The following is a 113784-nucleotide window of genomic DNA, read 5'->3' as shown; positions in this document are numbered from 1 at the left end:
TTGGCGTCGTCGAGACCGATGACGAAGATGTTCTTGAGCTGGTCAGTGGGCACGTCGATGTCCTTTCGGAGCGGGCCGTTCCCTTACTCCGGGCCGCCTGCCCTTGTCTGTGGGCATCATGCGAGGACGCGGCCGTCGCCTCGTCCGACGCGCAGCTGCGGCTCTGTCGGAGCCCCGCGGTGTCGCGGGGAGGCTCGCGGGGTCTACGTCACGGCGATGACGTGGAGATGGGAGCGGATATCGGCCACGAGTCGGCCGGCGTCGGTCAGCAGGGTCCCCCGGATCGTCGGCGCAGCGGGAACCGCCTGCGGCCGCTGCAGGTGGTGCACATGGTCGCCGACGTGGGCGAACTGTTGCTCCAGGCGCCGGGGGTCGGTCCGTCCGGCTTGGCCTATCTCTTCGAGGACGTCGGCCACACCGTTCAGGAACGCCTCGTAGTCGGCACGGAACGACGGGGGCAGAGCGTGGATGTGTCCGTCGGCCAGAGCGTATTCCAGGGTCCGCGTGATGGACTGCAGGTGGTCCAGCGAGCGTTGGGCGATGGTCAGCGCCTCGCGGGCTCGGGGCATGGCCTCATGGCGGGGGTCGACGGTGCGGCGGGGATTGAGGCGTGAGTTCTCCGTCTCCGTGTCCACCTCACCGTGCAGGCGGTCGCACTCCCATGCCAGCCGCCGCCACCCCGCGCGCAGGCGTCCCACTTCGTCCCCATCGCCGTCGCCGGTGGCCGACGGGTCGGCGAGCGAGCGCGTGCCGGCGGAGATCTCGTGGCAGACGAGGGCGACCGCCTCCTGATGGCGGCGGGTGTGCCGGGCGGGGGCGAGGAGCAGGTGCGCACCGATGGCGCAGGCCGTTCCGATCGCCACGGATGCGATGAGGTGGCCGACGTAGTCGATGTGTCCTTGCCCGGTGGTGAAAGCGAAGAGCCCGACCACGGCGACCTGGGCGCCCTGACTGCCGAAGGGGCGGAATCTGCCGACGGCCAGGCCCAGCAGCACCAGAGATGCGAAAGCCCACCAGTGGATCCCGGCCAGGGCCGCCAGGCCGGCGGCCAGCACGGCCCCCGCGGCCATGGCCATCAGGTACCGGGCGCACTCGCGTACCGATCGGTAGACCGTCGCCTGCAGCACGGCCAGTACGGTGAACGGGGCGAAGGTCGTCACAGCAGCGGGCAGCAGGTGCCGGGCGAGCATCCAGGCCAACGTGGATGCTCCCACGCTCTTCGCGCCGAGCAGCAGATCGTCCCGCTCCGGCCCGGGAGCGCGCAGGCCCCTGCCCACGCCCCCCGCCACCGCGGCGACCGCGTTCCGCGCTCTGCGCAGCATCGTCGTCCCCTCCTCCCCCGCATCACGCTCTCCCGGTCGCGCCCGGACGGGCGGGGTCCCCTCCCCGGCATCACCTGGCTGCCGGTCAGCCGCGCATGCCGCCGGGAGCTGGTTCGTGGTGGTACGGGGAACCGGAGAAAGCGGGCTCGGTGCGGACAGGATCGGTGTCCCGGGGCACGCCCGCCGACGGGAGGGTCGTACGACCGTTGTGCCGCCCGTATCCATGCTCGAATTGCACATGCCCCGCGCTGAACGCGCCATGTGCAGGTCTTCAGCGTGTTGATCGCCTGCCGGGCCAGGGAACGCGGAGTGCCGTGTCGCACGGCGATGGCGCCCTCCACGAAAGGAGCGTTGCCGCTACGGGGTGCGTCGGGCGGTGCCGGCCGGATCGGGGAAGGCGGCCGGCACCGCGGCTGATCAGCCCGGCCACGTGCCCGTCACGCGCCGGACCGTCACAGCCCCCGACCGTTCGACCGAGGCCTTGACCACGGCGAAGATCGCCCCCTGGATGGCTGCGGCGAGCAGGATCTCCTTCCAGGCCCGGTCCTCGTCGGTGGCGTCAGGGGCGTCGCCCTCGCCCTCGATGAGCTTCCACGCCTGTTTGAAGGCGGCGCCCGCGATCAGACCGCTGAGGGCGCCCAGGGCCAGCCCTATGGGCTTGTACGCAATCTTGGATGCCTTCATCGGCTACGTCCCCGGCTGCGACGGACCAGCACGAAGACGGCCACCGCGGCCCCGGCCAGCAGGAGCGGGGTGCGGTTGGCGCGTGCGGCCGTCGTCGCGTGCCCGGCCCTTTCCAGAAGAGGGTCGGGTGTCTTGTCCGTCGCGTACTGGCCCGCCTTGGCGGCGCTCTCCCGTGCGTGTGCCGCGGCCTGCGCGGTCTTCTGCTGAAGCGAGTCGGGGGTCTTGTCCTTCACCACCTGGGCGGCGTGCCCCGCCGTCTCGCGGATCTGTTCCGAGACCAGTGCCGCCTTCTCCGCGGCCTGGCCCTTCAAGGCCGCTGTCTTCTTCTTGGCCTGTTCCTTGATGTCGGTCTTCGCGGCGAGGGCCTCGACGGTCCGGCCGAGCTCGTCGCGGGTCCGTTCGACCTGATCGCGCAGTTCGGCGGAGCCGATCTCGGCAGGGGTGGGGGCGGGGGTGCCGATGTTGGTCCGGGCGTCGTCGTTCATCGGTGTGCCTTCTCCTTGATCTCGGCCACGTCGGCCTTGACGCTGTCGATGGTGTGCTCGGGAGCCGGGGTACCGGCCCGGGCGATCTGCTTCCTCCCTGCCAGGCCGGTCACGGCCGCCAGGATCCCCAGGACCGCGGTGATGACGAGGGCGGACGCCCACACCGGCAGAACCAGCGCCAGGGCGGCGATACAGGCTGCCGTCAGAGCCTGGAGTCCCAGCAGGCCGATGATTCCTGTGGCGCCGAAGAGGCCACCGCCCTTCCCGTAGCGCTTGCCCTTCTGGGTCATCTCCGCCCGGGCCAGTTGCATCTCCGCGCGCACCAGCTCGGACATCTGCTGCGAGGCGCGTGAGACCAGGACGCCCACCGGGTCGTCGGCGGCTTGGGGCTGCCGCTCTACCGTGCTCATGAGGGGGACACCTTGCCTTTCGTCGATGTGCTCGAACGGCCGTCACGTCGGTCAGGGCTCTGGACAGCGCGGGTGCTGTCCTGGCTGGAGGCATCGGCGCTGTGCTTGACCGAGTCGTCGCCGTTCCGGGTTCAGGAGTGGTCATTTCGTCGTCACGGCGCGCCTACCCCGCAACGCCTCCGACACCCACGCGGCAGACACTGTTTGTACGAAAGGCGGCTCGGCGGCAGGCGGCGGCACGGGGGCGGATCAGGCCGTGACGGACGGCAGCGCGCTCGCCCGGGGTCCGGCGGGAGCCGCAGGCCCTTGCTCCGTCCGGCTCCCGCCGACGGGTTTCGCTCGCCGGAGCGGTCAGCCTCCGTAGGTCGCCGTGTGGGCCCGTACCTCCTCCGGGGTGAGGTAGTCGTCCGTGTGCTCGAAGTCCCGCAGTGTCCCTGGCTTGTACGTCTGGAATCCGGTCCGTACGAAGTCGTCGCCGGCCACCGCGTTCAGGAGCCAGTTCGTCATCACCCGGGTCTTGGCGGCGCCGGTCCGCAGTGCCGCCCAGTGGTAGCCGCGGGCCACGGCCTGGGCGGGCATCCCGCGCAGGTCGATGCCGAGCGGACGGGAGACGCCGTCGCGACCGCCGAGGTCCACGACGAGCCCGAGGTCCTTGTGGGTGTACGAACGCAGGGGCGTGCTGCGGAGCGTGGCGACGATGTTGTCGGCGGCGACCTTGCCCTGGCGATGGGCGTGTTGCGCGGTGGGCGGGCACACCGCATCGCCCCCTCCGCCGGCGAGGTCGGGCACGGCGGCGGCGTCACCCAAGGCGAACACGCCCTCCGCCTCCGGCACCCGCAGGTCCGGCGAGACGACCAGCCGGCCGCTCCTGGCGGTCTCGGCGCCCAGCGTGGCGACGAGCGGGCTCGCGGCGACGCCGGCGGTCCAGACGAGGGTGCGGCACGGCAGCACGCGACCGTCGGTGAGGGTGACGTCCTCGGGGCCCGCCTTGGCGACGGAGGCACCGAGCGAGACCTCGATGCCTCGGCGGCGCAGCACGTCGAGGGCCGCCCGGCCGAGCCGGTCGCCGAGCTCGGGCATCAGCTTCGGGGCCACGTCCACGAGGTGCCAGCTGATCTCGCGCCGGTCCAGCCGGGGATAGCGGCCGATGGCGTTCGTGGTGAGCCGCTGCAGGGACGCGGCCGTCTCCGTGCCCGCGTAGCCGCCGCCGACCACGACGAACCCGAGTCGTGAGGACCGCTCCGCCGAGCCCGGTGGTGCGGCGTCGGCCAGGTCGAGCTGGGCGATCACGTGGTCGCGCAGGTGGGCGGCCTCGGCCAGCGTCTTCATGCCCCGGCCGTGCTCCGTCAGGCCGGGGATGTCGAAGGTGCGGGTCACGCTTCCCGGCGCGAGCGCCAGGTAGTCGTACGGCTGGTCGACCAGCTCTCCGGTGATCTTCCGGATGACGCAGACCTTGGCCCGGGTGTCGATGCCCACGGCCCCGCCGGGCACGATCCGGGTCCGGTGGCGGCGGCTGCGGCGCAGCGACACGGCCACGGACTGGGGGGTGAGCACCCCTGAGGCCACCTGCGGCAGCAGGGGTAGGTAGAGCTGGTAGGACAACGGAGTGACCAGCAGGATCTCCGCCTCTTCGGGTGACAGCGTCCGCTCCAGGGAGCGTACGCAGGCGACTCCGGCGAAGCCCGCGCCGACGATCACGATCCTCGGTCGTGCCATGGGGTCCGTCCCTTCTCGGGTATACGCGTCCTCTGCCCGCCTTCCCCGGGAGGCCGTTCCATGCACGCGGAAAGCGTGGCGAACGGCTGCGGCGGGCCCGGTTCGCCGGCGAAGAGGCTGCCGATCGTTCGTGGCGGACGACCTGCCCGTGGACGGCTTGCGGCTACGGAGGTTCTTCCGGCGTCCGCTCGCGGGCGTCGACGCCGGCGAGACGAGTGCCGCAGGAGCCCGCGTCGAGTACGGGATGCCGCCGATCACGCCGGCCAGGTCCATTCGGTGATCTCGGCGGGATCCACGCCGGTGCGGCGCAGTTCGCGCCGGAGTTCGTCGCGATGGCGGGCGTACCGCTCGGCAAGTTGTCGGCGACGGCCGGCGTGGCGCCCGAGATGGCTCAGGAGGGCGATGGCGAGGTCGTGGCGGGTGGTGCCGTTGAGGGCCAGGAGGTCGTACGGGGTGGTGGTCGTGCCCTCTTCGATGTAGCCGCGGACGTGGAAGCGGTCGGGGTGGGGACGGCCGTGGAGGAGCTGGTGAACGGCCGAGGGATAGCCGTGGAAGTCGAGAACCACCGGGGTCCGGTCCCCGAACAGGTGGCGGAACCGCTCGTCGGACAAGCCGTGGGGGTGACGGTCCGGCGGGGCGAGGGCGCACAGGTCGACGATGTTGACGAAACGGATCCGGGCGTCGGGCAGGTCGCGGCGCAGCAGGTCGGCGGCGGCGAGCGACTCGACGGTCGGGATGCCTCCGGCGCAGGCGATGACAGCCTCGGGCGGCCCGTCGTCGCAGTGGCCGGCCCACGCCCATTCCGAGGCGCCGGCCTGGCAGTGTGCGCGGGCGGCGTCCAGCTCGAGCCACTGGGCGGCGTCGTGCTTGCCGGCGACGACTGCGTTGATCTTCCCGGTCTCGTCGAGAAGGCGTTCCATGGTGACCAGCAGGGTGTTGGCATCGGGTGGCAGGTAGACACCGGTGACGGTGTTCTTGCGGTTCAGCAGATTGTTGATGAATCCAGGGCCCTGGTGGCTGTAGCCGTTGTGCTCCTGGCGCCAGCCCTCGCTGCTCAGCAGATACGTGAGGCTGCTGACCGGATCGCGCCAGTCGATCTCCCCGGACGTCTTCAGCCACTTCGCGTGCTGATTGGCCATGCTGTCGACGATCGCGGCGAAGGCTTCGTAAGTGGGGAAGAGGCCGTGCCGGCCAGTGAGCAGGTAGCCCTGGAGCCAGCCCTGGCAGTTGTGCTCGGACAGCACTTCCATGACCCGGCCCGACGGGCTCAGGTCCTCGGCGTATTCCTCGACCGGCCAGCAGTAGGCGCGCCCGCTGGCGGCGAGGACGGCGTCGAGTCTGTTGGACGCCAGCTCGTCGGGAGAGACGATGCGGAAGTCGCGGCGCGCCTCCGTCGCCGTCATGAGATCGGTCAGCCAACCGCCCAGCACTCGAGTGGGGCTCGCCAGCGCCGACCCCGGGCCCTTGGAGAGGTCCACGGCGTGGGGTTCGAGGGCGGGGAGAGGGAGCGGCCGGCGGAGTCGCCCTCCGTTCGCGGCAGCCTGGGCACCGATCCGGCCGTCCCGCCCGGGCACGCCGGCGAGTACCGCGGCCACCGGCCGTCCCTCTTCGTCGAACAGTTCCTGGGGACGGTAGGACCGCAGCCAGGATTCCAGGGCCTCAAGCTGTTCAGGGTCCTCACGGGCGTCGGGCAGCGGCACCTGGTGGGCATGGAAGGTGCCTTCGATGGCCGTTCCCCCGACCTCGGCCGGTGCGCCCTGCCCCTTGAGGCTGCGCAGCACGATCATCGGCCAGGCGGGTCGGGCCGGCACATCGCCCGCGCGGGCCCGGTGCTGTAGATCCCGGATGGTGTCGTGGGCTTCGAGGACTGCGGCTGCAAGCAGGTCTCCGGGCGGATCGCCGGTGACATCGACGACGCGGGGGTCCCAGCCGTAGCCCCGGAAGAGGTCGGTGAGCTCCTCGTCGGTCATGGTCGCGAAGAGCGTAGGGGAGGCGATCTTGTAGCCGTTGAGGTGGAGGACCGGCAGGACCGCGCCCGAAGTCACGGGATCGAGGTACTTGGTGGAATGCCAGGCGCCCGCGGTGGGCCCGGTTTCCGCCTCTCCGTCACCGACGATGCACGCCACGATCCGGTCGGGGGCGTCCCATGCGGCTCCGAACGCGGTCGCCAGGGCATAGCCGAGCTCCCCGCCCTCGTGCAGGGTGCCCGGTACCGCGGGCGAGACATGGCTGGGAAAGCCGTCCGGAGCACTGTAACGACGCGCCAGCTCCTGCAGTCCGGCACCCGTCCTGGCCAGCGCGGGGTCATGGTCCTCGTGGGTGCCCTCCAGCCACAGGTTGGCGTGTACCGCCGGCGCGCCATGGCCGGGCCCGGTGACCAGCAGGATGTCGGTGCCGCGCTGTCGAATCAGGGAGTTCAGAGCGGAGTAGACCATGGTGATGCCGGGACAGGAGCCCCAGTGTCCCAGCAGCCGCGGCTTGATGTGCTCCGGCCTCAACGGCTCCTTCAGCAGGATGTTGTCCTGCAGGAAGATCAGAACTGCGGCGGCGTAGTCGGCCGCTCTCGTGTACGGGGTCACGACACCTCCGGTCGGCGGAACACGTGTGACTCGATGCTCCGGAGCTGCGGCTCGGGAGCGCCTTCCCCGGGCGTGTCACAAACCGGGGGGCAGGCGACGAGCGAATCGCTCACCACGCAAGCCGCACGACGAGCAAGTGGCTTCCTCCTGCCCCTGCCCCGGTCATGGGTATTGATGCCCGTTCGACGTGACGCCCGTGGTGTCAGGCGGCGGGTCGAACGGTGAAGAGCGGACGTGTCCCGGTGATGTCCAGGAGACGGAGAGCCTGCCCGGTCACGCCGCACAGCTCCAGGGTCCCGCCGTCGTTGCCGATGTCTCTGCGCAGGTGGAGAAGAGTATGGAGACCGCTGGAGTCGATGAAGGAAACGGACGACAGGTCCAGTTTCAGGATCAGGGCTCTGTCGCAGAGGGCGAGAACGTCGGTGACCTGCGTGAGAGAGGCGCATGTCCGGTCGGGCGGTCGGGCGGTCGGGCGGTCGGGCGGTCGGGCGGTCGGGCGGTCGGGCGGTCGGGCGGTCGGGCGGTCGGGCGGTCGGGCGGGGAAAGAAACCCCGAGCCGGCGCGGCGACGGACGTCGTCTCGCGGACCGGGTCGGGGCCGCAGCCGATCGGAGAGATGCTGGGCGAGGGAGGGCGAGGGCTGCCGCGAGGGCATCGGCCACACAGCCGGACCCTCGGTGTGCTTGCCGGCAGGCCGGACAGCTGAGGCCGACGTAGGCCGGGCTCTGCCGGCCGGGGATCGACCCGTAGCACGTGTGGGGCCCGAACTCGTCGAGTTCGGGCCCCACACGTGCCATGCCGCGCGGTCAGAGCGGGCGGCCGCCGAACGGCGGGAAGCCGTAGTACGTGCCCAGCTCGTCGCGGTACCCAGCGTCCCCGAGGTGCTTCTCCCGGTGGAACTCGGGGGCGTCCTTGACCTGTTCCTTGGTCAGGTCAACGAAGACCTTCTCCTCCTCCGGGTCGACGCGGGTCACCGTGCTCGCCGGCAGCAGGACCTCTTTGCCGAAGATCCACACCCCTGTGTCCACGACCAGGTAGGCGTCACCGACCTCGTCGGAGTGCTTGTCGACCTTGCCGATGCTCCCGTTGGTCGCCTCCACCTTGTAACCGGTGAGATCGGCACCGGCCAGGTGACCCGAGGTCGACGTGAAACTCCACACATGCTCAGTCACGCGAAAACAACTCCTCCGGTAAGGAGAGGACGGCAAGAGAATTCTCGCCGTCTCCACTCTCCGTGCGTCGTGCACTTCATTTGCGTCGTTCAATTTCCGTACGTCGTGCGCGGCAGGAGTCCCTCACCGCCGCAATTCGACTACCCGGCTTCCAGTCCCTCATTCACGTCACGCTGAGGGGACCCGGCCCGGATCGGCCGAACGGGCCTGCTACCACCGGTACCATCGACCGCTACCGGACTTGGGGCGGGCGACGAATCCCACCAGCCAGACGACGAGCAGGGCGATCGCAATCCACCAGAGAATCTTCAGCGCGAAGCCGGCACCGAAGAGAAGCAGGATCAGCAGAAGAACGAGTAGCAGGGGAACCATGATTATTACCTCCAGAAATCCGTGTGCCCCGGCTTGCTACTCGCACACCTGCCAAACACTGGGCGCTGGATTTCCCTATGGGAGGGCCGGACTCGGCTCACCCACACGCCCGCGATGTCGCGCGGCTGCGGCAGTCTTCCTGCCAGCGTCGCTGCGTCCGTGCAACCGGAGACGTCGAAACCGACGACTCCCAGGCTGAAGGCGGCGGACTTGAAGGTGTCGGCCCCGACGGCGGCCGGCCGATCGTCCCTCACATCGGACCTGGAGAACGGCCGTCCGTCCCATGAGTCGGGACGTCAGTCGGCGGCGATGTGCGCTTGCGTGTTGCGCGGGCTGTCTGCCAGGCAGCCGAGGCGGTCGGCAGTGGTGGGGGCGCCGTCGACGACATTGCGGTCGTAGGTGACCTTCCTGACCTGGACGGGGCGGGTGCCGACGGTGACATCGAGGTACGCATCGTGGCCGGGGACGACCTGTCGGCGCGCAGCGGGCAGCGCTGCCGCGAGCGTCGCGGCGTCGCTCTCGCGGCCGGGTGCGTAGCGGATGACCGGCGGCCCGGCGGGGCGCGTCTGCGGGGCCGACGCGGAGGTGTCGGTGACGACGAACTCTCCTGAGCGGAGTGCGGCCGCCACGGCGGCCTCGTCCACCCGCACCTTGATCCCGACGGGGTTGGTGGGAGCCGGCGTCTCGGGGACGGGCTGGATGCGCCGGTCGCCGGTGATCGGGCGGTCGGCCGCGAGGGCCTTCCACAGAGCCTGGGAGCGTTCCTCGTGCCAGACGAGGGTCGAGCCCACTCCGGGGACCCGGTGGTCGAACAGGCGCAGTGGGACAGTGGCGAATTCAGTACGGGCAGGGTCCAGGCGACCCAGTGCGCGGGCGATGCGGACGAGATCGGCATGGTCCGTGTTCGGGCCGGGGCGCACGGATTCCAGGAGGGCGCGGGCGGTTTGGGCTGCGGCGGCCGGGTCGGCCAGAGCGCCTTCAAGGGTGAGGCGCCTCAGCAGGTCGGACACGGTCCGCTGCTGGCGTCGCATCCGGCCGAGGTCTCCGGACCGTTCGATGTGACGGGCGCGGACGTAGCGCAAGGTGCCGTTTCCGTCGGCGTCGTGGAAGCCGGGGGTGAGGTCGAGCCCGGAGTTCTCGTCGCGCAGTGTCTTGTCGGTGCAGAGGGTTGCCCCGCCGAGGCCGTTGATGGTCTGTTCGAAGCCGGTGAACCCGGTCTCCAGGAAGTGATCGATCCGCAGTCCGGTGGCCTTCTCCACGGTCTTGACCGTCAGTGGGCCGCCCCCACGGTTGTACGCGCCGTTGATCTTGGCTCGGGTCCCTGCCTCATCGGCGTACGTGACGTAGGAATCCCGCGGGATCGACACCACGCTGGCGCGGCGGCCGTCCCTGGACAGATGGACCAGCATCATCACGTCCGTACAGTTGCACCCCGCGCCGCCCACGTGCAGCCGGTTCTTCTCCGCCTTCGACAGACCGGCCCGGCTGTCGGTGCCGACGACCAGGATGTTCATCCCCGTCTCCCCCATCGAGGGGGCTGACGAGGCTTCGGCCCACACCGCACCGGACACGATCGTCGCGGCCAGGGTCACAGCAGTGGCAAGACGGAACACGCTCACTCCCGGGATGGTCGACGCGGCCCGGCACACACGGACGGCCTTGGTGCCGCGATTCGGACCCCGACGCTAGCCGCAGCGACCTGCTGGTACCCGCCCACACGCCGCAGATGTTCACTCTGCGGCAGCGATGAGCCCCCACACGGCCGTGCTGCTGCCCGGTCAGGGAGACGGTGGAGTTGCTGCCTGTGCCGCTGCCCCCCTGCCGCCTGCCGCCTGCCGCCTGCCGCCTGCCGCCTGCTGCCTGCTGCCTGCTGCCTGCTGCCTGCCGCAGTCTGATGGCGTCTCCGTGCGGCCGTCGAGGTGCTCGCCCGGCTCTGCGGCGTGCGGTGGATGCAGTGGATGAATGCGGTGGATGCGGTGGACCGCGCGTGTGATCATGCTGGCCGACGTCGACATGACACGGAGGGGTGGATGGCTGGGGTATGGGTGACAGTGTGTCTGCCGGGGGCCGCGGCAGGCGATGTCGAAGGGGCACTGACGAAAGCTCTCGCGCCTTTCTTCATCGACACGGCTGACAACCCCGTGGACCGCGGCATGTGGGACGCGCGCCACATCACCGGAGGCAGCGACGGCACGGGGTTCGCGGTCGCGGCTGGCCACTGGGACGACCCACGGCTCATCCACGACGAACCCGGATACCTGGGGTTGCCGCTCCCCAGCATCCCCGGCGTCTGCGGTGGAGGGCCCCGCGCCCTGCTCGACTTCTCGCAGCCCGCTCTCGCTTCCGAGCGGGCTGCCGCCGCCTCCTGGGACCTGTGGCACGACCTGTCGGCCCGCCACGCTCCGGCGGTTCCCCTCGCGGTGTTCGTCGACCGCTGGCGGAACGATCCTGACGCGTTCCCAGGTGACCGGTGGGGGGACGAGATGCTGGCCGCCTACCGCGACCAGCCGCTGATCAAGGCGTACCTCGACCATCCCCACAGTCTGAACATGGGATACCTGGGGTTCGTGGGATCCATGGCACCCTCGGAGCATCCTGTGATCGGCTACGAGGGCACTCGTGCCGAGTACGTTCGCGAGTTCACCGCGTCGGGACCGCCGATTACGGACGTGCTCACGGCGGACGGTTGGTGGGTGGAGGGCCGTACGAACGCCGTCCATGCCTCCTGCGAGCCTGAATCGTGTCCCCACGACCCGCCGGACCTCTCCACGTGGCAAGACAGCGAGGCATACCTCGCAGACCTTCCCGGTGACACGATTCTCGTCCGGCTCCACTGTCATGCCTGACGGGTCGGAGTGGGCCGCCTGGGTCTCATGAGTCCCGCCCCAGCCCCGGCGCGCGCCGGGGCTGGGGCCGGGGCCGGGGCTCACGGTTCGACGTAGTCCACGGTCTGCATCATGCCCAGGTCTTCGTGCTGGAGCTGGTGGCAGTGGGCGATGGTGCGGCCGGTGAAGTCCTCGTACTTGACCAGGAAGGTGACCGAGTCACCGGGGGATCCGCCGGAGAGGCCGATGGTGTCGTGCCAGACCGGGGGGTCGAGGCGGCTGCCGTTGCGGTGGGTGAGGAGCATCGGGTTGGTGTGCAGGTGGAACGGGTGGCTGTGCGCCGGCAGCGTCTCGTCGGTGCGGACGGTCCAGCGCTCGACCTTGCCCAGGGGCAGGGTGTGGTTGACCACGTCGGGGTCGAACAGACCGTAGGCGGGGTCGCGGGTGAGGTCGCCGGCCGGATCGGCCGGGGGTGTCGCACCGGTGCCCAGGATGCGGAAGGCGTTGGGGAAGGGCGCGGGGAAGACGCGTGCGTCGGAGTGGAAGACCACGTCCCGGTCCGGCTGGAGAGTGGCCGTTTCGTTCTCGTCGAGGAAGGGACGGCCCTGCGGCAGGGCGTCCGGCAGGGCCATCGGCGGGTCGACAGGGTCTCCCGTGACCTCGATCGTCATCAGCGGGCCGGGCACCGTCTCGGCGCGCAGCTCGTAGCGCCCGGGGGTTCCGCCGCGGACCAGGACGTCCGCCCGGTTGCCCATGGCCAGTTCGATACGGTCCTGGGCCACGGTCCGGGGGAAGGTGATCCCGTCCTGGGCGATCTGGTGCATCGTCAGGCTGCCGCTGCTGCTTCCGCCGTCGCCGTCGCCGGTGAGTGTGAGACGCAGGGCGGTGAACGCGGTCGCAGCGACCAGGCGCAGCCGCTGGACCTCGCCCGGGCGCAGCTGGAGGGTGGGGTTGACGGCGCCGTTGACGGTGAAGACGGACGGGATGCCGGTCACCCAGTTGCCGGTGGTGAAGGCGGGGATCCGGCCGTCCTTGGGCTTGAGCTCGTTGATGCAGACGACGAGGTCGGCGGCGGCCTTGATCTCGGGGACCTCGTCGATGTCGCCTTCGACGATGACGACGCCGGTCATGCCGCCGACGATCTGCTCGGCGATGGATCCGTGCAGGTGAGGGTGGTACCAGTAGGTGCCGGCCGGATGGTTCTCGGGGACGTGGATCGTGGAGGTGTACCGGGGTTCCGGGCGGCCGGCGTCGGCGTCCTCCTGGGTGCGGGGGGCGAACTCGCGCAGCACGTTGTCGGCCTGTCCGCCCGGGGAGACGTGCATGCCGTGGGTGTGCAGGTTGAAGCTGTTGGGGTGGTGCGGGACGTTGTGGCCGCCGTCGGTGTGCGGGTTGGGCGGGAGGCCGTTGACGTGGGTCAGCTGGAGCACCCCGCCTGCTCGTACGCGCAGGGTCGGTCCCGGTACGGCTCCGTTGTACGCGCGGGTGGTGACGGGGCCGTGGCCCGGGACGGACACCTCGGCGAACCGGACGTCGAGCGTCTGCTCGGTCACCGGAGCCGGCGCCCCTGCGGCTTGTTGCGGTGTGGTGACGGCCGGCTGTGGAAACGGCGTCGGGGCCGTGTTGTGCCGCTCGGTCGGCGACTCCCGGAAGGCCAGCGGAAGGCTTGCTACGGACAATGATTTGAGCAGCGTTCGGCGGCTCACTCCATGGATGTTTCGCACAGGCGGAATATAGGACAAGCGACTCATTTCTCCGGGCGGCTCACCGTGGGTTTACGAGTTGCGGGGGTTCAGGGAAGGGCGGGTGCCCCGCGCGGGAGCATGGTGCGCAGCGGCCGTGCCGCAGCACCCGGAGCGCACGTCCGGGCGGGGCGCCGGCTCCGACCGGTACGAGAGGGGGACGACGTCGCGACGATGGTCTGCTCGTCGCCTGGGGCGACGCGATCGGTGCAGACGCGTGGTGAGCGTGGAGTACGGTGCGCGGATGTCGTACCGACTTGACGCTGTTGTGGGTGAGTTCGACCGCTTGCGGGGCTGGGCCGTAGGGGTGCCCGGGGCGGTGGTTGCACCGCTCCCTCAACGCATGGGATTGCTGCCGCTCTCCGGCGGGCTCCGCAGCGGCCTTCCGGACATGCTGCGGGACCTCTCGTGGAGTGGACCGGTGGCCCACCTGGAGGCGGACTTCTGGGGCGGCGACGGGGAGCAGACCGCCGTGGTGTGGCGAGGCGGTGTGCGGGAGTGGGGGCCGGTGCACGCCTCGGACTTCCGCGGACCGCGGGATGAGTGGCCGATCAACGCGGCGCTCACCCGGCTCGGTCTGGCACCGGCCGGCCCTGGCGTGCCGGACCACCGTGATCTGTTCGTGGAGGTGGGACTCGGTCAGGGCCGGGACGAGGACGACTGGCACCGGGCCGCGCTGAAGGCGTCCGGCGCGGCCGACTACGACGCGTGGTACGCGTCCGAGCGGGCCGCCCGCGCGTCCGAGGAACGCGCGGCGGCCGAACGAGCCCTCTCCGAGCGGCTTCCCGGAGTCCCGGTGGCCCTCGACGGCAAGGACGTCATCGCCCTGCTCGGCATACCTCCGGGCCGGATGGTGGGGGCCGCCATCCGCCACCTCCAGCAACTCCACCTCGACCACGGGCCCCAGTCCCGCGAAACGGCGGAGTCCGCGCTGTGGGCGTGGGCTGCGGCGCGGGGCGCACCGAGCCGGGCGGAAAGGACGGCAGACTCGGCATCGCCTCAGGACCGTTCGCCGGGCGGCATATGAGGGGTGTGTTGAGCGGTCCCGGCCCTACTCTCCGCTGCCGCTCAGCGGAGATGCCCACCTGGGGTCGTGCCGGGATCTCCGCGCGAGGTGGGTCAGCAGGTGCTTCGCCGCGACAGAGACAGTGCCTTGCGGCGCACCGACTACGGTCAGGGCGGCGACAAGCCTTGCCGATGCTGTTCCCGGCATGTCCGGGTCAGTGAGGAGGGGAAGCAACAGGAGAAGGCGCATGGCCGTGTCCTGAACGCCTTCGGCCGTAAGCGACGGGTTGTCGGCGATCCGGATCAGTTCTAGCCAGGTCAGCCCCGTGCCCGAGAAGTCGCCGTCCCAGCCGGCGATCTGCTCGACGTTGCTTCTGCCTGGATGGGCGAGGAGGTAGTCGGTGCCGTAGTCGCCATCCAGGTTCCGGTTGATCACCACCGCGCCGGCGCCGTTCTCTGTCGGCATCCTGAACACTGGCCAACGTTGAGGATCGAAGAGGACCTCGGACAGGGCATCGGCATCGGCACCGTCCTCACCGAACCACTCAGGAGCCGGGCGTTCGGCACACCCTCCGTCGTTGCACATCGCCATGAGGTAGTTCGACCAGAAGCCCGGTTGGCCGAGCAGTGACTCGCCCGGCACCAGCGGGCCACCGTCGTATCCCTTGATCATCACCCTTCGATCCTGTCACCAGCCCACCGACGCCGGCCGATCGGGGATCGGCAAGGCGTGCCGCCCAAATGCGGGACGGCATTCAGATGCAGGCATGCGATGCGCGCTGACGAAGATCGTCTCGGTGAGAAGGCGGCGCTCCAGCGAGCCACCTGGCCCACCTGGCCCCGTCCCGCTTCTCGTTCAGTCGGTGTCGAGGACGTCGGTCAGTGTCGTGAACGGGTCCGTGAGCGTCGCCAGCATGAACGTCCTGTCGTATGCGGAGTTGCCGATCTGTGCGCGTGCCGCGCACTCGGCCCCGTCGCGCAGGGGGCCCAGCTCAGGCGTGCCTCGCTGGGGGTGGCCCACCATCTGCCAGAACACCTGACCCGCCCCGGAGGCGACGGCCGACTGGTCGCCTCGCTCCATCGCCGCCAGCGCGGCGGCCAACAGGTCGAGGCCCAGGCCCAACCCGAAGGCATCGCCGATGAGCCGCTTGTCCCGCAGCATGGATCTGGCGTGCGCGGCGGCTTCCCCCGCCCGCTCCTCGTGCAGCGCTATCAACGCCAGCTGGTACTCGGTGTACGACCGGGTCCAGTGCTCCCCCGCGGAGACTGAGTCCGCGCGCAGGTCCTCGGCCTCGTCGCGCGCCTGCTTCACGGCTCCCAGCCCGGTGAGGGCGAACACGCGTACCAGGCGGCACCGCGCAGCGGCCGCAGGAGTGGCATGCGTTCTCTGCAGTGCCCGGTCGGCGGTCTTCTTGGCCTCCAGGGGTTCGCCGCGCAGCAGCATCAGCAGCCCCTGGAGATAGGCGGCGTCTGCGAGGAGTGACTCGTCCTCGGCACGGAGGGCTTCCGACCGCGCCCTCTCCCCCAGTCCGGCCGCCGCCTGGTACTCGCCGCGGAGGCAGCGGACCACCCCGAGGGACCAGCACAGTTTCGCCAGGACGTCGGCCGGCGCCGCGACGACCCGCATGCATTCCTCCAGATAGTGCCCGGCCTCGTGCAGGTAGCCGCAGCACGCCCAGAAGAAGCCGAGCTTCCCCGCCATCGCCGCCGCCCTCGGCGGATCCGTGGCCAGGAGATGCTCCAGCGCCGCGCAGAGGTCCGCGTGGCTCGCCGAGAGCCGTGTGTACGCTCCCGCCTGGCCCGGCCCCCACCACTCCTGTTCGGCGGTCGCGGCCACCTCGTCGAAGTGGTCCGCGTGCCGGTCGGCCAGCGCACCCGTCTCGCCGAGCTCGGCCAGCCACATCGCCCCGTACTCGCGGACCGTGTCCAGCATCCGCAGGCGGTCGTCGTGCAGGGTGACCAGGCTCTTGCGCCGTAACCCGACGAGGGCCTCGGCGACCAGCGCCTCGGTCAGCGGACCACCCCGGCACACCCGTACGACCTCGTCCACGGCCACGTCCGAGCGGAACACCGACAGCCGTGCCCAAAGGAGCCGTTCGTGCGGCTCGCACAGTTCATGGCTCCAGCCGATGGTGGTGCGCAGCGCCCGGTGGCGCGACGGCTGGACGGTGCTCCCGGCCTGCTCCGCGAGCCCGAGCCTGCCGCGGAGCAGCCGGGCCATGGTGCGAACCGGTCGGTCCGGCAGCTGCGCGGCGGCCAACTCCACGGCCAGCGGCAGGCCTTCGAGCCAGTGGACCACTTCGGCGGCGGCCACTCGGTCCTCCGGATCCTCCCACCGAATGCCGACAGCAGCTGCTCGCTCGGTGAAGAGGGCCAGCGCGTCGGGGTCCGGTGCCAGTGGATCCACGCGGACGGGGCTTTCGCCAACCAGCCCCAGCGGCTCCCGACTTGTCGCGAGCACCACCAAGGCGGGGCAGCAGGCGAGCAGCGCCTCCACCAGCTCGGCGCATTCCGCGACCAGATGCTCGCACGAGTCCAGGATCAGCAGCACCCGGCGGGTTCCGATCCAGGCGGCCAGCGCGTCGACGGGGTCCCGTGCCGAGTGATCGGACAGCCCGCACGCATCGGCGACCAGCGCGGTCAGCAAGGCCCTGCTCCCCAGCGACCACAAGGGAGCCCAGTGCACGCTCTCGAACGCGTCGGGGGCGAGGAGGCCGGCGGCCCGCGCGGCCAGGCGGGACTTGCCGACGCCCCCGGTGCCGACCAGCGTCACCAGCCGCTCTACTTCTAACTTCGTGATCAGCGAGGCAACTTCATGTTGCCGCCCCACGAACGATCCGCGCTCCGACGGCATCCAACTCTGCACAGACACATTGTGCGCACAAGGTGTGTCGACCACGGGCCACTTTGGCCTCATACGTGGTGCGCGGATGAGACGGGCGGAGGCTGTGTCCTTGAGCCTGAACGATGCATGGTCACGGTCTGCCCGACAGCTCCCGGCCGGGCGCAGCCGGGCCCAGCGCCCTGGCCAGGGCGGTGCGCGAGGAGACACCCAGCTTGCGGTAGGCACTGCCCAGATGGGAGTCGACGGTGCGGTGACTGAGGAACAGACGTTCCGCGATCTGCCGGGAGCGCAGTCCCTCGGCGGCGAGGTCGGCGATCTCGCGTTCGCGCTCGCTGAGGACGGACCGGAGATACGCGGTCCGGTCTTCGACGGGCGACGGGAAGTCCGTACCCGATCGGGGTTCCGTACCCCGGGGTTCCGTGCCCGAAGGATCCGCGCCCGGAGATTCCGTGGTCCGCTGAGTTGAGGGCGGACCGGCCTCCCCGCCTGGCCGGGTGGCCCCGGCAAGTCGGTCGCGGACCCGTGTCGCCTCCTCCACGACCAGGACGGCACCGCAGGGGCGGGCCAGTGCCTCGGCCCGCTCCAGAACCTCGAACGCGGCATGCTGACCGCCGACCGACAGCGTCATGGGTGCCCCGGCGATGAGCGTCCACGCGTACTGGACAGGCAGACCTGCGCCCCGGAAGGCCTCCGCTGCCCGTTCGAACAGCTCCAGCGCGGCGGCGTGCTCCCCACGTACCGCCCGCAACTGTGCTCCCGCCCGGTGGACACACGCCCACTGAAGTGCCAGACCGAGCCGACCGGCGTCGGCCTCCGCGTCCGCGAGCAGCCGCTCGGCTTCCGTGCCATGACCACGGCTCAGCTCGGCGGTCGCCATCAGGGCCAGCAGCGAGGGCCGGAAGGCGGGCTGCACCTGCGGCAGGCCCTCGCCGCCTCCGCCGTCCAGCAGCGTCCGCAGGCACCCTGCGGCGTCCCCTCCGAGCAACTGCGCGTGCGCCAGCAGGCTGATGGCGGAGGTGGCCCACCAGCCACGGCCGAGAGCCGCGGTGTCCACCGCCCGCGCCGCGAGCGTGACCGCTTCCTCGGTGTATCGCCGTCCCCGGGCCCAGACCAGCGTCATCGCGCGCATCGCCGTCGCCAGCGTCACCACGTCGGGAGCGTCGACCGCCCGGGCCAGTTCCTCCGCCTCGGCGGCCCTGCGCGCCGCCTCGTCGAGGCGGCCGGCCCATTGGTCGATCATGGTCAGGCCCAGCAGCAGGTGGGCGCGGATGTGCTTGTGCGCCCCGCCGGTCGCGGCGTCCAGTCCCCGCTGGAGGTGGCGGCGGGCGTCCGGGAACCGTTCGAGGTACAGCTCCGCGCACCCGAGGAGGGCGAGGACGTCGGGAGTCTGGCCGGCCACCCCGTCCGGCAGCGCGTCCACCAGCGCGGCGCAGCGGGCCACTTCGGGTACCGCCCGCGCCGTGTCGCCGGAGAACACGTCGCAGAAGGCGATGAGCACGGCCAGCGCCGCCCCGGCGGACGGCCCTGCTTCCGTCCGCGCCCGGGCGGCCTCCTCGAGCAGCGGCCTGATCTGGTCGTGGGTACCGCGCAGGACGTGCACGAGCCCGTACACGTAGATCAGCTCGGTGGCCTCGGCCGACAGGACGGCGGGCAGCGGCCGGGGCAGCAGTGCCATTCCGGTGCGGGCGATTGCCTCCGCCTCCTCGTAACGGCACAGCAGCCGCTCCGCGTCGGCGCAGACCGCGTACGTCCGCAGCCGCAACCCCGAAGCCGGCGTCGTGCCCTCGTCGCCGGTTGATCCGGGGAGCAGGGGGCCGACCCGCGAGAGCAGGTCATGGGCGAGGCTACGGGCCTCCCTCAGCTGTCCGGCGGCGATGAGCGCCCTGCAGTGGGCGAGTTCCCAGGCCGCCCGTTCCTCGACCGCCTGGCCGGGGGCGGGCGGGGAGTCCAGGGCGAGGCGCAGCCAGCGCGCCGCGAGCGCGGGTGCCCGGGTGACCGTCTGCGCGGCCCCTTCGACGAGGACGCGAGCAGCGGCGGCTCCGTCGGTGTGGACCAGGTGTTCGGCGTGCCGGGCCCGTTCCTGGGCGGGCCCACCCCGCTCGTCGGCGATACGCAGGGCGCGCCGGTGGGCCTCCAGCCGGAAGGGCAGGTCGCAGTCGGCGTGTGCGACGTGTCCGACGACCGGATGGCGGAATGCCAGCCCTTGGCCGCCGTGGCTCGCCGGACGCACGAGGTCCACGCGGACCAGCTCCGCGCACGCCGTGAGGCCGTCTCGGGTCCCGATCCCGGCGACGCGGGCGACGTCCGCCGGGCGGAACGTCCCGCCCAGCACGGCCGCCGCCCGTACAGCGGCCCGCGCCGGTCCGCTCAGCTCGCCGAGCTCCGCGAGCAGCGGCGCCGCTTCGCGCAGCAGGCGGGGCTCGTCCCCGCCTGCGCGGTCGGGCCAGACCTCGGCGTCGAAACCGGCCGCGACCAGCAGCCGCAGATACCCAGGCAGTCCCTCCGACGCGGCATGCAGGGCAGCCGCAGAGGACGCAGCATGCGGGGCAGCCGAGGAGGCGGTCGTCCGGTCAGGGTTGGAGCGCCCGTGCACGGAGGCCATGGCTGTGTCCAGGGACCCGCCGTCGTACGGGGTGATGGCGGGTCGGTGCCAGCCATCGACAAGCGTCGCCACGGCCGCCGCTCCCAGGGGGCCGACCTCTACTCGGACGATCCCGTCGGTCCGTACGCCCAGGTCGAGCGCCTCCAGCAGGGCCGGTGGGCTCTGCCTCGGCCGATGCACCAGGACCAGTACGAGATCAAAGGGGGACGGGTGCGAGGACGAAGACGAAGACGAAGCGGAGGATACGGACGCTGAGGCGCGGATCAGCCGGAGCGCCACCTCCAGCGAGGACGGATCGGCCCGGTGCAGCTCGTCGACCAGCAGCACGCCGCCTGCCGCCCGCTGCCGGACCAGTTCGCACCAGTCGGCCGGGGCGGACGCCTCGCGGTCCCCCGCCGGCCCCACGGTGTCGCGGAAGACCTGGAACGGACCCACGGCCTCGGCCGAGCGGGGCGGACGGGCCCAGAACACGGGTAGCCCCCGTCGAGCCACCTCCTCCGCCAGGCCGCAGGCCAACTGCGTCTTCCCCGAAGCCGGTTCACCCACGATCTCGACCACGGCCCCCCGGCCACGCCCCAGCCCGTCCAGGACCTGAGCCAGCCGCGCACGCTCGAGCTCGCGTCCCACCGGCGGACCGTCGACCATCCGTAACGGCACGACGAACACCACCCCTTCCCCCCTGCGACCACTGCGCGGCGCGGATCACGCGTGGCAAGGCCGCACTCCAGTCCCGGAACTTCTCCCCCGCTCCAGCATTCCGGTCCAACGTAACGCGCCGCACTGACAGCGGCTTGTCGCCAGCCACGACGGACGCCAGGACCGCAGGACAGCTGGGCAGCAGGACAGCTGGACAGACCGTGCGGTCCCCTCTCGGATCCCGATCGGCGACGGCGCCGGCGCGTTCGCCGGTCCCCGCTCTCGGTAGCCGGTTGCGTAGTTCTACGGCTGTGCGCCGCCTGGTCGCCGGGAAGACTCCCGTGCCGTCAGACCCAACCGTTCCATCCCCGACCTGGGAGAACTCGTGAAGTTGAGATCCATGGCGGCGACCGCCGTACTCGGCGCCGTCGTCCTCACCGCCGTTCCGGCGGTGGCCGTCCCCTTCACCGCCTACGCCTGTGGCGGCTCCACGCTGTGCCAGGACGAGGACACCGGCGACGAAGGCGGTGGCAACGACTGGGGCAGTGGCGACTGGGGCAGCGGCGACTGGGGTGACTGGGGCGGAGAAGGAGGCGGTGGCGAAGGGGGCGACGGCGGCGACTGGAGCGACGACCCCAGCGACCCGGGTGACCCTGGCGACCCGGGTGATCCGGGTGATCCCGGCGACCCCGGGAACGGCCCGTCCGACCCGGGCGGCCCGGGAGTGGAGGTCGTGGACGGGCCGATCGGCCAGCCCATCGACGCGACCCTGCCCGAGGTCGTCGTCACCGGGCACGCCGTCCGCCCCTCCGTCCCCGCAAGCCCCAACATCCCGACGACTCACGGAGGCGGCCTCAGCGGCACCGGCCCCCTGGTCACCGTCCACAGCCGGGGCCGCGTGTGGGAGGAGCGCGGCAAGTGCTACCGCAACCAGTCCCCCACCGTCGAGGCCAAGTACAGCCGCGGGGTGACCTACACGCTCGCCACGCAGACCAGCACCAACATCTCCGCGACGGCGCTCGAACTGCTCACCGCGCAGTTGGGCACGCAGCTCAACACCACGGTGACCGAGACCTACAACACGGAGTTCACGCTCAAGCCGGGCGAGTCCTGGGCCGTGTACGTCGAGTACCAGACCAATGTCTACGCGATCACCACGTCCGACTTCTGGGGCAACTACTCGACCGAGTTCGTCAACGTCACCCAGCCCACCGGCGCCGTCACCGGCCGCGCCTGCTAGGCCGGCACCTCGTCTTCGGACGATCTTGACCGGGGGTTCACGGTGCCGTGAAACGTCGCCGTGAACTGCCCGATGGAGAAAGGGGGTTCGTTCGGCTGCTGCCGCCCGGGGCGTCACGGCGTCACGGGCCGGCAGCGGTCGGACGCCCTCGGCGTCCTGAGCGGAACCGTGGCTCGGCATCCTGAGCGGAGCCGTTGGGACGTTCCGGACCGCGGCCGCCTGGCGGGGGCGCCACCGGGCGTGCGCCCCGAGGGTCCACGGGCCCGTGGACGCGCCACCTCGCAGGCGTTTCGGCAGGTGGGCGACCGTGCCCTGAGCCCCTCACTCCCCTGGGCGCGGCGGACCGGCCACCGCCCGACCGCCCGACCGCCCTCGGACAGTGGCCGAGAGACCGCCTCAAGGAGAGAACCGGCCGAGAAGACGGCCCCGCCCCGGAAGGCCGCCCCATGTCCGGACCCGTGGAACCCCTGCCCGACTGCGCGGACGACCCCACCGGTGCGCTGCGCGCCATGTTCGTGGACCTCGTGCAGGGCAGGCGGATCGCGCAGGGGCAGGAACCCGCCCTTCGGCCCGTCTTCCTCAAGGCCCACGGCTCCGCCCGGGGCGTCCTCACCGTCGACGCCGACCTGCCCGACGAGCTGCGTGTCGGCTTCCTGGCGGCGGCCGGAGCCCAGGGCGGGCTGACCGCGTGGGTGCGGTTCTCCAGCGACACCGTGCCCTCCCGGTCCGACCTGCGCACCACCCTCGGCGTCGGGATCAAACTCTTCGGGGTCCCCGGCGCGAAGCTCCTGCCGGACGAGAGCGCCGCGGACACCCAGGACCTGCTGCTCCAGAACCACGACGTGTTCTTCGTCGACACCGCCCGTGACATGTGCGCGATCACCCGGGCCGGGGCGGTCGACAACGTCCTCCAGGCCTATCTGGACAGCCATCCGGTCACCCGTACGGTCCTCCAGGACATGGCCACGGCGGAGGCGAGCACCCTCACGGCCACGTACTGGAGCGTGCTGCCGTACGGCTTCGGGGGCGAGCGGCACGTCAAGTACAAGCTCGTCCCGGCGGGCTGCCCGGACGGTGATCCGCAGGCAGCGCCGCCCGACGAGGACCCGTCCTTCCTCCGGAGCGACCTGCGGCACCGGCTGGCCGCCGGGGAGGCGGCGTTCGACCTGTTCGTGCAGGTGCGCGCCGACCCCGAGCGCATGCCCCTGGACCGGGCCACCGTCCGCTGGGAGGAGGCGGAGAGCGCCCCGGTCCGGGTGGCCCGGCTGACCCTGCACCAGCAGGACACGGAGGCCCGCGGCCAGCCCGCGTACGGCGAGAACCTCGCCTTCAACCCCTGGCACTCCCTGCCCGTGCACCGCCCGGCCGACAGCATCGCCGAGGCCCGCCGCGAGGTGGCCGAGCCGCCCGACGAGGAGGTCTCGACGGGCTTCATCACCAAGATCAGCCGCTTCCCCGGCCGCGCGTGACGGGCGGCGACGACGCGGTCGTGGCGGGCGGGTGCGATGCGGGCGTGCCGGGCTGTGACGCGGTGGCGGCAAGCGGGTACGACTCGGTGGCGGCAAGCGGGTACGACTCGGTGGCGGCGGACTGCAACGCGGGTGCGCCCGGCTGCTACACGGTGACGGCAGGCGGGTACGACGCTGTGGCGGCGGGCTGCGACGCGGTCGTGGCGGGCGCCGGGCCGGCCGGGTCGGTCGCGGCGCTGTGCCTGGCCCGCGCGGGCCGCCGCGTCCTGCTCCTCGATCCCCGGCCCGGTGATCCCCGGCCCGGTGGCCGCCCGGCGGGGCCCGCGGCGAAATCGGCCGCGGCCGATTCCGAGCGGCCGCCACGAGACCTCCCGCGCGACCGGCCACGAGGAGCGGGCCCGTACCGGATCGGCGAGACCCTGCCGCCCGCCGCCCGGCCCCTCCTGCGTGACCTGGGCCTGCTGGACGGTCTCGGCGCCGACGGGCACCTGCCCTGCACCGGCACCGAGGCGGCCTGGGGCTCCGGGGAGCTGTACGGGCGGGGGAACGTCCTGGACCCGCATGGGCCCGACTGGCATCTGGACCGCGTGCGGTTCGACGCGTTCCTGCGCGGCGCGGCCGTGGAAGCCGGAGCCCGACTCGTGTGCGGCGTCGCGGTGCGCCGGACGGGCCGGCCGGGAGAATGGCAGCTGGTGGTGCGGGAGCGTGGGGAGGGGCAAGAGCGCGGAGAGGAGCGGGAGGTGCCCTGCCCGTGGGTGGTGGACGCCACCGGCCGACGCGCGGTGATCGCCCGGCACAGCGCCATGCGGCTGCGGCAGGACCGGCTCGTGGCCGCGTACGCCGTGCTGCCCGGCCCCGCACCGGCCGACCAGGACCTGCGCACGCTCGTCGAGGCGGCACCGGACGGCTGGTGGTACACCGCGCGCGTGCCGGCCGGGCGGCTGGTCGCCCATCTCACCGACCGCGACCTCGCCGATCCCCGGCTGCGCACCGCCACCGGGTTCCTGGAACGGGCGGCCCGTACCCGGCATGTGCGGACCCGGTTGGACGGCTACGCGGCCGGGCCGCGGCCTGAACCGCGCTGGGCGCCGGCCCACGGGCAGCGGCTCGCCCCGCCGGCCGGACCGGGCTGGGTGGCCGCCGGGGACGCCGCGCTCGCCTGCGACCCGCTCTCCTCCCAGGGGATCCTGACGGCCCTGCACACCGGCGTCCGCGCGGCGCGGGCCGTCGACCGCTGTCTGCGCGGCCCCGATCGTGGCGACGAGGACGCGCTCGCGGAGTACAGGGCGTTCGTCGACGGGGTGGCGGCCCGCTACCTCACGCACCACGCCCGGGCCTACGCGGACGAACAGCGTTGGTCGTCGGCCCCGTTCTGGGCTCGGCGCCGTTCAGTGGGCCTCGTGGACACCCTCTCAGGGGCTTTCACGCAAGGTATCGACGCGGGGCGCTGACCGGCTTCCCGCACGCTGGGCAGGCCGGTTCCGCCCCAGGGGGCGCATGGAGCGCATTCGTAGCACAGGGGCGCACAAGAGGCGCGCGATCGCTCGACGAAGTGCGCTCCTCAGGCCTCGGTGTAACGGAACTCGGGGCCGAAGGTCCGGCCGCTTCCGTCGGGCAGCGGTCGCTCCATCAGGCTGCGTGCCGGCCCCTGCAGGTCGAACATCGTGCCGATGGCCTTCGTCAGCAGTTCCTTCGCCTTCGCCGGCAGATCCGTCTGCCAGGCCGCCTCCAGGAGGCGCAGCATCTCGCTGTACGCGTGGTTGACGGCATCGAGCAGTTCGCGCGTCCCGGCGTCGACGACCGCCGAGCCCGACGTGTCCCAACCGCCCGCGGGGACGGTGGCCATCGGCAGGGCGCGGGGCATGGGGATCTCGTCGCCCGTGAACTCCCATCGGTCCGGGTTCTCGGCGGTCTTGACGAGCTTGCGGCCGTGGAAGATCTCGCGGAAGACGTGGTAGTGGGCGGGCTCGCCCGGCTCGCCCGGATGCGGGTTCACGGGTGAGCCCGACGTTCCCTCGCCCTGCTCCTTGATGACCTCGATGGCAGCGGTCACCTGGGGGAGGCCGGTGAGTGCCACGACGCTGTTGCCCTGCCCGTGGTGGGACATGTTCCGGGTGAGCTGCCGGGTCCCCGCGATCAGGTCGGCGTGGGTGCGGAACACATCGAGGATCGCCGTGTAGAAGGCGCCGATCGAGGTGGACGCGCGGGATTCGGCGAGCGGGTCGTCGGGCGCCTCGATACGCGAGTAGAGGTCCAGCGACTCCTTCGTCAGCCCGCTCAGGAACACGGTCAGACCGGGCCGTACGCCACCGGGCAGCAAGCCCGGATACGCCGGCACCGTCCTCGGGTCGGCCAGCCGCGGGGCACCGCCGATGGTGGTGAGCATGTTGCCGGCCAGGGCGAGGTGGGACATCTCGTCGAAGACGATCCGCCGGATCGCCTCGAACGCGTCGCCGTCCCGGTCGGGGTCCTCGATGGACCAGAGGCCGCACAAGTAGGGCGGGAGCGTGGCCAGTTCCAGCATGACGGCCTGCTGGAGGGACTCCTTCAGCCAATCCGCGTCGCGATGATCGGCGGGCTCCCCCATCAGCTCGACGATCCTGTTGCTCCGGTAGTCGAGAAGCGCGGTCACGACCGCCCCTTCCTCGCAGCCAGGTTCGTGCTTCCGCGACGGGGCCACCCGCACAGGTCATCGTGGTTTCCGACAGGGCGAGTTCCGCCGGGCACGACTGGGGGAATCAGTTGTCTTCCACGCTACGTCAGCCATGGGCCGGCGGCGACCCGGGCGAGTTGCGCGCCGCGGCGGCCGGGCCGAGACTGAAACCGTAGCGCGCGCGTCGCGCGCCTGCTCGCACGCCGCTCCCAACGCGTGGATGCCGTAGGGCACTTTCGGCGATCTCTCGCCCACCTCTCGCCGCTCCCGCGCCCGACGCGGAGCTCCGTCCCGAGCCAGTACTTGACTCATCAACAGGAGTTGATGACGGTGCGTCAGAGCGTTGACACGACCTCCGGTTCCTCCGCTTCCCCCTATCCACGCGGTTCCTCCGATCCACGCGGTTCCCTCGATTCCTTCGAGGCACTCCTGCTCGAGGCCCACCCGGAGACCGCGCTCATCTACGAGCTCGGCTCACGGCTGCGGACGCTTCCCATGCCCCTCGCGGATCCGGACGACCTCACCCAGAAGCTGAACGCCCACCCCATGCCCACGCCCGACTTCCCCCTGCCGGTCCACCCCTGCCTGCCTCCCGAGCTGTTCCCCGTCTACGATGAGGCCGACCTCGCGGTCAAACTGACCGCCATGGTCCGGGTGTTCCTCCGGCAGGCGACGAACGGGAACTCGACGGCGCGCCTCACCCACCCGTTCCATCGGCAACTGGCCACCGTGTCAGGCAAGTCCACGAGCACCAGCCGCAGGACCGGGTTCTTCGGGGACCGGTCCCTGTTCGGCGGGGAGCAGCGGGGCGGCTCGGCCGAGGACTTTCAGATCCCGTGGTTCGTCACACTGGTCCTGACCGACTGCGCCAGCGAGGAGCTGCTGCCCTGGTCCTGGATCACGGACGGCTACAACACCTACCTGTTCGACGCCAACGCCCAGTTCATCGCGCTCATCGACGGGATGTGGACCTCCTACGGAGTCCTGGTCATGCGCGAGGGCTACGTCAACCGGACCTTCGTCCTGGACCAGGCGACCATGGCGGGAACGACCCAGCACATCTGCCTGAACCGGGCCTGACCACGGCCCGGACGGTTTCGCGGAAGGAGACCGAACGTCATGGCGACGTACACCAAGCCGGCACTCAACCCGCAGTCCTTCGAGCAGCTCGTCCAGCAGCTGAAGGCCGACGAGAACGAACGCCGCAGAGCGATCGGAATCATCCAGACGAGCGGCGCCCTGGCCTTCGGCGAGGAGTACTTCTCGCTCACGGACAAGCAGCGCGCCCAGTTGGTCGAGGCCACGGCAACGCCCGAGGACGCCTTCACCTGGCAGGCCCTGCTCAGTCAGGGACTGGCCCAGGGCGTGCCGATCATCATCACGCCCACGGTCACCGAGTCGTCGTCCGTGGACATCGGCGTGCACGTCGGCGGCGTGGACATCGAGGTCCACATCGAGTGTCCCTTCTAGCAGCCGATTCCGGAGGACTCGCCGCCGGCAGGCCCGCGGGTCCTCCGGTCCGGGCGGTGGAGGCAACATCATGGCCCTGCGCATCACCATCGACATGTTCTCCGGACGCCCCAACCCCTCGTGGGAGATCAGCGATCCGGACCAGGTCGGCTACCTGGAGGAGCTGCTGCTCCGCACTCCCGAGGCCCGCGGCGAAGTCCACAGCGGCTACACCGGACTCGGCTTCGACGGGGTGCGGGTTGAGTTCACCGAGGGACCCGGCAGGGAGGGCTTGCCGCAGCGGTTCGAGCTCGCCGGGGGCGCCGCGAAGGACGAGGCCGCGAGCGCGGAACTGGCGGCGAAGCTGGTGGAGACGATGCCCTCGAACCTGTCGGAGGGCGGGGGCATCGACAACGGCACCTGGTACGCCGACGCCATGCGGACGACCGCCCAGGAGGAGATCGCTCGGACCGGGCGGGCCGATGGCGGCGGCCGGGCGGCTTCGACGCGCCCCGGAGACCAGCAGCAGACGGGTGCCACCGGCGAAGTCACGGGCGCCACCGGCGAGGCCACGGGGGTCACCGACGAGGTCAGGGAGCAGTTGCGACGGCTCGCCGACGGAAAGCCCTTCTGCGCCTTCGACAGCCAGGTGTGGGCCCCCGAGTACTGGAACCACCCCTTGATCGAGCCGTACAACAACTGCTACGCGTACGCCGTGGCCATCCGGACCGACACGTTCGCGCGGCCCGGCCGCAAGCACGGGTACGAGATCCCCGCGACGATGCTGGGCTTCCAGGTGGCCGTGGGCCTCTACAAGGACGGGCTGTCGATGTACGGGTTCCCCTGCCAGCCCCCGGGGAGCAGCCGGTTCGTCGTGGGCCTGTGCACCGGCACCTTCTCGACCGGCGTCCGGGACTTCCATTTCTACCGCTATCACCTGGAAGGCTTCTGGTCGCACAAGCGGGCCGGGAACGCGGCGCGGAAGACCGATGAGTCGGGGCGCCTGATCACGGACCCGACGACGTGCGACCGCGGCATCTACACCGAGTGGTACGGCCTGTTCCAGTCGAACGCTCTGGTGACGATCCGCTGACCCCGACAATCCGCTGACCCCGACGATCCGCTGATCCTGACGGTCCGGTGCCCCCGACGGTCCGCTGGCGCTGACGGTCCGGTGCCCCGGGAGTCCGGCGCTCCGATCTCCCGTAGGCATCAGCGGCGCCGCCTGCCGTCGCCCTCAGCCCTGACCGGTGGGTCGCAGTTCGCGTTCGAGGGCGGAGAGGGCGAAGGCGTGCGCGGAGGTGTGCTGCCAGCGGGGCCGTCCGAACATCACGTCCTCGGCGAGCCCGCTCAGCATGGCCACGGCCCGGACGGTGAACTCCGGCAGGTCCACCTCGGCGAAGTACCCCAGGTCCCGGCCCTCGCGGAGGATGACCTCCAGGCGTTCGTCCCAGCCGTCCAGCAGCTCCGTGAGGATGCGCTTGCCCGCTTCGTCGTGGCGCTGGGCCAGTACCTGCGTCCACAGTGCGTAGCGCTCGTCGCCCTGGTGGCGTGGCAGGTAGGCGCGGACGAACAGGTCCAGCTTCTCCGCAGGTGACGCGGCCCGGTCGGCGGCCTGCTGGAAGCGGGTCCAGAGGTCCGCCTGACTCCACGCGAGGACTTCGAGCAGCAGCCGGTCCTTCTTGCCGAAGTGGTAGAGGATGTGCCCGGTGCTCATCCCGGCCCGCGCGGCGATGTCCGACATCCGCAGCGCCGCGGTGCCCTTCTCGGCGATGACGCTGATGGCGGCCCGCATGGCCCGCTCCCGCGCGTCGTCCCCGCTGCGCTGGCGTTTCCGGTCGATCGGGACCCGGGCCGCGGGCCGCGGGGCGCCTGCGGTGTCGGCGCCCGCCGATCCCATCACGCCGCTCGGCGGGGGGAGGCGGTCGGGCTCCGCGGGCCCGGTCTCTGACGTCGGCATGCGCTCACTTTCGATTCCGGAGATCCAGGTCCCAAGTCTAGGTTCCGCACATCTAGACCTTTAGTCTAGACTGAAAATCTAGTTAATGCGATGAGGAGTGCGGCACCCAGCTGTGCGCCGTCGCCCGACGGCCAACGGCCCGCCCTGCCCTGACTCACCACCCAGGAGACACCCACATGACGCGCGGATTCGATGTCGTGGAGACCTGTATCGCCGACCTGCGCTCAGCGCTGGAGAAGGGCGAGACGACAGCGGTCGAGCTGCTCGACGCCTACCTCGCGCGGATCGACGCGTACGACCGGCCCGGTACCGCCACCGCCCTGAACGCGATGGTCGTCATGAACCCGCGCGCCCGGGCGGACGCGGAGGCCTCAGACGCCCGCCGCGCCCGCGGCGAGACGCTGGGCCCACTGGACGGCATCCCGTACACCGCCAAGGACAGCTACCTCGCCGAGGGGCTCACGGCCGCGTCCGGCTCCCCGGCCTTCGAGCACCTCGTCGCCCAGCGCGACGCCTTCGCCATCGAGCGGCTGCGCGCGGGCGGTGCGGTCCTCATCGGCCTCACCAACATGCCGCCGATGGCGAACGGCGGCATGCAGCGTGGTGTGTACGGCCGCGCGGAGAGCCCGTACAGCGCCGACTGGCTCACCAGCGCCTACGGCTCCGGCTCCTCCAACGGCTCCGGCACGGCCACGGCGGCGTCCTTCGGCGCGTTCGGCCTCGGCGAGGAGACCTGGTCCTCTGGCCGCGCCCCCGCCTCGAACAACGCACTGTGCGCCTACACCCCCAGCCGCGGCGTGATCTCGGTCCGCGGCAACTGGCCGCTCGTCCCGACCATGGACGTCGTCGTCCCGCACACCCGCACCATGGCCGACCTGCTGGAACTGCTCGACGTCATCGTCGCCGACGACCCGCAGACGCGCGGGGACCTGTGGCGCGCCCAGCCGTGGGTGGCGCTGCCCCCGGCCTCGCAGGTGCGCCCCGCCTCCTACCCGGCCCTCGCGCCCGCCGACGCCGAGGCCGCGTCCGGCGCGCTCGCCGGCAAGCGCGTCGGCGTGCCCAGGATGTACGTCAACGCCGACCCCGCCGCCGGGACGAACCCCGACGGAGGCATCGGCGGCCAGACCGGGCAGCGCGTCGACACGCGCCCCTCGGTGATCACCCTGTGGGAAGCCGCCCGCCGCGACCTGGAGGCCGCCGGCGCCGAGGTGGTCGAGGTCGACTTCCCGGTGGTGTCGAACTACGAGTCCGACCGCCCCGGTGCGCCCTCGCTGCTCACCCGCGGCCTGGTCAGCCGCGAGTACCTCACCTTCGAGATCGAGGACCTGTCCGCCTGGGCCTGGGACGACTTCCTGCGGGCCAACGGCGACCCGGCGCTCTCCACGCTGGCCGACGTGGACGGCGCCCGCATCTGGCCCAAGCAGGAAGGCGAGCTTCCCGACCGGTACGACGGCTTCGACGACACGGTCGGCGACTACCCCCGCTTCGTGCGCGAGCGCCCGTACGCCTCCCTCGCCGACATGCCGCAGCTCGAGCAGGGGCTGCGCGGCCTCGAGGAGACGCGCCGCGTCGACCTGGAGCTGTGGATGGACGGACTGGGCCTGGACGCGGTGGTCTTCCCCGCGGTGGCCGACGTGGGCCCCGCGGACATGGACGTCGACGAGGCGTCCGCCGACCTCGGCTGGCGCAACGGCGTCTGGGTCGCCAACGGCAACCTGGTCCCCCGCCACCTCGGCATCCCGACCGTGACCGTGCCCATGGGCACCATGGCAGACATCGGCATGCCCGTCGGGCTGACCTTCGCGGGCCGCGCGTACGACGACAACGCCCTGCTGTCCCTCGCGGCGGCCTTCGAGAAGACGGGCAGCCGGCGCACCCTCCCGCCTCGCACGCCGCGCCTGTCGGCGGAGTGACAGCGGAGTGGCGGCGGTCGGCGGAGTGACAGCGGAGTGACCTGACGGAGCCCTCCGGGCGGATCACCACGGTCGGCGACGGAAGCGGACGGCCGACCGTACAGCGGCGGAAACGGACGGCCGACCGTACCGGAGCAGAGCGGACAAGCCGACCGTCCCGGACCAGAGCGGTCAGCCGGCCGTGCCGGACGGCGGGGAGGCCATGGCATCCGGCCATGCCCTCCCCGTTCGGCCATCTCCGTCAGGCGGCTCTGGCTCCGGCCCCGGCCTGCGGCAGCGGGGTCAGGGAGGCGTACTCCAGCGGGGCCGACGGGTCGATCGACACGTCCAGCGGGGCGGGCTCGGCGCCGGACCGTACGAGGAGGTCGCCGACGGCCGCGATCATGGCGCCGTTGTCCGTGCACAGCGTCATCGGGGGCACCCGCAGCTCCACCCCCGCGGCGGCGCACCGCTGCTCGGCCAGGCCCCGGACCCGGGAGTTCGCGGCCACCCCGCCGACCACGATCAGCGTCCTCACCTCGTGCGCCGCGCAGGCGGCCAGCGCCTTGCAGGTCAGGACATCGGCGACCGCCTCCTGAAGAGCGGCGGCCCCGTCCGCGACGGGCAGGCCGATCCCCTGGGCCCGGTGCTTCTCGACCCAGCGGGCGGCAGCCGTCTTGAGCCCGGAGAAGGAGAAGGCGTACGGGTCGTCACCCGGGCGCGTGAGGGGCCGGGGAAAGTCCACCGCGCGCGGGTTCCCCTCCCGGGCGGCCCGGTCGATGGCCGGCCCGCCCGGGTAGGACAGGCCCATGATGCGGGCGACCTTGTCGAAGCACTCCCCCGCCGCGTCGTCGAGCGTGTCCCCCAGGTGCAGGATCGGCTCGCGCACCAGGTCCCGGACGAGCAGCAGGGACGTATGCCCGCCGGAGACGATCAGCACCACGCACGGGGTGGGCAGCGGGCCGTGCTCAAGGGTGTCGGCGGCGACATGCCCGGCAAGGTGGTGCACGCCGTAGAGCGGCACCCCGGCCGCGTAGGCGAGGGTCTTCGCCCCGGCGAGACCGACCTGGAGAGCGCCGGAGAGACCCGGCCCGGTGGTGACGGCGACCGCGTCGATCTGCCTCAGCCGCAGCCCCGCCTGATCGAGCGCCTCCCGCACCACCGGATTGAACGCCTGCAGATGCGCCCGAGCGGCGATCTCCGGCACCACACCGCCGAACAGTGCGTGCTCGTCCATGCTCGACGCCACGACATGCGCGAGCAGCTTCCCGTCCCGCACGATCCCCGCGCCGGTCTCGTCGCACGACGACTCGATACCCAGGACGATCGGTCCACCCACTGCTGCCCACTCCTTCTGCTTAGATCTTGCACTTGCAATATATGGGCAATAAGAGAGTCCCGTGGCACGCCGGAGGTAGCCGAGGGGGGCTGATCGACCGGGAGTGCGGACACCGGCCCCCCCGCCCCACGCCACGCGCGCAGGCGAGCGCCGTCAGCTGTGCCCCGCCCCGCGTTCGGCGCCGTACGTGGGGCGCCGTACGCAGGGCTCCGCGCGCAGGAGCCCTGCGGCGCCCGCGACCCGGAGGCCCCGTCCCAGCGCCGGACCCGAATGGACCGCCCGAGCTGGGCTCCGAGAGCCAAACGCGGGGAGACTGGCCGTCAAGGCCTCGAGGCGCTTCCACGCGCCGCGTCGAAGGACCTTCCGGAGCGGAAGCCAGTACGACGAGGGAGCGGTGAATGACGGCGGAACCAGGGACCTCGTCGAGTTCCCGGCAGCAGTCGGCCGGTCTTGGATCTCACGACGCCACGGACCTCCGAAGAATCGGCATCCATCCCGACTTCTGGTATCCGGTCGCCCTTTCCCGGAACGTCCCCAGGGGAAAGGCGTTCGCCGCCGTTTTCGCGGGTGAGCGGATTGCCCTGTACCGCGGGCGGAGCGGCAGCGTCTTCGCGCTCGAGGACCGCTGTGCGCACCGCCAGGTGCCCCTGAGCATGGGCGTCGTGGAGGGTGACACGCTCCGGTGCTGCTACCACGCGTGGACGTATCGCGGCAACGGACGCATCTCTCAGATCCCCTACCTTCCCAAGGGAGTCGACAGACCGCCACGAGGCGTTCGCGCGTACCCGGTCCGCGAAGCGTACGGCCTGGTGTTCGTTTTCCCGGGTGATGCGGAGAAGGCCGCCGAGGCGGAGTTCCCGAATCTTCCGGGCTTTGATTCCCAGCACAAGACGATGACGTTCTCTCGCACCGTGCGCTGCCATTACAGCTTCATGCACGAGAATCTGCTCGACATGAACCATCAGTTCCTGCACCGGAAGATCCTGGGAAAGATTCAACCGAAACTTCTCGGATACGAGACCGGGCCGCAGTTCGTCGAGGCTCGCTATCTCTTCATTCCGCAGGGCGGGAAGAAGGACCGCGGTGCGGGGCTGCTCTCCGCCGAAGGGCTTTCCGGCAGCAGCTCCCCCGACGCCATCACCGTGCGCACGCAGTATCCGTACCAGACGCTGCAGGCAGTGCCCGAGAATTCCGGGCAGCCCGCGTTCTCACTCTGGGTCGCGTATGTGCCCGAGGACGCCGAGCAGCGCACCAACCACGCCTACGGTCTTCTGACCATCGCGAAGCCGGGGATCCCCGGTGTACTCGACATCGCCTGGCCCCTCATCCGCCGATTCACGGAGCGTGTCTTCGCTCAGGACCGGATGGCGGTGGAGGCCGAGCAGAGGGCGTGGGACGAACAGGGCGAGGACCGGAACAACGAGGTCTTCCCGCTGATTCTCGATGTGCGCGAGGTGCTGCGCACCAACGGGGTCCCGCTCACACCGCCCAGCTGCTGACCGACGTCTGTCGGCGGTGACGGTAGCTCCGCGCCCCTGCGGCCGAGGACGAAGCTCCGGAGCCGGACGTCGCCTCAGACTCCGGGCATCGCAGGTAGCGGGAGGCGCGCGCCGGATGCGCGTCGCGCGTTGTGATCTATCCACCAAGGCGGGGCGGTCGGGCGGATCATAGGGTGGCCCCATGCCTAGAACTTCTCCCGCCGTGGCCCTCGACGCCCTGCTCGCCGGCAACACGCGCTTCGTGTCCGGCGCGCCCCAGCACCCCAACCAGGACGCCGCCCGCCGCACCGAGCTGGCCCCCGGCCAGGACCCCTTCGCCGTGATCCTCGGATGCTCCGACTCACGACTGGCCGCCGAGATCATCTTCGACCAGGGACTCGGCGACCTCTTCGTCGTCCGCACCGCCGGCCACGTCCTGGGAACCGAGGTACTGGGCAGCGTCGAATACGCCACCAGCGTGCTCGGCGCCCGCCTCGTCGTCGTCCTCGGCCACGACTCCTGCGGCGCCGTCGCCGCCGCACGCGCCGCCGTCGAAGACGGCTTCGCCGCCGGCGGCTTCGTCCGCGACATCGTCGAACGCGTCACCCCCAGCATCCTCGCCGCCCGCACCGCCGGACTCACCGCCGACACCGACATCATCGACGAACACATCCGCCACACCGTCGACCTCATGCTCGAACGCTCCCGACTCCTCTCCGACCAGGTCGCATCCGGCGACGTCGCCATCGTCGGCCTCGGCTACGCCCTCACCGAAGGCAACGCCCGAATCGTCACCACCCACGGCGACGTACACACCGAAACAGCCGAGGCAGGGACGGGCCCCGCGTCCGCATGACCTCGCGTTTCGACTGCTCGGCTTTCGACTGCTCGGCCGTGGAGGCCTGTGCGGCGGGCCTCCAGGAAGAGTGCCCGCTGCTAGGCCCGCGTTGACGGCGGCGGGTTGCCGCCCGGAGGGGCCGGACTCTCCGGGTGGTGTACGTCGCCGCTGCCGAGCAGGATGCGGGCCCGGACCCGCATCGGCTCGTCGCCGCGCCGGGAGAGCAGGACCAGCCCGTCGACCAGGGCCGTCATGGGACCGAGGAGGTCCCCCGCCGTACGGGCGAGGACATGCGGGTCCTTGGTACGGCCGAGGGACAGGTGCGGGGTGAAGCCGCGCGACGGCGATCCGCACAGCGGGAAGCGGAGGTCCAGCGACTCCCGCAGCCGCACCCAGGGCTCGTGATCCGCTGCGGCCGGGTCGAGCCAGACGGTAGCGTCCTCGCGGTGTGCGAACCAGTGGACGCCCTCCAGGCGGGCGGTGAACGGCGGCGTCTCGGCGAGCGCCGCGGCGACCAGCGGCAGGGCGCGGGGGAACTCGGCCTCGGGGACGAACCCGAAGAGCACGTTGACGTGCGGCGGCCAGCGGTGGATCTGCCGGTCGTGTGCGCGGCGGATGTGCTGGATCGGCGGCCACAGCTCGGGCGGCGGCACCCAGGCGACGGCGGTGCGGTTCGTCGACGGGACGGCGAGGACGTCGAGGGCCGCGCCGGGTGCGGGATCCGCCTTGGGACCGACCGGCCCGCCAAGCGTCTCGTCGAGCCGGTCGACACCGGAGGCCCGGTCCCAGACGACCTGGCCGCCCACCTCGAAGAACAGCACCCGGTGCCAGGGGATCTCCCCGCCCGGCGCGAAGTCGGCGAGCAGGACGCGCTTCGGTGGGGCCCCGCGCTCGGCGACCCCCATGACGAACCGCTCGGGGTCGAAGCGCGGGTCCCAGAGCACGCGGTGGTAGATCTCGTCGCTGGTGTGCACGTGAGCACCCGCCCTCGACCATCAGGGTGACGCGCGGCGGGCCGGCCGTGCAAGTCCCCAGCCGCCGAGGAGGCAGTCATCCAGGGCGACGAGGGCCCGCAGCAGTATCGGGGTTCACCGGTGTCGGTACGCCCGTGACCCCGCGCCCATGGGCATCGCCTCGGACAGCGTCGGGAATGTGTGGGTCGCCAACTCGGGACTCGTCGGCATCCCCTGCGGAGGCACGGGAGCCCTGCCTCCCGAAGGCTGCGCTCTCGACCCCCGGGGCAGCGCTGCCGACTCCTCGGTGATCATGATTCGCCCCGATGGCACCACACCGCTCCGGCCGTACGAGCGCGGCGGGAGCGGCGTGGGGCATCGCCGTCGACGGCGACGACAACGTCAGGGCTCGTGCTTCGGCGGTCGGCGCGGTCAGCGGACCGGGCGCAGCGCCATGTATCTGCGGCCGTAGGGGAAGAGCCTCGTTTCACCGACCCGATCACTGTCGGCAACCGCCGCACGGTACTTCACGCCGTCGACGTAGAGGTGGCTTCCGTTCTCGATGCCCGGGGTGTCGAGCACCGACCGGGGAATGCCCGTGTCCCGGTTCCATGAGGTGCGTTCCTCGCGGGTGAGCCAGAAGACCGGCTCCCTCGGTGGCCATGCAGGGACGACCTTCACGTCCTCCAGGCTGCCGTCGGCGGTACCGGCAGCGGTGTTGCCGGCCTCCCAGGCGATCAGGCCCGGCACGCCGTGGTAGGTCAGGAAGAACGTCTGCTGGATCGTGTCGGTCAGCCCGAGGGGGCCTGCCTGGGCCAGGAGGGCGGGAACGATCCGGTGCCGGTAGAGGTCCAGCACACCGAGCACCGTTGCGCCGTGTGCCGTCCGCGCCTCGTCGATGATGTCGAGCGGGTCGACGCGCTGGAACGTCCTGAAGGCCACCAGCGTGGACAGGTCGCCCTCGACGGCGGGGCGTGCGTGGACCGCAGGCCGGGCCGGCGGTTGCGCCTGGAGAACGGCCTCGGGGCCACGGCTCCGAAGGGCTTCGACCAGGGCCGCCAGCCATCGTGTGCGTTCCACCGAGTTCGCCACCCGGTTCGGCGGGGTGGTCTCGTAGGCCGCGAACTGCTCAAGGGCGTCCGCGCAGGCAGCCGTCATCAGGTGGGCGCCCCAGTCGTGCACGGAACTCCCCACCGTGGCCAGGCGGATCCGGGCCGCGCTACGGACGTACTGCTCCTGGCGGTCGAGGGCGACGTGCTCGTCGGGGCGGCGCAGGTAGGCGAGGACCAGCCCGAGTCGGGCGTCGTCGGACCGCACGTCCTGACTGATCTCCCTGAGCAGGTCACTGGCCGGTGCCACGTGGAGCTCCAGTTCGTGCAGCAGGGTGACCGCTGCCTGACCCGGGTCCGTTCCCGGGCCCGCCATCACGGTCACCTTGATGAACGACTCGTGCGGCGCGAGGATCATCTGCGGCTCGAGCAGGAGCGCCTCCGCGATCAGGGTGCCCTGCGGTGCCTGGGGCGGACTCACGAACACACCGGTGGACCCGTGCTCATCGACGCTTGAAGCGAGTGCGTCGATGAATAGGTGACAGGTGGGGTTTCCGTCGACCAGGTCGAGGAATTCACGTAACTGCGGGCTGAACGATTTCCGATTGTCGATCAAGGACTGCAATGACGATTTGACGGCGGCGGGAACGGCAGGCTGCCCACTGAACTTCATCATTGTCCTGACAGTAGCGTCGACCGGAGGAGCTGAACAGACGGCCGACGCCGATGCGGCGAGAATACGGAAAAGCGGGGGCCACCCTTTCACTTCCGACCCTGAGTGAGCCTCTTTCATCCTGAGTTTCGCAGGTGAGGGGGGTGCGGGCGGCGGCGATGAGTTTGCTGATGCGGCCGGGGCCGTAGCGGGCGGCGATAGTCCCCCCGCAGAGCAATCCCGGGGGCCACGAACTCGTGATCCTCGTCGGCGTGACCGCGCCTGTCCGCACCCCGCCGCTCGGCATGCCTCGGAGCCAGGCAGTTGCCGTACCGCCCTCGGACTCGGCTTCCGCGGCGCGAGGGCCAGACGGCGTGACTGCGGCGGGGCCACGGGGCATGACTGCGGCGAGAGGGAGGGGCGTCCAGGCCGAGGGGGTCCGGCAGTCGGCTCAGCGGATTCTGTTGACCCGTTGAGTTTACGGCATACACTCACGCTTATGTCATATACAGCATCGCGCTCCGACGGCTTACCGCTGCGCACGTTCACGGGTGTCACCGGCGTCGCGTTCACCGTCCTGCAGGTCATCGAGGTGCCGCTCTACTTCGTCCATGACGGGGCACCGCCCGACTCCAACGTGCTGACGCGCATCATGCTCAGCCTGGTCGTCCTCGTCCTGCTTCTGGGATTCGCCACCGGAGTCCGCGAGCTCGTCCGCCGGGCGGACCCGGCCTGCGGCTGGGTCGCGGACCTCGCGTACGGCGCGGCACTGGCCTACATCGCGGGCACCTTCGTCGCCCACTCCCTGCAGGCCGGGGAGGTCATAGCCGCCGCGGAGCCGGTCGATCCGACCATCACCGCGGAGGGCTCCTATCTGCTGTACGGCTCGATCGGCCGCATCCTCACCGCGGTCTTCCTGGTGGCCGCCGGGTACGCCGCTGCACGCTCAGGACTGCTGTTCCCATGGGCCGCCCGGTCGGCTTACGCCATCGCCCTGATCAATCTCGCGTTCGTCCCGTCGCTCTACTTCGGCAATGACACCGGAGAGTTCTTCAGCGCCAACGGATGGGGCACAACGGCCGTCATCGCCAGCCTGTACGCCTACTGGGTCCTCGCGTTCGGCATCGCACTGCTCCAACACCGAAACGCCCGCCACTATGCTGGGCGACCGGAATCGGCCTCGGGGAATCGGCGGTAGCAGTGTCAGGGGACAAGAGCGCGGCGGCCACCTTCCGGCTCCTGTGGGAGACGAAGGAGAGCGCGCGGTCCTCCCTCAGCGTCGGCGGCATCGTCGAGGCCGCCATCGCGCTGGCCGACGCCGAGGGTCTGGGCGCGGTGTCGATGCAGCGGGTCGCCGGCGAGCTCGGGTACACCGCGATGGCCCTGTACCGGCACGTCCCCGGGAAGGACCAGCTGGTCGCCCTGATGGCCGACCGAGCACAGGGCCGTCCCCCTGCGGAGTCGGGGCAGGAGTGGCGCGCCGAGATCCTGAACTGGGCCGACGCTGCCTGGGACTTCTACCTCGCCCACCCGTGGATGCTGCGCGTGGCGACCACCGGAGCCCCCACCGGACCGAACGAACTGGCCTGGTTCGAGGCCCTTCTGCGGCCTCTGGCCCGGTCGGGCCTCGCGGCCGAGAACCTGGTCGCCACGGCCATGTTCATCTCCAGCGCCGTCCGCGACCTGGCCCGGATCACCACCGAGATCGTCCCGTCCGGCACGGACTACGGGAACCTTCTCGCCCAGGTCGTCCGGCCCGACCAGTTCCCCACCCTCGTGTCCCTGATGGCCACGGGCGCCTTGGAGGACGACGGCGATGCCCGGCCCGCGCTCGACTTCGGACTGAACCTCATCCTCGACGGCCTCCGGACCCACACGTCCTGACCGACACCGGCCGGTCGCGTCGGACTGCGACGCGTCCGTGTCCACCAGCACCGCCACCGCCACCGCCACGGCCACCGGGGACGGACGCCCCGACCGTCCGGAAAAACGGTTGGTCCGGGGCGAGTGTGATTCGGCAGGATGCTCCGCATGACCTTGCCTACCCCCGAGCTGCACACCGCCCGCCTGCGACTGCGGCCGTTCACCGACGACGACGCGGCGGGGCTCTACGCGCTGCACAGCGACGCTCACGTGCTGCGCTACTGGGACTCCCCGCCGTGGACCGATCCGGCCCACGCCCAGCGCTTCCTCACGACCTGCCGGGCCATCGAGGCGGAGGGCAGGGGAGCGCGGGTCGCCGTCGACCGCGTCTCCGACGGCTCGTTCATCGGCTGGTGCGGCCTCACCAGCTGGAACCCCGAATTCCGCAGCGCGTCCCTGGGCTACGTGTTCGACGCCGACTCATGGGGCAACGGCTACGCCACGGAGACCGCGCGTGCCGTCCTGACGTGGGCCTTCGACACCCTGGACCTGAACCGTGTCCAGGCCGAGACCGACACCCGTAACGTGGCGTCCGCCGGGGTCCTGGAGAAGCTCGGCTTCGTCCGCGAAGGCACCCTCCGCGAGGACTGCGTCGTCAACGGCGACGTCTCCGACTCCTGGGTCTTCGGCCTCCTCCGCCGCGAATGGCACCCGGTGGCCGCGCAGTAGGACGGCACCAGGGCAGTCTGCGCGGCTCGCGGCGTGCGCTCGCAGAGGCTCGGCCGGCTCCCTTCGCACGCGGGCCCGGGGCCTCCCGTACCTTCTCGGCCCTCGTCTCGGAGCCGGCCGCCCGGCGCCGACCAGGAATCCACGCAGGACGAACCTCTCGACATGCACCCGACTGGGTGCGGTGCTGAGATGGGTCATGTCCCGCGCCGGGGTCCCTGGCCGCAGACGTCGAGCCCTGGAGAACGGAGCGAGAGATGACCGCCCTCCCCTTCGAGGACACCACCGACTTCGAGAACGCCGACCGGGGGTTCATCGATGCCCTGTCCCCTGCCGTCGTCACCGGGGCTGACGGCAGCGTCGTCTACGACAACGACGCGTACGCGTTCCTGAAGGCGGACTGCCCGGACACCGCGCACCCGAGTCTCTGGCGCCAGGCGCAGCTCTGCGCGCGCCAGGGGCTGTACGAGGTGACCGAGGGGATCTACCAGATCCGCGGACTCGACCTGTCGAACATGACGCTCGTCGAGGGCGAGCGCGGCGTGATCGTCATCGATCCCCTGCTCAGCGCGGAGACCGCCGCCGCCGGCCTCGCCCTGTACCGCAAGCACCGCGGCGACCGCCCGGTCACCGGCATGATCTACACCCACTCCCACGGCGACCACTTCGGAGGCTCCCGCGGCGTCCTGCCCGCGGGCACCGAGGAGGGCGTGGCGATCCTCGCCCCGGCGGGGTTCCTGGAGCACGCGGTCAGCGAGAACGTGTACGCGGGCAACGCCATGACCCGCCGCGCGATCTTCATGTACGGCGACCGGCTGCCCAAGTCGCCCGAGGGCCAGATCAGCGCCGGCCTCGGCATGACGACGGCCAACGGCACCCTCACTCTCATCCCGCCGACCCTCGACATCACCGAGACCGGTCAGGAGGAGACGGTCGACGGCGTCCGGATCGTCTTCCAGCTCACACCGGGCACCGAGGCCCCGGCCGAGATGAACTTCCTCTTCCCCGACTTCCGTGCCCTGTGCCTGGCCGAGAACGCCACGCACAACATGCACAACATCCTGACCCTGCGCGGCGCCGTCGTCCGCGACTCCCGGATCTGGGCCCACTACCTCGACGAGGCGGTCGAGTACTTCGGCGACGGCTACGACGTGGCGTTCGCCTCCCACCACTGGCCCACCTGGGGCCACGAGAACGTCGTCGCCTTCCTCACCGCCCAGCGCGACCTCTACGCCTACATGCACGACCAGACGCTGCGCATGCTGAACTCCGGCCTCACCGGTCCGGAGATCGCCGAGGAGATCCAGCTCCCGCCCGCCTTGGAGAGGTCCTGGCACGCCCGCGGCTACTACGGGTCCCTGTCCCACAACGTGAAGGCGATCTACCAGCGTTACCTCGGCTGGTTCGACGGCAACGCCGCCCACCTGTGGGAACACCCGCCCGTCGAACTGGCCCGACGCTATGTCGACTCCCTCGGCGGCCCCGACCAGACTCTCGCGAAGGCCCGCGCCTACGCCGAGGACGGCGACCTGCGTTTCGCCGCCACCCTCCTCAACCACCTGGTCTTCGCCGACCCCGGCAACGGCGACGCGAAGCAGACCCTGGCCGGTGTCTACGACAGGCTGGGCCACGGTGCCGAGAACGGCCCCTGGCGCAACTTCTACCTGACCTCCGCCATGGAGCTCCGCCAGGGCGCCAACCCCATCGCCATCGACACCACCAACCCCGAGATGGTGGGGGCCCTCACCACCGACATGCTCCTGGACTCCGTCGCCATCCGCATCGACGGCCCTCGCGCCTGGCACGAGGATCTGACCATCGACCTCGTCCTGGCCGACGAGCAGCGCCGCCACCGCCTCACCCTCCACAACGGCGCCCTCACCCACCGCTCCGCCCCCGCCGGCGAGCAGCCGAAGACCCCGTCGGCTCTCACCGTGCACCTCACCCGGCCGCAGCTCCTCGGCATCCTCGCGGGCGAGGGTCTCGGCGGTGCCTCGACGACCGGCGACCCGGGCCTCCTCACCCGGCTCCTCTCGTACGTCACCCAGCCGGACACGGCCTTCCCGATCGTCACTCCCTGACCGCACAGCACGGACGCCGGGCTCTACGACGAGAGCCGACGACATGCCACGACTGGCCACGGCAGGCGACGACAGCGGCCGGTGCTCGGCGTGCCCCGGCTCGGCCGCGGCCGACCCCCGCGTAACGTGGCGGGCCCCGGGGGCGGTCCTGGACGGCCGGCGTACGGCCCGGGTCGAGGGACGAGGGTCGAGGGACGAGGAGTGACGGCCGACATGGGGACGACGGACGACGAGCTGTGCGACGTGACGGTCGTCGGGGCCGGGGTCGCCGGGCTCGCCTGCGCCGCGGACCTGTCCGCCGGCGGGCTGCGGGTGCGGCTGCTGGAAGCCGGCGACACCGTGGGCGGGCGGATGCGGACGGACCGGATCGCGGGTTTCACCGTCGATCGCGGATTCCAGGTCTTCAACACGGCCTACCCGCAGGTCAAGCGCCGCCTCGACCTGCGGGCACTGCGGCTGCGGCCCTTCACACCCGGGGTGCTCGTCCACACGGACGACGGAATGCGCCGCTTCACCGATCCCAGTCGGCGCTTCCGTGAGAGCCGCGACCTCCTGCCCGGACGGCTGGCATCCGGCCGCGATCTGCTGGCGCTCAGTGCGCTGACGGCCTACGACGTGCTCGCACCGGCCGCCCTGGTGCGGGCGCGGCCCGACCGCACGACCCTGACGGCCCTGGCCGACGCCGGGGTGTCACCCGACCTGGTGGAGACGTTCTTCCGGCCCTTCCTCTCCGGAGTCTTCCTCGAGGACGACCTGGAGACGTCGGGCCGCTTCTTCCATCTCGTGTGGCGGAGCATGCTGCGCGGCACCCTGTGCCTCCCCGCCGACGGCATCGGTGCGGTCCCCGCCCAACTGGCCTCCCGGCTGCCCCGTGGCGTGCTGCGGACCGACACCCCCGTCGCCGCCCTCACAGCGCACGGGGTGACGCTCGCCGACGGCACCGAGGTCCGCTCCCCCACCGTCGTCGTCGCGACCGGGCAACGGGCCGCCGCCGAGCTCCTTCCGGGTCTCACCGTCCCGCGTGGACGGACCGTCACCACGCTCTACCACGCGGCCGCGCAGCCGCCCCTGCCCGAACCCGTCCTCGTCGTGGACTCACGGCGCCGGTTCCTGAACAGCTGCGTCCTCACCGCCGTCCATCCCCACTACTCCCCCGACGGCAGGGCACTGGTGTCCACGTCGGTTCTCGGTACGCCCGACCCTCAGGCCGTGGACGCCGTCGTCCGCGCCCTGGGCGAGGTGTACGGCACGGATGCGGGTACGTGGGAGCTCGTCCACCGGGTCACCGTGCATGACGCCCTGCCCGCGATGCCTCCGCCCCACCCCCTGTCACAGACCACCCGCGTCACACCGGGGCGGTACGTGTGCGGTGACCACCGGGCCACCGGCTCCGTCCAGGGCGCACTCGCCTCGGGCACGCGGGCCGCGCGCGAGGTCCTGGCCGATATGCGACGCGGCGCAGGACGTTGACGGAACGTTGACGGGACGTTGACGTCCATCAGCCTTCGACTCGTGCAACGAGGAAGCTGAGGGGTGCATCCGTCTCCGGCCCGGACGGGGAAGTGATTCGAGGCGCGCGCCCGGTGGGGACGCCCGCCCCGACACGAAAGGCTGGAGGTCGGTTCGGTGATCACGGTGGAACGGAGCTTCGTCGTCGGGCTTCCGCTCGACGAGCTCGTCGCGTACCTGGAGGACTTCAGCCGTACCGAGGAGTGGGATCCCGGGACCGTGCGCTGTGAGCGGCTCGACGGGGGGCCGGTACTGCCCGGGGCCCGGTGGCGCAACACCTCGCGCTTCCGTGGCCGCACCACCCAGCTCGAGTACCGGCTCGTGGCACGCGAGCCCTCGCACCTGATGTTCATCGGCGAGAACAAGACGGTGACGGCGACGGACGATCTCGGTTTCGAGGCCGAGTCCGCCACGCTCACCCGGTTGAACTACCGGGCGTCGCTCCGGTTCAAGGGGCTGGCGAGGCTGGCCACACCGTTCCTCAGGGCCGAGTTCGAGCGCATGGGCGACGAGGTCGCCGAACGCCTCCCGGGCGCCGCCACGCAGAGGCGTGGATGACAGCGCGGATGGGGGCGCAAGGAGGTCCTGACGTGAGGACGTCCTGAGCAGCGAGGCGTTCAGATCCGCCTCTCGGCGCCCGGTCGGGCTCCGGGTTCCGGGGGACCTGTCTCGAGGACGAGGAAGACCTCGTCCTCGAAACACCAGGCCCAGTCCTCGTCCGCCGCAAGGGAGAGGACGACGGGGTGGCCGGTCGAATCGTGGTGTGCGTACGCGTGCCGGCCCGGCGAACTGTCGCAGCACCCCACGTGTCCGCACGTCGCGCACCAGCGCAGCCGCCGCCAGGTTCCGCCCGAGGCACGGCACTCGGCGCATGCGTCGGCCGGCCGGTCGGGCGCGGCAGGCACGGTCGCGGCGTGCTCGCAGGCTCTGCCGCGCTCCGGGCGGCCGCCGTCATGCGCAGCGGTCCACGTGGAGCGCCGTGCGCCGTGGCGCTCCTCCTCCGGCCGTGCCCCGCTCTCGCTGTCGTCGCGTCGGTTCATCGTCTGTCCCTCCCCTTCAGAAGGCCGGAAGGCGACTGCGGCGCGGGCCACGGGCTGAGCGGCGGGCCGGCCCATTGATGTCGGGCCGGGGGCCGGCGCGCATGCACCTGCGAGCGCGGGCGGTCACAGATCCATTCTCCAGCACCTGGACGTCATCGCCATGCCGTGGCATCGCCGTGCCAGGCCATGCCGAGCCTCCCGCGTCGCGCACGTCCTAGCCGTGCGAGTCGTGCGTGCTGCCCTTCGCCAGCCTGTCGAACCAGCGCACGATCTGCGGACCCGCCAGCTTGAAGGAGCCGTTGTGGTCGGCCTTCCCGTGGTCGACCACAGGGGCCGTCACGCCGTTGCGGGCCAGGTCGGCCGCGCAGCTGACGGAGTTGGCGATCGGCACGTCGGTGTCGCCGGCCGCGGTGTGGAGGCGTACCGGGACGTCGGGCTTCCAGTCGCAGGTGCCGTCCTGTGCCTTGAGCGCGGTCAGCAGGCCGCCGGTCGGGTGGCTCAGCCGCTGGTAGAAGTCGTCGGTCAGCAGTTCCTTCACCGATCCGGGGAGTTTCGTGACGATGTCCTCCTCCGTGTGCCGGGTGTCGAAGAGCTGCTCGACGTACCCCGCGTACGGCTGCCGGAAGGCCTCGGCCGGGTCGGCGTAGACGGGGTGGAGCCGGTTCTGGGCGGTGAGGAAGTACGCCATGTAGAAGACGCCGCTGATGTCGTTGACCCGGCCGTCGAGCAGGCCGGGGATCTCGGCGCCCCGGAGGTCGTAGGGTCCGGCGACCGGTGCGAGGGCCCGCAGCCTGAAGTGCCGGTCCGCACCCCGCGTCAGCGCGCGGCCGAGCGCCATGGAGACCTGGCCGCCCTGGGAGAACCCGGTGCCGTACACGTCGCCGGTGAGCGGCCTGCCGAGCCCGGACGCTGCGGTCCGGGAGGCGCGCAGCATGTCGAGCGAGGCCGATACGGAGGAAGCCGTGTCCATGTACGGGTGGAGTCCGGGGCCCTTGCCGAGCCCGAGATAGTCCGGGGCGGCCACGGCACGGCCCGCGGCGGCGTGCAGGTAGGGAGCGTAGAGGCCGAAGTCCTCGGCGACGGACGGCGCGTAGTCGCGGTGGACCATGGTGCCGTGCGTGTCCGCCACGAGGTCGAGCCGCCGCTCCCCTCCCTTGGGCAGCACCAGCAGGCCGGTGGCGGTCGTCGGCGCCCCCTGCGGCGTCAGCGTCCGGTAGGTGAGCCGGTAGCCCCGTACGCCGTGGCGCACGGTCGACGCGTCGATGCCGGCGTTCGTGAGGAACGCGGCCACCTCGGTCCGGTTCAGGTCGGCGACGGGGGTGACGCCGAGGAGGGTTCCGCGCCCGGCGGCCTGCTGGACCTGGACCGGAACGGGACGGAGTTCGGACGCCGCGAACGCAGGGGCGGCGGCCAGGGCGGTGACGGCGGCCGCAGTCGCGGCGGCGAGGGACTGGCGCGCCCTCCGGTGCCGCACGGACCGACCCGCGCGGGTACGTGCCGCCTTGGTGCGGAACGTCGTGGTGCCGGGCGTCGTGGTGCGGGGCGTCGTGGTGGGTGCCTGGCCGGGAGTCGTGCCGGGTGTCGTCTGGGTCATGACGAAGACGCTACGGAGCCGATGATCACCGGGACATCCGACGGCCCCCCGGCGATGAGGGTGGCCACCCCCACCCCGGAACCGGGGAATCCCCCTCAACGAGCGCCGGAGTGACGGGTGGTGTCATGCTGGGACACCGACTCCCGAGGAGGCGTGGGAGTGGCTGACGACGACCTTGCCGAACGGGCCGCCGCCCGCGTAGTGACGGTAGGCGTCCACGGCCTCGTCGAAGGGGAAGACACGGTCGATCACGGGCCGCAGTCCGTGCGTCCCGATGAAGGCGTTCATGGCGGTGAACTGAGCGCGGCTGCCGACGGCGACCGTCCGGACGGTGGCACCGGAGGCGAACAGGGCACCGGTGTCGAGGGGTACGGCGGCGTTGCCGACGAACCCGACGCACGCGATCGTGCCCGCCAGGGCGATCGCGCGGATCGACTCGTGGAGCAGTCCCGCGACGTCGACGATGCGGTCGGCGCCCCGGCCTCCGGTGAGGGTGCGCACCTCGGTGGCCCAGTCGGGCGTGGCCGAGTAGTCGACGACGTCGTCGGCGCCGAGGGTGCGGAGCCGCGCCGCCTTGGCGGGACCGCTGGTCGTGGCGATCACGCGTGCGCCGAGGGCCTTGGCGAACTGGAGCGCGAAGAGGGAGACCCCGCCGGAGCCCTGCACGACGACGGTGTGGCCGGGTCCGAGGCCGGACCCGTCGCCGGTGAGCGCGTTCCACGCCGTCACCGCCACGCACGGCAGGGTCGCCGCCTCCTCGTACGACAGGTGCGCCGGGACGGTCACCAGCGAGTCCGTGTCGAGCAGCGCGAACTCGGTGAGCAGGCCGTCCAGCGAGCCACCGCGCTGCGCGAGGTGCTCGACGGCGAACGGGCCGTCCTGCCAGGAAGGGAAGAGCGTGGCGGCCACGCGGTCTCCGACGCGTACGGTGTCGGCGCCGCCCGGGCCGAGCGCGACGACCTCGCCGACCCCGTCCGAGACCGGGACGACGTCGGGTTTCACCGGCAGCACGTAGGTCCCGTCGAGCACCATGAGTTCGCGGAAGCTCAGGGACGTGGCCCGCACCGCCACCAGGGCCTGGCCGGGTCCGGGCACCGGCATGTCGTGTTCGCGGACGGCAAGGCCGGACAGCCCGGCGCCGCTGTGCGAGAGGTGGTAGCTCAGCATCTGGAAGTGTCCTTCTCAGGAGGTGGGTGGTACTCCGGTCGTGGAGGGTGCGGGTGGGCCGGGGCCGGGAGGGGCCCCAAGCCAGGGGGCCTGGCCGGAGCCGGGTAGGCCTCCGGCGGGGACGCCGGAGGCAACGGCGCCTCCGGCGATGCGGTGTCGCCTCAGGCAGCGTCGGGCTCTGCGGCCAGCGGCACCTCGCCGGCGGTCTTGCTGAAGCCGAGGGCCTCGGTGATCCGGCCGTCCGTCACGCGCATGACGTTGACGCCGTGCACCCACTGGTCCGGGCCGTCGCCGAAGCGGTAGGTCCACACGATCGTCGCGCGGTCCCCCGCCACGATCACCTCCTGCGGGGCGAACCGTGAGGCCCGGTCGTCGACGAGGGCGGTCCACCACCCCGTACAGGCTTCGCGCCCGACGACCCGCTCCCCACGCGGCGCGGGCTGGACGCTCTCCATGACGCAGTCCTCGGCGACCAGGTCGACCAGGAGGCCTGCATCGCGGTCGGTGAACGCGCGGTTGAAACGGTCGATGACCTCGGCGGTGCTGCGAACGGGCATGACGCCTCCTCCTGCGAGATAGACCAGTCGGTCTACCTTCTGCAGATATAGATAGACCGATTGATCTACTGCGTCAAGAGCTGGCACAATCACGCCATGACTGCCTCCGCCAAGCCCGGCCCCCGGGAACGCCTGCTGGTCGCCGCCCAGGAGTTGACGTACACACACGGTGTCGGCGTCGGCGTGGACAGCCTGCTCAAGGCGGCCGGCGTCGCGCGCCGTTCCCTGTACGAGCACTTCGGCGGCAAGGACGGGCTGATCGCCGAGGTCCTGCGCCGCAGCACCGCCGAGGACGTGGCGGAGTACCGCGCAACCATGGACGCCGCGGGCGACGACCCGCGGACCCGGCTCCTCGCGGTCGTCGACCGGCTCGGCCGTATCGCCGCTGGCCCGGACTTCCACGGCTGCCGCTACCTCGCCGCCGACCTCGCGCTCACCGACCGGGCGCATCCCGGCCACGAGGTCACCCGGGACTACCGGCGCACCCTCCACGGGCTGTTCACGGACGAGCTCGCCGCCCTCGGACACCCGCACCCCGGGTTCGCCGCCGACCAGTTGCTCATCCTCGTGGACGGCCTGCTCGCGACCGGCGCGGCGCGCGCCGAGGACCGGCCGCCCGCCGCCGCGGCCCGCGAACTGGCCGAGCACATCGTCGATGCCGGGCGCCTCCCGGCCACCGCGAGATAGCAAGGGCGGGCCTTACGGCCGAGGGGCGGGCCATGGCCCGGACGGCGGGACCCGCGGGGTGCGAGGGAGTCGTGTCGGCCGGGTTCCGGGCGGCCCCATGCCTGCCGGGTGTCAGGAGGACGGGCGCGGCTGGGGGCGGGTCGTTCCGGGGAGGCAGGTGACCGCCGGGTTGTACGGGGTGAACTGGCCGTTGGGGTTCTTCTTCCACAGCCAGAGGTGCAGGGCGTAGTGGACGGGCTGGCCGGGGAAGTTGCCGCGGTTGGGGCCCTTGAAGGGCACCCCGAACATGCTCGGGCGGTCGTCGTCCGTCTTCAGGTTCTGGTCGCGGTCGTGGACCAGCCACTCCACGCCGACGAGACGCTTGCCGCCCTTGCCGTCGTCCTCGTAGAAGAGGGCCGTGGGCCGCGCAGGGTCCGTCGAGTTGTCGTAGGCGTGGTTGAAGTGCGGGTAGCCGAGCGCGCCCGCGCCGCCCGCCCGGTCGGAGACGCAGTACTGATCGGGCTTGTAGCCGGCACGCACACCGTTCGCGTGCTCCTGGTACGGGGCGGTCGCCCGATAGGTGACCGCCATGTCCGCCGCCGCCCTGCCGGGCTCGGACTCGGTGGCGGCGGGAGCCACAGCAAGCGCCGTGGCGGCGGCCAGGACCAGGGCGAGCGTGCGGGCCATACGGGGACTCCTCTGCAGCGGCGGCGCTAGGGTGCCCCCTAGCTCTTCCCCCACCCGCATCCTCCGTCCCACGGACGGTCCGGACGGAGGACACCCGGACGGGCCTTACCGGGCCTTCCCGGGCCTTCCCGGGCCCTTACCGCCGGTCACGCTCACGGTGGGGGCCGGTCGCGTCGGCCGTCTCATCCGGGCATGTGATTCTTTCCGACTTGCCGGTACGCGGGGCGATGGTCTTCGCTGGCGCGAGCAGGCACGCAGAGAACGCCGCCTGCTGCGTTCGGGCAGACACCGCGTGGAGAAAGTACTTATGGCAGGCACGACGACATGTCCGGTTCTCGGGACGGAGGGGCTTCCCGGCCTCTCCGACCCACGCTTCGTACGCGATCCGCATCCCGCCCTGGCCGACCTGCGGCGCACCGACCCCGTCCACTTCGACGCCGGAACGGGGTTGTGGCTGGTCAGCCGGTACGCCGATGTACGGCAGGTGCTGCTGGATCCGGTTGCCTACCTGCCGGACAACGCCCAGCACGCCGTCTCCCCGCTCTCCATGCCCACGCTGCGCGGACTCGCCAGGGCCCGGTTCTCACTGCCGCCCGCACTCGCCAACAACGGCGGCGCGAGCCACGCCGGGCTTCGCCGACTGGTCACCCGCTTCTTCAACGCCGAACGGGTGGGCGCAGCCGTACCGCTGATCGAGGAGACGGCCCGGGAGATGCTCGCCGACCTGGGCGATCAGTACGCGTCCGGCCGCCCCTGTGACCTCGCCGCCGACTACGCACAGCTTCTGCCGTGCCGGGTGATGATGCGCCTGCTCGGCGTCGAAGGCATATCCGACGCCACGCTCACGGCATGGAGCGACGCCTCCCTGGAACTGTTCTACGGCTGGCCGTCGGCCGAGCGGCAGGTCCGCCTCGGCAAGCTGGTCGGGGAGTTCTACCAGTGGCTGGCGGACCAGGTGGCCCGGGACGCGCCCGCGGGCGGCCTGATCGGCTCGCTCCGTGAGCACAGGCTGTCCGGTGGTGAGCCGCTCGACGTCCCGACCGCCGTCGCCGTGTGCTTCTTCGTCTTCATCGCCGGGCAGTCGACGACGGGCCAGTTGATCTCCACCGCACTGCTCCGCGCGTCGGCCGACCCCACGGCCTGGGCGCGGGCCGCCACCGAGGACGGCTTCGCGGAGGCGTGGGTGGAGGAGATCCTCCGCCGCGAGCCCCCGGTCACCACCTGGCGCAGGGTCACCGCACACGAGGTGGAACTGTCCGGGAGGAAGCTGCCCGCCGGCGCACAGCTCCTGCTCATGCTGATGGGGACGGGCTCGGATCCGGAGGTGTTCGAAGAGCCGGAGGCGCTGCGCCCGTACCGGGACAACATTCGCCATCACCTCTCCTTCGGAGTGGGACGGCACCGCTGCCCGGGGGCGTCGCTGGCACGCACCGAGGCGGCTGTGGCACTCCGCACGGCCGCACGGCTGCTGCCCGACGCGGTGCTCGCCGAGAACGGCGACCCCGCCATGCTGGGGCTGCTGTCCTTCCGCGCTCCGCTGCACGTGGTGGTGCGGCGCAGTGGCGGTCAGGACCCTTCAGGCCGATCGACCCCGGTGTCTGCAGCGCGTGCTCTGTAGGGGGATACCCGGCCGGTCTGCGACAGCTCGGCGACCGCACTGCGACCGCTCTGCGGCCCTCGGCGCGACTCGGCCGGCCTGCGACCTGCGTGGCACCGGTCGCGCCGCCCGGGTCAGAGCCCCGTCGGGTCGGTGTCGCAGGTGGCGCGGCGTCTGCCGATCGTGACCAGGGCCTCCCAGAGGGCGTCGGGCTCCCCCCGGCGCACCTCGTGGATCGCTCCCTCCAGGGGTTCGGCGCCCGGTCCCAGAGGTCGATCAGGCTCCCCGGCGTCCCTGCGGAGGATGATCCCGGTGGGCGGATCCAGTGCGCGCAGATCCCGCAGGAGACGGTAGCGGTCGAGGTCGGCCTCGGGGTGGGGAAGGTGCCGGGTGATCACCGCGATGTCGGGAAACAGCACACGGGCCTGGGCCAGGGCGATCCGGGGCTCGTAGGCGTGCGCGACGATGCGGAAGTGCGGGCTGGAGTGGACGCGGGCGCGTACCGATTCCAACTCGGCGCCCTCGGGCAGTCCTGCTATCAGCACGGTCATCATCGACGTCATTGTCCCTCCGTCCGGCCGCCCGCGCCTCGCCGTGGCGCCCGCGGAGCCGGTCGTGGAGGCCGTGGAGCCGGTCGTGGACGCCGTGGAGCCGGTCGTGGAGGCCGGGGAGCCCGCCGTGGGGGACGTGGAGGGGCCGGGCGCGGAGCGGTGTGGACGTCTTCCCGGGGGCCTTCCCCGACCTTCCCCGTCCTCCCCACCGCCCGTGTATGTGCCGGAGCCGACCGCCCCCGACCGGGATCGCACGCCCCGCCGCGGCCGTCCGGTCGGGCGAGGCCGTCTCAGTCCACCAGCACCCCCGGGTTGAGGATGCCGTGCGGGTCGAGGGCGCCCTTGGCGGCGCGCAGCGCGAGGGCGAAGGGCTCCGGCCGCTGGCGGTCGTAGCCCGGCCGGTGGTCGCGACCGACGGCGTGGTGATGGGTGATGGTGGCCCGGTGGCGGTGGAGCACGTCACCCGCCACCTCCTTCAGCTCGTCCCAGAAGGCGACCTCGTCCCCCGGGCGGCCCGCGGCGAGCACGGTGAAGTAGGGCGCCGCACCGTCCGGATAGACGTGTGTGAGACGGCAGTTGACGGTCGCCGGGTGGCCCGAGATCTTGAGCGCCGCCTCGTTGACCGTCCTGCGGACGTCCTCGACGAGGGCGGGGACACGGTCCCAGGTGGCCGCCGTCTCGAAGGTCTCCGCGACGGCTCCCATCCGGGCCAGGCCGTCCCGGAGGTAGGGCATCCGCAGGAACGCCGACCGCCACGCGTTCACCGCCTCGTCGGCGGGAGCTCCGTCCCGACCGGGCTCGGACGGCTCTCGTCGGCCCCCGTGGGAGCGCGCCAGGTCGACGGCCTGTGCGAGCCGTCCGTCGACGGGGGCGTCCGCGGACTCGAAGCCCAGCACGAGGACGGCCGAGCCGTCCCGCGCGGCGCCCGCGAGAGCGGCCTCGCCGGAGTCGAGCAGCCGGCAGTTGGCGGGGGCGAGGTCGGACTGCGCGAGGGCGCGGACCGCCCCGAGCGCCGCGCCGAAGTCGTCGAAGGCGAGCGAGGCGGACGCCTTGTGGACCGGGCGCGCCTGGAGCCGTACCCATGCCTCGGTGATGATGCCGAGCGCGCCCTCCGAGCCGAGGAACATCCGGTCCGGCGAGGGGCCCGCCCCCGATGCGGGCAGCCGCCACGACTCCGAGGTGCCCGCCGGGGTGACGACCCTCATCGACTGGACGAAGTCGTCGATGTGCGTGCGGCCGGTGGCGTAGTGGCCGCCGGCCCGGGTCGCGAGCCAGCCGCCGAGGGTGGAGAACTCGAAGCTCTGCGGGAAGTGCCGGAGCGTCAGGCCGTGCGGGCGCAGCTGGTTCTCCAGACTCGGTCCGAGCGTGCCCGCCTGGATGCGGGCGGCCCTGCCCTCGGAGTCGACCTCCAGCACCCGGTCCATCCTGGTCAGGTCGAGGGAGAGCACCGCGCGATGGCGGTCCCCCCGGTACTCGACGCCGCCCACCACCGAGGAGCCGCCGCCGAAGGGCACGACGGCGACCTGGTGCTCGCCGGCCCACTCCAGGAGGTCGGCCACCTCCCGCTCCTCCGTCGGGAACGCGACCAGGTCGGGTATCCGCCCCGGACGGCCGCGCAGGGCGCGCGCGATGTCCCGGTACGCCTTGCCCATCGCGTGGGCCGCACGGTCGTCCGGATCGGTGCTGATCAGCGGCGCCAGGCTCGCGGAGGGCCGGACGGCGGGTGCCCCGATGCCCAGATCGGCGATACGGGGTACGGGGAGGGGGCGGGCCAGGGTTCCGGGCAGCAGGCCGCCCATCGCCATGCACTCGGCGTCGTCGGGGTGGGCGCTCTCCCACCCCCAGCCCCACCAGGAACGGAGGGGGGCGGGCGGGATCGGCTGCGTCGTCGTGCCGGACATGGGCGCTCCAGAGGCCGCGAGTGAATTTACCAACGGGTAAATTACTTACTGATAATATCCACGCATGGCAACCCCCCGTTCGAAGGCCGGCACCAAGGGCGTCCCCCGGCACGTGCGTCGACAGCAGATGCTGGAAGCGGCCACGGAGGAGTTCGGGAGCCGCGGCTACGCCGCCGCCTCACTGGCCGCGGTCGCGGAACGCGTCGGGGTCACGAAGACGCTGCTGCACCAGTACTTCGGCACCAAGGAAGACCTGTACGTCGCGTGCCTGACGCCCGTCGGGGACAGCCTGCTCGACGCGATCCGCACGGCCATGGGCGAAGGGGGGACGACACCCCACACGCCCCTTCGGGTGCTCCGCGGCATCTTCGTGGCTCTTGAGGGGCGCCGGGAGGCGTGGTTCGTGCTCTACGACCGTTCCCTGCCGCCCGGTGGTGAGGCCGCGCGGACGGCCGCGGTCCATCGGGCGGCCATCGACGCGCTCGCGGCCGACGGCACCACCGAGCTGCTGCACGCCGCCGGCTCCACCGACCCGCTGGACGCCGACGCGCTGCGCCACGTCTGGACGGACCTGGTCGGCACGCTCGTGCGGTGGTGGGTCAAGCATCCCGAGGAGACGCCGGAGGCCATGACCCGGCGCTGCGCCCGCCTCTTCACCGTCGCCGCCGCGCTCGCGGTCGACCCCGCGCACCCGAGCTGACGACCAGTCGGACTCACCGGTCGTACGCACCGCCCGGAGGCACCGGCGGGACGCACCGATCACATGCCGGTGACGTCCCTGGCCCGCCGGAGTACGGAGTCGAGCGCGGCCACCCTGCCGTCACGCCGCTTCGCGCGCGCGGCCCGGTCCTCCGGAACCAGCCGTTCGGCGGTCTGCACGGCGTAGGCGTCCGGGTCACCGAACGCGGCCCGCGGGTGCTCACCCGTCTCCGCGCAGTGCGTCGTGACCTCCTTGACCGCCCGGAGCACGACCTCCCGGTCCACTCCCGGCTGCATGGCGAGACGTACCTGGAAGCGCGCCATCCACTTCTCGCGGTCCTTCTCTTCCGCCGTGTCCGTCGTCGGGTCCTTCTTCGCCACGTGCTCTCTCCCGTGTGATCTGCAGCCGTCCGTCATGGAGTGGGACGTCGAGGCACTCCGGCGGGTTGCCCGAGCGAACGACCTTCCGGCGGCCGTCCACACCGCGCCCTGACCGGGAACACTGGAACGCCACCTGATCACCACTCATGTGACCTGGGCCAACACCTGATCCACAGCCGACACGAGCAGGCACAATGATGGGATGGTCACGCTGGAGACTTCCCGTTTGGTACTGCGCCGGTGGCACGAGGACGATGTCGCGCCGATGGCTGCCATCCATGCCGATCCGGAGGTCATGCGGTGGATCCGTGACGGCAGCGTCCGTGACGAACAGCAGACCCGCAGCGGGATCCAGGCATGGGAGAGCGAGTGGGACGCTCAGGGGTTCGGCCTGTTCGCCGTGGAGATCCGTTCCACCGGCGAACTGGCCGGGTTCACAGGCCTGTCCGTGCCCGCCTACCTGCCGGAGGTACTGCCTGCGGTTGAGGTCGGCTGGCGGCTCGGGCGTTCCCACTGGGGCCAGGGCCTGGCCACCGAGGCCGCCGCGGCCGCCGTACGGTTCGGCTTCGAGGAGCGGCGGCTGGAGCGGATCGTCAGCATCGCCCAAGTGGGCAACGCCGCCTCCGAACGGATCATGACCAAGCTGGGGATGCGCCCGCTCCGTGAGACCGTCAGCCCCTCCGGAGGCCGACGGGTCCGGGTGTTCGCGTTGTCGTCCCACGAGTACGTCACCACCACCCGCTGAGTCGGGAGGCCGACCACTTCCTCGCCCCCACCGGCATCGCCTGCACTCTCATCTGCTACCGCAGGCTCATGCCCACCCGGGGCGACGAGGCTCAGGTGTTCGCGGCGCCATAGTGCAGGACGTCGCCCTGTGGAAGCAGGTATCCGATGTCACGCGTCTGCGGCAGCTCTCCCGCCAGCGTCGACGCGTCGGTGCAACCGGAGACCTCGAAACCGATGACCCCCAGGCTGAAGGAGGCGCTCTTGAAGGTTTCGGCCCCGATGGCAGCCAGCCACTCGTCCATCACCTCAGACCTGAAGAACGGCCGACCGTCCCAGTAGGCGAGACCCGCCTGATTCAGCGCACCAACGGGGACGTAGAAGTCCAGCCAGTCGCTGCTGTCATCACCGCCCCGGATCGCCACACAACCACAGACGACCACTTGACCTGTCGGAAGGCGGACCTGACCGTGAAGGTGACCGAACTCGGTCAGTGATCCGACGGTGCACGGCACGGGATCCTGCTCCTCGGGTTCACGGTCGCTCCGCCCGAAGCACCCGCGCACGTCTGCGGCAGACCACAGAGCACTCAGGACGGCTTGAATCCGGGCATCATCACTCGACCCGACTTCTATGGCCAGCTCGTAGTAACCGTCGGACCAGTTGGTCTGGTCCCGGAAGGCGGCAGGACTCGTCATGCCGTGATCATGTGGCAAGGCCCTCCCTGAACGCCACCCGCATTCAAGCGCGCGGCCGGCCCGATGGAGATGGTCTCTTGAGGCGAGGGCTCGGGCCGCGAAGGCGGAGTGAGCACATGACCGGGCCGCGCTGAGTACCGGTGCTCATGGCGGGACGGCCGCCCCCTCCTACCGTGAGGGGTGGTTGTCGAGCGAGCGGGCCGAACAGCGGGGATTCCATGAACTCAGTCATCCACGACGCGAGCGCCGGCTCCTGCGCCGCGGAGCAGTGGCCGGTCCTCTACCTCTGCGCGGTGGCCGCGCTGGCCGGATGCGGCCTGTTGATCAACCTGACCGCCCTCTGGGTGACCGTCAACGTCGATCAACTCCCCAAGGCATGGGCCCTGCCCGTGATCCTGCTGCCCTGGGTGGGACTGATCGCGGGGTCGGCGGCTTCCGTGGGGTTGGGCCTGGAGGCTGCGCACCAGGGCGAATCTCCCTGGCCGTTCCTCCTTGCGGGTGCCGGGGCACACCTGGGGGCACTGGCCGCCGTGGCCGCGTTGATCCGGTCCGCCTCGGGAAGGGCCGGTCGTGACGGCACGTCGGAGCGTGACGGGCGTCGACGCGACGGCCGTACGGGGGAATCCAGCGGCCGCACTTCGTCACCGCCGGACCCGACCCCGACCCCGACCCAGGCCCCGCGCCCGACCCCGGCACCGGCTCCGCCACCCGCACCCGCACCCGCACCCGCACCCGCACCCGCACCGCAGCCCTCTGCCACCGGCCGTGTCACGCAGCCCCGCTCCCCCGGCTCGCACGAGGACTGGCAGACCCGGGTGATCCGCCGGCCGGGCGACGTGGGGTACGGGATCCTGCTGCACCGGAAGGCCGAGAAGTACTTCGAGCACCACCACCGCCTGATGGACCGGCACGTGCCCAGCGGGTGCCACCCCGGTGAGACCGCCACGGCGGGCGACGCACTCGCCGTGCTCGCCCTGGGAGAGGCCATCCACCACTCGGTCCTGTCGGACCGCCCGTGGACCGTGCGCGACGCCCTGCAGCTGGGAGCCACGTGGAGCGAGGTGGCAGCCGCTCTGGACGGCACCACGGACGAGGCCCGCAGCATTCTGCGGACGTACGCGGAGGTGCAGCGGCAGGAGTACGCGGAGACCGAGATGACGGGGCAGAGGCCCTCCGGCTACTCACCCGAGGAGTACCGGTCCGTGCTGGCGCTCATCAGCCTGGCCGACGACGACCGGTAGCCAGCAGTCAGCAGTCAGCAGTCAGCAGTCAGCAGTCAGCAGTCAGCAGTCAGCAGTCAGCAGTCAGCAGTCGACGGAGCCTCGCGGGTCATGGGCAGCGTGGGCAGTCTCCCCCGCCAGAGGTATCGCTCGCCCGCGATCTCGAAGCCGTGGCGTCGGTAGAACTCGATCGCCCGTTCGTTGCAGTCGGCGACTCCCAGGCGGATGCGTGCGGGTCCTGCCCAGGCGAGGAACTCGGCCATCATGGCGCCACCGAGGCCGTGTCCCTGAGCGTGGTCCACCAGGTACATCGGCCCGAGCGTGATCGACTCCGCGTCCTCCTCGTGACCGCAGAGATAGCCGACGATCTCCGTCCCGGACCGGACGACACGGCAGAAGTGCGGGGCAGGGTTCCGGTGTGCCTTCTCGATGAACTCCCGCCACTGCGCCACGCCTTCCGCGGTGGCAGAGGAACCGCGGTGCTCACGGATCCAGGCCTCGTCGACGCCCGCGTCCGTGTCAAGGTAGTTGTCCAGCCAGTTCCGCAGGTGCAAGGGCCCCAGCATCGCGGCGTCGTCAGGGTGAGCAGCAGTGATCAGATAGGCCATGTCAGATCATACGCACGCACGGGCCACGCGGCCGTGCGTCAGATTCGGCGGCGCGGGACCGACGCGGCCCGGAAGACGTACGCCGTCATCGGGGCGACAGCCGGCCCCGTGCCCAGGCGGGCCGTCATCTCCTCGATGACGGTGGCCCGCACAGTCGGCCCGCCGCCCCGCTCCTCCACGGCCAGGCGCACCGGCGTCCCGGTCAGGTACCCGGTCGCGAGGTCGGCAGTCGACGCCGCCCGGCCTTCGAGCGTCAGCTCCCGCTCATCCTCGACGGTGAACCCGGCGGCAGCCAGGTCGAAGCCTCCGTCGGGGAAGGGCAGCCGCTGCGCGTCGGCCCGCCGCCACGCCGCGCCCGTCGCACGGGCCGACCCGAACGCGACCATCGCCTCGTTCAGATCAGTGGCCGTCACCTCGGCCGAGGGTGCCTCTGTCAGCAGGATCGACGTTAACGCTCCGGTACCTGCGGCAAGTTCGAGGACTCGGCCAGGGTGCAGTGCCGTCGCCCGGGCGGCAAGATCCTCGGCGAAGGGCCGGAAGACCACGGGTACGAGGTACTGCTCATAGGCGTCCGGCATGGACGCGGACCACCGCCGGTCACCGCTGGTTCCTGGCATGCTCGTGACGGTAGCGCCGCGGCAGGCGTGCCGCTCCCGGCCGCGCCGTCCCGCACCCCGAACGTACCCCCGCCCGCACGACCGAGAACCGGGCACGCCCCGGCCGGACCTTCGCCGGCCGGGGCGTGCGTGAGGGGTGGGGACCGCTGCGCCTCAGGCCGCGGGTGCCTTGAAGTGGCAGTTCGCGGAGACGGGCGTGTTGTTGGTGGCGTCGTCAGCCGTACGTACGCGCCAGCCGTAGCTGTGGCCGGGGGTGAGGTTCGGCACGGTGAGGGAGACCGTGCCCTGGCCCTTGACCGTCGTCGTGCTCTTCGACGCCGGTGTGCCCAGGCTCAGAATCTGGGTGCCGGTGGTGTTGTCCCACAGGGAGAACTCGGCCCACACGTTCTTGGACGGGTCGGGGTGCCGGACCGTCGCGTGGAGCGTGGGCGTGAGGCTGCCGGCCGTGCCGAAGGCGTTGTCGAAGGTGCCGGGATGCTGGTGGCAGCCCTGGGAGAGTTGCCCCTGCGGACCCTGCATCGCGATGTTCTCGCCCGTGGGTGCTGCCATGGTCCCGGAGTAGGAGGCGACCTGGTCGTCGCGCAGGGCGTGGTCGAAGGCCTCGACCCGCTGGATGTGGCCCTTGAAGCCGGCGTTGCGCACGCCGCTGACGAGGTCGCGACCGACGACGAAGGGACCGTTGGCGCGCCACCTGGCCGTGTGCGTGGTCTCGGCCTTCTTCGTACCGTCGACGAAGAGGCTCGCCTTGCCGGTGGCGGAGTCGTAGACGCCGGTCAGTCGGGTCCACTGCCCCTTCACCGCTCCCGGGGCGACGGCCTGGTCGATGCTCCAGCCGTCGGCGTCGGACCTCGGCAGACCGAAGCGCCAGGAGTTGTCCCCCGCGTTGTAGAAGAGGATCACTCCGCTGACCCGGCTGCCGTCCTGGGACAGGACCGCGGAGGTGCCGGCGTCGGCGTCGAGCTTGGCCCAGGCCGAGACCGTGAAACTACGGGCGGTGTCGAACGCAGGGCCGCCGGCCGCGACGGCCTCGTCCACGCGTCCGTCCATGTACAGGGCGCCGCCGTGCTCGGCCGTCCGCCAGTCGCTCGTACCGTCGACGCTCGCGCCGGTGAGCCCGGCCGTGCCTCCGGTGGTCGCCGAGGTGCTGCCGTCGAGTTTCCAGGAGAGGGCGGGGCCGCCCTGGGTGTAGCCGTAGACCGGGGTGTGGTCGGAGTAGGCGTCGTCGTCCGGCGTGCAGACCATGTCGGTCTTCTGGCAGAGCGGCTGGCCGCCGGCGTCGACCAGGTAGTTCGTCGCGTCGCCGAACTCGGTCCGCGAGTCGCAACCGGTGAAGCCGCCGGTCGAGAAGAGGTAGTCGATCTTGGATGTCGTCATGTCGTACGAGAGGTAGCCTCCGTCGCCCCTGAGCGAGGCGTTGGTCCGGGTGAGCTTGGTGACCTCGTTCACGGCGTCGTTGTACACGCCGTCGTTGGGCAGGTACGCCTTCTGGTCGCACTCCGCCATCAGGGTGTAGAGCGGCTGGAGCGTCTCCTGGTTGCTCGTGTTGAAGTCGCCGCCCAGGACCACGGAAGGGAACTTCTTCACCGTGTCCACGACGATGTCGATCTGCTTGTCGTAGTAGGCCTTGGCCGTCGTCTGCGAGATCGGGACCTCCCACTTCGGGTCGTCCTTCGCCTTGTACCGATCGGCATTGAAGTTGGAGATGTGCGTGCTGCACAGGTGGCTCTCCCAGCCGGCCACCTCGGCGCAGAGGATGGTGCTGCTGCTCATGGAGAGGCCGGTGCCGACGGGCGTGTTGAAGTCGTTCTCCGACTTCCACGTGATCTGTCCCTTGACGGCGATGGCGACACTCAGCGTGCCGGTCAGCGCGTCTCCACGACAGCTCGAACCCTCCGAGTCGATGAGCTCGGAATCCTTGCGCTCGGGCTCGGGCCCCTCGCCGTCGTCGGGCCGGGTCACGCCCGCGGACGCGAAGCTCCATCCCTTGCCGGCGAGCAGCTTGGCGAGCTCGTCGAGGTGGCTCGTTCCGTAGAGGTCGCCCGGTGTCGTACCGGCGCAGACCTCCTGCAGCAGCACGGCATTGAGGTTGCGCTCGTCGATGAGCTTGACGACGCCTTCCATCTTCTTGCGGGGGCCGTCGTAGTCGTAGATCGGGGATCCGTTGGGCTTCTTGCGTCCGGTGTCGGTCGCGTTGCCGTTCCGCCAGGGGCAGTAGCCCGCCTCCGAGGCGTACTTCCCGCCGGCTTCCCCGCACATGTTCCAGGTCGCCGCGCGCACCGAGTCGCGGGTGTAGGCGGTCGCCGCGGCGTCCCCCGGTGTGGTGGTGAGGGCCGCGGCCGGCGTGGCCTGGCCCCCGAGGAGGAGGACGACGGCCAGAGCGGTCGCCCCCGCGTGCAGCCATCGGGCTGCGAATCTTCTCATGTCAACTCACATGCGGACGTGTGGGTGTCCGCATCCCCCCAGCCCTGGGCCATGACATCCCCAGGACAGCTCCAGAAACGTGCCACAGGGGCGCGGCGAGGGCGCGGGGCGGGGTCGCGAACCGGATCACGGGGTGGTCGGCACGGCAGCCCGGGGAGGGTGAGGCCGCGTCGGCGGGTGGGGCGGCGCGGGCTGGCAGGTGTGAGGCGCGGACCGGCAGACGTGAGCCGCGGGCCTGCAGGTGCGAAGCGCGGGCCGGGCCGGCGTGAGACGACGCGGGCCGGCTCGTCCGGAGTATTGCGCCTGCCGACACACGGGGTACACCATGGATATGACTGACTGGTAGTTCAGTAGCGCCGGGTCATCAGGGATGGGGAAGCGACGGTTGCGGGAGTCGATAGGCCCACCGCCTCGTTCGCCGACGGCACCGGCAACCGGAAGAACACCCCATACCAAACATAACCGCCCACACAGGTCGGAATCGACTGCCGCCGCGCTACGCTCCACCCCATGCCGACCATGAACATGTCATCCAGGAACGCCCGTCCCGGCGCGGCCCCGTGGTTCGGACCGCGCCCGGTCGGGACCGCGCCCTCGAGGAGACCCGTCCGGCTCTTCTTCGTCCTTCTTCTGCTGCTGGGCCTTCTCGGGACACCGGCCCTTGCGGCCGCCTCCCCTGCCCCGCCCGCCCGATCCGTCGCGGCCGCCGCCGCGACGGCGAACGCTTCCGCCGTGGCCCAGGCCAAGGCGCGCTGGGGAGACCGGCGCCTCGACCAGGTCTCCTTCCTCGGCACCCACAACGCGTTCACCAACTACGAGGACTCCCGCTGGAGTTCGGTGTCGCAGTCCGAGTCCCTGCGCCACCAGCTCGACAACGGCGTACGCGGCCTGAGCCTGGACACCCACTGGTACGAGCGCAGCACGTGGCTCTGCGTCATCAGCTTCGGCAGCGACTGCTACCCGAGCGACGTCTACCTCTGCCACGGCGAGTGCAAGACGTTCGCCGGGGTCACGTACGCGCTGCCCCGGCAGTCCTTCCAGAGCAGCATGCAGACCGTGGTGGACTTCCTCGCGGCGAACCCCCAGGAGGTGGTGACCATCTTCCTGGAGGACTACGTCAGCGCCCAGCAGCTGGGGAACTCGCTCGGCCGGGTACGCGGCCTCGACCAGCTGCTCTTCCGGCCCGACGCGTGGAACGTGCGTCAGCAGGGGTGGCCGAGGATGACCGACCTCGTCGGCTCCGGGAAGCGGCTGCTGATCTTCAGCGACGAGCCCGACCGTGAGCACCTGGGCGTGATGTACGACAAGGCTTGGACCGTCAGCAACTTCTGGAGCCTCGGTGACCTCGGCAACGACGTCTCCTGCGTCAGCCGGTGGTCCGACGTTCCTCTGGACCGTCAGGAGCCGGGCTTCCGGCGGCTCTTCACCATGAGTCACCACCGGAACGTGCCCACGGTCATCAACTCCGCTCTCGACAACGGGACCAAGCTGCGGGACCGCGTCAATCAGCAATGCCGTCCGGCGGCCGGTGGCCGCGACCCGAACTTCGTCTCGGTCGACTTCCACCGGATATCCGACAGCAGCGGCCACACGCCGGCCTCCGTCGTCGCGGAGCTCAACGCCCGCAACTGAGACGGAACGCCCACGCCCCGGGCGGACCCGGGGCGTGGGCGGACCTCGGTCACAGGCCGCCGGTGTACAGCAGCTTGTTGGGGGTGGCGGTGCTGAGGTTGTTCAGGACGCCCTTGGTGGAGTTGCCGTCGAGCCACTGGCCGACCTCGGCCGGGCTCGCCGTGGGGTACTGGGCCTTGTAGAGCGCGGCGACGCCGGCGACGTGCGGGGCGGCCATGGAGGTGCCGTTCATGGCGACGGATCCGCCGCCCATCCTCGCCGACACGACGTCCTGGCCGGGCGCGAAGATCTCCACGCACCGGCCGTGGTTGGAGAAGGACGTCTCCTCGTCCCACACGTTGGAGGCCGCGACGGTCACCGTGCCCGTCGCCGACGCGGGCGAGACGTCACAGGCGTCCTTCGAGGAGTTGCCCGCCGCGATGACGGGCAGCACGCCCGCGGCGGCCAGGGCCGTGGCGGCGTTGTTGAGGGCCACGGACCTGTCCCCGCCGAGGGAGCCGTTCAGGACGGCCGGCTGCCTGGCGTTCTTGGCAACCCAGTCGAATCCGGCGATCATCCCCGAATAGGAGCCCCGGCCGTCACAGCCCAGCACACGGACGCTGACCAGGTTGGCCTTGCGGGCGACCCCGTACGTCGCACCGGCGACCGTACCGGCGACGTGCGTGCCGTGACCGTTGCAGTCCTGGCCGTACCGCCCGTCCCCCATGGCGTCGAAGCCGAACGTGGCGCGGCCGCCGAACTCGTCGTGGTTGTAGTCGATGCCGGTGTCGAGGATGTACGCGGTCACCCCGGCGCCGCTGCCCTGGGTGGTGAAGTCGTTGTCGAGCGGCAGGCTCCACTGGTTGATGCGGTCCAGGCCCCAGGTCGCGGCCGGAGCACGCGGGGTGACAGGGGCGGACGGCTGGGGCGGGGTGCGCACCACCGCGTCCTCCTCGACCGACGCCACACCCGGTGAGCTCCGGACGGTGTCGAGCTGGAGCGCGGTCAACGGCGCCGCGAATCCGTTGATGGCCTTGTCGTAGACGTAGGTGGGCCTCAGGCCCAGCTTTTCCGTCGCCTCGACCGCGTCGACCCCCTGGTCGAGGGTCACGATGTACTGGCCGGGCACCGCGTTGGCGGCGGTGACCAGCGGCGCGGGGGTCGGTTCCGGGCCGACGACGGGCTGGGCCGCCGTCGCCGTCGGGACGACGAGGGCGAGGGCCGTGACGGAGACGCTCGCGAAAGCGAGTCTGGTACGTGTGTTCACGTCGCCGAGCGCATCACGCGGAAACGATCACTCGCCAGTACATTCCGAACGATTCAGGCGGATGCCGGAAGCGTCACCGCAATGCGTTGCGCCGAAGCGGTGGCACCCGGCCGAACGGGGCGCGGCAGGGAGCCCTCCTCAGAAGTGGGTGGCGATCCCGAAGACCCTCCGCAGCTGAGCCATGTCGTGCCGATCGCGGTCCGTGGGCTCGTATCCCTGGTGGAAGTAGACCTGCTGCTCGGCGGAGAGACACGGGACCACCCTTCCCTCGACGGTGCCGGTCACGAAGCACGAGGAGGGGTAGAGGAAGGGACGCTCCGGATCGTGCGACGCCTGCACGGCCGATCCGTCGTCGGCGAACACGAGCGGATGGAGGTCGACCTCCCGGCCGTCCGGAGCGGTGACGACGAAGCGGATGGGCCTCCAGCTCAAGCTCTCCTCGAAACCCGCCTCGGAGAAGGCCGCCACCACGGCGGCCTCCTGGTCCTGCCGGTGCATCAGGTCCACGTCGCGGTGCTGTCGCGTCTGTTCACCGATCAGGGCGTCGATCCCCCATCCGCCGCCGATCCAGACATCGACCTCCGCCCGGCGCAGCAGGGCCAGGATTGCCAGCACGTCGTCACCCGTCATCACCTGACGCAGGCTAGAAGCGACGGCCTCGGTCCGCGAACGAGTTCCTCCGGCGGCGACCGGACGGCGGCATCCGCCTGGAGCGGTACGGCGCTGCAACGGCGGCCCGGACAGGGAGGGCGACCTGCGCGGCTGGCAGGATGCCGGGGTGTCCGACTCCCTGCGTGAACCGTGGCTGCGCGGAATCGCCTTCAATCCGGCAGCGCCCTCCGACGTACTCGTACGCCTGTTGGATCGAGCGGGCGGCGAGGCCGGTCTGCTGATGTGCGAGGGCCGTGACCTGCCTGACGCCGTCGTCGACGCTATCGTGCGCCATCCGGCCGTCGTCATCCGCAGGGCATTCGCCCGCAATCAGTACGTCGACTCGGCACAGCTCGCTCCTCTGGCGACGGATCCGTCGGGGATCGTCCGCGGATGGCTCGCCGGCGGCTCCCGTCGCTACACCCGCCGGGTCCGACCGCTGACGGACGATGTCCTCGTGACCCTCCTGACCGCGCAGGACGGGGGCGAGGACGGCAAGGTCAGCGCGCACGAGATCGTCGCGGAGCTCATGTCGTCCCGGCAGCTCCCGCTCTCCTTCTTCCGCTCGTTGGCCGGGAGCGCGCACCCCGGACTCCGGGTACCGGCCACGTGGAGGTGGGAGTCGCTCACCCCGGCACAGCGGGCTGCGCTGCTCGACGATCCGGAACCCGCGGTCCGCGCGGCGGCACAGGACAGGAACTGGGCGCTCGACCCGGATCGGGTGGAGGCCCGTCTGCCGTCCTTCGGCTCGCGCAACGCATGGGTGTTCGGCGGGTGTGCCCTGTCCCCCGCGCTCGTCGAGCAGGGCTTCGCGGAGGGCGTGGTGCGCTCCATGGCGCGGAATCGGCACACCCCGGCCTACGCCGTCGCCCGGCTCGCCCACCATCCCGAGGCGGCGGTCCGGGAGCTGGTCGCCGCCCGTCCCGACCTGGGACCGGACCTGGTGGCGCAGCTGAGTCAGGATCCGGTCGAGGACGTGCGGACGCACGCACGCCTTCATGCCTTCCCCCGCACCTGGGCCGAGTACGAGGTGATCGACCGGGTCGTCGGGCACGGTCCTGACTGCGTGTGCCCGATCTCCGAACCGTTCACGGGGTCCCTCGTCGAGCCGGACGTCGGACCGTCGGCCGACTGGTTCGCCGCCTGTGCGGTCTCCGGGGAGGCGGTGCTCCGTCGGGTCGCGGCGAGTTGGCCGGGCCTCTCGCCGGAACTCGTCGCGACGCTCGCGCAGGACGACGACGAGGAGGTCAGGATCCGGTTGGCCTGCCACCACCCGCTGGCTCCGCCGCGCCTCCTCCTGGAGGTCTTCGTCACCCGGCCGGCCCACCGTCCGCACCTGCGCGACCTGCCCGCGTTCCCCCGCACCGGCTGGGCCCACCTCATCGACCACCCGGACCCCGAGGTACGGGCCCTGGCCGCAGCCGATCCCGCCCTGGCCGCACCGCCGGTACAGGACCCCGACGACTCCGTGTGCAGGGCCGCGGCCGGCAACCCGAGCCTGCCGCCGGAAGTCCTGGAAGAGCTCCTGGCCGACCCTCGTACCGCTGAGGGTGCGGCGGCCAACCCGTCCCTGCCCGTCCCCCGCATGCACGCGCTCATCGACCACTGCCTGAAGGCCCCCGCCACCCCACCGGCGGTGGCGGGGCCCCGAGAGGGTTCACGGATCTGAGAGTGGGCGCCGGGGCGCGTGGGAGGCCCGGTCACGCGTCCCAGGCACGAGGGCGGCTCAGCGCTTCCCACTCGGGGCGGAGGAGCGAGAGCACGGCGAGGTCGTGGCGGCGCCCCCGGTGGAGGCAGGCGGCGCGGCTGGTCCCTTCCAGGGTGAAGCCGGACCTGGCGAGGACGGCGAGCGCGGGGGCGTTGTCGGAGTGGGTCTCCGCCGTGAGCCGGTACATCGGGAGTTCACCGAAGGCGAGGTCCACCACGGCGTCGAGGGCGGCGGTCGCGTGGCCGAGCCCGCGGTGCTCCGCCGAGAGCATCAGCTCGACCTCGGCGGTGCCGTTGACCATGCTCTGGCCGGTCAGGGCGACGTAGCCGACGGGGGTGCCGTCGGGAGCGAGGATGAGGAAGTCGTCGCGGTCGTCGTCCTCGATGTCGCGCTCGATTCGCTCACGCACGGCGGTGAGGGAGCGTGGCCAGATGCCCATCTGGTGGGCCGTCACAGGGTCGGACCGCCAACTGTGGACGAGCTCGGCGTCGCCCATGTCCAGTGCGGCGAGACCGACGGACTGGGCCGGCCAGGAGATCTCCCTCGCAGCCTCTGTGTCGTCGTGCCGGTCGCCTGCCACCATGATGTCTTCTGTCATAGGCGGATGCTAGGGGCGCCTCCAGGGCCGCGACCATCGCTTTTCTCCGCCCGACGGCTCGACGTCAGGCCTGGTCAGCGACGGTCTCTGAGGTGATGGGCGCCGAATGCACCTCACGTGCTCCGGACCCCTCGCGTACCTCGCCCGCCCCACCCGGCAGGCCCACGCGTGCTCCGGCCTCGCCGCGTCCGGTCAGTCCGCGGCGGGCCGGAGGAAGGCGGTGCCCACGGACCGGGCTGTCTCCTCGACCGCTTCGTGGTTCTCGTCCGCGGCCGTGAAAAGGACCATGCCGATGCTGCCCTTGTCGCCCCACACGCACATCGCCCGCGGCGTGCCGGTGCCCGCCTCGGTGTACCTGAGGCATCGCATCCACGCTCCGTGGGGACCCGTCTCCGCCTGCCAGGATTCGTGGACGACGCCCTCCTGGTCCGTCACCGCGGGGAAGAGCCTGTCGTCGTCCACGAACGACTCCCGCATCTCGTGGAAGTCTCCGGTCGTCACCGCCACCAGGTACTCGGCGGCGGCGTCGGGAGCGGCATCCGCGGCGGCGTACACCCGGGCGGTCGAATCGTTCAGCTCGCTGTCGGAGATCGCACCGAACGGGTCGAACTCCTGGCGCAGCTCGAAGCCTTGCAGACCGCGGAACGTGTCGTGAGCGACGATGTCGTAGCGGGGGTACTCGAGGGAGGCTGCGTACGACGTGCCGCCGACGGCGAACAGGAGCGCCAATCCGGCTCCGGCGAAGGCGTACTCACGACGAGTGACACGCGGCACGGGCGGCAGCTCCGGCGCCCCCGGCCCGTCGCCCCCGACGGCTGCTTCTTCGTCATCGCCGCGCGCCTCTGCATCGCCGCGCGTCTCGGCATCGCCGTGTGCGTCGGCGCCATCGCCCGGTTCGGCACCGTCGCCTGCTTCGGCACCCGGTGCAGCCTCGGATACGGATGCGGATACGGATATGGCCGCGGCGATACGGTCGGCGGCCCGCTCACGGGCGGCCCGCAGCAGTCTGCGGAGGCCGAGGAACGGCAGGCCCAGCAGCAGCCCCAGCCCCGCCGCCATGCCGTACGGGATGGCCGGCAGGACCGTGATGCGCAGGACGATCAGCACGGCGACGACCAGACCGGTCGCGAAGCGGTACTCGACACCGCGGCACAGCAACAGGCGGAGCCAGGTCCGGCCGGTGGCGGCGAGAGCGGCCGTCGTCTCGGCGAGCACGGCGAACCGCAGATCGCGCGGGGCCGCCGCAGCCCACTGGGCGGCCTGATCGGCGGCAGCCTGAGGGGTAGGCGCTTCGGCGAAGGCACGGGCCGCGTCGAACGACTGCACCCGGTGCACCGAGGCGCTGTTCCTGGCGTTCGTGGAAACGGAGCTTCCCGCAGCGTCGGCCCGCTTCAACTCCGCCGACTCCGGCGCGATCTCCCGCAGCCGGGCGAGGAGCACGGGGCCCCGGGCGTGGCGCCCCGGCCGGTCCATCGAGTCGCTGCGGGTGCAGAGCTCCGCGTACCCGGCGAGCAGACCGATGTCGTCCGGGAACGCGTCCAGGCCCTCGCGGAAGACCCGCTCGGCGGCGTCGTCGTGGTCGTCGTCGTCCTCGGCCATGTGGGCGCGGGCCAGCGCGAGGAAGAGCCCGGCTTCCGGCCCGTCGTCGGCGAGTGCGGTCCGTGCGACGGCCCGCGCCTCGGCCGGTCTGCCGACGGCGACGAGCGCGTCGATCCGTCCTCGCACGTCATCGCGCACGTCGTCGCGCACGTCATCGGGCGTGCCGTTGCGCACGTCGTCACGCAGGTCGCCACGCACATCGTCACGCGCGGTGTCACGCACGTTGTCCTGGTTGTCGTTCAAGAGTCCCCACCCCTGGTACAGTAGGCCGGACGAACACGGCCGCGACCGTCACTATCGCCCGTACCGGAATGCTGGTCAACCAGGAATCCGACTCTCTGACCTCACCTTTTGCTGCCCAACTGGATGCAATCGGACGCACTTCGGGCGCGAGTGCCGCGCGGGGTCAGGTGCCGTCGCCGGATTCGTCCCGGCGTCCGAACGCCGCGGCCACCTCCGCCAGTCCCTCCAGGCCGCCCTCGGCGCCGCGCTCACCCACACGGGCGAGCAGGAGGACCCGGGCCGGCACCCCGGCGGCCGCGTACGCGGCGAGCCGGTGATGACCGTCCAGCACCGCACCCACCAGCCACCTCTCCATGTGCCGGGCCTCCACACAGCGATCGTCGATCCAGCCGAGGGCCACGGCGGCGGGCCGCTCCCCCGCCGCGATGGCCGCCGTGTGCCGGGCCACGGTTGCCGGGGCGAGCGTCTCCAGCGGCTGCGAGGGCAGGAGGGCCCCGTACGTGCACGGCACTCGTCCGCCCGGCACCGGCGTGGTCAGTTGGAAGTGCGCGACACCGGGCCAGTAGTCCTCGGGAGGGTCATCGGCGTACGCGGAGTCGTCATCGTCCACCTCCGCCCGGGCCGCCGCGCGGCGGTACCACCACGACCGGGCGGCGTCGGACACCCGCTCCAGCGGAAGGTCGAGCAGGAGGGCGCGGTAGTGACCGGTCTCCAGCTCAGCCAGCACGGGACTCCATTCGGCGAGCAGCGCGGCGTCGAGCCGTTCCAGGCGGGCCAGCCGCCCGCGCATGCGGGCTGCGATCGACCTCGCCTCGTCCTCGGGCCAACCCAGCAACGCCAAGCCCAGCTCGCACGTGTCGCAGTACGAGCCGACCTGGTACAGCGGCTTCCCGTCGAAGGTCAGGGACCGGTTCCAGCGCGGCCAGGTGGCACCGGGCGACGGAGGGTCGAAGGCGACCCGGATCCGGCCCGCGCCGTCGTCGACGGAGAACCGGGCCCACGTGCCGGACTCGACGGCGAGGTCCCGCACCACCGCGGGCGCGCGCTCGGTGCGTCCGCCGGCCCAGGCAGCGCGCACGGCCGCCGCGTACGCCGCTCCGCTCGCGCGCTCCGGCAGGAGCGGGTCGCGTCCGGTGAGCCGTACGAGCGCGTGATGGACGTCGTACACCCGGTCCTCGCCGCTCTCGGCCAACCAGCGCAGCAGGTACGGCACGGCGGCGGGATCGCCCATCAGCTCAAGGGCGACGACGAACGCGGTGTGGTCCAGCCCGTTCACCTCGGACAGCAGGCCGGCGATCGGCGCCGTCCACGCGCGGACGCCGAGACGGCCCAGCGCGAGCGCGGCGCGGCCGCGCACGGCGGGGCTTCCGAGGAGATCGCCCAGGCGCGGGGCGAAGGACGCATCGCCGGAGAGTCCCATGGCATCGACGAGTTCGGATGCGGGCGGGCCGTCGGCATGAGCGCCTGTCCCACCGGATGCGGGCGCCTGTTCCCCGTACGTGCGCAGCAGCTCGGCGGGGAGCCGCAGCCTGCGCGCCACGGCGGTCCTCAGCAGATCCCGGCGGTCGTCGGCAGCGAAGGCCTGCTCGGCCAACAACAACCTCAGCAGCAGCTCGTCACCGGCCTCTCCGAGCACCCCGAGGAGCCAGCCGAAGCAGGGGCGGAGGGCGGCCCGGTCCGCGTCCGACCGGTACAGCTCCTCGACCGCGTCAGCGAGACCGCCGGGCCGGTCGGCGTCGAGCGCGGACAGTGCGGACAGTGCGGACAGCGCGGTCCAAGGGTCGTCGGCACGCACAGCGGCGCGCAGGCGTGCCCGGACCGTGTCGTGTTCCCCCATGCAGGCATTGTCGGCCACGTACGGGAGGGGTGCGGCGGTGTTCAGCGTCGGGCTGCCGCCACAGCTGCCTCCGCTGCGGCCAGGATGCGGTGCAGGACGGGGACCGGGATCGCCGGGTTGGTGACCGCCGCGCATGCCGTGTCGCGGTCGTGCAGGAGCCCGGTGATGACGCGGGCGGGCAGCCGCGGACTGCGCATCGCGGCCCCTCGGACGTGGGCCGCCGGGTCGTTCAGCAGCCGCACCGCGTCGGCCGGCGACAGCCTGGGGTCCTCGGCCGCGCGGTGGCGCACCTGGGCTTCCGGGTCGCGGGCGAGCCGCGCGACGTCGGCAGGCGTGGACTCCGGGTCGTCCAGGGCAAGACGGCGCATCCGCCCGGAGGGGTCGGAGGCGTGGCGCAGCAGTCCCGTACGGGGGAAGTTGGGGTGGCTGCGGGGGCGGTCGGGGTGGGAGAAGCTGCCGTCCCACCACCGCCAGACCTCCAGGAGCATCTCGGCCGGGGCGTCGTCGCACGATTCGGCGAGGAACAGGCGGACCGTCCGGTCCTCGTCCCGTGCCAGACGCTCGACGACGTCCGGTGGAAGCCGCCGGGCGCGGGCCACGCTTCGCCGGACGAGTGGATGGGAGGACGCTGCGAGTCGTCGCATCGCGTCGGCGTCACCGTGGCGGTCCTCGACCCAGGGCAGGGTGCGCGACATCGACGTCGGGTCGAAGTCGTGGCGCACCGCGGCACGTTGCTCCTCATCGAGGTCGGGTCGCAGCGCCACCACCGAACGGATGTCGTCGTACGGGTCCTCCGCCAGGACGGCGACTCCGTGGGCACTGAGCGCCGGGTTGGCGGCCAGTGTCCGGCGTACCTCCTCGTTACCGTCCCGGAGCAGTTCCGCCTCGAGGCCGGGCGCGAGACGGCACTGTGCGAGCGCGCGCCCGGGCTGGGGCAGCGCTGCGAAGACCTCGTGAGGCATGGGGACGGCGGTGTGGTGGGCGAGCAGCGCCGCCGTACGCACCGCGTCGTCGGTGTCGGCCAGCAGGAGCGCCCGCAGCGGCGCGGCGAGGTCCTCCCACCGGGCGCAGGCTGTCGCCCGCACCTGGGGATCGGCGTCGGCCGCCAGGCTGGGGAGGTGGTGCGCGGGGAGCCCCGGGAGTTCGGCGGCCTGACGGCGGGACGGGCCAGCGAGGAGGTCGTCGTACAGGTCGTCGGGGAGTTCGACGCCCCAGGCGCAGGCGTGCTCGGCCAGGAGTGCGCGCCGGCTCGGCGACGGTTCGGCACGGACCAGGCGTATCCACTGGTCGGGCGTGAGCTTGGGCCGGAAGGTGTCCGCGGGGCTCGCGCGCACCTTCGGATCGGGATGCGCCACGGCGGCGTCGAGTACGGCGGGGCGGTCGCAGCCGTGCAGGAAGCCCAGCTCCACATCCAGCAGGCGGATCAACAGCTCGTCCGGGGCGGCCGGGTTGAAGCCGATCGCCTCCGCCCAGTGCAAGGGCCAGGCCGGCCGGCCTGGCACCGCTGCCCAGATCTCGGCACGTTCGGTCTCCTTCTCGGCTCCGGCGGCCTCGGCCGCCTCGGTCAGCCGCTCCGGCAGCCGGTCGAGGGCCGTCACCCGGTCCCCGTCCGCTCCGGGCACCTCCGCGAGCAGCAGCTGCCCGTCGAGGGAGAGCGCCACGAACCCGGGGCCGCCGGTCAGCCCAGGCACGTCAGCAGCGTCGGCGTCGGCGTCGGCGAAACGGACCCGGGTCCACCAGGAGTCGTTGCCGCCGATCCGGTGTCCGAGGACGGCCACCAGGAACTCGCCCTCGGCGCCTGCCAGGCGACGCCACCACACGGAGTCGAGGGCTTCCCGTACCGCGCCGTCCGGCGCCGCGATCCCCCGCGCGATCCGCCAGCCGGCCTCCGGCGGGAACAGACTGCCCGGGTACACCTCCTCGACGACCGTGAGTCCGGCGCGCAGGAGCAGTTCGTGGAGTTCCTCTCGGCGTTGCACGCGATCATGATCCCCGCCGGGTCGCGGCGGAACAAGAGCGGCCGTCCGGGCCGAGCATCGGCCCGAAGGCAACAGACATCAGACATCCGGAATCAGACATCAGGCATCAGGGCGGATCCGCGCTACTCCCTCTCCCTCTCGTGCTCCGGCCCGCCTGCCGCCGCGGCAAGGCTCTGCCGAAGGTGCGTGAGGCGGGCGATCTCGGCGTCCAGGGTTGCCAGGCGATCGGCCACGACACCGTGGAACTCACCGGGGCGGCCGTCGCAGGACCCCGCCGGGTCCTGGACGAGGAGGTCCAGCCGGTGGGCGCGACGGCGCAGGTCCTCCAGGGTGAGGCCCAGAGCGAGCAGGTTGCGGATGACGCGCACGCGTGCCACGTCCGCAGGGCCGTACTCCCGTTGGCCGGACGGGGTACGTGGCGCGGGCCGGAGCAGGCCGCGGGCCTCGTACAGGCGCAGAGCGCGTGGGGTGGTTCCGGCCGCCGCCGCTGCTTCACCGATCCGCATGCCCGCTCCCCGTCGACCACGGCTCCACGCTGTGACTACAGCTCCACGATCGCCGCGCCGAAGGAGCGGCCGGCGATCAGTCGCGGCAACGCCTCCGGGGCCTGCCGCATTCCCTGGATCGCGGTGTACGGGAATCGGATCTCGCCCGCCCGCAGCCAGTCCCCGAAGCGGGTCTCCCACTCCGCCTCGACATCCGGGTGGTCCATGCCGTTGTAGCCGGCGATCGTGATGCCCCTGGTGAGCAACCGGTACGTGTCGAGCACGGTCGGCGCGCTCCCGCCCGCCCGATCCGGGGACAGCTGGCCGGCCAGGGCGCCCACCAGCGCGAACCGGGCTCCTCGGTTCGCCGCGTGGACGGCGGCCGTCAACTGCTCCCCGCCCACGGTGTCGAGGACGATGTCGATGCCGTCCGGCGCGGCCTGGGCCAGCTGTTCGTCGATCGGGGCTCCGTCGCGCAGCACGACGGCGTCGTAGCCGAGTTCCCGCTCCAGTCGCCGGGCCTTGTCCGGTGAGCCGGTGCTGCCGATCACGCGGGCGGCACCCAGCAGGCGGGCGATCTGCCCCGCCAGGGTGCCCACGGCGCCGGCGGCGCCCGTCACGAACACCGTGTCCCCCTCTCGGACTTCGGCCAGGCGGGTGAGCGCGCCGTAGGCCGCGGATCCCTGGGCCAGGTGGGCCACCGGGTCGGGCAGGACTTCCTCCAACGGCCTGCACGCGTCGGCACCGGGCGTCGCGTACTCCCGCCAGCCCTGCAGGTGCAGCACCGACCGGCCCTTCTCCAGCGGGCCGTCGACCACCTCGCCGATCGCGGGCCCGAACAGGGTGTCGCCGGGGCGCAGCGGCGGCAGCGGCACATCACGCGTCTCGCCTCCCATGAGGGTGCGCAAGCCCGGAAAGACGAGGAAGTGGGTGTTGCGGACGAGTACCTGGCCGTCCTCGGGCTCGGGAACCGGGGCCTCGACCAGAGCGAAGTCGTCCGGGGTCGGCAACCCGGCGGGGCGACGGAGGAGTCGTACGAGCTGATGCGTCGTGTTCATGGCCGGACGCTAAGCCCTGACCCATGGGTCAGGGGCAAGCCCGTTCCTGAGAAGGCCAGTTGGCCGACGGGTTCGTCGGCCGCCTCACAGCGCGTGCACGGTCGCGGCGCTGTCCGCCCAGAGCCAGTTCACGGGCCCGTACTGCTTCTTCAGCGCGGCGCGCTCGCGCCCGTAGCCCTTCAGCGCGTCCTCCACCGCCGTCGCCAGGTCGTCCAGGTCCTGCGGCACGGGAACCCTCAGCAGCAGGTGCTGCTTGCGGTGGGCGAGGAGCAGCTCCCCCGCGGGTGTGCACTCCAGGAGGGCGAAGTGGACGAGGGGCTTGAACGGCTTCTCCGCGGTGGACATCCGCGCGCGCAGCACCCCGTCGGCGCTCCAGGCGTACAGGCCGTAGCGGTTGAGATGGAAGGCGCGGGCGCGGTACGGGTCGGCGACGACGGTGAAGTCGAAGCCGGTGAAGGGGCTGTCGTCACGCAGGTGCAGGCCGCCCAGCCTTCCGTGCAGCGCTCCGCGGTCGTCGACGAGGGCGAAGCTGAACTCCTGGCCCCTGTTGCTCGAACGGTAGGTCTTCCCGAAGACCGGGACGACGAACAGGTCGTCGCCGAGCGCTGCCGGGCGGGTCATCCTGGAGTCGAGGTAGCCGTAGAGACTGCCGCTGGTCCCGGTGAGCTCGGACAGGGCCTCGGTCAACGAGGGCGACGGCCGGTTGCCGCGCACCACCGGCTCCTCGCCGTACCGTACGTGCGCGTACCAGTCCGTGTCGCTCTGGCCGTCGGTGCGCGCGTCCAGGGTCGCGATGGCGCGCAGCACGGGCTTGCGGCCCGGCCCGAGGGCCGCACCCGGTTCGGAGACGGCGACGATGTTGAGGTGGGCGCCGGCCCAGTTGCTGAGCCCGTACTCGGAGGTCGCGCACAGCAGTCGACCCGCGGGGGTGACGGCGATCGACGCGGCGAACGGGTCTTCCCCGGGGCCGCGCTGCCTCTCCCAGCCCCAGGGCATCGGCCAGGAGGCGAGGACCGCGTCCAGCTCCGGGGAGAGCAGATGGGTGCTGCCGGGCTTGGAGCTGACAGCGACGGCACCGTCCGGGAGGAGGGCGAGCGTCGTCCCCTCGGCCTCCGGTATCGCCGACGGGCCACCACCCGGCACCGCCTGTCCGAACACGGCGGTGGCGGTGGGCTTTCCGTCGGAGCCGTAGCGAGTGATCAGCTGGTAGCCGAAATCCCGCTCGGCGGGGTCGGCAGTGTCGTCGTCGTACCCGCGGTATCGGCGCAGGCCGGTCAGGACATAGGTGTCGCCTGCCGTCGTCGCCACCGCGTGATCGACCCTCAGTCCCCAGTCGGCGGCGTCGGGATCGAGGTGGTGGGTGTCCAGCAGGGACGCGGGCACGGTGATCGGCAGCAGTGTCATGCCGACATCCTCTCCCCCACCACTGACACGTCGCGAACGTCGCCTTGTAGGCGAGAACAGGGCCCGGACCGCGCGTTGCGGTCCGGGCCCTGCCCGTGCGACGCCGCCCTGCGACCCGGCGGCGGTGCGTCAGCTCTGTGCGGTGTCGTCGCCCGTCTGCGCGGCGGCCCCGGTTCCCTGCGTCTTCTCGCGCATCTTGCGCACCAGCTCCGCCTTCTTGTCGGCCGCGCCCTGGCGGTCGAGGTTGCGGTGCGGACCGTTGTTCTGCCGTTCGGCACGGGACAGCTTCTTGCGCTGGCCGCCGCCCTGGCCCACGGGGTTGTTGATGTTCTTGCTGTCGGTCACGGGTTCTCCCGTTGGTGGTGTGAAGGGGTCTGCGGATTCATCGGCGGGGGGACGGGTACCGCTGCCTCGGAGGACGGGGTCAGCAGGTCCGTCACGCACTCACTCGTGAATCGGCGTCTGGAAGAACATGACAAAGACGTTACCCGGTCCCGTCGGCCCCGCCGACCACAGCAGCGGGCAGCCGGCCGTTCAGGTAGTCGAGCAGTCGGGCCATCGGGAGGAGCTCACGTGCAGGCGTCCTCCAGGACGACCTCCCTCACCGTGCACAGCGTCACGCGGAGGCGGTCCAGGTCGGTGGAGCCCAGCGCGAGGCGGAGTGCCTGGGGCGTATGGGTGGAGGTGGTGTACGGCTCCGCTGTGGAGACCGAGATGTGCTGGCGCGCGAGGGTGGCGGTGAGGCGGTCGGCGCGTGCGTCGTCGGGCAGCGGGAGCCAGGTGAAGTAGGACGAGGGGTGGCTGACGAGTGGGAGGCCTGCCAGTTCCTGGGCGGCGATCGCCTGGCGGGCCTGGGCGTCGTCGCGCTTCTGCGCTTCCAGCCGGTCCGCCGTGCCGTCGTCGAGCCAGCGGCAGGCGATGGCGGTGGTGAGGGCCGGGGTGTTCCACGTGGTGGCCCGGATCGCGCGTTCGAGCGACGGCAGCAGAGGTGGCGGGGCGACGACGAAGCCGACCCTCAGGCCGGTGGCGATGCTCTTGGAGAGTCCCGAGACGTAGAGGGTGATGTCGGGCGCGGACGCGGTCAGCGGCGGTGGCGGGTCCTCGGCCAGGTAGGCGTACGAGGCGTCCTCGATGATGAGGGGACCGTACTGCCGGGCGATCTTGATCAGTCGGGCACGGTCGGCCGCGTCCATGACCCATCCCAGGGGATTGTGCAGCGTGGGCATGGTGTAGATCGCGCGCACGGGCCGTACCGCGCACAGCTTCTCCAGGGCGTCGAGATCGGGCCCGCCGGGAGTCACCGGGATCGGCTCCAGGTCGAGCTGGAAGGCGTGCGCGAGCACCTTGAAACCCGGATACGTCAGTGCGTCGACCGCGACGACGTCGCCGGCCTTCAGCGTGGCCATGACCGTGATGGCCAGGCCGTGCTGGGCACCGCCGGCGACGACGACCCGCTCCGCGTCCGTGGTGATGCCGCGGCGCCTCAGGTGGCGCGCGAGGGAGGCTCTGTCCTGGGGACGTCCTCGATGCGGCTGGTAGCGCAGCAGCGAGTCGAGGTCGCCGGAGGCCGCCACCTCCCGGAGGGCCTGCCGCAGGAGGTCGGCCTGGCCCGGCACCGAGGGATAGTTGAAGCTGAGGTCGACCGCGTCCGCGGCGACGGCCTGCTGGTCGATGCCATGGCCGGCGGGAACCGCGAGGTCGCGTACGAAGGTGCCGCGTCCTTGTTCCCGGCTCACGACGCCCATCGCCTCCAGTTCCGCGTACACCCGCGTCGCGGTCACCAGGGCGATGCCCTCGCGGGCGGCGAGAGCGCGGTGCGTCGGCAACCGCGCGCCCGGGGCCAGTCGCCCCGAGCGGATGTCGGCTGCGAGGGCGTCGACCAGTTGTTTGTAGCGCGGGGCTGCCATGCGCCGCATTGTATGCATGACAATTCTTTGACTGTCCTGTTCGCGCGTCCTTACCGTCGTACTCCACCCAGTCGGAAGGACATCCGCCGTGCACATCGCCATCCTCACCTTCGAGGGCTACAACGAGCTCGACTCCCTGATCGCGCTCGGCGTCCTGAACCGCGTCAGGACCGACGGCTGGCGCGTCACCCTCGCCACGCCCAGCCCCAGGGTGACGTCGATGAACGGGGTCGTCATCGAGCAGATGTCCACGCTCGAGGAGGCGTGTGCTGCCGACGCCGTCATCGTCGGCAGCGGCATCGCGACCCGTGAGGTCGTCGAGGACCCCGCGATCATGCAGGTCCTGCGGGGCCTGGACCCCTCCCGCCAGCTCATCGCGGCGCAGTGCTCCGGCGCGCTCGTGCTTGCCAGGCTCGGTCTGCTCGACGGCATCCCCGCCTGCACGGACCTGACCACGAAGCCCTGGGTCGTCGCCGCCGGCGTCGAGGTGCTCAACCAGCCCTTCTACGCCAAGGGCGACATCGCCACCGCCGGCGGCTGCCTGGCCTCGTCGTACCTCGCCGCCTGGATCATCAGCCGACTCCAGGGCCACGACGCCGCCGAGAGCGCGCTGCACTACGTCGCTCCGGTGGGCGAGAAGGAGCTGTACGTCGAGCGCGCCCTGGGCAACATCACCCCCTACCTGCCCGTCTCCGCACCGGCCCTCGTCTGAGCCCGGCTCGCCACGCGGCCGACAGCCACCGGGCACGCTCAGGCTCCCGAAGCCGCCCCTCCCCCGGCGAGGGCTTCGGCCCGCCGACGGTCCAGTTCACGCTGGACGCGGGCGACGTCCTGGGCGTACGTCCGATACAGGAGGCCGAGGAAGGCCCCGTTGACCGCCATGAGGATGACGAGGACCCAGAGGAAGACCACCCGCAGGCCGACCGCGTCGCCGAGGAAGCCGGCACCGAGGCTGAACGCCGCCCAGGCGATGGCTTCGAAGACGGTGATGTAGACCGCGAAAGCGGCACCGCGGAGTTCGGGCGGGGTGATCGCCATGACCATCGGGCGGTTGACGCCGGGGTTCACGCCCTGGGCCAGACCCATGAGAGCGAAGAAGAAGGCGAACAGCCCGATGCTTCCGTAGTCGATCTGGGTGCCGAAGTACGCGACGATCCCGAAGGTGAACTGCGCGGCCTGGAGGACGGCGACCAGGCCGTGCCGCGGACTGCGCCGGGAGGCCCAGTCGGCCAGGAAGCCTCCGAGCAGCGTGCCGGCGAAGTACCCGATCCCCATCGGGAGGAGTACGACGGACGCCACCTGCACGGAGAAGCCGTACGCGTCGACGAGGAAGATCACGCCGAACGTGCCGACGAGGAGATGGCCCGAGAGCAGTCTGGAGCCGAGCAGGATCACGAAGCTGGGGATGCGGAACAGGGCCGCGACCTGCCGGCGGGTCACCTTCGTCTGTGTCTCGCGCACCGTGCGCCCGAGGTCGGCGAGCTGGTGCTCGGACGCTCCGCGCCCCGGGTCGCGCAGCCAGATCCAGAGGGCGATGCCGAAGAGGACGTTGAGCGCCCCGATCGCCCACAGGCCCCAGCGCCAGCCGTCCTCGACCCCCGCGAGCTGCCCCTTCAGGGCGGCGAAGACCGAGGAGGCCAGCGCGAGACCGCCGTAGAGCATGCCGATGGCCCGGCCTCGGGTCTTCTTGTCGAAGAGGTCTCCGACGACGTCGGTGGCGATCGGTCCGGCAGCCGCGTATCCGGCCGCGAGTACGGTGCACAGGACGAGGAGCTGGGTGAAGTCCTGGGCGAATCCGGCCGCGATGCCGAAGGCTCCCCAGAACCCGGTGGCGAGGACGAGGACGCCCTTGCGGGACCAGCGCTGGGCGACCCACACCCACAGCGGGCCGGCCAGTACGCCGACGATCTTTCCGGCGGCGGTCAGGATCCCCAGCGCGCCGAGCGAGACGCCGAGCGCCTGCCTGATCACCGGGAACAGGCCGCTGATCAGGCTTGCCTCGGTGTTGTCGACGAGCAGGGCGCCGCCGAGCAGGGAGAGCTGCCGCCAGCGGCCCTTCACCGTGGTGCCGGTCGGGTCCTTCGTGGTTCTGGTGGGATCCTCGATAAGCTCGGGCATCACGTCACCTCTTTTCTTCGCATCGTTCTTCGCAGGAGTTGTGGGAGAGGGGTGTCTGCCGGTGACGGGGTTGCCGCCCCGTCACCGGCCTCGTGCACGCTTCGTGTACGCGTCAGAGCTTGGCGAGTTCCTCGGCGACCTGTCGGAGCTTCTCGGCGGGCAGCATGCCGCCCGCCATCGCGGCGATGTCGATCAGCGGGGTCGGTCCCAGGAACTGCAGCAGTTCGGAGTCCGCGATCCCGGGCAGGTGCCGCTTCAGGATCTCGGCGGCCACCACGTCGCCGAGGAGCGTCGCGACGGGCGTGCGCAGGGACAGCCTCCCCTGCGGGTAGTCCTCGGTGCGCGGCAGAGGCACGGCCGCGCTCTCGGCCCGGCCCCGCTGGGCCCGTACGAGCAGGTGCGCGTCGGTCACCGCGCCCTCGGCGGGCAGCCCGAGCCGTTCGTACTGGCCGGCCGGGGCTTCGGTGCTCCGCATGAGTTTCACGAGCAGCGTCGCGAGCCGCAGTTCCACCTCGTCGTCGACGAGCGGACGGAGCTGTTCGGGGTCGTCGCGCAGGTCGAACAACAGGCTGCCGTGGTGGTACGGGTTGACGAAGGTGCGGCCCGGCATCCGCAGGGTGCGGACGCCCTTGGTGAAGCCGAACGGTTCGGCGAGTTCGAGGTCGGCCAGCTCCGCGGGGGTGAAGCGGCCCCGCATGTGCGTCGGCATCAACGTGTACTCCTCCAGCGGGGTGTTGGAGGCGTCGACGGGCGCGCGCATGTAGACGTACCGGCCGTCCGTGATGTTCACGTGGCCGCCGTGGATGCCGAACAGCCCCGCCTCGCGCAGGTCCGTGTCGGCGGCTTCGGACAGCGGAGCGCCCTGCATGTCGACCGGGCGCTCGACACCGAAGTACTCGAGGAGCGTGGGGGCCAGGTCGATGGTCTGGACGAGGGTGTCGCACCGCTCGCCCGCGCCGCCGGAGCGCGGGTCCCAGGCGAACAGCGGCAGGTGGACGAGCTCGTTGTACCAGGGCTGGACGGACTTGCCCCACCAGCCCTTCTCGCCGAGCAGCAGGCCGTGGTCGGTGTTGACGATCAGCAGGGTGTCGTCCCAGAGGCCGTACGCGTCCATGGCGTCGAGGACCCGTCCCAGGGAGTGGTCGCACATGGAGAGCAGGGCGGCGTACTCGAACCCGGCGTGCGCGACCTGTTCGTCCGTCTCGACCACCCGCTTGTAGTCGGGCCAGTCGAAGTGCGGTCCGTCGTAGGCGTGCGGGTAGAGGTCCTTGTACCGCTGGTGGCTGAAGAACGGCTCGTGCGGGTCGAAGGTCTCGATCTGCACGAACCAGCGGTCCTCGGCGTGGTTGGTGCGGATGAACTCGAGACCGGCGTCGAACGTGAGCGTCTGGGGGTGCCGGTCCTCGGTGGCCATGTGGGGCCGGTTGACCCAGTCCTGCCGGTACACGGCCGAGCGCATCCGCTTCAGGTCCTCGGGGATCTCGGGATCGGCCACCTGTCCCTTCCAGGGGTCGCCCTCCTGGCCGCGGAAGAACTCCCAGGAGTTGTACCGGCCGTGGTAGGTGGCGCCGCCGTCCTCCCAGTAGTGGGGATGGTCGCTGACCAGGTGCGTGTACACCCCGTTCTGCTTGAGCAGTTCGGGCATCGAGTCGTCGAAGGGTTCGAGCGGTCCCCAGCTGCGGTGGAGGAAGTTGTAGCGCCCGGTGTGCAGTTCGCGGCGGGCGGGCATGCACGGCATCGACCCCGCGTAGGCGTTGTCGAAGGTCACCGTCCGTTCGGCGAGCCGCGCGAAGTTCGGGGCGTGTGTCCAGTCGCCGCCGTACGGCGGCAGCATCCGCCGGTTCAGGCTGTCGAACATCACCATGATCGCCCTCATCGGACGGACTTCCCTTCGGTCAGGCGCAGCTCCATGCGCTCCAGCCAGGCCACCCACCCGTCGACGGCCTCTGCCCCGCGCTGGTGCAGTTCCTCGTGGACCTGCCGGGCGAGCTCCTGGTCGAGTTCGGGGATGGGGTCCTCGAAGTGGAGTGCGCGGTCCCTGTCCCGGTTGCGGGCGATCTGCTCGCGCCGGTAGGCGAGTTCGGTGCGGATGAGCCGTACGGCGGCCTCCCGGTCCAGGGGGACCGTGATCGAGAACCGGGCGACGAAGTCGACCTCCTGGAATCGGCTGGTCGGCTCGTACGGGCCGCGGACCCAGGCGAGCAGCGCGTCCCGCCCGGTCTCGGTCATCCGGTACACCTTGGCGTCCGGCCGGCCTTCGCGCGGATCGACCTGGTGGGCCACCCAGCCGTCCGACTCCATGGTGCGCAGCGCCCGGTAGATCTGGCTGTGGTGCGCCCTGGACCACAGGAACTGACCTTCGATCTGCAGCCACTTGCGCAGGTCGTACCCGCTGTGGGGCCGTTGTGCCAGCAGGGAGAGGAGGACGTACTCCAACTTCACAGACCCGACTCCTATGTGCAATGTTTCCTATGTGCGGCCATTCATATCCTCGAGACGGAGGCCCGTCAATGCGTTGCTGCGTGCCTGAAACGGAACCTTCACAACGGCCGGGCCCGGTCGACCCGGCCCCGGCACCGCCCGTCCACGACGAGGAGCGGCTGCCGGGCGGGGGCTTCCTCATGGGGGACGCCTTCGGGGAGGGCTACGCCGACGACGGGGAGGGCCCGGTCCACGAGGTGCGGATCGCCCCCTTCTCGATCGACGTCACGGCGGTGACGGTCACCATGTACGCGGCGTTCGCGAAGGCCACCGGGTACGTCACCGTCGCCGAGCGGGAGGGGAGTTCGGCCGTCTTCCATCTCGCCGCCGCGGCCGAGCAGACGGACGTCCTCGGTGCCGATCCCTCGGTGCCGTGGTGGCTCCAGGTCCGGGGGGCCGACTGGCGCCACCCGCACGGCCCGCTGTCGGAGGCCGATCCGGACCACCCCGTGGTCCACGTGTCCTGGGACGACGCGACGGCCTACTGCACGTGGGCGGGGCGGCGGCTGCCGACCGAGGCCGAATGGGAGTACGCCGCCCGCGGCGGGCACGAGGGCCGGCGCTTCCCCTGGGGCGACGAACTCACCCCGGGCGGACGGTGGCAGTGCAACATCTGGCAGGGGCCGTTCCCCTACGCCAACACCGGGGCCGACGGATGGCTGGCCACGGCTCCGGTCCGCTCGTATCCCCCGAACGGCTTCGGCCTGTACGAGGTGAGCGGCAACGTCTGGGAGTGGTGCGCCGACTGGTTCGCCGCGGACTTCTACGCGCACTCCCCGCGGCAGGACCCCCGAGGTCCCGGTTCGGGCACCCGCCGGGTCATCCGGGGCGGCTCCTACCTGTGCCACGACTCCTACTGCCACCGCTACCGGGTGGCCGCCCGCTCGGCCAACACGCCGTCCTCAAGCAGCGGCAACTGCGGCTTCCGTACGGCGGCCACGTAGGCGGCCACGGCGGCGCGGCGTCGGCCGACGTCACGACGGCAACGCAGGCGGCCACGGCGACGCAGCGTCTGCCGATGCCGCGGAGCACGGACCCCGCCGGTCTCCCGCAGGGCCGGAGCCGGGCCGTGAGGACGGCGCGGAGATCGGGCTTCCCCGGGCCCGACCCACCCGCCTCACCTTGATCTCTGTCGACCAGTCAGGTGATTCCCCGCGAGTCGAGCGGCACATCCCTTGCATGCCGGGCCCCATGACATCTGATGAGCCGCGACTCACCGGTATGACAATCAGCCCACCATGAAGGAGTTCACCGTGACTCTGTCCAGCCCCCTGCGACTGACCGGCGTCCGCGCCGGTGCCACTGCGGCCGCGGCGGCCGCCCTCGCCGGCGTCGCCCTCGTCGGCGCACCGGCCGCCCACGCCGCTCCCGGCGACAGCGGCGACCTCAACGTCCGTTCCGCCGGCTGGCACTCGCGAGGCCAGGACGGCGTCGAGGTCTGCGCCTTCACCCTCGTCGCGAGCAACTTCGAGTCCTTCCCGGCGGTGCCCTGGACGATCACCGAGCAGCCGCCGACCGTGCCCCCCGGCGACACTCTGGTGAGCACGCTGCCACTCGTCAACGGCGCGGCCCGCAGCGAGCGTTACCTCCTGCCGGAAGGAACGTACCAACTCGTGTGGACGGTCCCGTCCGGCCCGAAGCACAGGAGCTTCAAGATCGACTGTGCCGGCCGTGCCGCGGCCCAGGGCCCGAACCGTCCGGCCCGCCCGAGCGGCAGCCCCGCCGCGGAGATCAACGCCGGATCGGACTACCGGCAGCCGTCCGGCTCCGTCCCGGCGGGCGGCGGCGGGGTCCCGGACCTGGAGACGCTCAGCGCCGAGGAGGAGTCGAACTTCGGCACGGGTGCCGCGCTGACCGCTGCCGCGGCGGGCATCGCAGCGCTGGTCGTGGTCCGCCGGTCCGCAGTGCGCCGTGCCCGCAACGAGGCCTGACACGCACCGCCGACGTCCACGGCGGCGGGGGCCGAGTCGCGCATGCCGACTCACGATGACCCTGTCAGTGACCTTCGCGTCACTGGCGGGCCTCGTGTCGGCCTGCTCGGACTCGTCAGAGGAACTCGGCCCCCCGGCCGTCGCTGCCCGCGCGGACGATGCCGCGGGCGGCGGCGCTCCACGGGTTCCACCGGCCGCGCACGCGCCTCTGGCGCGCTCGCGGCCGGTGCGGATCGCCGTTCCCGCTCTCTTCGTCGAGGCGCCGCTCACCTCTCTCGGCCTCGACGCGCGCGGACGGCTGGGCGCCCCACCACTCGACAGACCGATGACGGCGGGCTGGCACAAGGCGGGCCCGTCCCCAGGTGAGGCCGGCACGGCCGTCCTCGTCGGCCACCGCGACACGCTCACCGGCCCCGCGGTCTTCCTCAACCTCAAGGCTTTGCGCCGGGGCGACTCGGTGAAGATCACCCGCGCCGACCGCAGTACCGCCGTCTTCACCGTCGACGAGGTGAACACCTACGACAAGGACAAGTTCCCGGACGACAAGGTGTACGGATCCACCGACCGTCCGGAACTCAGGCTCATCACCTGCGGCGGCCGCTTCGACAAGAAGACCGGCTACGCGGCCAACGTCATCGCCTTCGCCCACCTGACCGCGGTGCAGAAGAAGACTGCCTGAGCCCCTCCGGGGCCCCGGAGGTCCTCGCGTCGCTCGGGCGGCCCCTGAGACCTCGGGGTCGCGCAGCCCGACGCGGTCGGAGGCCCGGAACCGCAGGGCCGGTCAGGTGCGAGGCGAGTGCGCGCCGGGCCGCAGGAAGGCGAGGCCCGTCGGTGTGTTCAGGCCGGTGGAGGGAAGGGTGGTCTGGCCACCGCCGGTCTCCCGGACGCGGACCACGCGGTTGTTGAAGCCGTCGGCGATGTACAGGCCGCCGCAGCCGTCGAGTGCCAGACCGAGCGGGTCGCTGAGACCGCTGGTCGGGACGGTCGTCTGGCCGCCGCCCGCCGCGATCCTCACCACGCGGTTGTTGCCGCTGTCGGCGATGTAGAGGTCCCCCGCGGCGCCGAGTGCCAGTCCGGTCGGCTGGGAGAGGCCGATGGCGGGGATCGTGGACTGGCCGCTGCCGTCACCAGGCACCTTGACGACACGGTCGTTGACGAAGTCGGAGACGTACAGGTTCCCGGCGGCGTCCAGCGCAAGCCCCCAGGGGTGCAGCAGACCCGAGGTCGGTACGGTCGTCTGCGTCCCGTCGGCCACGGACACCTTCACGACCCGGTCGTTGAAGCTGTCGGCGACGTAGAGGTTCCCCGCCCGGTCCAGGGCGAGTCCCAGCGGACGCGACAGGCCGTCGGTGGGGACGGTGGACTGGCCGCTGCCGTCCGCGGCCCTCACGACCACGCGGTTGTTGCCGGTGTCCGACACGTAGAGCCGGCCCGCCTCGTCCCCGACCATGCCCGTCGGCCGTACGAGACCCTCGAAGGGAACGGTCGTCTGGTCGCCGTCCCCGGCGGGCAGGGCGACGACCCGGTTGTTGCCGTAGTCGGACACGTACAACGGCGCGTGCGCGGAGGGCCGCTCCTCCGGCGCGGGGGTCGCGCCCGCCGCCGTCGTGGACAGCGCGCACAGCGCCACGAAACCCACCGCGGCGGCGAGCCGGCGGGCCCATCGACGCGAGGCGCGTGCTTCTGGCTGCGCGAACGTCACCGTTCCGGACCCTGCCGTCGTACGTGCCATGGCTCCCCATCAGGTCTGAGCGGCCGGCCCGCTGCCGTACCTGCCCCGACCATAGGAAGCGGCACCGACCGCGGCGGGAACCACGCCGCCCGTCCTGCCTGGGGCCACCCCAACGCCCCAGACGTCGCCAGACCTCGCCGATGAGACGTAAGTCGGGACCCGTCGACCCGTCACCTGCGCCGCGCGAACAGACGATAGGCCGCGAGGAGGATGAGCGCTCCGATGATGGCCGCGATCCACGTGGAGAGATCGAAGAACCCGTCGATGGAGTCCACGTCGAACAGGACCTTGCCGAGCCATCCGCCGAGCAGACCGCCGGCGATGCCGATGAGCGTGGTGACGATGATGCCGCCCGGGTCCTTTCCGGGCATCAACATCTTGGCAATGATGCCCACGAGAAGGCCGAGGAGGATCCAAGCGATTATTCCCATGATTCCTTCTCTCTCACAGGGGAATTGTCCGTCCGTGGCGATCGCCGCGGGGAGGACGACCCACACGTACGCACGCCTCAGGTCGGGCGATCACGAAAGCTTGTCCTTCGCCTTCTCCTTGAGGCGGCGGGCCTTGCCGCGCGCCTGCAGCGCTCCGCCCTTGGCGGCCAGCTTCTCGTTTCCCACGGCGTGTGCGGACTTCCTCACGGACTTACCCGCGACTTCTTCCATACGCGCCTTGGCTTTCTCCCGAGCACTCATGGCTCTTCCCTTCAGAGATCCGGCCCCGGCCCCGGTTCCCTACACTCTGTGCCGAAGGGGCGCTGGAAGCACGGCGTGGACGGCGCGTCGACAGGCCGTGCGCACGCTCCACACCATCAACCGGAGCTCCCACTTGGTCAATCGCACGAAGCTTCGACGAGCGACGGCCCGCGGTGTCCACCGGGACAGCACCCGGCGCCTTCCGCGGCCGTATCCGCGTCGACCCGCGCCGCATTTCACCTTCATCTCCTCCCGGCGCCCTGCGTGAGGGATGGACTTCTTGACATTTAGCCGCCACTAACGCCTCTGCACCATCCGTTCAAACTTAAACATCGATTACGGAAATACTGGACGGTCGCGCCTAGCCCCACCGCTGCGAGTGCTCGGATGAGCGCATCACGTCACATGCGAGCAGGGCATGCTTGAATCCGCCCCGCCGGGGCAGCCGCAGAGCAGGCCCGAACAGGGGCCGCAGCCGGATCGAGAACAGGCCCGGAGATCGTCGAACTCGCCCAGGGGTTGAAGTGGTCGTCCGCATAGGTGTCGAAGAAGAATTCCATGTGATCGATGTCGAGAGCGGCGCGCTGACGCCTCGGGCCGACGCCGTACTAGGGCGGCTTCCCCGGCACAGGGGCGACTTCACCCAGGAGCTCCCCCAGTCGGTCGTCGAGTCGAACAGCGGCGTGCACACGCTGCTCGACGAGCTTTACACCGACCTATCCTCGGCGCGGCGGCGTCTCGACGAAGCCGCTTCCTCTCAGGGCCTCGCGATCATGGCCGCGGGCGCGGCCCCGATCGCGCGACTCGGAGCCGTACCCGCGACCGACGACCCCCGCTACCGAGCCATGACGGAGGAGTACCGGCGCGTCGCGGACGAGCAACTGATCTGCGGCGCTCAAGTGCATGTCGACGTCCCCGACAAAGACACCGCCGTACGGGCGCTCTGCGCGATCAACCCGTGGTTGCCGCCTCTTCTGGCGCTGTCCGCGAGCTCTCCCTACTGGCTCGGGTCCGACACCGGCTACGCGAGCTGGCGCACCATGATCTGGCAGCGCTGGCCCACCTCGGGACCGGCAGGATGCTTCACCGGCGCCGAGGAGTACGACGCCGCGGTGGACGAGCTGATCGTCACCGGCGTCATCAGCGACCCTGGAATGATCTACTACGACGTCCGCCCCTCCGCGCACCTGCAGACGCTCGAACTGCGGATCTGTGACGCCTGCCCGCGCGTCGAGACGGTGGTTCTGCTCTCGGCCCTCTTCCGGGCTCTCGTCGTCGACGCCTGCGCCCCGGCCGATGCGCCTCCCTGCGACGACCGGCACGAATGGCTGCGCACGGCCACGTGGCGGGCCGCGCGATCCGGCCTCGAGGGCGACCTGATCGACCCCGCCACCCACCGGCCCGAGCCGGCTCCGCACGTGGTGCGCAGCTTGCTCCGGCGGCTGCGCCCGACGCTGGAGGCGTACGGCGACTGGGAGCTCACTCAGAGCCTGACCGAGGAGGCACTGGCCCGCGGCAGCGCCGCGCACCGCCTCCGCCGAGCGGCCCACGACAACGACCTGCTCGCGGCCGTGGACCTGTTCCTGGCCGAGACCCGCGGTGAGAACTGGAACCGTCGCGGTCGGGCGGGCGCACGGCGCAGGACGACCCGCACCCGGGCGGAAGACGTGCCGGCGCAGGCCCGTCGGAGGTGACGCACCCGCACTGCCGATCACGCGGACCGCCGATCTCACCTGCCGCGAGCGGACGCCTCCTGCCATAGGACGGCGGATCGAGGAGAGAACACCATGCTGATGTCGAACGAGGCCCGGACGAGCGCCGAACGCGGGCGGGCACGTGCCTTCCCCACCGCCCGGCCACCCCGAATGTCTTCGGGGCGCGGCCGATCGTCCGCACGTCCTGGGGGTGCCGGGTGTGCGGCTTGAGCGGTGAGATCCGTTTCGACGAGGGACCACCCGATCTGGCAGCGGTCGAGCGCATGACCGACCGGATGGCCGCCCGCGGTCCGGACGGCCGGGGGCTGTGGTCACAGGGCGCCGTCGCACTGGGCCATCGACGTCTGAAGATCATCGACCTCTCGGAGCGCGGAGCCCAGCCGATGACGGACAGCCAGGCGCTGATGACCTGCGTCTTCAACGGCTGCATCTACAACTACCGGCAACTCCGTGAGGAACTGCGCCGGCTCGGCCACCGGTTCGTCACCACATCCGACACCGAAGTGGTCATCAAGGCCTACCGTCAATGGGGCACCGACTTCGTCCGGCACTTCGTCGGCATGTTCGCCGTGGCGCTGGTGGAACACGAGACCGGCCGACTCGTCCTCGCACGTGACCGGCTCGGCGTCAAGCCCCTCTACCTGGCTGAACTGCCCGGCCGTCTGCGCTTCGCCTCCTCGCTCCCGGCACTTCTCGCGGGTGGCGGCGTGGACACCTCACTCGATCCGGTGGCGGTGCATCAGTACATGAGCTGGCACGCCACGGTCGCCGCGCCCCGGACGGTCCTCGCAGGGGTACGCAAACTCCCGCCGGCGACCGTACGCGTCGTGGAACCGGACGGGACCCATCGCGACCAGCACTACTGGGAACCGTCCTACACGCGTCGGGCCGAGTTCGCCGGCTGGGGGCCGGACGACTGGCGGGACGCAGTCCTCGCCGCGCTCCGCACGGCCGTCCGGCGCCGAACGGTGGCCGACGTCCCCGTCGGCGTCCTCCTGTCGGGCGGCCTCGACTCGAGCCTCATCGTCGCCCTGCTGTCCGAGGCGGGGCAGCGAGACCTGGCGACCTTCAGCGTGGGCTTCGAGTCGGAGGCGGGCGAGGAGGGTGACGAGTTCGCCTACTCCGACCAGGTCTCCCGGCACTTCGACACCGAGCACCATCAGCTGATGGTGCCGTCCGACCGCGTCTCCACCGCCCTGGGCGGTGCGATCGCCGCCATGAGCGAACCGATGGTGAGCCACGACGCCGTCGCCTTCCACCTGCTGTCGGAGCTGGTCTCCAAGGAGATCAGCGTCGTACAGAGCGGCCAGGGGGCCGACGAGGTGTTCGCCGGCTATCACTGGTACCCCACGCTGGCGAACGTCCGGCGGGAGCGAGAGCCCCGGCGTTACGAGGAGGTCTACTTCGACCACTCGCACGCCGAGCTGGCGAAGATCCTTCAGCCGCACATGCTGCCCGACCACGACACGTCCGCCGAGTTCGTCCGCACCCAGATGGCGGCGCCGGGCGCCGAGACCGCACTGGACGCGGCACTCCGGCTCGACACGCACGTCATGCTCGTGGACGATCCGGTCAAGCGGGTCGACAACATGACCATGGACTGGGGCCTGGAGGCCCGGGTGCCCTTCCTCGACCACGAGCTGGTCGAGCTGGCAGCCGCCTGCCCACCGGCACTGAAGCTCGCCGAGGGCGGCAAGGGCGTACTCAAGCGAGCGGGGCGCACCGTACTCCCGCGCGCCGTCGTCGACCGCCCCAAGGGCTACTTCCCCGTGCCGGCCGTCCGCCACATGGCGGGACCCGTCCTCGAACGCGTACGGGAGGCCCTGACCGCGCCGGAGGCCCGGGCGCGCGGGCTCTTCCGCGACGACTACGTGGCGACGCTGCTGGCGGCACCGGACGACCACCGCACGAAGCGAGGGGCGAACGCCCTGTGGCAGGTAGCGTTGTTGGAGACATGGCTGCAGACACACGGAATCAGCTGACGGACGAGCCCGTGTCGACGGCTCCCGTCGCGGAGCAGCTCGCCGACGCGGGCGGCCCGCGGGACAACCCGCGGCCGTCGGTGGCGCACGGCTGCTGGCACCCCTCCCCGGACCCCCGGGGGAAGCAGGCGGCGTTCATCTGCGACCGCGAGGGCACGCCGCAGCTCTGGGCCGGGCCGGTGGACGGCGGCGGCGTCCACCTCCTCGACACCGGTCGGGATCACGTCACGGAGGTCTCCTGGTCCCCGAGCGGCGAGTGGATCGCGTACACCGTCGCTCCTGGGGGAAGCGGTCACACGCGCGTCCTCTGCGTCCGCCCCGACGGCTCGGACCGCAGGGCCCTGGCGGGCGTGGAACCAGGGAGTTCCGCCTATCTGGGGTGCTGGGCTCCGGACGGATCGGCCCTGGCGGTGACGGTCGCCGAGCCGATGGGAGAGCGATCCGGCCCGCGCGCCGGCATGGACCGTCCCGCCGGCTGGACGGAACGCGACGGGCACGCGACCCTCCTCGACGGCCCCCGTCCGGGTGGAGCGAGCGCCCGTGCGCCCGTACCGGCCCGTGACCGGCTCACGGCGTATCTCGTCGATCCCACCGGAACGACCGCGCCCGAGCTCATCGCCGACGAGACCGGGGCGGCGACGCTGCGTGTGTGCGACATCAGCCAGGACGGGCGGCTCGCCCTGCTGCGGCGCGGGCCCCGAGGCAGACGCGAAGCCGTGATCGTACGTACGGCGGACCGGACCCCGACGTGCGCCCTGCCCGTCGCGGACGGCGACCCATGGATCGGCCGCTTCTCGCCCGACGCACGCACGGTGTGGCTGCGCAGCAACCACGAACGGGAGTTCGCGGCACTTCTGGCGCTCCACCTCGACGACGCCGGTCGGCGGACGGAGCTCTCCGTGGTGATCGCTCGCGACGCGTCCGACCTCGAACTCCTCACGCTCGTCGAGGGCGATCGGCGAGCGGCCCTGGTCTGGAACGACGGCGGCACCAGCGTGCTCGAGACCCTTCCCCTCACCGGTGAACGGAGCGAGGCGCCCACGCCGCGCGAGGTGACGTTGGAGCACGAGGTCGTCACCCGGGTAACGCCCGCGGGGCCGGACGGCATGCTGGTGGCACTCTCGGGTTCACGGAGACGCCCCGGAGTGTGGTCGGTGCCCGCCGCGGCGCCCCCCGTACGTACCCCCTGGTCGGCGAGTGACGCCGCCTCCGTGCCTCGGGGACTCCCACCCGTACGCCCCGTCCCCCTGCGTGCCACGGCTCGCGACGGGCTCCTCCTGGGCGGCTGGTACCGGCGGGCTCCCGGCCGGGCTCCCGGTGAACCCGCGCCATGCGTCCTGCACCTCCACGGCGGCCCGGAGGACCAGGAACGCCCCGTCTACGACCCGCTCTATCAGCAACTGCTCGGCGAGGGCATGGACGTCTTCGCCCCCGACGTGCGCGGCTCGTCCGGATGGGGCCGCTCCTTCGTCGACGCCGACCTGGGGGAAGGACGCTTCGCGGCCATCGACGACGTCGCCGACTGCGCGACCCACGCGGTCGCCTCCGGCCTCGCCGATCCCACGCGGCTGGCCGTCATGGGGCACTCGTACGGCGGCTACCTCACACTGGCCTCGCTCGTGTGGCACCCCCATCTCTTCCGCACGGGAATCACGGTGTGCGGGATGTCGGACTTCGCCACGTTCTTCGCCGGCACCGAACCCTGGCTCGCCGAGTCCGCCGCTCACAAGTACGGCCATCCCGAGCGGGACCGCGCGCTCCTGCGTGCGCTGTCGCCCATGAGCCGCGTCGACGAGCTGCGCGTGCCGCTGCTCGCGGTGCACGGCGAGCACGACACGAACGTACCGCCCGGCGAGTCCGAGCAGATCGTGAGCGCCGCACGGGCCCGGGGCCTGCCCGCGGAGCTCCTTCTGCTGGGCGACGAGGGCCACGACTTCCGGCGTGCCGACAACCGGCGGCTGTTCCGCCGTGCCGCCGCGGGGTGGATGCGGCGCTGGCTGCTCGGTTGAGCCGCCCGCGGACCGGCGCCCGCCTCTCCCAGCGCGGAGCAGCGCCGGTCACAGCCCTTCGGCCGCCTTCGCCCTCAGACGGGCCCAGGCCCGGTCCCGTACATCCGAGCGCAGCAGCACGTCGATCGCCGTACACGCCAGCGCCTCCGCCGCCGCAGTCATCACACGCCGCGCCCGGGGCCCCGCCGCCGCCTCCGCGAACTCGTACGTGTGGCCGGAACCTTCCGTGCCCATGATGGCGACCCAGGGGTGGGTCCCGGGCACCAGCGTGCTGACGTTCCCGAAGTCGGACGACCCCAGGTACACACCTGGCTCCGGCTCCGACAAGCGGATGCCCGCCCGGCCGAGGTGTCCGGCGAACAGGCCCGACAGCACCTCGTTGTCACGGAAGTGCTCGTACCGCCCTCCCACGTCGGCCACCTCCACCCCGGTACGGGTGGCGGACGCCACGCCCCGCGCGCAGGAGCGCAGCTCGTCCACCAGGTCCTCCAGCGCTGACGTGGTCGCCCCGCGCAACCCGAACATGCCCTCCGCGTACGCGGGGACGACGTTCGTGGCCCTTCCGCCGTCCGTCACGATGCCGTGGACGTGCGAGCCCGCAGGCAGCCGCCTGCTCAGCACGCCGAGCGTGTTGAAGAGCTGGATCAGGGCCCCCAGCGCGTCGATTCCCTCCGTAGGGCTGCCGGTCGGGTGTGCGGCACGGCCGTGGAACCCCACCCGGACCTGCGCGCTGGCCGTCAGCGGCGCCCACGTCCAGTCGTGGACACCCGGGTGGAACATCAGGGCCGCGTCCACACCGTCGAACAGCCCTGCCGCCACCTGTGCGACCTTGCCCCCGCCGCGCTCCTCGGCGGGCGTTCCGACCGCCAGCAGAGACCCCTCGAAGTCACCGAGCGCGGCCCGCACGGCGAGCGCCGCACCGAGACCCGCCGACGCGATCAGATTGTGGCCGCACGCGTGCCCCAGCGACGGCAGCGCGTCGTACTCCATCAGGACGGCGACGCAAGGCCCTCCCCCGCTCACGGACCCGGTGCGGGCAACGAACGCGGTCGGCAGGCCTGCCACTCCGCGCTCCAACTCGAAGCCGTCCCGTTCGAGCTCGCCCGTCAACAACCGGGCCGCCCGGTGCTCCTCGTAGGCCGTCTCCGGCTCACGGTGGAGCGCGAGGCTCACGTTCCACAGCCGGTCCTCCAGGGCGGACACCGCCTCCCTGGCGCGGGCGTGCACGGACTCCGCAGTCTGCGACACGTGGACCTCCTCGGGCCGGGTAGAGCCGGCGCGCAGTCGTCTGTGGAGAGGGCGACCGGTCGATGTCCACGGTGACTGGCGTGACATCGTCCCGGTGCCCTGCACCGTCCTGTCATTCGGGCCCTCCGTCGGCCGGTGGGAGGAGGGGCCCCAGGGGGCCGAGATCGAGGTTGAGGTCCTGGAGTGTGTAGCCGTGCTCGGCGCAGAGGTCACTCAACGCGTCGTGCAGTGCCATGAGGGTGGCGCCCAGTTCCTCCTCCTGGTCGTCGCTGAGGTCGCCGGTGTCGACGCGTCGCAGCGCCTGTCTCTCGATGAGTTGACGCAGGAGTTCCACGACGGTGAGCACGAGTTTGAGGAGGTCCTCCTCGACCGACTCCCGGTCGGTACGGATCCTGCGCGCGGGGCGGCTCGGTTCGTCGGCGGCGGCCGGCGGTGCCTGCACGAGGCGGAACGCGTCGCCGAGGGCAGCGCCGATGCCGTCCAGCGGCTGCGTGGCCGGAACGCCGTCGCGCCCTCCGGGCGCCGGGCGGGCCCCGGTCACGCCTGCCTCCGGGCGGACGGCCCGAGCGGGTCCGCCTCGGAACCGACGGACACGATCAGGGCGCGGAGGGAGACACGGACCAGATCGATGTCGGCGATCGAGATCACGATGTCCCCGGAGAGGACCACACCGCCGCTCAGGAGTCTGTCGAGCAGGTCGATGAGGGCCACCTGGCGGCCGGGCAGCGGCTCGGTGAGGTGAGCGTCGCTCATCGCACCGGTCCGTCCCGTGCGGCGGCTTCCCGGCTCGGCTCGGACGGCGGTGGCGGTGGCATGGCGAAGGAGTACGGCGCCCACGGACCGGTGACTTCGACGCGTACGCCGTCGAGGTCCGCCGCCACCGCGGCGAGCGCGGCACGGAAGCTGTCGGTCCGGTCGTCCGGGACGAGGTAGGCGTCGTTGAGGACGTTCTCCTCGGGCCCCGCCAACTCACCGTGCTGCGCGGGATGGCGTACCCGGTGCGTACGGAACCGGGAGACCAGTGCGTCGATGCGCTGCGCGGCCTCCTGGGCGTTTCGGTAGTGGTCCTCCCTGACACTGTGCTGGGCCCGGCGACGACGGAGGTACGCCTTGCCCGGGCTGAGCGTGCTGCTGCTCCCGGCACCGTCGGCGCCGTGGTCCTTCGCCGGCTCGGCCGCGCCGATGTAGAGCTTGACGCCCCATTCGCTCCGCCCGCGGAGCAGGGCGATCCGTTCGGCGAAGACCTGCCGCTGGGCGGCCAGTGCCTCTTGGGCGCGTTCGTCGTCCTGGTAGAGGGTCGCGAGCCGAAGCGGGAGGACGGTGTCCTCACGGGCGATCGCCTGCACCACCTCGTGGTGGGCGCGCGCGATGCCCTCCAGCCAGTCCAGGTCCTCGAAGCGGGCTTTCAGCGTCCGTTCGTCGAACTCGTGCGCTGCCACCCGGCTGATGACGAACGCGAGGGAAGGGGAGAGGCCTTCACTCTCCGGGGGCTCGCCTTCGCCGAGGAGGGACACGTCCGCGCCCGACACACCGCGGAGGCCCTCGAGTCCTGTCCTCACCCGCCAGGTGTCGGGCACCACGGCATAGACATACGTGAGGTTCTCGCGGGCGGTCATGTGCTGCGCTTTCGTCGTGCCGCCCCGCGGCGCGGTGCCGGCTCGTCCTCCGCGTCCGGATCGACGTCCTGGTCCTCCGGCTCGTCCGTCCCGAGTTCGTCGATCTCCGGTACGACCCGCTCACGGCGCCGGAGAGACTCCGGGTGCCGTGCGTCGTCGCTGATGGCCGCGCCGCGCTTGAGCGCTTCCACCTCGGCGCGGAGCCGACGGTTCTCCTCCTCCAGCGTTCCGCCGCCGGCCTTCGAGGAGAGCGAGGGGTCGTGCTCCCACCAGTCGATTCCCATCTCCTTGGCCTTGTCGACAGAGGCGACCAGGATTCGCAGTTTTATCGTCAGCAGTTCGATGTCGAGCAGGTTGATGCGGATGTCTCCGGCAATGACGATGCCCTTGTCCAGGACGCGTTCGAGGATGTCCGCGAGGTTCGCGGAGGAACTCGGCCCGTACGGCATCGGCGAGGCCCTGGAAGGTACGCTCCCGAAGCGGTCGGGCAGGGGGTCAGACACGGCAGCGGTCCTCGATTCCCCGTCATGGAGTCTGCGTGCGGTGGGCGGTGATCTCCTCGAGCCGGTCGAGCAGCTCGTCCTCGCGGTGCTCGAAGGTCTCCTCGTCGATCTCCCCCCGTACGAGCCTGTCCTCGAGCTCCGAGAGTTCTCTCCAGACGGGAGCCGGGTCGTAGTACTCCTCCTCGGCCTTGTCCAGCACTCGCTGGGCGACCCAGGTCACTCCGCGCACAGGTGCGAGGGGAAGCGTGAGCAGGGATGTCAGCAGTCCCATCGTCTCCCTCCTTCCGACTCACTCGACGAAGCTGTACGGCGGCAGCGGGCCGCTCAGCCGGAACTCGACGCCGTCCCCGATCTGTCGGGCGAGGCCCGCCGCCACGGTCCGGAACTCTTCCCGCCGGTCGTCGGGCACCAGGAGGGAGAAGTTCAGGAAGTCGGCTCCGGACGCCTGCCGGACGGTGTGCTCCCGAGCGAACGGAAGGAGAGCTTCGACCAGTCCTGACGCCAGGGCATCCTGCCGTTCCTGCACCTGCGCGGCGATCAGCTGGCCGAGGGCCATCGGCAGCTGGGGATCGCGGTCGCCGCCCCGCATGCGCTCGTTGAGTTCGCGGGCCTCAGGGGTCTCGTGCAGGATCTGCCGCAGGAGCTCCTCCTCGTCCTGCGACGCTCTCACGTGGTACTCGGCGCATCCGCCGAGTCTCTCCAGATTGGCGAGATAGCCGTCGGCGTTCTTGAAGAGGACCTGCTCGACGGTCGACTCGTCGGCGGCCGTGTAGCCGAACTGCAGGGGCAGGACGGCGCCGCCGCGCATGAGGTGCTCCTGCACCTCCTGGTGAATCGACAGGTCACGCCGCTTGGGCCGGATCTTCTCGGAGATGTCGCTGACCACGGCGCGCAGTGGCCCGGAGGCGATGCCGCGCACGGCGGTCGGCTCGGAGCCGACGCCGGACAGGTCGCCGATGTCGAGGGGATGGTTCTCAGCGGTGATCGCGTAGACGTACAGGGCCATCGGTCACTCCTTCTCCCGTCGTGCCGGGCGTCGGGCAGGCCGTCGACGTCGGGGCGCGGATTCCGCCTCCTCTTCCTCCTCCTCGTCCGGCTCGTCGTCGTCTCGCGACTTCCCTGTCAGGGACTCCGTCACAGCCTCGACCGCACCGGTGAGCGCACCCTTCGACTTGCCGCGGGCCCCTCCCTCCACCATGCCGCCGACCACTTCGGGCAGCTGCGCCGGCGCCTTGCGGCCGGCTTCGAGGTCGAGCCTGTTGCACGCCTCGGCAAAGCGGAGGTACGTGTCCACGCTGGCCACCACGATCCGGGCGTCTATCTTGAGGATCTCGATCCCGACCAGGGACACCCGCACGAAGACGTCGATCACCAGACCGCGATCCAGGATGAGTTCCAGGACGTCGTAGAGGCTGCCTGTGGAGCCACCACCTCCCCTGCTCACGGCGGCTCCGCCGCTCTGCGGCACCATGGTCATGGCGCCTCCTTCCGCGGCCGAACCGAACTCAGAACGGCCGATCGATCATGCCTCGGTTGTAACGGCGGGTTCGTTCGAAGGAGAGCAGCGTGCCCTGCTCGTCCAGGGAGACCTTGTAGCTGGCGAGCACGCTTGTCGTGTCGGGGATCCGTTCCAGCTCCAGCACTTCCACCTGCGCCTCCCACCCTCCGTCGGTGGGTTTGAGTGAGGAGACGGACTCGGGACGTCTGCCGAGCAGACTCGCGAGTTGCTCGGTGGCGGCAGCCATGGCTGCTCCCGGGTCCACGGCCTTCGGCCTGCTCGACGCCGGCTTGCGCCGAGCGGGCGGGCGCTTCTCTCCGGCGGAGTGCGAGGTACTCCGCCGAGGGCGATCCGAATCCATTGAGCCCATGACACTTCCGCGGGACGCGTAGCAGCTTAAGGCTAGAATGTCACCTTATAGGGACATATGCCATGCCCGGGAGAGCAGGCCCGCATCCCATCGCCCCTGCGGGGCGTCCGGACGCGTTCCGCAACGGACGCGTGACGTGATCCAGGCGTTCGGCGCGGGCAGCGGAACGGCCGCAGCGCCCGGTGAAGGGACACGGGTCATGGAGGACACCACCAAGATCGCCCTGGCAGCAGCAGTGGCAGGCGGCTACGTGCTCGGAAGGACGAAGAAGGCTCGCCTCGCTTTCACCGTGGCGACCTATCTCGCCGGCCGGCGCTTCGGCCTCGAGCCGGGACAACTCGTCACGCAGGGGCTCACCAAGCTCAAGGACGTACCCCAGTTCGCCGAGATGGGCGAGCAGTTGAGAGGTGAGGCCCTGGACGCCGGTCGCCAGGCGTTCACCGCAGCGGCCAACCGCAAGCTGGCCGACCTCGCCGACTCCCTCCACGAGCGGACGCTCGCCATAGGCAGCGGCGGGGGCAGCGACCAGGAGGACGAGGAGGAAGCGGACGAGCGGTACGACGGGGACGAGGAGTGGGAGGACGAGGAGGAGTCCGAGCCCGAGGACGACGAGGCCGCCGAGGACGAGGACGGGTGGGAGGAGGAACCCGAGGGCGAAGAAGAACCCGAGGAGGAAGAGGAGGAAGAGGAGGAGGAAGAGGAGCCCGAGGCAGAACCGGAGAAGCCGCGCAGGCGCCGGTCGACCCGCCCGCAGTCCAGCTCGCGATCAGCAACCGCCGAGTCCTCGCGCACCCGTAAGGCCCCCCAGAAGCGCGGTACGGCGTCTCCTGCCAGGAAGGCGAGCCCGGCCAAGAAGGCGGCCGCGTCGAGAACGACGAAGGAAACACCCAGGAAGCGGTCGACGGCGAGCCGGAGCACGGCGAAGAAGGCCGCGCCGGCGAAGAAGGCGGCCCCTGCGAAGAAGGCCGCGCCGGCGAAGAAGACGGCCCCTGCCAAGAAGGCCGCGCCGGCGAAGAAGTCCACGGCCGCCAAGAAGACCGCCGCCCGTCCGGCGAAGAAGGCAGCGGCACGCAAGCCGGCAGCCAAGAAGACGGCTACGACACGCAAGCCGGCAGCGAAGAAGACAGCGGCACGCAAGCCCTCGACGCGGAGGTAGGTCATGGCATCCGAAGGCCGAAACCGCGACCAGGACGGCACCCGTGACCGCGACGAGAAGTCAGAATCCGGGCTGGACAGGCTGTTCGCCGAACTGGGTGAATTCCTCACGGCACAGACCGGTCAATTGGCCGACAAGGCCACGGACAAACTGGAGGACGTCACCGACCAGCTGTACGACGTGGCGGAGAACGGCGGCACGATCGCCGACATCGGCGGGCGGTTGCTGAAGGGCGACTCCCCCGTCAAGGCCGTGGTGGGCCAATCACTGGGGGGCCTCAAGGACAAGGTCACCGATGCTGCGTCGAACCTGTTCGGCTCGGGCAAGGGAAAGCGCAAGAGCGGCACCCAGAAGATCACCAGCATCATCGAGACCATCGACGTGGGCGCACCGCTGCGCAGGGTCTACAACCACTGGACCCAGTACGAGGATTTCAGCGGCTTCACCAAGGGTGTCCGTAACGTCTCGCAGGGAGACGAGACGAGCAGTGACTGGAAGGTCAAGGTCGGTCCCTCGACGCGCAGTTGGAAGGCGACGGTACAGGAACAGGTGCCTGACGACTGCATCATCTGGACCTCCGAGGGTGCCAAGGGCTCCACGCGCGGCTGCGTCAGCTTCCACGAGCTGGGTCCGTCTCTCACTCGGATCCTGCTCACCGTCGAGTACTACCCCTCCGGCCTGTTCGAGAAGACGGGCAACCTCTGGCGTGCACAGGGCCGGCGTCTCCGGCTGGACCTGAAGCACTTCCGCCGCCACGTCACCCTCACCGACGACGAGCCCGAGGGCTGGCGCGGTGAGATTCGCGACGGTGAGGTGGTCCGCTCGCACGAGGAGGCTCTCGAAGAGGAAAGCGAATCCGACGAGGCCGGAGAGGAAGACGAGGAAGACGGAGGCCCCGAAGAGGAGTACGAGAGCGACGAGGAAGACGAGCCGGAGGAGGAGAGCGAAGAGGAGTACGACGAGGACGAGCCGGAGGAGGAGTACGAGGAGTACGAAGACGACGGCGAAGACGAAGACGTCGAGGACGAGCCGGAGGAGGACGACCACGCGACGGCGGGCCGGCGTCGAAGCGGACGCTGATCTGCTCGGCTCTCCGAAGGAGAAGCGGCCTTCACGGGCCGCTTCTTCTGCTGATCGCGGTACACCGGTGTCGCAGCAGCACCGGTTGACGTGTCAACGAGTGTCGGCTCTCTTGCCTCCGGCCATTTCTGCCACCTTCCGGCACTCATCCCCAGGGGCCACGCCAGTCGAGGCACAGGACGGTCGCGTCGTCCTTCGGAGGCCCGCCGCCGTAGGCGTCGGATACCGCGGCGACGAAAGCGCGTACAACCTCGCGTGGATGTGCGTTCGCCGTCTCGCGCAACAGTCCACGGAGGTCGACCGTCCGCGCGTCGCGTTCCTGCATCCCGTCGGTGTAGAGCAGCAGGCGGTCACCGGGGCGCAGGTCGAGGTCCTGCACCTGATAGGCACCCTGCTCCGCGATGCCGAACGGAAGGTCGACCTTCAGCTGCACCTCGTCGGCCACTCCGTCACGCAGCAGCAGGGGCCACGGATGGCCGGCATTGACGAGCCGGCTGCTGGACCCGTCCAGGGCGATGCGCAGCAGCTGGCCGGTCGCGAGGGAGCGGCGGCCGTGGTGGAGCAGGGCTTGGTGGGTCTGGCGGGCCTGTTCGGCCAGGTCCTCCCCGGCTCGGCGGGCACCGCGGGAGGCATTGACGAGCAGGGTGGCCGTGAGGGAGGCGCTCACGTCGTGGCCCATGGCGTCGGTGACGGAGAGGTGGAGGGTGCGGGCGTCGACGCTGTAGTCGTAGGTGTCCCCGGCGATGTCGGAGGCCGGGACCACGGCGCCGGCCAGGGTGAACTGGAGGGCTTCACAACAGGCTGCCGACGGAAGGAGCTGTCGCTGGATCTCAGCGGAGAGGCTGACCGTCGCGGTGCGGTTCCCCCAGTGGTAGAGGTCGGTGAACCGGCGGTCGGTGACGATGACGTAGGCCAGCGCGTGTGCCGCGGCCTCGACCTGGTCCAGCACATCCAGGGGTGCGCGGTCGAGAGACACCTCCAGTACGCCGATGATGTCGCCGCGGTTCGTCACCGGAGCGAGCACCCGCTGCCCCTGCTCGCCCTCCGGCACCAGCACGAGTCGCTGACCGCGCAGGACCTCGTCGTACACCCCGGTCCCGGAGAGCAGGACCTGCGGCTCTCGGTCCCCCTGCTGGAGGGCCGAGGTGTCGTGGACGCGCAGCAGGCGCCTGCCGACGACATCGACGCACAGGAAGGACACGTACCGGGCACCGAACCGGTCGCGCAGATCGCGCGCCACGACATCGAGGGAGTCCGCCGGTGCGGCGTTCTCCCCCGCTGCCAGGACCTCGGCCAACACGATCCGCTCACCTGCCACGTCATCCTCCTGTTCTCGCGGCCTGCCGAGGTCACGTCAGCCGTACCGCGTGGCAGGAGGCCCGCTCGACTCGGACGCTACACACTCACGGTCCGCTGTCGCGTGCACACGCCGAACGGGTCCCCGGGGCGCATCGGTGTCCGGCGCCTTCTGTTCCGGTGGCCCCCCGGAGGCATCGGGACGGCCTTACCGGGTAGCGGAGCCGAGGGGGCCGACATGAAGGGAACGCGCGCATGACGACCTTCGGCTACTTCCTGTCCTGCGAGGAGTTCACCCCGGACCAGCTGCTGCGCCAGGCACGTCTGGCGGCGGACGCGGGCTTCACCCGTCTGGCGATCTCCGACCACTTCCATCCATGGACCAGCGCCCAGGGCAGCAGCCCCTTCGTCTGGTCGATGATCGGTGCGCTGTCCCAGACGGTGGAACTGCCCGTCACCACGCTCGTGACCTGTCCCACCGTGCGGATGCACCCGGCGGTGACCGCCCAGGCGGCGGCGACGTCCAGTGTCCTGCTGGGCGGTCGGTTCACCCTGGGCGTGGGCACCGGCGAGGCGCTCAACGAGCATGTGCTGGGTGACCGATGGCCCGCCTTCGACGAACGCGCTGAGATGCTCGAAGAGGCGGTGGCCGTGATGCGGGAGTTGTTCACAGGCCGCGACGTCAGCCATCGGGGCCGGCACTACACCGTCGACAACGCCCGCCTCTACACCGTTCCCGAGGCGCCGCCCGCGATCCTGGTCTCGGGCTTCGGCCCCAAGGCCGCGGCACTGGCCGGGCGCATCGGGGACGGCTTCGTCACGATGGGCCCCGACGAGGACGCCCTCGCGTCCTTCCGCCAGGCGGGCGGGACCGGGAAACCCGTCATCGGCGGCCTGAAGGTCTGCTGGGACCAGGACCGGGACGTGGCCGTCGAGACGGCGCACCGTATGTGGCCGACCGAGCAGCTGCCCGGCGAACTGAACCAGATCCTTCCCACTCCCGCCCACTTCGAGCAGGCCGCCGAGCTCGTCACCCGTCGGCAGGTGGCCGACTCCGTCCCGTGCGGCTCGGACGTCGAGGAGCACGTCGAGGCCGTGCGGGCGTACGTGGACGCCGGATTCGACGAGGTGTACGTGGGCCAGATCGGGCAGGGGCAGGAGGAGTTCTTCACCGCCTACCGCGAGAAGGTGCTGCCCGCGCTGCGCGGCTGAGCGATGCTCTGCCGCAGCCGCGAGGCCCGACGACGTATCGGGTACTCACCCACGACATCGGAGGAATGAGCCATGGCCCGCATCGAATCCCATTCGACCGGCGGCATCGACCAGCCGGAAACGGACGAGGCGCGTGGGGACGACGTATACCAGCCCGCCCCTTCCGACGCCGCTGCCCGCTCCGCCGATCTCGACCCTGACAACTCGCTCATGACGGACGCGGTCGACGACCTGGCAGTTCCCGGCTACTCCCCGCCGGAGCGCCCTCGGGGCGTCACCCGGCACGGCACCACCCCACGGGAGCAGCGGGAGGGCGAATCGCTCGACGAGCGTCTCGGCCAGGAGGTTCCCGACGCTCCGGAGGAGCCTTTCCCGGAGGACGACGGCATCGGAGACCTCCGGGGAGGGGCCGGAGAGCCCGTCGACGAACAGGCGGGTGCCACTCGGGCCGGTCGGCTCGTGCCGGTCGACACACCGCCCGGTCGCGATGATCACGCCGTCGCCCGGGATGTGGGTCTGGACGACGGAACCGCGCCCGCCGAGGAGGCAGCGATGCACGTCGACACGGCGGTCGACGAGGCCGGCGACCGGGCGAGGCCGTCGGAGGACGGGACGTCGTGACGGCATGGCCGCCACGACGATGCCCTCACCCCCCTCGATCGCCCCGGTCGCGGAAACGCCGTCTACCGCCGGAGATTCCGGGCAGTGGCCAGGCAGTGGATGAGGTGAACAGTCGTGATGACCCACGCGGAACAAGAAGCCACGACCCCCCGCCCGGCCGGAGCGCCGCAGGCGGCGGTGATGCGCATGTCCGGGGACCTGGACCTGCATCACGTGGAAGAAGTGCGTTCGACCCTCCTGGACGCGATCGCCGAAGCTCCACCAGGAGCCGAGGTGACGATCGATCTCACGTACTCGTCCTTCTGCGACTCCGCGGGCCTCGAAGCGCTCCTCACCGCGCGGCAGCGCGCTCTGGACTCGGGCCGCACCCTCCGGCTGGGGGCGCCCTCCCACCAGCTGCTGCGCCTCATGGCGATCACGAACACGGCCGGTCTCTTCGCGATGGGAGCAGCCCCGCGGCACGACAGGTCCGTCGCCTGAACGACGACGGCACGGCGATGCGGCGCCGGGACGTCGCACCGCCGAATGCCTCCGTCCCTCACCTGTTCGAGCATCTCCACCTGCCGTGCGGCGATCGCGATGCCAGGGTCGAGTGATTGACGCCCGTCTCCGCGGGCAGCGGCAGGGCGGGACGCAAGCGCGTACGCATCCGCGAACGTGCCGCGTGCCGGCAGTCCGGCAGTCCGGCAGTCCGGCAGTCCGGCAGTCCGGCAGAACACGAAAGGGAGTCGTCATGCCTCGTGGATCGGGTCCGAAGCGGGAGCGGCAGTACGAGCACATCAAGAAGAGCGCGGAAGACCGCGGGGAGAGCACCAAGCGTGCCGAGGAGATCGCCGCGCGGACGGTGAACAAGGAGCGGGCGCGTTCCGGAGAGTCGAAGACCGCGAGCACGTCGTCGACACGGGACATGTCGTCGTCGAAGCGAGGCGGGCAGCGGTCCTCCAGCGGTTCGAAGGGACCTACGTACGACCAGCTGTACGAGGAGGCCAAGCGCCGCGACATCCACGGACGCTCGTCGATGAACAAGTCCGAGCTCAAGAAGTCGCTGGGTCACTGACCGCTCCTCATGCCCTGAAGTGCGCGGAGGCCGACGATGACTTTTCCCCTGCCCGACAGTGTCGACGCCCTCAAGGGCATGATCGGCCGAGAGGTCACCGCTCTGCGCGAGGCGGTGCGCCGGAACGCGGAGCGTCCGCTCGGTGGATCGGCCGCTACGGAGCTGGCCTCGCCCCTGCAGTCCCTGGCCGTGCTTCCGCCGTCGGCGGAGGCGGACGGGGCGTCCCCCTGCCTCTGCGGCGCCCATGAACCGGGCGGCAGCGGCACCTGCTCGGTACTCGCCGCGATCCCCGCCTCGGCCGTTCTGCTCGAACCGGTCCAGGACGACACGGGCGCCGTCCTGGACTTCCGTATCGTGGCCGGCAACCGCGTCCGGTCGGCGGACTGGCTGGAGGCGCCCGACCGCCAGGTGGGCCAGCGGTTCCTGGAGGCACGTCCGGGTGCGGCGTCCTCGGGACTCCTGTCCGCGTTGGCCGAGGTCGTGGACACCGGAAAGCCTCTCGACGGGCTGGTCGTCGACTACACGGAGCAGCGGCTCGGCCGGATCCACCGGGCGCCGCTGCTGTACTCCGCCGCACGGTGCGGCGAGCAGGTCCTCGCGACGTGGCAGCCGGTGCAGACCCAGGCGGAGCTGCTGACCATCGACGCGCAGTTCCTGGCGTCCATGGGGTGGGGGCACTGGGATCTGCTCTCCGGGAAGATCACCTGGTCGGAGGGGCTCAGCCGCATCTTCCACGCCGACGTACGCATGCCGTGGACCCTGGAGCAGCTGTGCGACGCCCTGCTCCCGGACGACCTGACGGCGCTCGCGGAGTTCCTCAGCTCGGTGCTGGCGGGCGAGGAGCCTGCCTGGACCCGGATCCGGTTCCTCGTGCTCGGCGAACTCCGCACGCTCGACCTGCTGGGGCGGCCGGTCACCGGGACCGACGGCAGGGCCTGGGCGGTCAACCTGGTGGCCCGCGACCTCACGCCGCAGATCCGCAGCCGGCGGCGGCTGGCCGAGACGGAGCGGGAGTCCGACCGGCTGAGGCGGCAGACGGAGGCGGAGCGGAGGGTCGCGGACGCGCTGCGCGAGGCGATCCTTCCCACGCACTCCGAGGCGCTGGCCGCGGTCGGGCTGACGGTGGCGGCCTCCTACCGGCCCGCCGAGCCCGACGCCGCGGTCGGCGGTGACTGGTACAAGTGCCGGCTGCTGCCGGACGGCCGGGTGCTCGTCGCCATCGGGGACGCGTCGGGCCACGGCCTGGACGCCGTGGCCCGGATGGCGCAGCAGCGGCACGCGCTGGCGGGGCTGGCGCAGACGGGCGCGTCCGCCGGAGAGATCACGACCTGGCTGAACGAGCTGGTGTGCAGCGACCCCGCCGGGCAGACGGCCACGGTCGTCGTCGGGCACCTCGACGAGGACAAGGTTCTGCACTGGGCCGACGCCGGCCATCCCGCGCCCCTACTGCTGCGCGACGGGCGCGCGGAGCCGCTGGAGACCGAGCAGCGCGGTCCGCTCCTCGGCGCGCTGCCGGGCTACGCGTACGAGACCTCGTCCACGCGGTTGCGGCCGGGCGATCTTCTGGTGCTCTACACGGACGGCATGGTCGAGCGCCGGGGCGAGGACGTGACCGAAGGGATCGCCCGGCTGGCCCGTGCGGTGGCGGCCGCTGCCTCGCTGCGACCGCAGGACGTGATCGACGCGTTGCTGGCCGACCCCGAGATCGCGGGTCACGAAGACGACGCCTGTGTCCTGGGGATCCGGGTGGACTGAGCCTCCCGGGGCCCTCTACGGCCGTCCACGGACGGAGGTGCCGCGGTCGCCGCGACGGGCTGAAGAGGGCTTCGGTTCCGGAATCGGTCAGGTCTGGGCCGGGTAGGGGGCGGCCTTGAGGCGTCGGGCGAGGTGGGCGGTGTTGGCGGCCAGGACCGCTGTCGCGTCCGCGGTGGCATCGGGGGTCTTGTCGAGGTCCTGGTAGTCCGTCTTGTGCATGGCCTCGCCGACCCAGTACGTGACCGCGTTCGGGGCGAGGGAGAAGCCGACGTCGTTGAGGCCCTGGAAGAGGTCGGCGCTGACCTTGTGGGCCCCGTCCTCGTTGCCGACGACGCAGACGGCGGCGGCCTTGCCGTAGGTGAGCATCCGGCCTTCCTCGTCGGTCTCGGACATCTCGGCGTTCAGACGTTCCATCACCCGCTGGGCGGTGCTGGCGGGGTGACCGAGCCAGATCGGCGTCGACAGGACGAGGATGTCGCTGGCGAGGATCGTGTCCCGGATCCCCGGCCAGGCGTCCCCGTCACCCATGTCGGTCGCCACACCGGTACGCACGTCGTGGTCGGCGACGCGGATCACCTTGCCGCTCACCCCGTGCTCGCTCAGGGCCTCCATGGTCTGCTCGGCCAGCAACTGCGAGCTGGAGCGGGCCGGAGAGGGGGACAGCGTGCAGACGAGGGCGACGGCACGCAGTGGGGTCGTTTCCGTGGTGTCCATGCAGTACCCCCTACCCCCGCTCCGCGTTCCCATCTCACTCCATGGTGTGGGCTGGTCCGGATGGCCGGGCGGACGGGGCCGTCCGATCGCGCGAGCCGCAGAGTCCACGCATCCCGGCCCTGCGGGCCGACGTCGTCTCGCCGGCACGCCATCGAACAGGTGAGGTGTGCGGCCTTCGGCGGTGCGGTCCTTGTCCTGGCCCTCAGCGAGGGCGTAGCTGGAGGGCGGCATACAGGTGTCGTGCACCGGCGAAGGAGGAAGATGTCCGTTCCACGGCTGTTCGGCGTGCTGACGCTCGCGTTGGCCGCCAGCGCCTGCGGGGCGCCGCAAGCACGTCAGGACGGAGCGACGAGGGCCGGTCTGGCCTTCGAGGCCTCCCTCTCCACCGGCGACTACCGCGAGGCGTGCGCTCTCCTCGCCCCCGAGAGCCTTCGGCAGCTCCGGGAGGACGAGACATCCTCTCGGTGTACCTCCGCCAGCGCAGTTCGCCGGAGTCGAAGCCCGTGGGCGCGGCGCACGAGGCCACCGGCGTCGAGGGGTGACGCGCCGGCGCAACGGAGCCGGTCGGGTCGATCGCCCGCGGCGCTGTCGAGGCCGCGCATGCGTCCGGCGAAGTCGGGCAGCCGTGACGTACCTGCTCGTGGGGACTCCTGAGCCTGAGGAGAGGACGAGGAGAAGCCCGGGCAGAGGGCGATCCGGGGTGGGAACCACCCTCCTTCTTCCACAGGACGGCGTACTCCACGTGTACGGGCAGGTCCGTGACTGAAAGGACGAAGCACGTGTCCCCCATCAGTACCGTCGCCTCGGGCACCGATCTCCCTGGCACCCTCTACGCGGTCCTGGGACTCGGAGCGCTCGCCGCAGCCGTGCTGCCTCGGCTCGTACGCCGCAGACCGTTGTCGATGCCCATGGTGTTCCTGGCGGCCGGTGCGCTCTCCGGGCTGCTGCCGTTCCGCCTGCCGGAGATGGACCCCGTGGTGCACCGCGTCTGGGTCGAGCACATCACCGAGCTCTGTGTGATCGTCTCCCTCATGGGCGCCGGCCTCGCCCTGAACCGGCCCTTCGGATTCCGTGCCTGGGCCGGACCGAGGCGGCTGATCGGCATCACCCTGCCCCTCACGGTCGCCGCGACGGCCGCCCTCGCCTGGCTGCTCCTCGACTGGCCCTGGGCCACCGCGCTGCTGGTCGGCGCACTTCTCGCGCCGACCGACCCCGTACTGGCGGCTGAGGTACGGGTGGGGGAACCGACGGACGACGAGGACGACGAGGACGAGGTCCGCTTCACGCTCACGGCAGAGGCAGGTCTCAACGACGGGCTCGCCTTCCCCTTCGTCCTCGCCGCGCTCGCGCTCGCCACCGCCGGAGGAGTGTGGGCGGAGGTGGACTGGGCGTGGTGGTTCGGGGTCGACCTCCTCGCCAAGGCCGCGATGGGCGTCGCGGTGGGTCTGGCCCTCGGCCGGCTCCTGGGGTGGATGTTCTTCCGGGCCGGGGCGTCGTCACTCAGGCTGTCCGAGCACATGGAGGGGTTCGTCGCCTTGGCGGCGACCTTCCTCTCCTACGGTCTGACCGAACTCGCCCACGGTTACGGCTTCGTCGCCGTCTTCGTCACCGCCTGTTCCGTACGGGCCGCGGAGCGCGGCCACGGCTACCACAAGGTGCTGCACGGGTTCACCGAGCAGATCGAACGCCTTCTGACCGCCGGAGTGCTCTTCCTCCTCGGCCACTATCTGGTCACCGACGCGCTCACGGCGCTGACCTGGCCGATGGTCGTGCTGGCCCTGGCTCTGATCGTGATCGTCCGCCCGGTCACCGGGTGGCTCGCACAGCTCGGCTTCGTCACCGGCCCCCGGGAACGGGTGGTCACCGCGGTCTTCGGGCTGCGTGGCATCGGCTCCCTCTTCTACCTCTCCTACGCGCTCGGCCACCACGCATTCGACGGGCGGGCCCGAGACCTGTGGGCGCTCACGACGGCGACGGTGGCCCTGTCGGTCCTCGCTCACGGCATCAGCGCGACACCGGTCATCCGCCGGCTGGACCGGCTGCGCGACGCCCGTCCGTCCGACGCCCCGCCGTGACCCCTGTGGGGGCCCTGCTCCTCCTCGCGTGGGCCGGTTCCCTGCGTGAGGTCATGCGCGGTCTCGGTCGGTGTCGAGGACGTCGATGATCGCCGCAGCGAAAGCGTCGAGATCCCCGGGCCTGCGGGAGGTGATGAGGGGATGGGCTCCGGAGACGTCCACGACGACCTCCTGGTCCAGCCACGTGGCGCCCGCGTTCTCGAGGTCGGAGCGGAGCGACGGGTACGAGGTGAGGTCACGGGCCGCGGCCAGCCCTGTCTCCACCAGCAGCCAGGGCCCGTGACAGATCGCGGCTACGGGCTTACCGGACTCGGCGAAGGCGGCGAGGAGGCGTCGCGCGTCCCCGTCGGTGCGCAGTCGGTCGGCGTTCACGGTGCCGCCGGGCACCACCACGGCGGCGTATCCGTCCGCTGTCGCCTTCGCCAGGGTCGTGTCCGTCGGGACCAGAGCACCCGGTCGCCGGTCCGACACGAGGGTCTGGACCGCCTCGTCCTTCTGGGCTGCGATCGTGACCTCGGCGCCGGCTTCGCGCAGGGCGGCCACAGGCGCCGTCAGCTCGTCCTGCTCCGTTCCATAGTTCGTCGTGAGGATGAGTACGTTCCTGCCGTCGAGTGACACGTTGTCTCCCTCTGAGTGTCCCGGTTCCTTGGGGCCGCCATGGTCAGGAGGCCTGTGCGGGAGAAGAGAACGGCCCGTCGCCGTCCGCCCCCTTGCGTTTGCCGCTTTCCCTGTTAAATCGCTTCAAACCGTATGGAAACGGCAGTCTTCTCTCGGGACGCCCGACGGACCCCCGCCGGCCCGTCCCCGAGGGGACAAAGAACCGCGTTCCCGACGGTTGCGGAACCGCGCAGCGGGCAGCCGCCGGGAGTACCCCCTGCCCCGACCTGTACGAGGGTGACCGGCCATGACCACCGCACGTGACCTGATGACCCTGGACGACGCGATCCGCGTCGGCGAACTCGCATGCCGACGACCGACACCCGACTGAGCGCCCCCGTCATGACCGGAGACCGACGTCCCACGCCGCCCACGCCCCGTCCGCCGACGGACCTCCCGCCCTACCTGGCGGGGAACGGCGGCGCGCATGTCGTCCGCGAGGCCTCGGCGGTGTCCGGCACCGTCCTTCTGACGCTGACCGGATCGTTCGGCGTCGGTACCGTGGCCTGCCTGCATGAGGCCCTCGCCGACGCTCGCCACGAACGGGCGACCCACACCGTTCTCGACCTCGCGCGGGTCACCGCCGGAGACTCGTTCTTCCTCCACGAACTGCTCTCCGCGCACTTCTCCCACCGCGAACTGCTCCTGATCGGACCGATCCCCCTCCCCCTGCACCACCTGTTCCTGCGGACGGGCACCCTCCGCCTGTTCACGGTCCTCCCGGACCGGGCCCGTATCGGGTTCGCCTGATGCGCCTCGATCGTCGGCGGCGCACACCGGCGGGGGCTCTCACCCACCTCGCGGAGTTGATTCCCATGCCGCCCGTCCCAGACGACCGCCGTACCGCCCCGGGCGGTAGTGAACTCCCCGGCCGCGGCGTCGAACTGATGGAGTTGACGCTCGTCTCCGACGAGCTGGGGACATTCACCGTGCCGCTCGGGGGCCCGGGCCGCGGCACCCCGTACGAGCTGCCCGGGGGCGCGGTGGTCAGCATCGTGCTGACCTTCCGGCTCGGTACGGACACCGACGGCCTGGTCTTCGAGACCGTCAGGGTCCGTGAGGGTGAGCAACCCGTGACCAGGCGCAGCGCCTTGGGCAGCTTCCGCGCCGGAGGTCCCTACGAGATCCGGCTGCCGCCCGAACGGCTGCCTCTCGGCCGCGCCCACTGCGGCACCTACGACGTCACGGCCCGCATGAGCGACGCAGCGGGCATCGAGCACGCTCGGGTGAAGCATCGCTTCACCCTTGTGCACCGGCTGCCCGGCAGTGCGGTTCAGGGGGATCCGCACCGGATCGGACGCCGGTGATTGGGCTGATCCTCGCCGGGTACGCGCCGAATGACACCGAATGGTTCACGACACAGGCAGGAGGCACGACATGAGCATGGTGAAGCAGACGATCGATGTGGACGTTCCCGTGCGGAACGCCTACAACCAGTGGACGCAGTTCGAGGAGTTCCCGCGCTTCATGGAGGGCGTCGAGGACGTCACCCAGCTCGACGATCGGCACTGCCACTGGCAGACCAAGATCGCGGGTGTCCGGCGCGAGTTCGACACGGAGATAGTCGACCAGCTGGCCGATGAGCGCATCTCGTGGCGGACCGTCGGCGGCGATGTGCGGCAGAAGGGCGTCGTCACCTTCCAGGGGCTCGACGAGGGTCACACCCGGGTGAGTCTCGCCATGGACGTGGAGCCCGACGGCATGGCCGAGAAGGCGGCTGACGCGCTCGGCATCCTCGACCGGCGGGTCAAGGGCGACCTCAAGCGGTTCAAGGGCTTCATCGAGGACCACGGTCATGAGACCGGTGGCTGGCGCGGCCGGGTCCAGCCGTCGGACAGCGCCGGCGGTCCGACCCGCGGGGACGCGCTCACACCGTCCGACGCCCCGGTCCGGGAGGCTCCGGGAACGATGGGCGCGCCCGGTCCGACGAGTACGTCTTCGGGAGCGCAGGAGGCCTGGCCGATGCCGCCGGGCGGCCCGGAAGGCCCCCGACTGAGCTGACCTGCGGTCGAGTGAGGCAGCCCCTCCCCGGGCCGTCCGCACATGCCGTGGCCCGCCCCCGGTACCGGGGGCGGGCCATCAGCGTGTTGACGGCCCGCTGCCTGCGCTCGAGCCGGGCGGGCGGGCCGGCGAGGTGGCCGACGGTCGCCTTCCCTCCTTCTCTCCCCTCGGCGAGACTGCCGCCATGTCCGCAGCACTCCGCCGCCCCGCCGCCATCCTGGCCTGTGTGGTCGTTGCCCTCTCCGCCACCGCCTGTGGTCCTTTCCCGGGCGACCGGGCGCGCCCCGGGATTCTCAGCGGGGCGCTCGCGGCGACGGCGTCGGCGACGTCCGTGACCGTGCACACCGACGTGGTCTCGATGGGGACTCCGATGAAGGGCCGTGTCTCCCGCGACGACCGGGGGAACTGCACGGCTACGATGTCCTACGGCGAGGCGGGCACGGTCGAGCTGATCAGGATCGACGGCCGGGTCGTGTACCTGCGCCGCGACGAGGCGCTCCTGCGGCTGCAGGAGCGGTACCGCGGCCCCGAGGAGCTGGAGGCCCTGGTCCGCGACCTCAGGGGCCGCTGGACGAAGCCGCCCGTCGAAGGCCCCGGCGCCCCGGAGGAACTGGCGCTCTGCGGAACGGAGGAGGACTCCGGCGAGAAGAAGTGGGGTGGGGAGAACGGCTGGGACGGCGACTCCGCGACGGGCGAGGCGAGCACCGTCGACGGGCAGAAGGCGCTGAGACTGGCGAAGCCGGTCGACAGCGACGGCGGGACGACCACCGTCTACATCGCCGCGGAAGGGCCCCCGTACCTGCTGAGAGTCGTCACGACGGGCGGCGATGAGCCGGGTACCACGACCTATTCGCGGTACAACAGGCCCGTCGAGGCGACGGCACCGTCGGCCGAGGACGTCGTGCTCGCGGACTGATCCCTCCGCACGACGACCGAGCCGGCCCTGTCGGGCCGGCTCGGCGTATACGGCGCGGATCGACCTGTGGTCAGTTGGCGTTCACGAGATCGTGCGCGGGGACGGTGACGGTCCGTCGACCGGGGGCGCCGCCGAGGACGACCTTGCGCAGGGCGCTGTTGTTGTCGAGGTTGGTCTCCTTCAGCCGCTTGGCCGGGTTGGCGAGCACCTGGATGTAGTACGTGCCGTTGGGCAGGTCCGTGATGTCGAAGGACTGACCCGGCAGGTCCTGGGTGTACGTGTCACCGGAGCCGACGTCCAGCACCTCGCGGACGGAGATGGAGTTCTCCTGACCGCAGGCGGTGGACAGGTCCGTGTTGTACGGGTGCCAGTTGGCGTTCTTCACGGTGTAGTCGACGGCGTCGGTGTTGGCGAGGCAGAACGCCTCCTTGCCGCTGCGGACCGCTTCCTTCTGGTCGGCCTTCAGCAGCCGGTAACTGGCGAAGTCGGTGAAGTGCCAGTGCACGTGGCCGGGGCGCGGGTCCCACTCCATGGTGCCGGTGGGCGTGTAGCCGACCTGCTTGCCCTTGGCGTCGTAGAAGTACTGGTAGGCGTCCATCTTGGCCTTGCCGGGCGAGCGGAAGCCGTCCACGACGAGCTGGGCGGGACCGGCGTTCCAGACGTTCGCGCTGAACGCGAGGTAGTCCTTGCCGGGGGCGGCCTGGGGACCGCCGTCGCTGATGGTGATGCCGTAGGCCGGCAGGGACCGCAGGTCGGGCTTGGGGACGTTCGGGACCGAGGGGGTTCCGGTGGGGCGCGCGGCCCGCGGGGTGAGGGCCGAGGCCTTCCGCGAGCCGTCGGTCTGCCCGGGAGTGTCACCGGCGGCCTGGAAGCCGGCGCGCCCGGCCTGCCGCACCTTCAGCGCCCACGGCAGGGCCGGGGGCGCGGCCTTCAGCGGACCGTGGCCCACGTTGTACGAGGGGCCCGCGCCGCTGGTCTGCGGTGCGCCGGCCTGGGCGGGGGACGGGGCGTGTCCCGTTCCGTGCCCGGCGTGGGCGGAGGGGGCCTGGTGCGCGGCGCCGTGTCCGGCGTGCTCCGCGGCGGCGGCCGACCGGCCGTTCTCCCAGCTGCGCTCCTCGACGGTGAGCTTCACCGAGGCGGGCTTGTCGGCGATGCCGAAGAGGTCACGGTACTTCTTGGCGACCCTGACCTTGGCCGTGTACGAGCCCGCGGCGAGCTTCACGGGCTGAGTGTAGGAACCGCCGTAGGTGTTGGCGGCCCACCCCTTCTCGACGCCCCAGACCGAGCCGAGGGTGAAGGCGTTGGTGGGGCAGCTCTCCGGATACTTCGAGGTGGCGGGCGCGTCCGGCCGGATCCGTCCGCTGGCGTTGTTCGGGCAGAAGCTCTCGGCGCGGCTGACGACCACCTTGCCGTTCTTGTCCGTGACGGTGATCTCGGCGAAGCCCGGGAGCCCGGAGAAGTCCTTGACGGTGCCCACGGGCAGCGTCTTCGCCTTGCTCTTGCCCCCCTCGAACACGGTCTGGGTGATGGAGACCGGGTCCTTGTAGGACTTCCGGGTCACCTTCAGCTCCAGCGGCGTCCCCTCGGCGGTGAGGTACGTGCCCAGGTCCAGGTAGACGCCCGGCTCCTCCTTCCACGAGGTGAGCGTGACCGAGCCGGTCGCCGCGACGAGGCTCAGCTTGGGACCCGTCGCGGCCGTCGCCCGGTCCGGCGCGGCGGCCATGAAACCGGCTGTCACTGCGACGGCGGCGACGGCCGTGGTCCCCACGAGCATCGGCCGTCGAAGCCGGTTGGTGCGCGTCGTACTCATCGTTCTCTCGTCCTCCGGGTGCTGTACGGAAGCAGCTCGGCCGCGGCCCGGCGGGACGTCTCCGGCCCGGGGCTCACGCGGTGCGGGGCGCTCGGTGCGCCCGAGCTATGAGAGGAGGACATCGGACATCGGGTTGTCCGGAGAGTCGAAACACCACGATGTTGGCCGGAAGGCGCTCCCGTGCCGCACGTGTGACGGCACGGCCGAAGCAGCACCTCACCACGGAAAAGGGGGGCCGATTCCGGGAAACGTAGGGAAGATCTCCGGTGGCCCGAAAACGCCAGTCGCTGCTCCGGTGCGACGGGGCGGCGCAGAGGGTGGCGATGCGTTGATGGCGCGTCTTGGGGATCCGTCACCCCGATGAACAGACGTACCGACGAACACATATGACGCTACGAAAGGTCGTGGCTCCGTCGTGCGTGAACCGTACGGACCGGACGGGTCGTCGAGTCGTCCGGTCCTTCACCGTACGTTCGCCCTAGGGTCGGATCCCGTCGCAGGCGATCCGCAGATGACGCGG

104 protein-coding genes and 2 pseudogenes (2 of these 106 only partly in view) are annotated in these 113784 nt (G+C 71.3%); 44 read left to right on the top strand and 62 right to left on the bottom strand.

All coding sequences use genetic code 11. The features are described 5' to 3' along the window. The 11 genes from AMK27_RS07110 to AMK27_RS07060 all read right to left on the bottom strand — a co-directional run. Nucleotides 1-53 carry the start of an ATP-grasp domain-containing protein gene (locus tag AMK27_RS07110; protein WP_073903638.1) on the bottom strand. It extends 1228 nt beyond the left edge of the window, so only the first 53 of its 1281 coding nucleotides appear in the window; it begins with the start codon at nucleotides 51-53; its stop codon lies beyond the left edge, outside the window. 150 nt (nucleotides 54-203) lie between these two features. Next, a complete protein-coding gene (locus AMK27_RS07105; protein WP_073903636.1) occupies nucleotides 204-1322 on the bottom strand; it encodes a hypothetical protein in 1119 nt (372 codons plus the stop codon). Between the two features lie 417 nt (nucleotides 1323-1739). Beyond that, the gene (locus AMK27_RS07100; RefSeq protein ID WP_073903634.1) at nucleotides 1740-2006 is read right to left on the bottom strand and encodes a DUF4235 domain-containing protein; all 267 of its coding nucleotides are present in this window, start codon (nucleotides 2004-2006) and stop codon (nucleotides 1740-1742) included. Continuing rightward, entirely contained in the window at nucleotides 2003-2491 is a 489-nt protein-coding gene (locus AMK27_RS07095; RefSeq protein ID WP_073903632.1) for a DUF3618 domain-containing protein, read from the bottom strand. The genes AMK27_RS07100 and AMK27_RS07095 overlap by 4 nt, the downstream gene beginning before the upstream one ends. Further along, nucleotides 2488-2901, bottom strand: a complete 414-nt coding sequence (locus tag AMK27_RS07090; protein WP_073903630.1) for a phage holin family protein — start codon at nucleotides 2899-2901, stop codon at nucleotides 2488-2490. Before AMK27_RS07090 ends, AMK27_RS07095 begins: the two co-directional genes overlap by 4 nt. A 351-nt stretch (nucleotides 2902-3252) precedes the next feature. After that, entirely contained in the window at nucleotides 3253-4617 is a 1365-nt protein-coding gene (locus AMK27_RS07085; RefSeq protein ID WP_073903628.1) for an NAD(P)/FAD-dependent oxidoreductase, read from the bottom strand. 254 nt (nucleotides 4618-4871) lie between these two features. Then, nucleotides 4872-7196, bottom strand: coding sequence for a phosphoketolase (locus AMK27_RS07080; RefSeq protein ID WP_073903626.1), 2325 nt, complete (start codon nucleotides 7194-7196; stop codon nucleotides 4872-4874). A 202-nt stretch (nucleotides 7197-7398) separates the two neighbouring features. Continuing rightward, a complete protein-coding gene (locus AMK27_RS44480; RefSeq protein ID WP_445194834.1) occupies nucleotides 7399-7992 on the bottom strand; it encodes an STAS domain-containing protein in 594 nt (197 codons plus the stop codon). Nucleotides 7993-8001: 9 nt separating this feature from the next. Continuing rightward, nucleotides 8002-8367, bottom strand: coding sequence for a PRC-barrel domain-containing protein (locus AMK27_RS07070; protein ID WP_073903622.1), 366 nt, complete (start codon nucleotides 8365-8367; stop codon nucleotides 8002-8004). Between the two features lie 210 nt (nucleotides 8368-8577). After that, complete coding sequence (locus AMK27_RS07065) at nucleotides 8578-8739, bottom strand: hydrophobic protein (RefSeq protein ID WP_073903620.1); 162 nt, start codon at nucleotides 8737-8739, stop codon at nucleotides 8578-8580. A gap of 296 nt (nucleotides 8740-9035) precedes the next feature. Further along, a complete protein-coding gene (locus AMK27_RS07060; RefSeq protein ID WP_241847341.1) occupies nucleotides 9036-10358 on the bottom strand; it encodes an LCP family protein in 1323 nt (440 codons plus the stop codon). A 411-nt stretch (nucleotides 10359-10769) separates the two neighbouring features. On the opposite strand from AMK27_RS07060, the gene AMK27_RS07055 reads away from it, so the two are divergent. Further along, the gene (locus AMK27_RS07055) at nucleotides 10770-11585 is read left to right on the top strand and encodes a hypothetical protein (protein ID WP_073903616.1); all 816 of its coding nucleotides are present in this window, start codon (nucleotides 10770-10772) and stop codon (nucleotides 11583-11585) included. Between the two features lie 80 nt (nucleotides 11586-11665). Here AMK27_RS07055 and AMK27_RS07050 read toward each other — a convergent pair whose 3' ends face one another. Continuing rightward, nucleotides 11666-13117 (bottom strand): multicopper oxidase family protein, encoded by a 1452-nt coding sequence (locus AMK27_RS07050; protein ID WP_073903614.1) that lies wholly within the window; start codon nucleotides 13115-13117, stop codon nucleotides 11666-11668. A gap of 532 nt (nucleotides 13118-13649) precedes the next feature. Between AMK27_RS07050 and AMK27_RS07045 the strand changes: the two genes are divergently transcribed. Further along, nucleotides 13650-14333 (top strand): hypothetical protein, encoded by a 684-nt coding sequence (locus tag AMK27_RS07045; protein WP_241847340.1) that lies wholly within the window; start codon nucleotides 13650-13652, stop codon nucleotides 14331-14333. Nucleotides 14334-14357: 24 nt separating this feature from the next. Here the strand turns inward: AMK27_RS07045 and AMK27_RS07040 are convergent, their stop codons facing one another. The 3 genes from AMK27_RS07040 to AMK27_RS07030 all read right to left on the bottom strand — a co-directional run bounded on the left by AMK27_RS07040 (nucleotide 14358) and on the right by AMK27_RS07030 (nucleotide 20385). Next, the gene (locus AMK27_RS07040; RefSeq protein WP_241847339.1) at nucleotides 14358-14984 is read right to left on the bottom strand and encodes a hypothetical protein; all 627 of its coding nucleotides are present in this window, start codon (nucleotides 14982-14984) and stop codon (nucleotides 14358-14360) included. Between the two features lie 183 nt (nucleotides 14985-15167). Then, nucleotides 15168-17165 (bottom strand): nSTAND1 domain-containing NTPase, encoded by a 1998-nt coding sequence (locus tag AMK27_RS07035; RefSeq protein WP_073903608.1) that lies wholly within the window; start codon nucleotides 17163-17165, stop codon nucleotides 15168-15170. Nucleotides 17166-17286: 121 nt separating this feature from the next. Continuing rightward, nucleotides 17287-20385 carry a LuxR C-terminal-related transcriptional regulator gene (locus AMK27_RS07030; RefSeq protein WP_143204821.1) on the bottom strand — a complete coding sequence of 1033 codons (3099 nt, stop codon included), beginning with the start codon at nucleotides 20383-20385 and terminating at the stop codon, nucleotides 17287-17289. A gap of 394 nt (nucleotides 20386-20779) precedes the next feature. On the opposite strand from AMK27_RS07030, the gene AMK27_RS07025 reads away from it, so the two are divergent. From AMK27_RS07025 to AMK27_RS07015, 3 genes are all read left to right on the top strand, one after another. After that, nucleotides 20780-21634, top strand: a complete 855-nt coding sequence (locus tag AMK27_RS07025; RefSeq protein WP_143204820.1) for a DUF6426 family protein — start codon at nucleotides 20780-20782, stop codon at nucleotides 21632-21634. A gap of 446 nt (nucleotides 21635-22080) precedes the next feature. Next, nucleotides 22081-23103 (top strand): hypothetical protein, encoded by a 1023-nt coding sequence (locus AMK27_RS07020; RefSeq protein WP_073903602.1) that lies wholly within the window; start codon nucleotides 22081-22083, stop codon nucleotides 23101-23103. A 44-nt stretch (nucleotides 23104-23147) separates the two neighbouring features. Then, nucleotides 23148-24554, top strand: a complete 1407-nt coding sequence (locus AMK27_RS07015) for an FAD-dependent oxidoreductase (RefSeq protein ID WP_338014285.1) — start codon at nucleotides 23148-23150, stop codon at nucleotides 24552-24554. Between the two features lie 110 nt (nucleotides 24555-24664). On the opposite strand, the gene AMK27_RS07010 is transcribed toward AMK27_RS07015, so the two are convergent. Then, on the bottom strand, nucleotides 24665-25735 hold the full coding sequence (locus tag AMK27_RS07010) for a ferritin-like domain-containing protein (protein WP_073903600.1): 1071 nt from the start codon (nucleotides 25733-25735) through the stop codon (nucleotides 24665-24667). 351 nt (nucleotides 25736-26086) lie between these two features. Here AMK27_RS07010 and AMK27_RS07005 point away from each other — a divergent pair, with 351 nt between their 5' ends. From AMK27_RS07005 to AMK27_RS06995, 3 genes are all read left to right on the top strand, one after another. Next, nucleotides 26087-26836, top strand: coding sequence for a hypothetical protein (locus AMK27_RS07005; RefSeq protein WP_143204819.1), 750 nt, complete (start codon nucleotides 26087-26089; stop codon nucleotides 26834-26836). 39 nt (nucleotides 26837-26875) lie between these two features. Next, nucleotides 26876-27226 carry a hypothetical protein gene (locus tag AMK27_RS07000; protein WP_073903589.1) on the top strand — a complete coding sequence of 117 codons (351 nt, stop codon included), beginning with the start codon at nucleotides 26876-26878 and terminating at the stop codon, nucleotides 27224-27226. A 70-nt stretch (nucleotides 27227-27296) separates the two neighbouring features. Further along, nucleotides 27297-28298, top strand: coding sequence for a hypothetical protein (locus AMK27_RS06995; protein WP_073903587.1), 1002 nt, complete (start codon nucleotides 27297-27299; stop codon nucleotides 28296-28298). Nucleotides 28299-28442: 144 nt separating this feature from the next. On the opposite strand, the gene AMK27_RS06990 is transcribed toward AMK27_RS06995, so the two are convergent. Beyond that, the gene (locus AMK27_RS06990; RefSeq protein WP_241847338.1) at nucleotides 28443-29165 is read right to left on the bottom strand and encodes a TetR/AcrR family transcriptional regulator; all 723 of its coding nucleotides are present in this window, start codon (nucleotides 29163-29165) and stop codon (nucleotides 28443-28445) included. A 176-nt stretch (nucleotides 29166-29341) separates the two neighbouring features. Between AMK27_RS06990 and AMK27_RS06985 the strand changes: the two genes are divergently transcribed. Beyond that, entirely contained in the window at nucleotides 29342-31078 is a 1737-nt protein-coding gene (locus AMK27_RS06985; protein ID WP_073903585.1) for an amidase, read from the top strand. 241 nt (nucleotides 31079-31319) lie between these two features. Here the strand turns inward: AMK27_RS06985 and tsaD are convergent, their stop codons facing one another. Beyond that, nucleotides 31320-32384, bottom strand: a complete 1065-nt coding sequence (gene tsaD, locus AMK27_RS06980) for a tRNA (adenosine(37)-N6)-threonylcarbamoyltransferase complex transferase subunit TsaD (RefSeq protein ID WP_073904058.1) — start codon at nucleotides 32382-32384, stop codon at nucleotides 31320-31322. 410 nt (nucleotides 32385-32794) lie between these two features. Here tsaD and AMK27_RS06975 point away from each other — a divergent pair, with 410 nt between their 5' ends. Continuing rightward, nucleotides 32795-33895, top strand: coding sequence for an aromatic ring-hydroxylating oxygenase subunit alpha (locus AMK27_RS06975; RefSeq protein WP_079188236.1), 1101 nt, complete (start codon nucleotides 32795-32797; stop codon nucleotides 33893-33895). Between the two features lie 181 nt (nucleotides 33896-34076). Beyond that, nucleotides 34077-34730, top strand: a complete 654-nt coding sequence (locus tag AMK27_RS06970) for a carbonic anhydrase (protein ID WP_073903583.1) — start codon at nucleotides 34077-34079, stop codon at nucleotides 34728-34730. A gap of 80 nt (nucleotides 34731-34810) precedes the next feature. On the opposite strand, the gene AMK27_RS06965 is transcribed toward AMK27_RS06970, so the two are convergent. Beyond that, nucleotides 34811-35686, bottom strand: coding sequence for an RNA repair domain-containing protein (locus AMK27_RS06965; protein ID WP_073903581.1), 876 nt, complete (start codon nucleotides 35684-35686; stop codon nucleotides 34811-34813). A 411-nt stretch (nucleotides 35687-36097) separates the two neighbouring features. Beyond that, nucleotides 36098-37195, bottom strand: a complete 1098-nt coding sequence (locus AMK27_RS06960; RefSeq protein WP_143204818.1) for a hypothetical protein — start codon at nucleotides 37193-37195, stop codon at nucleotides 36098-36100. A gap of 670 nt (nucleotides 37196-37865) precedes the next feature. On the opposite strand from AMK27_RS06960, the gene AMK27_RS06955 reads away from it, so the two are divergent. From AMK27_RS06955 to AMK27_RS06930, 6 genes are all read left to right on the top strand, one after another. After that, nucleotides 37866-38564 (top strand): hypothetical protein, encoded by a 699-nt coding sequence (locus AMK27_RS06955; RefSeq protein WP_073903577.1) that lies wholly within the window; start codon nucleotides 37866-37868, stop codon nucleotides 38562-38564. Nucleotides 38565-38566: 2 nt separating this feature from the next. Then, on the top strand, nucleotides 38567-39250 hold the full coding sequence (locus AMK27_RS06950) for a TetR/AcrR family transcriptional regulator (protein WP_073903575.1): 684 nt from the start codon (nucleotides 38567-38569) through the stop codon (nucleotides 39248-39250). A 147-nt stretch (nucleotides 39251-39397) separates the two neighbouring features. Beyond that, nucleotides 39398-39958 carry a GNAT family N-acetyltransferase gene (locus tag AMK27_RS06945; RefSeq protein ID WP_073903573.1) on the top strand — a complete coding sequence of 187 codons (561 nt, stop codon included), beginning with the start codon at nucleotides 39398-39400 and terminating at the stop codon, nucleotides 39956-39958. 254 nt (nucleotides 39959-40212) lie between these two features. Beyond that, nucleotides 40213-42036: an alkyl/aryl-sulfatase gene (locus AMK27_RS06940; RefSeq protein ID WP_073903571.1), complete on the top strand. Its 1824-nt coding sequence runs from the start codon at nucleotides 40213-40215 to the stop codon at nucleotides 42034-42036. A gap of 213 nt (nucleotides 42037-42249) precedes the next feature. Then, a complete protein-coding gene (locus AMK27_RS06935) occupies nucleotides 42250-43506 on the top strand; it encodes an NAD(P)/FAD-dependent oxidoreductase (protein WP_073903569.1) in 1257 nt (418 codons plus the stop codon). Nucleotides 43507-43662: 156 nt separating this feature from the next. After that, nucleotides 43663-44103 (top strand): SRPBCC family protein, encoded by a 441-nt coding sequence (locus AMK27_RS06930; protein ID WP_073903567.1) that lies wholly within the window; start codon nucleotides 43663-43665, stop codon nucleotides 44101-44103. A gap of 59 nt (nucleotides 44104-44162) precedes the next feature. Here the strand turns inward: AMK27_RS06930 and AMK27_RS06925 are convergent, their stop codons facing one another. From AMK27_RS06925 to AMK27_RS06910, 4 genes are all read right to left on the bottom strand, one after another. Further along, nucleotides 44163-44585, bottom strand: coding sequence for a UBP-type zinc finger domain-containing protein (locus tag AMK27_RS06925; protein WP_079188234.1), 423 nt, complete (start codon nucleotides 44583-44585; stop codon nucleotides 44163-44165). Between the two features lie 214 nt (nucleotides 44586-44799). After that, nucleotides 44800-46179 (bottom strand): alpha/beta hydrolase, encoded by a 1380-nt coding sequence (locus tag AMK27_RS06920; protein WP_241847337.1) that lies wholly within the window; start codon nucleotides 46177-46179, stop codon nucleotides 44800-44802. Nucleotides 46180-46302: 123 nt separating this feature from the next. Continuing rightward, nucleotides 46303-47346 (bottom strand): zinc-dependent alcohol dehydrogenase family protein, encoded by a 1044-nt coding sequence (locus AMK27_RS06915; RefSeq protein ID WP_073903565.1) that lies wholly within the window; start codon nucleotides 47344-47346, stop codon nucleotides 46303-46305. 161 nt (nucleotides 47347-47507) lie between these two features. Next, the gene (locus AMK27_RS06910; protein ID WP_073903563.1) at nucleotides 47508-47903 is read right to left on the bottom strand and encodes a nuclear transport factor 2 family protein; all 396 of its coding nucleotides are present in this window, start codon (nucleotides 47901-47903) and stop codon (nucleotides 47508-47510) included. 96 nt (nucleotides 47904-47999) lie between these two features. Here AMK27_RS06910 and AMK27_RS06905 point away from each other — a divergent pair, with 96 nt between their 5' ends. Beyond that, on the top strand, nucleotides 48000-48590 hold the full coding sequence (locus tag AMK27_RS06905) for a TetR/AcrR family transcriptional regulator (protein ID WP_073903561.1): 591 nt from the start codon (nucleotides 48000-48002) through the stop codon (nucleotides 48588-48590). 111 nt (nucleotides 48591-48701) lie between these two features. Here AMK27_RS06905 and AMK27_RS06900 read toward each other — a convergent pair whose 3' ends face one another. Next, nucleotides 48702-49256, bottom strand: a complete 555-nt coding sequence (locus AMK27_RS06900) for a hypothetical protein (protein ID WP_073903559.1) — start codon at nucleotides 49254-49256, stop codon at nucleotides 48702-48704. A gap of 307 nt (nucleotides 49257-49563) precedes the next feature. On the opposite strand from AMK27_RS06900, the gene AMK27_RS06895 reads away from it, so the two are divergent. Beyond that, complete coding sequence (locus AMK27_RS06895) at nucleotides 49564-50874, top strand: cytochrome P450 (RefSeq protein ID WP_073903557.1); 1311 nt, start codon at nucleotides 49564-49566, stop codon at nucleotides 50872-50874. 113 nt (nucleotides 50875-50987) lie between these two features. Here AMK27_RS06895 and AMK27_RS06890 read toward each other — a convergent pair whose 3' ends face one another. Both AMK27_RS06890 and AMK27_RS06880 read right to left on the bottom strand, forming a co-directional pair. Then, nucleotides 50988-51407: a hypothetical protein gene (locus tag AMK27_RS06890; RefSeq protein ID WP_143204817.1), complete on the bottom strand. Its 420-nt coding sequence runs from the start codon at nucleotides 51405-51407 to the stop codon at nucleotides 50988-50990. 287 nt (nucleotides 51408-51694) lie between these two features. Then, nucleotides 51695-53305 carry an FAD-binding oxidoreductase gene (locus AMK27_RS06880; protein ID WP_073903551.1) on the bottom strand — a complete coding sequence of 537 codons (1611 nt, stop codon included), beginning with the start codon at nucleotides 53303-53305 and terminating at the stop codon, nucleotides 51695-51697. 64 nt (nucleotides 53306-53369) lie between these two features. Here AMK27_RS06880 and AMK27_RS06875 point away from each other — a divergent pair, with 64 nt between their 5' ends. Next, a complete protein-coding gene (locus AMK27_RS06875; protein ID WP_073903549.1) occupies nucleotides 53370-54005 on the top strand; it encodes a TetR/AcrR family transcriptional regulator in 636 nt (211 codons plus the stop codon). Between the two features lie 59 nt (nucleotides 54006-54064). Here AMK27_RS06875 and AMK27_RS06870 read toward each other — a convergent pair whose 3' ends face one another. After that, nucleotides 54065-54385 (bottom strand): hypothetical protein, encoded by a 321-nt coding sequence (locus AMK27_RS06870; protein WP_073903547.1) that lies wholly within the window; start codon nucleotides 54383-54385, stop codon nucleotides 54065-54067. Between the two features lie 202 nt (nucleotides 54386-54587). Here AMK27_RS06870 and AMK27_RS06865 point away from each other — a divergent pair, with 202 nt between their 5' ends. Then, nucleotides 54588-55130 carry a GNAT family N-acetyltransferase gene (locus tag AMK27_RS06865; RefSeq protein WP_073903545.1) on the top strand — a complete coding sequence of 181 codons (543 nt, stop codon included), beginning with the start codon at nucleotides 54588-54590 and terminating at the stop codon, nucleotides 55128-55130. Between the two features lie 91 nt (nucleotides 55131-55221). Here the strand turns inward: AMK27_RS06865 and AMK27_RS06860 are convergent, their stop codons facing one another. Continuing rightward, a complete protein-coding gene (locus tag AMK27_RS06860; RefSeq protein WP_241847335.1) occupies nucleotides 55222-55806 on the bottom strand; it encodes a hypothetical protein in 585 nt (194 codons plus the stop codon). A 218-nt stretch (nucleotides 55807-56024) separates the two neighbouring features. Between AMK27_RS06860 and AMK27_RS43480 the strand changes: the two genes are divergently transcribed. Next, on the top strand, nucleotides 56025-57047 hold the full coding sequence (locus AMK27_RS43480; RefSeq protein WP_241847334.1) for a hypothetical protein: 1023 nt from the start codon (nucleotides 56025-56027) through the stop codon (nucleotides 57045-57047). 56 nt (nucleotides 57048-57103) lie between these two features. On the opposite strand, the gene AMK27_RS06845 is transcribed toward AMK27_RS43480, so the two are convergent. The 3 genes from AMK27_RS06845 to AMK27_RS06835 all read right to left on the bottom strand — a co-directional run bounded on the left by AMK27_RS06845 (nucleotide 57104) and on the right by AMK27_RS06835 (nucleotide 60672). Further along, complete coding sequence (locus AMK27_RS06845; protein WP_079188233.1) at nucleotides 57104-57634, bottom strand: GNAT family N-acetyltransferase; 531 nt, start codon at nucleotides 57632-57634, stop codon at nucleotides 57104-57106. A 38-nt stretch (nucleotides 57635-57672) separates the two neighbouring features. Further along, nucleotides 57673-58251 (bottom strand): class I SAM-dependent methyltransferase, encoded by a 579-nt coding sequence (locus tag AMK27_RS06840; RefSeq protein WP_241847333.1) that lies wholly within the window; start codon nucleotides 58249-58251, stop codon nucleotides 57673-57675. 153 nt (nucleotides 58252-58404) lie between these two features. After that, on the bottom strand, nucleotides 58405-60672 hold the full coding sequence (locus AMK27_RS06835; RefSeq protein WP_073903535.1) for a LamG domain-containing protein: 2268 nt from the start codon (nucleotides 60670-60672) through the stop codon (nucleotides 58405-58407). A 510-nt stretch (nucleotides 60673-61182) separates the two neighbouring features. On the opposite strand from AMK27_RS06835, the gene AMK27_RS06830 reads away from it, so the two are divergent. Continuing rightward, a complete protein-coding gene (locus AMK27_RS06830; protein ID WP_073903533.1) occupies nucleotides 61183-62304 on the top strand; it encodes a PI-PLC domain-containing protein in 1122 nt (373 codons plus the stop codon). A gap of 49 nt (nucleotides 62305-62353) precedes the next feature. Here the strand turns inward: AMK27_RS06830 and AMK27_RS06825 are convergent, their stop codons facing one another. Together AMK27_RS06825 and AMK27_RS06820 are read right to left on the bottom strand one after the other, a co-directional pair. Further along, the gene (locus AMK27_RS06825; RefSeq protein WP_073903531.1) at nucleotides 62354-63550 is read right to left on the bottom strand and encodes a S8 family peptidase; all 1197 of its coding nucleotides are present in this window, start codon (nucleotides 63548-63550) and stop codon (nucleotides 62354-62356) included. Between the two features lie 138 nt (nucleotides 63551-63688). Next, on the bottom strand, nucleotides 63689-64180 hold the full coding sequence (locus AMK27_RS06820; RefSeq protein WP_198955815.1) for a nucleotidyltransferase domain-containing protein: 492 nt from the start codon (nucleotides 64178-64180) through the stop codon (nucleotides 63689-63691). Between the two features lie 148 nt (nucleotides 64181-64328). Here AMK27_RS06820 and AMK27_RS06815 point away from each other — a divergent pair, with 148 nt between their 5' ends. Next, nucleotides 64329-65870, top strand: coding sequence for a hypothetical protein (locus AMK27_RS06815; protein WP_073903527.1), 1542 nt, complete (start codon nucleotides 64329-64331; stop codon nucleotides 65868-65870). A gap of 31 nt (nucleotides 65871-65901) precedes the next feature. Here the strand turns inward: AMK27_RS06815 and AMK27_RS06810 are convergent, their stop codons facing one another. The 9 genes from AMK27_RS06810 to AMK27_RS06770 all read right to left on the bottom strand — a co-directional run bounded on the left by AMK27_RS06810 (nucleotide 65902) and on the right by AMK27_RS06770 (nucleotide 77019). Next, complete coding sequence (locus AMK27_RS06810; protein ID WP_241847332.1) at nucleotides 65902-66507, bottom strand: GNAT family N-acetyltransferase; 606 nt, start codon at nucleotides 66505-66507, stop codon at nucleotides 65902-65904. 192 nt (nucleotides 66508-66699) lie between these two features. Beyond that, nucleotides 66700-68349 (bottom strand): hypothetical protein, encoded by a 1650-nt coding sequence (locus AMK27_RS06805; RefSeq protein WP_073903525.1) that lies wholly within the window; start codon nucleotides 68347-68349, stop codon nucleotides 66700-66702. Nucleotides 68350-68512: 163 nt separating this feature from the next. Then, entirely contained in the window at nucleotides 68513-70186 is a 1674-nt protein-coding gene (locus AMK27_RS06800) for a hypothetical protein (RefSeq protein ID WP_143204816.1), read from the bottom strand. Nucleotides 70187-70227: 41 nt separating this feature from the next. After that, on the bottom strand, nucleotides 70228-72165 hold the full coding sequence (locus AMK27_RS06795) for a hypothetical protein (protein ID WP_073903521.1): 1938 nt from the start codon (nucleotides 72163-72165) through the stop codon (nucleotides 70228-70230). A gap of 122 nt (nucleotides 72166-72287) precedes the next feature. Next, the gene (locus AMK27_RS06790; RefSeq protein WP_073903519.1) at nucleotides 72288-72671 is read right to left on the bottom strand and encodes a MerR family transcriptional regulator; all 384 of its coding nucleotides are present in this window, start codon (nucleotides 72669-72671) and stop codon (nucleotides 72288-72290) included. A gap of 35 nt (nucleotides 72672-72706) precedes the next feature. After that, a complete protein-coding gene (locus AMK27_RS06785; protein WP_073903517.1) occupies nucleotides 72707-73708 on the bottom strand; it encodes an MDR family NADP-dependent oxidoreductase in 1002 nt (333 codons plus the stop codon). Between the two features lie 84 nt (nucleotides 73709-73792). Next, nucleotides 73793-75112, bottom strand: a complete 1320-nt coding sequence (locus tag AMK27_RS06780; RefSeq protein ID WP_073903515.1) for a hypothetical protein — start codon at nucleotides 75110-75112, stop codon at nucleotides 73793-73795. Between the two features lie 129 nt (nucleotides 75113-75241). After that, nucleotides 75242-75457, bottom strand: a complete 216-nt coding sequence (locus AMK27_RS06775) for a DUF6243 family protein (protein ID WP_073903513.1) — start codon at nucleotides 75455-75457, stop codon at nucleotides 75242-75244. A 224-nt stretch (nucleotides 75458-75681) separates the two neighbouring features. Further along, nucleotides 75682-77019, bottom strand: coding sequence for an aminotransferase-like domain-containing protein (locus AMK27_RS06770; RefSeq protein WP_073903512.1), 1338 nt, complete (start codon nucleotides 77017-77019; stop codon nucleotides 75682-75684). An 88-nt stretch (nucleotides 77020-77107) separates the two neighbouring features. Here AMK27_RS06770 and AMK27_RS06765 point away from each other — a divergent pair, with 88 nt between their 5' ends. Next, nucleotides 77108-77731: a DJ-1/PfpI family protein gene (locus AMK27_RS06765; protein ID WP_073903509.1), complete on the top strand. Its 624-nt coding sequence runs from the start codon at nucleotides 77108-77110 to the stop codon at nucleotides 77729-77731. A gap of 38 nt (nucleotides 77732-77769) precedes the next feature. Here AMK27_RS06765 and AMK27_RS06760 read toward each other — a convergent pair whose 3' ends face one another. The 3 genes from AMK27_RS06760 to AMK27_RS41720 form a co-directional block, all read right to left on the bottom strand. Beyond that, the gene (locus AMK27_RS06760) at nucleotides 77770-79137 is read right to left on the bottom strand and encodes an MFS transporter (protein WP_073903507.1); all 1368 of its coding nucleotides are present in this window, start codon (nucleotides 79135-79137) and stop codon (nucleotides 77770-77772) included. Nucleotides 79138-79249: 112 nt separating this feature from the next. Further along, a complete protein-coding gene (locus AMK27_RS06755; protein ID WP_338014284.1) occupies nucleotides 79250-81001 on the bottom strand; it encodes a sulfatase in 1752 nt (583 codons plus the stop codon). An 8-nt stretch (nucleotides 81002-81009) separates the two neighbouring features. Further along, a complete protein-coding gene (locus AMK27_RS41720; protein ID WP_073903502.1) occupies nucleotides 81010-81579 on the bottom strand; it encodes a PadR family transcriptional regulator in 570 nt (189 codons plus the stop codon). Nucleotides 81580-81647: 68 nt separating this feature from the next. On the opposite strand from AMK27_RS41720, the gene AMK27_RS06745 reads away from it, so the two are divergent. The 3 genes from AMK27_RS06745 (at nucleotide 81648) to AMK27_RS06735 (ending at nucleotide 84228) form a co-directional block, all read left to right on the top strand. After that, nucleotides 81648-82562: a formylglycine-generating enzyme family protein gene (locus AMK27_RS06745; RefSeq protein WP_073903499.1), complete on the top strand. Its 915-nt coding sequence runs from the start codon at nucleotides 81648-81650 to the stop codon at nucleotides 82560-82562. A 309-nt stretch (nucleotides 82563-82871) separates the two neighbouring features. Further along, entirely contained in the window at nucleotides 82872-83549 is a 678-nt protein-coding gene (locus tag AMK27_RS06740) for a hypothetical protein (protein WP_073904048.1), read from the top strand. A gap of 55 nt (nucleotides 83550-83604) precedes the next feature. After that, nucleotides 83605-84228 (top strand): class F sortase, encoded by a 624-nt coding sequence (locus AMK27_RS06735; protein ID WP_073903497.1) that lies wholly within the window; start codon nucleotides 83605-83607, stop codon nucleotides 84226-84228. Nucleotides 84229-84330: 102 nt separating this feature from the next. Here the strand turns inward: AMK27_RS06735 and AMK27_RS06730 are convergent, their stop codons facing one another. Together AMK27_RS06730 and AMK27_RS06725 are read right to left on the bottom strand one after the other, a co-directional pair. Continuing rightward, the gene (locus AMK27_RS06730; protein ID WP_079188232.1) at nucleotides 84331-85281 is read right to left on the bottom strand and encodes an SMP-30/gluconolactonase/LRE family protein; all 951 of its coding nucleotides are present in this window, start codon (nucleotides 85279-85281) and stop codon (nucleotides 84331-84333) included. Nucleotides 85282-85451: 170 nt separating this feature from the next. Further along, the gene (locus AMK27_RS06725; protein WP_073903491.1) at nucleotides 85452-85712 is read right to left on the bottom strand and encodes a GlsB/YeaQ/YmgE family stress response membrane protein; all 261 of its coding nucleotides are present in this window, start codon (nucleotides 85710-85712) and stop codon (nucleotides 85452-85454) included. Nucleotides 85713-86497: 785 nt separating this feature from the next. Here AMK27_RS06725 and AMK27_RS06720 point away from each other — a divergent pair. The 3 genes from AMK27_RS06720 to AMK27_RS06710 all read left to right on the top strand — a co-directional run bounded on the left by AMK27_RS06720 (nucleotide 86498) and on the right by AMK27_RS06710 (nucleotide 91679). Beyond that, nucleotides 86498-87667, top strand: a complete 1170-nt coding sequence (locus AMK27_RS06720) for a carboxylate-amine ligase (protein WP_073903488.1) — start codon at nucleotides 86498-86500, stop codon at nucleotides 87665-87667. A gap of 218 nt (nucleotides 87668-87885) precedes the next feature. Continuing rightward, nucleotides 87886-89670, top strand: a complete 1785-nt coding sequence (locus AMK27_RS06715; RefSeq protein WP_073903486.1) for an N-acetylglutaminylglutamine amidotransferase — start codon at nucleotides 87886-87888, stop codon at nucleotides 89668-89670. Then, nucleotides 89643-91679, top strand: a complete 2037-nt coding sequence (locus tag AMK27_RS06710) for a S9 family peptidase (RefSeq protein ID WP_073903483.1) — start codon at nucleotides 89643-89645, stop codon at nucleotides 91677-91679. Before AMK27_RS06715 ends, AMK27_RS06710 begins: the two co-directional genes overlap by 28 nt. Nucleotides 91680-91727: 48 nt before the next feature. Here the strand turns inward: AMK27_RS06710 and AMK27_RS06705 are convergent, their stop codons facing one another. The 9 genes from AMK27_RS06705 to AMK27_RS06665 all read right to left on the bottom strand — a co-directional run bounded on the left by AMK27_RS06705 (nucleotide 91728) and on the right by AMK27_RS06665 (nucleotide 96914). After that, on the bottom strand, nucleotides 91728-92927 hold the full coding sequence (locus AMK27_RS06705; RefSeq protein ID WP_073903480.1) for an amidohydrolase: 1200 nt from the start codon (nucleotides 92925-92927) through the stop codon (nucleotides 91728-91730). A 112-nt stretch (nucleotides 92928-93039) separates the two neighbouring features. Next, nucleotides 93040-93468, bottom strand: coding sequence for a gas vesicle protein K (locus tag AMK27_RS06700; RefSeq protein ID WP_073903478.1), 429 nt, complete (start codon nucleotides 93466-93468; stop codon nucleotides 93040-93042). Further along, nucleotides 93465-93680 (bottom strand): gas vesicle protein, encoded by a 216-nt coding sequence (locus AMK27_RS06695; RefSeq protein ID WP_073903476.1) that lies wholly within the window; start codon nucleotides 93678-93680, stop codon nucleotides 93465-93467. Before AMK27_RS06695 ends, AMK27_RS06700 begins: the two co-directional genes overlap by 4 nt. Further along, nucleotides 93677-94543, bottom strand: a complete 867-nt coding sequence (locus AMK27_RS06690) for a GvpL/GvpF family gas vesicle protein (protein ID WP_073903474.1) — start codon at nucleotides 94541-94543, stop codon at nucleotides 93677-93679. Before AMK27_RS06690 ends, AMK27_RS06695 begins: the two co-directional genes overlap by 4 nt. Continuing rightward, the gene (locus AMK27_RS06685) at nucleotides 94540-95046 is read right to left on the bottom strand and encodes a gas vesicle protein (protein ID WP_073903472.1); all 507 of its coding nucleotides are present in this window, start codon (nucleotides 95044-95046) and stop codon (nucleotides 94540-94542) included. Before AMK27_RS06685 ends, AMK27_RS06690 begins: the two co-directional genes overlap by 4 nt. Nucleotides 95047-95068: 22 nt before the next feature. After that, entirely contained in the window at nucleotides 95069-95317 is a 249-nt protein-coding gene (locus AMK27_RS06680) for a gas vesicle protein GvpG (RefSeq protein ID WP_073903470.1), read from the bottom strand. A gap of 18 nt (nucleotides 95318-95335) precedes the next feature. Continuing rightward, a complete protein-coding gene (locus AMK27_RS06675; protein ID WP_073903468.1) occupies nucleotides 95336-96052 on the bottom strand; it encodes a GvpL/GvpF family gas vesicle protein in 717 nt (238 codons plus the stop codon). 3 nt (nucleotides 96053-96055) lie between these two features. Then, nucleotides 96056-96523 carry a gas vesicle structural protein GvpA gene (locus AMK27_RS06670; RefSeq protein WP_073903466.1) on the bottom strand — a complete coding sequence of 156 codons (468 nt, stop codon included), beginning with the start codon at nucleotides 96521-96523 and terminating at the stop codon, nucleotides 96056-96058. A 28-nt stretch (nucleotides 96524-96551) separates the two neighbouring features. After that, entirely contained in the window at nucleotides 96552-96914 is a 363-nt protein-coding gene (locus AMK27_RS06665) for a gas vesicle protein GvpO (RefSeq protein WP_073903464.1), read from the bottom strand. Between the two features lie 199 nt (nucleotides 96915-97113). Between AMK27_RS06665 and AMK27_RS42285 the strand changes: the two genes are divergently transcribed. Beyond that, entirely contained in the window at nucleotides 97114-98070 is a 957-nt protein-coding gene (locus tag AMK27_RS42285) for a histone protein (RefSeq protein ID WP_073903462.1), read from the top strand. Nucleotides 98071-98073: 3 nt separating this feature from the next. Further along, a complete protein-coding gene (locus AMK27_RS06655) occupies nucleotides 98074-99150 on the top strand; it encodes an SRPBCC family protein (protein ID WP_073903448.1) in 1077 nt (358 codons plus the stop codon). Between the two features lie 145 nt (nucleotides 99151-99295). Here the strand turns inward: AMK27_RS06655 and AMK27_RS06650 are convergent, their stop codons facing one another. Then, nucleotides 99296-100468, bottom strand: coding sequence for a PP2C family protein-serine/threonine phosphatase (locus AMK27_RS06650; protein ID WP_073903446.1), 1173 nt, complete (start codon nucleotides 100466-100468; stop codon nucleotides 99296-99298). Nucleotides 100469-100701: 233 nt separating this feature from the next. Here AMK27_RS06650 and AMK27_RS06645 point away from each other — a divergent pair, with 233 nt between their 5' ends. From AMK27_RS06645 to AMK27_RS06625, 5 genes are all read left to right on the top strand, one after another. After that, the gene (locus AMK27_RS06645; protein ID WP_073903444.1) at nucleotides 100702-101658 is read left to right on the top strand and encodes a TIGR03557 family F420-dependent LLM class oxidoreductase; all 957 of its coding nucleotides are present in this window, start codon (nucleotides 100702-100704) and stop codon (nucleotides 101656-101658) included. 72 nt (nucleotides 101659-101730) lie between these two features. After that, nucleotides 101731-102279 (top strand): DUF5709 domain-containing protein, encoded by a 549-nt coding sequence (locus tag AMK27_RS06640; RefSeq protein ID WP_073903442.1) that lies wholly within the window; start codon nucleotides 101731-101733, stop codon nucleotides 102277-102279. A 117-nt stretch (nucleotides 102280-102396) separates the two neighbouring features. Further along, the gene (locus AMK27_RS06635; protein WP_073903440.1) at nucleotides 102397-102759 is read left to right on the top strand and encodes an STAS domain-containing protein; all 363 of its coding nucleotides are present in this window, start codon (nucleotides 102397-102399) and stop codon (nucleotides 102757-102759) included. A gap of 253 nt (nucleotides 102760-103012) precedes the next feature. After that, a complete protein-coding gene (locus AMK27_RS06630; RefSeq protein WP_073903438.1) occupies nucleotides 103013-103336 on the top strand; it encodes a plasmid stabilization protein in 324 nt (107 codons plus the stop codon). Nucleotides 103337-103372: 36 nt separating this feature from the next. Next, entirely contained in the window at nucleotides 103373-105091 is a 1719-nt protein-coding gene (locus tag AMK27_RS06625) for a PP2C family protein-serine/threonine phosphatase (RefSeq protein WP_073903435.1), read from the top strand. Nucleotides 105092-105178: 87 nt separating this feature from the next. On the opposite strand, the gene AMK27_RS06620 is transcribed toward AMK27_RS06625, so the two are convergent. Beyond that, a complete protein-coding gene (locus AMK27_RS06620) occupies nucleotides 105179-105805 on the bottom strand; it encodes a flavodoxin family protein (RefSeq protein WP_073903432.1) in 627 nt (208 codons plus the stop codon). A gap of 455 nt (nucleotides 105806-106260) precedes the next feature. On the opposite strand from AMK27_RS06620, the pseudogene AMK27_RS44315 reads away from it, so the two are divergent. Both AMK27_RS44315 and AMK27_RS06615 read left to right on the top strand, forming a co-directional pair. After that, nucleotides 106261-106347 (top strand): annotated as a pseudogene (locus AMK27_RS44315) (DUF6766 family protein); the annotation flags it as partial. A gap of 246 nt (nucleotides 106348-106593) precedes the next feature. Then, nucleotides 106594-107880, top strand: coding sequence for a cation:proton antiporter (locus AMK27_RS06615; protein WP_079188275.1), 1287 nt, complete (start codon nucleotides 106594-106596; stop codon nucleotides 107878-107880). A gap of 51 nt (nucleotides 107881-107931) precedes the next feature. On the opposite strand, the gene AMK27_RS06610 is transcribed toward AMK27_RS06615, so the two are convergent. Next, nucleotides 107932-108498 carry a type 1 glutamine amidotransferase domain-containing protein gene (locus tag AMK27_RS06610; RefSeq protein ID WP_073903429.1) on the bottom strand — a complete coding sequence of 189 codons (567 nt, stop codon included), beginning with the start codon at nucleotides 108496-108498 and terminating at the stop codon, nucleotides 107932-107934. Between the two features lie 345 nt (nucleotides 108499-108843). On the opposite strand from AMK27_RS06610, the gene AMK27_RS06605 reads away from it, so the two are divergent. From AMK27_RS06605 to AMK27_RS06590, 4 genes and pseudogenes are all read left to right on the top strand, one after another. Continuing rightward, on the top strand, nucleotides 108844-109287 hold the full coding sequence (locus AMK27_RS06605) for an STAS domain-containing protein (protein ID WP_073903426.1): 444 nt from the start codon (nucleotides 108844-108846) through the stop codon (nucleotides 109285-109287). Between the two features lie 65 nt (nucleotides 109288-109352). After that, a complete protein-coding gene (locus AMK27_RS06600; protein WP_073903423.1) occupies nucleotides 109353-109844 on the top strand; it encodes a hypothetical protein in 492 nt (163 codons plus the stop codon). 70 nt (nucleotides 109845-109914) lie between these two features. Next, nucleotides 109915-110385 (top strand): annotated as a pseudogene (locus AMK27_RS06595) (SRPBCC family protein); the annotation flags it as partial. A gap of 337 nt (nucleotides 110386-110722) precedes the next feature. Then, entirely contained in the window at nucleotides 110723-111454 is a 732-nt protein-coding gene (locus tag AMK27_RS06590; protein ID WP_073903421.1) for a hypothetical protein, read from the top strand. A 70-nt stretch (nucleotides 111455-111524) separates the two neighbouring features. Here the strand turns inward: AMK27_RS06590 and AMK27_RS06585 are convergent, their stop codons facing one another. Next, nucleotides 111525-113264: a lysyl oxidase family protein gene (locus tag AMK27_RS06585; RefSeq protein WP_073903418.1), complete on the bottom strand. Its 1740-nt coding sequence runs from the start codon at nucleotides 113262-113264 to the stop codon at nucleotides 111525-111527. Between the two features lie 478 nt (nucleotides 113265-113742). Further along, nucleotides 113743-113784, bottom strand: partial view of a cytochrome P450 gene (locus AMK27_RS06580; RefSeq protein WP_073903415.1) — the 3' portion only. It continues 1197 nt past the right edge of the window; 42 of the gene's 1239 nt are visible here — the last part of the coding sequence; the start codon falls outside the window, past its right edge — the gene reads right to left on this strand; its stop codon occupies nucleotides 113743-113745.

Source organism: Streptomyces sp. CB02009, from assembly GCF_001905825.1.
Lineage (GTDB): Bacteria > Actinomycetota > Actinomycetes > Streptomycetales > Streptomycetaceae > Streptomyces.
The sequence above is the reverse complement of the archived record's forward strand: the minus strand, read 5'-3'. Positions and strand labels throughout refer to the sequence as shown.

Coding starts and splice junctions, on each gene's coding strand:
- AMK27_RS06890 (WP_143204817.1), bottom strand. CDS start 51,407: ATGATGACCGTGCTGATAGCAGGACTGCCCGAGGGCGCCGAGTTGGAA.
- AMK27_RS07035 (WP_073903608.1), bottom strand. CDS start 17,165: ATGCCGTCGGAGCGCGGATCGTTCGTGGGGCGGCAACATGAAGTTGCC.
- AMK27_RS06670 (WP_073903466.1), bottom strand. CDS start 96,523: ATGACCATGGTGCCGCAGAGCGGCGGAGCCGCCGTGAGCAGGGGAGGT.
- AMK27_RS06695 (WP_073903476.1), bottom strand. CDS start 93,680: ATGAGCGACGCTCACCTCACCGAGCCGCTGCCCGGCCGCCAGGTGGCC.
- AMK27_RS07085 (WP_073903628.1), bottom strand. CDS start 4,617: ATGGCACGACCGAGGATCGTGATCGTCGGCGCGGGCTTCGCCGGAGTC.
- AMK27_RS06625 (WP_073903435.1), top strand. CDS start 103,373: ATGACTTTTCCCCTGCCCGACAGTGTCGACGCCCTCAAGGGCATGATC.
- AMK27_RS06810 (WP_241847332.1), bottom strand. CDS start 66,507: ATGACAGAAGACATCATGGTGGCAGGCGACCGGCACGACGACACAGAG.
- AMK27_RS07105 (WP_073903636.1), bottom strand. CDS start 1,322: ATGCTGCGCAGAGCGCGGAACGCGGTCGCCGCGGTGGCGGGGGGCGTG.
- AMK27_RS06675 (WP_073903468.1), bottom strand. CDS start 96,052: ATGGCCCTGTACGTCTACGCGATCACCGCTGAGAACCATCCCCTCGAC.
- AMK27_RS06630 (WP_073903438.1), top strand. CDS start 103,013: ATGCCTCGTGGATCGGGTCCGAAGCGGGAGCGGCAGTACGAGCACATC.
- AMK27_RS06970 (WP_073903583.1), top strand. CDS start 34,077: ATGCCTAGAACTTCTCCCGCCGTGGCCCTCGACGCCCTGCTCGCCGGC.
- AMK27_RS07095 (WP_073903632.1), bottom strand. CDS start 2,491: ATGAACGACGACGCCCGGACCAACATCGGCACCCCCGCCCCCACCCCT.
- AMK27_RS06845 (WP_079188233.1), bottom strand. CDS start 57,634: ATGGCCTATCTGATCACTGCTGCTCACCCTGACGACGCCGCGATGCTG.
- AMK27_RS07055 (WP_073903616.1), top strand. CDS start 10,770: ATGGCTGGGGTATGGGTGACAGTGTGTCTGCCGGGGGCCGCGGCAGGC.
- AMK27_RS06800 (WP_143204816.1), bottom strand. CDS start 70,186: ATGGGGGAACACGACACGGTCCGGGCACGCCTGCGCGCCGCTGTGCGT.
- AMK27_RS42285 (WP_073903462.1), top strand. CDS start 97,114: ATGGAGGACACCACCAAGATCGCCCTGGCAGCAGCAGTGGCAGGCGGC.
- AMK27_RS06770 (WP_073903512.1), bottom strand. CDS start 77,019: ATGGCAGCCCCGCGCTACAAACAACTGGTCGACGCCCTCGCAGCCGAC.
- AMK27_RS06860 (WP_241847335.1), bottom strand. CDS start 55,806: ATGACGAGTCCTGCCGCCTTCCGGGACCAGACCAACTGGTCCGACGGT.
- AMK27_RS06920 (WP_241847337.1), bottom strand. CDS start 46,179: ATGACCCAGACGACACCCGGCACGACTCCCGGCCAGGCACCCACCACG.
- AMK27_RS06690 (WP_073903474.1), bottom strand. CDS start 94,543: ATGACCGCCCGCGAGAACCTCACGTATGTCTATGCCGTGGTGCCCGAC.
- AMK27_RS06755 (WP_338014284.1), bottom strand. CDS start 81,001: ATGGTGATGTTCGACAGCCTGAACCGGCGGATGCTGCCGCCGTACGGC.
- AMK27_RS06665 (WP_073903464.1), bottom strand. CDS start 96,914: ATGGGCTCAATGGATTCGGATCGCCCTCGGCGGAGTACCTCGCACTCC.
- AMK27_RS07040 (WP_241847339.1), bottom strand. CDS start 14,984: ATGATCAAGGGATACGACGGTGGCCCGCTGGTGCCGGGCGAGTCACTG.
- AMK27_RS06710 (WP_073903483.1), top strand. CDS start 89,643: ATGGCTGCAGACACACGGAATCAGCTGACGGACGAGCCCGTGTCGACG.
- AMK27_RS06895 (WP_073903557.1), top strand. CDS start 49,564: ATGGCAGGCACGACGACATGTCCGGTTCTCGGGACGGAGGGGCTTCCC.
- AMK27_RS06785 (WP_073903517.1), bottom strand. CDS start 73,708: ATGAACACGACGCATCAGCTCGTACGACTCCTCCGTCGCCCCGCCGGG.
- AMK27_RS06995 (WP_073903587.1), top strand. CDS start 27,297: ATGGCCCTGCGCATCACCATCGACATGTTCTCCGGACGCCCCAACCCC.
- AMK27_RS07065 (WP_073903620.1), bottom strand. CDS start 8,739: ATGGTTCCCCTGCTACTCGTTCTTCTGCTGATCCTGCTTCTCTTCGGT.
- AMK27_RS06635 (WP_073903440.1), top strand. CDS start 102,397: ATGACCCACGCGGAACAAGAAGCCACGACCCCCCGCCCGGCCGGAGCG.
- AMK27_RS06990 (WP_241847338.1), bottom strand. CDS start 29,165: ATGCCGACGTCAGAGACCGGGCCCGCGGAGCCCGACCGCCTCCCCCCG.
- AMK27_RS06935 (WP_073903569.1), top strand. CDS start 42,250: ATGGGGACGACGGACGACGAGCTGTGCGACGTGACGGTCGTCGGGGCC.
- AMK27_RS06900 (WP_073903559.1), bottom strand. CDS start 49,256: ATGGCCCGCACGCTCGCCCTGGTCCTGGCCGCCGCCACGGCGCTTGCT.
- AMK27_RS06790 (WP_073903519.1), bottom strand. CDS start 72,671: ATGCGGATCGGTGAAGCAGCGGCGGCGGCCGGAACCACCCCACGCGCT.
- AMK27_RS06640 (WP_073903442.1), top strand. CDS start 101,731: ATGGCCCGCATCGAATCCCATTCGACCGGCGGCATCGACCAGCCGGAA.
- AMK27_RS07000 (WP_073903589.1), top strand. CDS start 26,876: ATGGCGACGTACACCAAGCCGGCACTCAACCCGCAGTCCTTCGAGCAG.
- AMK27_RS06585 (WP_073903418.1), bottom strand. CDS start 113,264: ATGAGTACGACGCGCACCAACCGGCTTCGACGGCCGATGCTCGTGGGG.
- AMK27_RS06940 (WP_073903571.1), top strand. CDS start 40,213: ATGACCGCCCTCCCCTTCGAGGACACCACCGACTTCGAGAACGCCGAC.
- AMK27_RS06910 (WP_073903563.1), bottom strand. CDS start 47,903: ATGCCCGTTCGCAGCACCGCCGAGGTCATCGACCGTTTCAACCGCGCG.
- AMK27_RS06955 (WP_073903577.1), top strand. CDS start 37,866: ATGTCATATACAGCATCGCGCTCCGACGGCTTACCGCTGCGCACGTTC.
- AMK27_RS06725 (WP_073903491.1), bottom strand. CDS start 85,712: ATGGGAATAATCGCTTGGATCCTCCTCGGCCTTCTCGTGGGCATCATT.
- AMK27_RS06820 (WP_198955815.1), bottom strand. CDS start 64,180: ATGACGGGTGACGACGTGCTGGCAATCCTGGCCCTGCTGCGCCGGGCG.
- AMK27_RS06840 (WP_241847333.1), bottom strand. CDS start 58,251: ATGCCAGGAACCAGCGGTGACCGGCGGTGGTCCGCGTCCATGCCGGAC.
- AMK27_RS06865 (WP_073903545.1), top strand. CDS start 54,588: ATGGTCACGCTGGAGACTTCCCGTTTGGTACTGCGCCGGTGGCACGAG.
- AMK27_RS06605 (WP_073903426.1), top strand. CDS start 108,844: ATGCCGACGACCGACACCCGACTGAGCGCCCCCGTCATGACCGGAGAC.
- AMK27_RS06975 (WP_079188236.1), top strand. CDS start 32,795: ATGACGGCGGAACCAGGGACCTCGTCGAGTTCCCGGCAGCAGTCGGCC.
- AMK27_RS06620 (WP_073903432.1), bottom strand. CDS start 105,805: ATGGACACCACGGAAACGACCCCACTGCGTGCCGTCGCCCTCGTCTGC.
- AMK27_RS06600 (WP_073903423.1), top strand. CDS start 109,353: ATGCCGCCCGTCCCAGACGACCGCCGTACCGCCCCGGGCGGTAGTGAA.
- AMK27_RS06680 (WP_073903470.1), bottom strand. CDS start 95,317: ATGGGACTGCTGACATCCCTGCTCACGCTTCCCCTCGCACCTGTGCGC.
- AMK27_RS06830 (WP_073903533.1), top strand. CDS start 61,183: ATGCCGACCATGAACATGTCATCCAGGAACGCCCGTCCCGGCGCGGCC.
- AMK27_RS06730 (WP_079188232.1), bottom strand. CDS start 85,281: ATGGCACGTACGACGGCAGGGTCCGGAACGGTGACGTTCGCGCAGCCA.
- AMK27_RS07100 (WP_073903634.1), bottom strand. CDS start 2,006: ATGAAGGCATCCAAGATTGCGTACAAGCCCATAGGGCTGGCCCTGGGC.
- AMK27_RS07090 (WP_073903630.1), bottom strand. CDS start 2,901: ATGAGCACGGTAGAGCGGCAGCCCCAAGCCGCCGACGACCCGGTGGGC.
- AMK27_RS06760 (WP_073903507.1), bottom strand. CDS start 79,137: ATGCCCGAGCTTATCGAGGATCCCACCAGAACCACGAAGGACCCGACC.
- AMK27_RS06905 (WP_073903561.1), top strand. CDS start 48,000: ATGACTGCCTCCGCCAAGCCCGGCCCCCGGGAACGCCTGCTGGTCGCC.
- AMK27_RS06655 (WP_073903448.1), top strand. CDS start 98,074: ATGGCATCCGAAGGCCGAAACCGCGACCAGGACGGCACCCGTGACCGC.
- AMK27_RS06835 (WP_073903535.1), bottom strand. CDS start 60,672: ATGAGAAGATTCGCAGCCCGATGGCTGCACGCGGGGGCGACCGCTCTG.
- AMK27_RS44480 (WP_445194834.1), bottom strand. CDS start 7,992: ATGGCACGTGTGGGGCCCGAACTCGACGAGTTCGGGCCCCACACGTGC.
- AMK27_RS07020 (WP_073903602.1), top strand. CDS start 22,081: ATGTCCGGACCCGTGGAACCCCTGCCCGACTGCGCGGACGACCCCACC.
- AMK27_RS07045 (WP_241847340.1), top strand. CDS start 13,650: ATGGGATTGCTGCCGCTCTCCGGCGGGCTCCGCAGCGGCCTTCCGGAC.
- AMK27_RS06645 (WP_073903444.1), top strand. CDS start 100,702: ATGACGACCTTCGGCTACTTCCTGTCCTGCGAGGAGTTCACCCCGGAC.
- AMK27_RS06945 (WP_073903573.1), top strand. CDS start 39,398: ATGACCTTGCCTACCCCCGAGCTGCACACCGCCCGCCTGCGACTGCGG.
- AMK27_RS43480 (WP_241847334.1), top strand. CDS start 56,025: ATGAACTCAGTCATCCACGACGCGAGCGCCGGCTCCTGCGCCGCGGAG.
- AMK27_RS06735 (WP_073903497.1), top strand. CDS start 83,605: ATGACCCTGTCAGTGACCTTCGCGTCACTGGCGGGCCTCGTGTCGGCC.
- AMK27_RS06590 (WP_073903421.1), top strand. CDS start 110,723: ATGTCCGCAGCACTCCGCCGCCCCGCCGCCATCCTGGCCTGTGTGGTC.
- AMK27_RS06925 (WP_079188234.1), bottom strand. CDS start 44,585: ATGAACCGACGCGACGACAGCGAGAGCGGGGCACGGCCGGAGGAGGAG.
- AMK27_RS06745 (WP_073903499.1), top strand. CDS start 81,648: ATGCGTTGCTGCGTGCCTGAAACGGAACCTTCACAACGGCCGGGCCCG.
- AMK27_RS06915 (WP_073903565.1), bottom strand. CDS start 47,346: ATGCTGAGCTACCACCTCTCGCACAGCGGCGCCGGGCTGTCCGGCCTT.
- AMK27_RS06880 (WP_073903551.1), bottom strand. CDS start 53,305: ATGTCCGGCACGACGACGCAGCCGATCCCGCCCGCCCCCCTCCGTTCC.
- AMK27_RS06875 (WP_073903549.1), top strand. CDS start 53,370: ATGGCAACCCCCCGTTCGAAGGCCGGCACCAAGGGCGTCCCCCGGCAC.
- AMK27_RS06780 (WP_073903515.1), bottom strand. CDS start 75,112: ATGACACTGCTGCCGATCACCGTGCCCGCGTCCCTGCTGGACACCCAC.
- AMK27_RS06985 (WP_073903585.1), top strand. CDS start 29,342: ATGACGCGCGGATTCGATGTCGTGGAGACCTGTATCGCCGACCTGCGC.